Genomic DNA, 84,545 nt, shown 5'->3' with positions numbered 1-84,545 from the left:
CTGATATTACAGAATTCCAAATGTACGGGGAAAAGCTATATCTATCTCCGATATTAGACCTTTATAACGGAGAAATTATAGCTTATAGCATTAACAAGCGTCCTGTTTTTCAATTAGTTTACAAAATGTTAAAACGGGGTTTGAGCTGCTTAAATGATGGAGAGAAGCCAATTCTTCATTCGGATCAAGGCTGGCATTATCAAATGAGACAGTACCGAGAGATACTAAAACAAAATAACATTACACAAAGTATGTCCCGTAAAGGGAATTGTTTAGATAACGCAGTTATCGAAAACTTCTTTGGCTTATTAAAATCTGAATTACTATATAATGAAGAATTTAGCAGTATGGATCAGTTTATAGAGAAATTGCATGAATATATTCACTATTACAATCATGAGCGTATTAAGATAAAACTAAAAGGATTGTCCCCTGTTCAATACAGAGTCCAATCCTCTTTAGTTGCATAAAACTATTTGTCTAACTTTTTGGGTTCACTTCAGAAAAAGGCACCTTTTTATTTATTATTTAAAAGATTGAATCGCTTTAATCAACAATGAAGCATAAACTTTAGCCCCATCAGTCTTTAAATGTACACCATCTGATGAAAAGTAAGAATTATGGTTGGCACTCGCTTTATACCAATCTACCACTTTAGTATTTGAAAATTTACTTGAAACCTCTTTTAAATTTTTATTTACTAATGATTCCCATGGTCTTGGAACACGCGTATTAATAAAAATTATTTTTCTCTGTTTACCAATCTCATTTATTAACGAAATCATCTGTTTCTTGGAAAATGCACCGTTTGTACCTAGTTCAATAATGACAGTATCACCTAATGCATTTGATTTCTTAGCTTGCTCAATAATCTTAGAGGCTTCGGTAAATTGTCTGCCAACTTTGGCATTTACGTTAATGTTAGGATAAGATTTTTTAAGATATGGTATTGCATTAATAACAACTGAGTCTCCGATTACAGTTATTTTTTTATTAGAACCTGTAGCAGTATTACTTATAGCTGGCTTTTTCTTAATTATAGGAGTTTGACCATTTTTACTTTGTTGATTTGAGACAGGTTTTTGTTTATCAAGATCAACGATTGGAGTAGTATGGGGTTTTTCCTTTATTTTCTCAACAATTTGAGAGGATTGTTTCGGTTTTGTTTGTATTGCTTCTAAGTCTGAACTAGCTTTGGCACCATTTGCACCTGGAAGTGATGGTATTCCAAAACAAGAAATGGCTAGTAATAAACTAAACGTACTAACTAAAGCAATATGCTTCATACAGATATTTTTAAATCTCCATTGTCCAGAACGAAATTCCTTCCATATAAGTCCTAATTTCCCTTTTCTAATAGGGTCCTCAATAAAATGGTAAGAAAGTGAGGCAAGAACAAATATTAATGTTAATTGGAAAATCATTCGGAGAAATGAAAAACTTCCCGTATTTATTTTTGGAGTTAATAAGACTATAACTGGAAAATGCCATAAATAAATTCCGTATGAACGCACTCCTACCCATTTTAATGGCCTCATAGCTAGGAATCTACCAACCAAACTAGCAGGGTGAGCAAGGGCAGCAATTAACATCGCAGTAGCAATAGATAATAGGAACATCCCACCTTGATAAAGGAAACTATCATATTGATTTGTTTTTCCAATCATAAATAGAAAAATGAATAGACCAGTAATCCCGACTACGTCCAACGTTATCCTTGCGCGTTTAGTGATATTGGTTGTAAGCTGTCGACTTGGCCAAATTAAAGCCAATCCAGCACCTATTAGTAATGAGAATGCTCTTGTATCTGTTCCGTAATAAACCCTACTCGGATCAGTTCCTGGATGAAATAAAGCAGCCATTAAAAGTGCAGAGAACACGGAACCAGCAATCGTAACATAGAAAAGTACACTTTTATGTTTTCCGATTCTCAGTAAAACGAACGTCAGAATCGGCCAGATAATGTAAAATTGCTCTTCTACTGCCAGGGACCAAAAATGATTAAGTAAAGAAGGTGATCCGAATGATTCAAAATAGGATAGTTGATGGAAAATATACCACCAATTACTGTAATAAAAGATGGCGGCAATCGAATCGTGTTTTAAATTTGAAACATCTGATGAATCGAAAATTGATACCGTTGCAATTAAGATTAATATTAGTGTAAACATACCAGGTAAAAGTCTTTTTGCTCTACGAATCCAAAAATCTTTTAAGTTTATTGTATTATTTGTACTCCATTCTGCAATTAGGAGGTCGGTAATTAAATAACCTGAAAGTACAAAAAAGACTGTCACACCAAGGAAACCACCAGATGCCCAAGGTAAATTTAAGTGATATGCAATTACAGCGAGAACAGCTAATGCTCTAAGACCATCTAAACCAGGCATATATCGAAATGGTTTATTCGTCTTAGACATAATCATAACCTCTTCGTTTAACTACTTCATAAATGATTTCTCTTTTAATAAAGTGCTGAATCACGCTTTTTGTAACTATTTTTCCCCTTGATTGAACAATGTGTTTCATTACCAGAAACCCCTTTCCCCTAATAAAATATATATGTAAGCCAATTCTCTATTTGTAGGCTTGTTTTTGACACGTTAAAAACAAAATCAGCTTGGAAAAGAGAGCCAAATCTCGAAGTAGAAGAGTGGCTCTATAATTTTTTGCAATTATTTAATATACTCTTTACCAACTAATATCTCTGAAATTACTTCAGTAGGTATAATAAATTCAACTACACCCATATAACCAGGGGCAACTTCGTATTTATCAAAAGAGATAACTAATTTATGATCTTTATTTATATAAAAATTTTGATTCTCACTAATACTTTCGAAAGCATCAATTCCGTAATCAAGATTTGCTTCAGGTATCCAGTAAATTTTTCCTTCATCTTGTTTCATTTGCTCGATCATTTGCTCTTTAATATTTTCATTAATTAGTTTGATGTAAGATTTATCTTTGAATAGTATTGGTAAAGATAATAAGACTTCCTTTTTCTTATCGATTGTGTCAAATTTCATCGTAGTTGAGGAAGAACCAACCGTATTTACAACATATCTTTCAATAGACAATATGTTAGCATCATCAGTTTTAACCTCATAACCACTATCGACGCCCAAGTGCGCTCCACCAGATTCTTTTTTTACTAAATCAATTTCTTTTTTAAACTCCTCATATAGCATTTGGTTTTCTTTCAAATACTTTTGATTTAGACTGTTTTCTAATTCTTTATTCTTTAGATTAGAAATCGATGGTACTTTAATATTTGCCTTATAAGTAGGTTCATTTACAGTATATTCAGTAAAAGTAAGTACATTAACTACATTTCTTAATAAAGGAACATTTGATAAAGTTTTAGCAAATGTATGGCTACTATTTATTGATAAAACAAAGATTGCTGCAGCTACAAAACCAGCTATGGACTTTAAAGGATATTTTTTTGATGTGGATCGTTTAATTGCTTTTCTTACAATGTGATCCAAATCTTCTGGAATAGGTATATCCTTGTAGTCCAATCTTAATTTTTGTAATTTTTTATCCACTCTAATTTGCCTCCTAAAAATAAGTTCATATCATTTTAATCCGGAGTAATTCTAAAGCTTTATATATTCGAGTTTTAATTGTATTTGGACTTTCTTGCAAAATATCTGCAACTTCTTCTATTTTTAAATCCTCAAAATATCGAAGAACAATCACTGTGCGATATTTAGTAGGTAAAGATTCTAACGATCTCTCTAAATCGATATTTGTATAATGGTCATCATGACCAGGAGAAAATAATTCAATGGTTTCTTCATCTACTACAGTTATTTTCTTTTGTTTCCGTAAAAAATCTAATGAAGTATTTACTACAATTCTATAAAACCAGCTTTTTAAAGATTGTTCATTTTTCAATTTATCTTTTGAGGAAAGGGCTTTTTGGATAGAATCTTGTAATATATCAACTGCATCATTGGAGTTTTTTAAATAACTATAAGCTAATCGATAAAAGTCATCTTTATTTTCAATAATAAAAGCTACAAGTTCTTTTTCTAAGTTCGATTTCCCCTTCATTCTATAGTGCTCCTTTTTTGTGATACGTATCAAGAAGGTATTACATTATAAAGACGTATACCTAACGGAAAAAGTTTGATTAAAAATAAAAAAAATTTCTGTTTAAAAATAACATTTGTTAATTAAAAAAATTTCGCTTATATAGCGGCCTAAACTAGTATAACGATGACTTAGTCAAAGGTAAACAGTGTATTGGATTTTTATTTGAAACAACATTTAGGGTAAGTAATAAATAGATTCCCACATAAGAATATTTTTACAGGAATTTCCTCATCCTAACGTTAAAAGATGAAAAGACTGAAGTACTTTTTCCTGAGGGGATTCAACGATCTTGTAAGGTTTTTTATGTTAGGACTCGTTTAAAGTTTTCAGTTCATAAAGGTGGTAGTTACATGCTGATTTTTCAACTTGCAATCATTTTACTCGCTTCAAAAATTGCAGGGGATCTTAGTGTTCGTTTAAAGCAACCTTCAGTATTAGGTAAACTTTTAATAGGAATTGTATTGGGACCAACAGTACTGGGATTAGTTACTGATACAGATATATTAAAAGAAATAAGTCAGATAGGTGTTATTTTATTAATGTTTATAGCTGGTTTAGAAACTGATTTGGATGAGTTTAAGCGAACTGGAAAGGCCTCAACTTTAGTTGGTATTGGGGGAATTATTATTCCTTTCGGATTGGGGTACTTTGCAGGTATCTATATGAATCTTACATCCATTCAGTCAAGTTTCTTAGGCTTATTATTATCAGCTACTAGCGTAAGTATTTCTGTACAAGTTTTAAAAGAAATGAATAAATTGAAATCTCGAGAAGGAGCGACAATATTAGGTGCAGCAGTAATTGATGATATTTTAGTAATACTAGCACTAGCATTTTTAATGAGTATGGCTGGAGGAGATGTGAATTTAACAAAGGTCATTTTAAAGAAAGTACTCTTTTTCGTTGGGGCAATTTTAGTTGGCTGGAAAGTTGTTCCATTCTTTCTTAAAAGATTTTCTACTTTACGTGTGACTGAGACAGTAATTTCTTCAGCGTTAATCATCTGCTTTATTTATGCTTATTTAGCAGAATATACAGGTGTAGCTGCAATTATTGGATCATATATAGCTGGTGTAGCAATTAGTGTGACAAAATTTAAACACGAGGTGTTTGAAAAAGTAGAAACGATTAGTTATTCGATCTTTGTTCCAGTATTCTTTACATCAATAGGGGTAGCAGCGCAGTTTACAGGGATATTGGAGAATATATGGCTAATCATTATTCTAAGTTTAATAGCGATCGTGTCAAAATTAATTGGCTCCTCATTTGGGGCGAAAATAGCTGGGTTCTCTTGGAGGAATTCGTTTGGAATCGGTTCAGCGATGGTTTCTAGAGGTGAGGTAGCATTAATAATTGCAGCAATAGGAATAGAAAATAATTTATTAAAACAAGATTTATTTGCGGTCATTGTCATTGTGATTTTAATTACCACGATTGTCACTCCACCAATGATGAAGTGGTTGTTTAATAAAGATTAAATGAAAATAGGCTATCTTTCGTAAGACGTGCACTCAACCCAACCTTTGACCATAAAGTAATATGGGATAAAGGGAGGGGAAGGGATGTATTCTTATCAACATCAAAATTATTATTATGATTATTATAGACAGTTAAATCCTAAATTAGAAAAGGATATTGAAACAGCAATTAACCTGAAATATAATGCGATCAATTGTTTCGCGCAATTAGCTCAACAGACTAACAATAAAACAACAAAAGCAAATATCATCGGAATTCGTGAAGATGATTCAAGACATTATGAGGCTTTTCAATCGATTTATCGACTTTTAACTGGAAGAACAATTGAGGCGAAAATCACTCAAGTTTGTCCGAAGACATTCGCTGAAGGTATTGAATTTGCTTTTATAAATGAACAAGCCGCTAGTCGTTTTTATCTACAAATAGCCGATCAAACCACAAATCAAACTGTTAAAAATGTTTTTTATCGGGCGGCTATAGAAGATGGAATTCATGCAAATTGGTTTTTATATTACATGATAAAAAATAAATAAGAATTAGTTATCGTAGTATGTACCAGCATTACTTTAATAAAGTAGTGCTTTTTTTATGAAAAGCTTGTCATACCTTTACAGGTTTAGAGATAATTGTTTTGAAGATAACAATACTTACGAATTTTTAGATTCCTGGAGGAAGACAGTATGAAGGATTATATTTTTTCACCATTTCCCAAACTATTAACCGACCGTTTGGTATTAAGACAGATGAATAGTGATGATATACATGAAATTTTTGCATTACGTTCAGATAAATTAGTTTCTGAGCTAATTAACCGACCGATAGCAAAAGATGTCAAGGAAGCCCTTGATTACATACAGATGATTAATGAAGGAATTAGTCGCAATGACTGGGTACTATGGGCAATTACGCTTCACGATTCAAACCAACTAATTGGAACAATCTGCTTATGGAATTTTTCAACTGAACTCGAAAAAGGTGAGGTAGGTTACGAGTTGTCACCGACGTTTCAAGGAAAAGGAATTATGCAAGAAGCATTAAGTGCCGTGCTGAACTATGGGTTTGAAAACTTGAAGTTACTCGCAATTGAAGGGATTGTTAGTTCTAACAATCTGAATTCAATTCGTATTCTAGAAAAAAATTATTTTAAGAACACAGGCTTCATTAAAGAGGAAGAAAACCGAACATCTTCAATAGTTTTTTCGTTGTCCAATAATTTTTATAAAAAAAACAAACTTTAATTTTAAGTTTGTTTTTTTATTATGCGAACAGTGTTCAGAAAAATCAGAAATAATATTTTGAAATTATTTTTTTCTGCTTCTAAAAAAAATATATATTGATTAAACCTAGATGCTGTAAGTGTTTACAAAACTAATAATTTATACTTCGCAGAAATTTACCTTTATTTAAAAAAATATTAATTGTTTATAACATTAGAATCAAGTTATAATTTAAACCGTTGGGGAAAATACCAATATCATAAACTAGCAAAAATGAAAGGTAAGGGTGTATATATGACATCTAATAAACATGTAAGTGTATCAAGTTCTATCAGCAAGTTTGTTGTATCAGCTTTGACATTTGCTACAATTGCAACTCCATTTGCAACAAATGTAAAAGCAGAGACAAGCACGACAGCACCAGCATCAATTGACTTACAGATTCTAGAAACAACTGATTTACATGACAACATCATGGCTTATGATTATTACAAAGATACTCCAGTACTAGATTATGGATTCTCTAAAACAGCAACATTAATTAACCAAGCTAGACAAGAAAGCGAAAATAATCTACTTTTTGACGCAGGTGATACGATTCAAGGTAATCCAATGGCTGATTATGTTGCAAAAGTACACGGTTTATCTGCTACAGAAGTACACCCAATGATTAAAGCTATGAATATTCAGAAATATGACGTAGCTACATTTGGTAATCATGAATTTAACTACGGTTTAGACTATGCAAAAAAGGTTACTGGTAAAGCAGAATTTCCTTATATTAATGCCAATATTTACAATGCAACTACTGGTAAAAATGAATTCACGCCTTACGTAATTCTTGATAAAACGTTTAAAGATAAAAACGGAAATGCTCAAAAAGTAAAAGTTGGTGTAATTGGATTTGCTCCACCTCAAATTATGGATTGGGACAAAGATAATTTAACAGGTAAAGTAACAGCAAAAGATATGGTGAAAACGGCGGAGGAATTTATTCCAAAAGTAAAAGCCGATGGAGCTGATATCGTTGTAGCACTTGTTCACTCTGGTTGTGACGTAGCTACTTCAGGTGTTGAAAATGCTGAAAATGCCGTTTATGACTTAAGTAAAGTTAAAGGAATTAATGCAATTCTTTTCGGTCATAAGCATACAAACTTCCCTGGCGCAGCTGAGTTTAATGGTAAAGAAGGAATCGATAATGTTGTTGGTACTATTAACGGTGTACCAGCAGTAGAAGCAGGATTCTGGGGTAATAATCTTGGAGTAATGAAATTATCATTAACTCCAGATGATAATGGAAAGTATACGAAAGTTGAAGCTAAAGGCACTGAGTTGCGTCCAGTATACGATGCAACTGCTAAGAAAAGCTTAGCTGAAGAAAATGCTAAAATCGTTGAAGCAGTAAAAGACTTCCATGATGGTACTTTATCATATGTACGTGGGAAAATTGGTATGACTAGTGCACCAATGTACAGCTACTTTGCTCGTGTACAAGATGACCCAACAATCCAAATCGTAAATAATGCACAAACATCATATGCTAAAGAATATATTGCGAAAAATTTACCTGCATATAAAGATGTACCAGTATTATCAGCTGCTGCACCATTTAAATCTGGCCGTGGTGGAGTAAATGATTATACAAGCATTGGAACTGGTGAACTTTCAATTAAATCAGCAAATGATTTATATTTATTCCCTAACACGTTAAAAGCAGTAGAATTAACTGGTGCAGACGTGAAAGAATGGTTAGAGATGAGTGCAGGACAATTTAAACAAATTGATCCTACTTCAAAAACTCCACAAGAGTTAGTAGATAACACATTCCCTGGATATAACTATGATGTAATTGATGGTGTTACTTATCAAGTTGATGTAACGAAGCCAGCAAAATACAAAGCAAACGGTGATGTTCTAAATGCAGACTCAAGCCGTATTCTAAATTTAGAATTCAATGGTCAACCAATTAAAGAAGATCAAAAGTTTGTTGTTGTTACAAATAACTACCGTGCAAGTGGTGGTGGTAACTTCCCAGGATTAAAAGGCGGAAAAGCAAAAGTTGTTATTGATACAATCGATGAAAATCGTACAGTATTAATGAACTATATTCAGGCTCAAGGTGTTGTAAATCCTTCTGCTGATAAAAACTGGATGATTGCTCCAATCGCTGGTAATCCTGAAGTAACTTTCAAATCTTCAATTGATGCGAAAAATGTTTTATCAGATTCTCCACACATTACATCAAAAGGTGAAGCATCTGAATTAGGTGTAACATGGGGATTATATTCATACAATACGAATCTAACAGTTGACCAATTTAGTGATACTTCAACTTCAATTTCAGGTAAAACACTTGCGAATGCAAATGTTACTGTTAAAGTTGGAGAAACTACTATTGGATCAGGTAAAGCAGATGCAAAAGGTTCATATAAAATTGATATAGCTAAACAAAAAGCTGGATCTACAGTAGTTGTTACTGCTACTGAAGGTGATACAACTACATCAGTAAGTGCAGTAGTAATGGACCGTACAGCTCCAGTTGCTCCTGTAGTAAATCAAGTTAGCAACATCGATACAACAATTTCTGGTACTGCTGAAGCAAATGCTAAAATTGATGTATTAAAGGGATCTACTAAGTTAGTAAACGGAACTGTAAATGCTGAAGGAAAATTCTCATTAACAATTGCAAAACAAAAAGCAGGAACTGTTTTAACAGTTATCATTACAGACGCTGCTGGTAATGTTAGCGAATCTAAGACGGTAAATGTATCAGATAAATTAGCACCAGTTAGCCCAATTGTTAACTCTGTAAATTCAAAATCTACTAGTATCACAGGTACAACTGAGAAATACGCAACTATTACTGTAAAAGCAGGTAAAACTGTTATCGGAACTGGAAAAGCGTACTCAACTGGTAAATTTACTATTAAAATAAAAGCTCAACGTCCAGGTGTGGTATTAACAGTTACATCAAAAGATGTTTCTGGAAACACTAGCCAAGGAACAATTGTTGTTGTAAAAGATGCAACACCACCAGCAACTCCAGTTATTATTGGAAATATTACTAGCAAATCAACTGTGATTTCTGGTAAAGGGGAAGCAGGCACAATCGTAACTGTAAAAGTTAAATCGAAAGTGATTGGAACTTCTAAAGTTACAACTAAAGGGACTTTCCAAGTGAAAATTCCTAAACAAAAGCATGGAGTAACTGTAGTTGTTTATTTAACAGATGCAGCGAAAAATGTAAGTAAAGGTGCAAGTAAAGTAGTTAAATAATAAAAAAGAGCCGAATCATTTATCGAACTGATAATGATTCGGTTCTTTTTTTATTTAAAGGCTGTTTTCGTAAATTTTGTTACGATTAAACATGGAGTTTTCTAGATTTCCACTTCAGGATGCTCGCTTTCCGTGGGGCAGGCGCTGAGCCTCCTCAGCGTATACACGCCTGCGGGGTCTCACCTGTCTCGCAACTCCCACAGGAGTCGAGCAACCTTACGCTCTAATTAACTTCCTATATTTATCGATTATCCTCTTTAGATCATCTGACTATAAAAACAAATTTTAAAAGTATTTCTCTACTTAAAGGCTGTTTTCGTAAATTTTGTTAGGATTAAACATGGAGTTTTCTAGATTTCCACTACAGGATGCTCGCTTTCCGTGGGGCGGGCGCTGAGCCTCCTCGGCGCATACACGCCTGCGGGGTCTCACCTGACCCGCAACGCCCATCGGAGTCGAGCACCTTACGCTCCAATCCAATTGAAAGTGAAATGGGGATAATAATTCCTGATAATAAATATCCCTTTTTCGTACTGTTCCTCTGCTTCTAATTCACTCCAATAATCTACCTGATATTGTCCAGTATGAGATTAAATAAAGGTTTCAATACACGTTAGCGAATGTGAAAATAAAAAATCAGTAGTCACTGTTGATAGTGACTACTGATTAATTTAAACTTACAATTTTTAAATTCTTTGAATGAAGATATTCAATGATTTTAGGTAAAGCTTCTAAGGAAGCTTTTGATTCATGAAGTAGGATAATACACCCTGATTCTGTATTGTTCTTAACGTATTTTATGATTTCGTTTGAGTTACGATTTTTCCAATCTTCAGTATCTTTATTCCATAAAACCATCTTATAGCTATGCTTTTCCATTAAGTTGATCGTTGCTTTATTTTTTGCACCATATGGTGGTCTAAATAACACGACCTTTTGATGGGTAATACCCTGGATTAATTTATTTGTTTGAATCATATCTGATTCTTGTTGTTTAGATGAAAGTTTTGTATAGTCACTGTGATGTAGTGAATGGTTTCCTACTGAAAACCCATTCGAAAAAGCGTATTTCACATAAGAAGGATACTTTTTTACATTTTGCCCGATATAGAAAAATGTTCCGCCAGTCTTATATTTTTTCAATAGATTAACAATCTTTGGAGAGTATTTTGATGGTCCATCATCAAAAGTAAGGGCCACACTACCTTTAGGGATACTGTAGTTTACTACATTGTTTAGCTTAATACTCGGTAAATTTGGTTGGATTGTAATCTGCATATTTTTAGGCTTATCAGATTTCTGAATCCCTTTATTATTACTCTTTAAATCTATTGAATCATCAAGCTTTTGAATTTCTTCATCTTTTATTTTCACATTGACTGCTTTTGAAATACTTTCAGCTTTTACAGGAGTTTTTTCACAAATAAAGGTTTTGTTTATGCAAGAGTGACTGATATATCCTATTAAAACAGTAGAAACAATACTAATTAATGCGACAGCAACCCAACCATACATTGCATAAAAGCTTTTAGTGTTAACTCTTTTTACAACTTTGTCAGTGCCTATACTTGTTAAATATGGTAAGTCTACGATTGTTTTTAAGTCATTTATATTTTTAATTGAATGTAGCCCTAAATGATATTCTTCAGAGCATGTAAAATTAATTTTTTCGCTTTGGTCTCTATAAGTTTTTGTTATAAAGCTAGAGTATTGATTTTTAGAAGGATCCCAAGAACTATGTAAGGAGAGTCGGTATTTATAGTTTTCTCCAAATATAAGTTTAGATTCTAATAAATCGGCGGTATCGTTGTCAATTTCCCAAAGAAGTTTAATTTCATTATTAAATACTAATCTTATATGTAAAAAAGATTTATCAAATTTTCGATCTATTGATAATAGTTCAATTAGTTTTCCATGGTAAATTGACATGTTTGCCCCCTATCCTTAATAGTGAAAAAATGGCTATGATTCTATTACTCTGGAACAGTAGTAGAAGAAGCATTTTTTGCAGAGAATGAGAAAGACATACGTTCAGTAAAATCATTTATCGTTTGCATTAACTCATTCTTTTCAGCAGAAATTTTTTGATATTGCTCTACGTATTTTTGATTTTCTATTTCTAAATCCCTTATTTTTTCTTCAAGGTCTTTAATCTTTAACATACTTTGGTATTGAGTTTTAGTTGAGATGTCATTCAACTTATTATACTTTTGGATTTCTTTTTCAAGCTGGTTCGTAATTTTTTCAAATTCAGTATTAGAATTATTTTGGTAATCCTTATAATCTTCAATTAGTTGATCATAGCTCATCTGTTTCTTAGTCAGCTTACCTTCAATTACGCTTATCTCTTTATTTTTTTCTTGGATAATTTGATCCTTTTTCATTTGATCATGCTTTAAACGACTAATCATTTCATTTGCAGTGTATAACTGGTCATCTAAATCCTTATTTTTATAGAGAATTAATTGGCGATCGTTGAGCATATTCTCTAAAGAAATGATTAAATCAAGCGATACTTTATCTTGATTATCCTTCGAAAATAATTGTTTCTGATTTGAAGTATCGATAGAAACTGATTCTTCTATAAAATTAACCGTTTCATCTACTACTTCGGTTGAAAATTGTTGTTCTTTAATAGTTGTTTCGAATTGGTTTTGTTTAGATAAAACTCCCTTTAACCAATCAATCGATTTGTTTTTTGTGTCTTTAGTCATGCTTCTCTCTCCTACAAATTTAATGATTGAAATACACTTGATAACAAACAAAATATTGGCAAAATTACCCTAAAACAGTAGGTATTTCCTATATATTAAAAATATGTCGAAAATTCTATTATTATCTATTTTTAATTGTAAAGTTATGTAGAGAATTGTCAATTAAATGAAAAGAAAATAGTACTTATGTAGGTGAAACGAAAAGCTCGATAGTATAGAAAGGACTATATCTATCTATCGTTCATGAGGAATAAATGAGTAATTGGATTCTTAGTAAAAAAGTAAACTATTTTTATGAATCTATTTAATTAATCATAATTATCTTATTGTTATAAACAATTATTTTTGATATGTTTAAGAAAAGTGTCAAAATTTGGAGGGTAAAGGGGACTACCTAAAATTTAGGAGAAACAAATGAATAATAAAGATGACATATTTAAATATAAATTATATTCGATAATAGGTCTTTTAGTAACGTTCGAATTATTAGCTTCTATCTTATTTCTACATAATAGTTTAATTCATGCTGTAATGTATACAGCCTTCACCTTGGTCATTATACTCCTAGTCGTTTTAATTATTAACTACACTAATAAAAGTTCAAACGAAAATCAAATAGATCGTCAAAGACTGGATCATATTTTTGATACTCTTGATGTAGCAATATGGTCACATGATTTGAGAACGAATAAAATATTAATTACACCAGGAATTGAAAATCTGTATGGGTTTTCTTTAGATAAGTTTTATCAAGATGCAACTCTCTGGAAACAAGTGATTCACCCAGAAGATTTACATGTTTTAAAAGAGCGAGAAAAAATGCTTTCATTAGGAAAAGCAGTTACAAGTATCTACCGTATTATTCGAAGTGATGGAGAAATACGATGGATACAAGATCGAGGAATTCCAACTGTAGACGAAAAAGGGAAATTAATAGATTTTTGTAGTGTGCTTTTTGATATTACCAATCGTAAAGAAAGTGAAGATCGCTATCGAACACTGGTAGAAATGTCCCCAGACATCATTGCCGTTTATAGTAGAGGTCGAATTGATTATATTAATGAGGCTGGGTGTAAGCTTTATGGTGCATCAAGTCATAAAGACTTAATTGGTAAACCCCCATCAATTCTTATCCATCCAACTATTTTAAGAAAAATAAAAGATAGTGAACTTATTATTGATGACTCTAAATTAAAAATGAGTTTTGAGTTCCAAGCGACTAAATTAGATGGTGAAAGTATTGAAGTTGAAATGACGACAATGCCAATTTTTTATGAGGGTAGAGCAGCGACACAAATCGTAGGTAGGGATATTTCTGATCGGAAGAAAGCGGAAGAAACGATTCACCATATGGCATATTATGATGTCTTAACTGGGCTTCCAAATCGAAATATGTTTAGAAAGCATTTAAACGATGTGTTGATTAGATGGAATAAACAAAATCACGCTATTTTGTTTTTAGATTTAGATCGTTTTAAAATTATCAATGATACAAAAGGCCATTCGGTCGGAGATCAGCTTTTACAAATAGTAGCAAATAGATTAAAATCTGCAATCAATATTGAAGGAATGGTTTCTAGACAAGGTGGCGATGAGTTTATTATTTTACTTGAAGAAATCAATACTGAAATAGTAAAAGAAATCGCGCAATCAATTTTAAAGGCATTTGCTACTCCATTTGAAGTAAACAAACTAGAATTTTTCGTTTCGCCGAGTATTGGAATCAGTATGTATCCCGCCGATGGGCAGGATGAAGAAACATTAATAAAAAATGCCGATACAGCAATGTACTTAGCAAAAGAACGCGGCAAAAATAACTTTCAATTTTATTCTTCAAAATTAGCTGAACTTACAATACGTAAAATGGATATTGAAAAATGGTTAAGAAAAGCACTTGAGAATGAAGAGTTAACACTTAACTATCAGCCGCAAATTGAATTAGAAACAAATAAAATTATTGGTGTCGAAGCGCTTATACGCTGGAATCATCCAGAAAATGGAATTATTTCACCTGCAGACTTTATTCCCCTAGCAGAAGAAACTGGATTGATTGTTCCTATGGGGAAATGGATTTTAAGAGAAGCGTGTATTCAAAATAAAAGATGGCAAGATTTAGGATTTAAACCAATTCCCATTGCAGTAAATATTTCTGTTCGTCAGATTCAAGACGATGATTTTGTAGATTCTGTTCTAACTATTTTAGAAGAAGTGGGACTAAATCCTTCTTATCTTGAACTAGAAATTACCGAAAGTATCATGCAAGACATAAATAAATCAACGATAGTACTTAATCGATTGAAAGAAATAGGGGTAAAAATTTCAATCGATGACTTTGGAACTGGTTATTCATCATTAAGCTATTTAAAGCATCTACCAATCGATAGTATAAAAATAGATAAATCATTCGTTGACGATATTATTAACCATGTAAACCAAGGAGAAATGGTCAAAACGATCATTAATATGGGGCATAATTTGAATTTTAAAGTTATTGCAGAGGGAATTGAAGAAATAGAACAAGTTGAATTCCTAAAGCGAAATGCATGTAAAATTGGTCAAGGATATATTTATAGTAGACCACTACCTGTTGATCAAGTAGAGGAACTAATTTCAAAAGGATATATTGAAAAAGGCATCTTATCCTTATAAGATGCCACAGACTGTTGATAAACGCTCGCTTTCTTCATTGCTTCGCCTTCTTACGGTGCTCATTACCGTCAATGGTAACTCCGCTCCTCACCAGGCTTCGCGTCTCGAAAGACAAGCGTTTTCAATCAGTCTGAATGTTATATTTTTGAAACTTTGTATAAACAAAAAAGCATCTTATCTTTATAAGATGCTTTTTTGTGTTTTTTGGATTTGTTAACCAAGATATTTGATTACTGACAGATGTATTTTCGTAAGTTACATCTTTTCTTTTGATTGCCTAAACTCAATTTTGTAGAAAGATCATTTTATCTGATTATTTCGTTCGTTGACAATTTACAAACAATATCATAGAATGTTTATTAAATTACAAACAAAATAACAAAATGTTTATTATATAACAAACGATGGAAGGGTGTGTTTGGTTGCATGGAGCATTTAGAAGCTTTTTGGGATGCAAACTTAGAAGAACTAAAACAAGGTTATATTGAAGAAAAAGATCATTACATGTGTTTACTATGTAATAAGAAAATAGAAAAAGGAATCATTTATCAAGAAGAAGGTATGTTATTTGAAGCTGAAAAATATATGACTATTCATATAGAAAGTATTCATCAATCTGTCTTTGATTATTTAGTTCAGCTTGATAAAAAATTAACAGGTTTAACTGAGCATCAAAATAATCTTTTACGTCTTTTCTATCAAGGAAAAAGTGATGCAGATATTCAGAAAGAAGCTGGGATAGGAAGTGCCTCAACAATTCGAAACCATCGTTTTGTTTTAAAAGAAAAAGAAAGGCAAGCTAAACTCTTTTTGACAATGATGGAGCTATTAAAGGAAAAGGATCAACATGCACCTAAGTTTTTACCTCTTCATAAGAACGCAAAAATGGTTGATGAGCGTTATAACATTACAGAAGAGGAAAGAACAAAAAGTATTAAAAAATATTTTCCAGAAGGAATAGAGGGTCCGTTAGCAAAATTTCCTTTAAAAGAAAAGCAAAAACTGGTTGTTTTAAGAGAAATTATAAAACGATTTACACTGAATAAGACTTATACAGAAAAAGAAGTGAATGAATTACTAACAGCTGTTTACTCTGATTACGTTATTTTAAGAAGATACCTAATTGAGTACGGTTTTATTGACCGAAAACCTGATGGTAGTCAGTATTGGGTAAAAGAATGATAAGAAAGAGGATGAAATCTCATGAATCGAAAAAAAGAATTGAAATTACAATATATGGAAACGAAGAAGCAAGCTGGCGTTTATCAAATTAAGAACACAATAAATCAAAAAGTATTTATAGGTAGTACGATGAATTTTAAGACTTTAAATGGAAAAAAATTCGAATTGGAAATGGGAACAAGTACGAATAAAGTGCTTCAAGACGAGTGGAATGAATTCGGAAAGGAAGCATTTATAATTGAAGAATTAGAGACTTTAAAAATAGATAGCGAAAAACTCGTGAATGAAAAAGCTGAATTAAAAAAACTTGAGGAAAAGTGGTTAAATCAACTCCAACCCTTCGGAGATAAGGGATATAACTCGGTAAAATCTAGATAGAAAGGAATTTCAGATTGTGATTCCAACTGAAGATTTAAAAACAGAAGAAATGAAATCCTTAGTAAAAGCAAAGAAGGGACTTACTTTATTACGCCCAATGGTGCTATTTCTTATTCCACTTCTTTTAAGTAATATTTTGCAATCAATTGGCCAGGTTTTCGGTATGTTCGTTGTTGGACATTGGCTAGGAGAAGATTCATTGGCTGCTCTCTCAGCTTTTTTCCCATTATTTTTTTTACTAATTTCATTTGCAATTGGAATTGGCTCAGGTAGTTCAATCTTAATAGGTCAAGCATATGGAGCCAAACTAGAAGATCGATTAAAGATGATTGTAAGTACAACTCTTTCCTTTACACTATTACTAAGTATTGGAATTGCGATTATTGGAATTATTTATTGTGAAGATTTATTGAGATTAATAGGTACACCAGTAAATATACTGGATGTAAGTGTGCGATATGCTAGGATTTTATTTTGGTCGATACCAGTACTCTTTCTTTATTCAGTTTACACAACTTTAATGAGAGGGACAGGTGATTCCAAGACACCATTTTATTTTCTCATATTAAGTACAATTTTAAATGTGGTGTTATTACCAATCTTAGTATTTGGTTGGTTTGGTGTTGCTAAGTTAGGAATATATGGAGCTGCGTATTCTTCGTTAGTTTCAACAATACTCACGTTTATCACTCTACTAATCTATTTACACAAAGTAAAACATCCGCTTCGGTTAGAAACAAAAATTAGTAAGTTAACATGGTTTGATGGCGAGATCCTTAAAATGTTATTAAAACTTGGGATACCAACAAGTATAAATATGATTTTTCTATCATTATCGGAAATTGCTGTTATTTCGTTTGTAAACAAATACGGTTCTGAGGCAACTGCGTCTTATGGTGTTGTTAATCAACTTCTAAGCTATGTTCAAATGCCAGCTCTTTGTATAAGTATAACTGTATCGATATTCGCTGCTCAGTCAATTGGAGCAAAACAATATGAACGATTAAATCAGGTCATTCGAATTGGAATATTACTTAATTATGTAATTGTCGGTGGCATAATCGTATTAACGTATGTTTTCTCAAAGCCTATTCTTACACTATTTTTAACAAGCCAAAATACAATTACAATTGCAAATAGCTTATTAATGATTACTTTATGGAGTTATTTACTATTAGGGCATACATTCATTCTATCTTCGACAATGAGAGCAAGTGGTACTGTACTTTTGCCAACTATAATCAGTATTTTAAGCATTTGGTGTATAGAAGTGCCAGTAGCGTATATTCTTTCTCACTCTACTAGCTTAGGGTTAAAAGGAATCTGGTTAGGATATCCAGCCGCTTTTTTAATTGGCCTTGGACTACAGTATTTGTATTATCGTTTATCGTGGAAAACGAAACGAATAGAGCGTCTTGTATCATAATTAGTAGTTTAATTGAATACGCTTAGAAATAGTGAAAGCTAATCTTAATGGATTGGCTTTTTTTTAGTTTGCTCGTGACTAAAGAAAGGAGAGGAACGAAATGATTTCTCGTATACCTTTAAGTGAAAAAGTCCATACTTTTATAGATGTAAAGAATTAAAATAAACGTTTGTTTAAGTTGAAAAAGTGAACTGTGATGCTGACTTTGATAAATAATTTTAGAAGTAAATAGAAAATTTAGGGGGATTTCAGATGGAGTTGGATAATGTCACGCTCAGTAGATTACTAACAAGTATGACACTAGTATTTCACATTATTTTTGCAACAATTGGTGTAGGAATACCCTTAATGATTGCGATTGCCGAAGGTCTTGGGATTCTTAAAAAGGATACACATTATTTATTGATGGCGAGACGCTGGGCTAGAGGATATACGATAACTGTAGCCGTCGGGGTAGTCACAGGAACTTGTATTGGGTTACAACTATCACTGTTATGGCCAAGCTTTATGAGAATTGCCGGTCAATCGATTAGTTTTCCTTTATTTATGGAAACTTTCGCATTCTTTTTTGAAGCGATCTTTCTTGGCATATATTTATATACTTGGGATCGATTCAAGAAACCGATTTACCATTGGTTAATCATACTCCCAGTAATTTTAGGTTCAACATTATCTGCATTCTTTATTACGACTGTAAATGCATTTATGAATACGCCGCAAGGATTCACCTTAAAAAACGGTTCAATTAAAACTGTAGACCCGATTGCTGCAATGTTTAATCCGGCAACACCATCGAAAACACTGCATGTAGTTGTTACGGCGTACGTTGCGTCTGCACTTATATTGACGTCCATTGCCGCAATACAAATGTTAAGAGGGAATATTACAGAATATACGAAAAAGGGACTTCGATTAGCTGCTACAATGGGATTGATTTTTGCAGTTTTAACTGGAGTAACAGGAGACGTATCTGCCAAGTTTCTTGCTAAATATCAACCTGAAAAGCTAGCCGCAATTGAATGGCATTTTGAGACAGAAAAGGGAGCAGACTTTATCTTATTTGGAAAATTAAATGATGAAACGCATGAAATAAAATATGAAATCCGCATTCCAAAATTATTAAGTTTTCTCTCATTTTCAGATTTTAATGCGCCAGTGACTGGTCTAAATGAGTTTCCAAAAGATGAAACACCACCCTTGTTTATCCATTATTTATTTGATGTAAAAATGACATTTGTAGGGTTAATTATTTTAATGACTTTCCTATTCGTTACTTTTTCGATTAAGAAAAAAGATTGGATGCACCATAAATGGCTACTTCGAGGGCTGGCTCTAACTGGTCCTTTAGCGATGATTAATATCGAACTTGGATGGATGATTGCTGAAATAGGCCGTCAACCTTGGATTTTAAGAGGTTATATGAAAGTTTCTGAAGGAGCAACGACTGCTAAGGGATTGGGTAGCATGTTCTGGTTGTTTTTTGCATTGTATGTTTTCTTAGGCGTTTTTTGTACGGTCGTCATTCGAAAAATGTTTATTCATAATTCACCTGAAGAAGAGCTAGAATACCGCTATAAAAAATAACTAGAGAATAGGAGGGTGATCTATGAATATCGAATTACTAGGAATCATTGTCTTATGGACTTTTCTTTATTGTTACATAATCATTGCATCGATTGATTTCGGAGCTGGGTTTTTCGCATATTATGGAAAAGTTACAAAGAATGATCATTTAATCAATAATCTTATTAGTCGTTATTTATCTCCTGTTTGGGAAATAACCAATGTATTTTTTGTCTTTTTCTTCGTAGGTATAATTGGATTCTTTCCAAGTGTTGCATATTATTTTGGAACAGCTCTATTAATACCGGGAAGTATTTCATTAGTACTTTTAGCAATAAGAGGTTCATTCTATGCTTTTTCAAACTACGGATCAAAGGAAAATAAAGTATATCTCTTTTTATATGGAGCAACTGGCTTATTAATACCCGCTTCACTATGTACAGTACTAACAATTTCAGGTGGGGGATATATTGTTGAGAAGGAGGGTGTAATTAAGTTTTTAGCTGAAAAATTATTATCAAGCATTTACTCCTGGAGTGTCGTTATTATTGCCATTATTTCTGTACTATATATAGGTGCTACATTTTTAACTTTTTATGCTAGTAAAGCAAAAGATGAAGGAGCTTTATCTTTACTTAGACAGTACGCTTTATTTTGGACAGTTCCGACTATATTATCGAGTTTTCTAGTATTCGTAGGATTAAGAGATAATAATCTTCACTTTTATCAAAATATTATTAATCGATTTTGGTGGATGTTCCTTTTATCGTTGATTTGTTTTTTAATTGCATCGACTTTAATTTTATTAAAGCGTAATTATGGAACGGCATTTATTTTTGTTATGCTTCAGTTCTTTTTTGCCTTCTTTGGGTATGGGGCAGCACATATGCCATATATACTGGATCCATATATTACGATTTATAATGGTTATACGAATCAAACATCTGGTACGATGCTAGTAATTGTCTTTGTGCTAGGTTTACTCTTACTAATCCCATCACTACTATTCATTTTTAAATTATTTTTATTTGATGCTGAGTACGTTCAAGGCAAAAAATAAAAGGAGAGATAAAAGTGCACTCTTCTAATAAACATGAAAAACGACTCGTAATTGTCTGTTTTATTGTTGCATTTATAATGGCGTTATCAATACTTAGTAAACTATTTCATTAAATAAAAAATCCTCCAATTGATTGGAGGATTTTTTTATTCGTTATCTAAAATTTTTCCTTCTTTAACTAATAACGTACGTGTAGAGACATTTTGAGCAAATTCCATATCATGTGTAATGACTAAGATGCTCATGTCTTCTTTTGCTAAATTTTTTATGATTGTAGCAATTCCTTTAGTTAATTCAGGGTCTAGTGCGGATGTAGGTTCATCAAAGCAAAGTATTTTTGGTTGAAGCGCACATGCTCTAGCTATTGCAACACGTTGTTGTTGACCTCCTGATAATTCAAAAGGATATGCATTTGCTTTTTCACCTAAACCAACTTGCTCAAGTAACTTAAGTGCTTGTTTTGTAGCCTCTTCATTATTCAAACCTAATACTAATATTGGAGCTTCAATAATGTTTTCAAGTACTGTTTTATGAGGGAATAGATTATAGTTTTGAAAAACGAGCCCTACATCTTTGCGTACTTTCAAAAAATCTTTTTGTGAGTTGATTTTCTGACCATCAATGTCAATTGTTCCACTATTAAAGCTTTCAAGACCGTTTATACATCGTAAAATAGTCGTTTTACCAGCTCCAGATTGTCCTAACAAAGTGACAATCTCGCCTTTTTTAACCTCAAAAGAGACTTCTTTTAATACTGTTTGTTTACCGAACCGTTTTGTTAATGAATTAACTTTTAGCATGAAAGTCTCTCCTTATTCGTAATATGAGTATCGATTTTCTAATTGTTTAAATATGTTTGTTAATACGGCTGTTAAAAGAAGATAGATAATGCAAACCAGAACAAGTGGCATTAACGAAGCACTTGTATTTGATGCGATTTTAGCAACACGAAGCATATCATCAAGTCCTACTACATACACAAGTGCTGAATCTTTTACTAAAGTAATTACTTCGTTAGATACAGGAGGTAATACTTTTTTCGTCATTTGTGGAAGGATGATCCGTTTGAATGTTTGGCCTCGACTAAGCCCTAAAACGCTAGCAGCTTCATATTGTCCTTTATTAACTGACTGAATTCCAGCCCTGAAAATTTCTGCAAAATAGGCAGCGTAATTTAACGTAAAGGCAACGATTACTGTAGTAAAACGATCAAAAACAATACCTAGTAAAGGTAGTCCAAAAAAGATAAAAATTAATTGTAAAAGAAGGGGAGTGCCCCTCATTACAAGGATATATGATTGGATAATTGCCCTGAGTGATTTAAAGTTTGATAATCTTCCAAGTGCTAATGCGATTCCGAGTGGGATGGATAACGCTAGAGTAATAATAAATACTTCTAGCGTTACTTTTAACCCATCGAACATAGAAGGCATTAAAGAAAAAATCGATTCCATAATTGCGTGCTCCTTTTTATTTCAGTGTGCCGAACCATTTTTGATAAATTTTGTCATATGTTCCATCTTGTTTCATTGAATCAATTTGCTTATTAATCTTATTCTGTAAAGCATTATCATCTTTTCTTACACCGATGCCATATTCTTCTTCACCGAAGTTATCATTTGAAATTTTATATTTGCTTTGACCTCGTTTATTCATGTAATACTTAGCTAAAGTTTCATCTGCCACTACTGCATCAACTCGTTTAGATTCTAAATCCATTAAGGCTTGATTGTTATTTTCGTATAAAACTGGCTTTTTACCGTTAAACGAAGTTACTAAAGATTTTTCTTTGTTAACTGCATCAAGTGAACTTGATCCATCTTGAATACCTACGTTTTTTCCTTTTAAATCATTTTTAGACTTAATTTTAGAATTTGCTAATGTAATAATTACTTGTCTGTTTTTTAAATAAGGATTAGTAAAATCTACTTTTTTCTGTCTGTCTTTCGTAATTGAATAACCATTCCAAATCGCATCAATATTACCTGAGATTAATTCAGTTTCTTTCATCGACCAATCAATTGGTTGGAATGTAACTTTAATTTTTTCGCGTTTAAATACTTCTTTTGCTAAATCAATATCAAAACCAACAAAATTACCTTTATCGTCTTTAAATCCCATTGGGACGAATGTATCATCTAATCCAATTACCACTTCATTTTTATTTCTTTTCTCTTTTCCACATCCTGAAACGATTAATATTGAAATCATACACATGATAAGTGCTGTCATAAATTTTCTATTCATTGTTCTCTCTCCCTTTATTTTAAATATCTGTTATAAAAGATTGTTTCAATCTGCAAGAATCTATAAAAACAAAAAACTCCCGCCTCTAGCTATAATGTATATAGCTAGAGGACGGGAGTATATCTCACGTGGTTCCACCTCTATTTATTGATATCTCACGATACCAACCTCTTCGAGTACAGCATATTTATGCGTACACTCTAGCACGATAACGGGTGCAGGGATTCCGGAAACAGTCTACTACCAAAATGGGTTCGGTGCTCAGCTCAGAGATGTGTTCAAAATATTGTCTTATGCCCCTCGCACCAACCGGGAACTCTCTGTATAAGATCTTAATATTTCTACTATTTCTCATCATTGCTTTTTTTATAAAATATTTAAATTGTATTATTTACTATTGTTCTAGAACGACAAACTAGTTTGTGTTTGTTTTGCGATGAACAAATAATATTATATAAATTAAATATCTGTCAACTAATTTTATCTTAAAATATTATTAAATTGGTGATATTTGGTACTTAATTTTAACGTAAAGTAGATATTTGTCGAATTGTTTTCGTTGTTATTTGATTAAATTTGTCATTTTTTGTCCGTTATTAAATAAAAAGGATTTTCCATTTATTTCATATATTCATAAAAAAAGATGGTTATTTGTAGTTGTTTAAGAATGATCATAGTTGTTTCCACTCAAGGAAACTTGGGGGGCGGGCGGTGAACATCCTCGGCGATCGCTTGTGGGGTCTCACTTGTCCTGCTACTCCGATAAGAGTCTCACATATCCGTTCATCAACTTCTTTTTTAGCTAAATGCTAAAAAAACTTTTAAAAACACCTACCTTATAGAAAACAGCCTAAAAAAACATAGATTAAAACTTTAGGGGGAAAATCATGCTTAAGAAAATACTTGCACTAATAATTGCACTTTGTTTGTTTCTTATGTTGAATACTGGTTTGATTTCAGCTGAAACTATGAGTACAAATGCATTTAATAACGCTATTCCATTAAAGTTTGATAGTACGGATGAACTATCTGAAGCAAAAACAATAGGTACACTAGAAAATCAAGATGATGCAAAATTTTATGAAATAAACATGGAGCAGAATGGCGAATTGTATTTTGTCATGCAACAAAATCTTTCAGTAGAAATAGGGGTCACACTTTATGACGCTTCCGGAGAGAAGTTTGAAACATATTATACTGCTCTTGGAGATAAAGAACAGAATTTATTTGGGCAAGGATTAGTGAAAGGTACTTACTACATAAAAATTTTTTCGAATAAAAGTGTAGGTGTAATGATACCTTTTCAACTAGATGTTACTCGTTTTTATGGTGACAATGTGGAATCTGAACGAAACAATACATTTGAAACAGCTACTCAAATGAAATTAGGGCAATATTATTTAGGATATACAGATCAGGATAATACAGATGATATATACCGTTTCACAACTTCAAAAAATGGTTTTGTTAATTTAAAAGGTTCACTCTCGCAAACTTCTAAGATAACATATCGACTATTTGATGATAAAGGAACAATTTTAGAAGAAAGATTCCTTGAACCAACAATTACAAATAATTTTTCATCTATTTTTACAATACACCTATTACCAGGCACTTATTATATTTCTGTATCAAAAGATAGTAGTGATTTCTCAAATGAGAAATATGAAATTCAACCACTGTTTATCGAGAGTAATCAATTCGAAAAAGAAGCGAATAACTTAATTAAACAAGCAAATCCAGTTAGTCTAAATACAATTTACTATGGATTAATTAATCATAAAACTGATAAAGACTTGTATAAATTTTATGTAGGAAATACTAAAAATGTAAGTTTGAATTTTATAAGAAATGAAAATACAATTTTTAACTTGAAAGTGATAAATAGTAAAGGCAAAATCATTAAAACGATTTTAACAAAAAAAGGAGACGAAGTGTTTACGAAATTAGCAGATTTAAGATTAGCTAAAGGAACATACTATGTTGATGTAACTTTGAAAACAGGCACCGGTAATAATACTTTATACAATTTTTCAATAAAATAAGTAACATTTGATGAGTCTAAATTAATTAGGCTCATTTTTAATTGGGTTAAAAAGTATATCAAAAAATATTTAGGGACTAGATTTAATTATTATTATTATGGTGGGCATGGGTGTTCTTGTCGAATATTATTATTAAAAAATGGTTAATTTTGTAAATTTTTCTCCGTTAATAGTTAAGACATATTTTTCTTTTTTTATTCTTGAGAAATTGATTAGAGAAATGTGTAAGAGTTTAGCTAGTTCAATTTAAGGGGGAACAAAATGTTAAAAAAAGCGCTCGCACTACTAACGATGATTTGTTTATTATTCAGTATGAACATGGGATTAACTTCAGCTGAAACACTAGAAACTGAGAATTTTAAAGACGCTACACCATTAAAGTTTGAAGAGGAAGAATTTAACTTAAATTTGTCATTCAGTACAGCTTTTGAAGTTTTAAAAGATGAAAAAGATGCTAAATACTATTCAATAAACTTAGAGAAAAGTGGATTAGTTTCCTTCTCAATGGATCAAAATGTAAACATTGAATATGGAATCACACTCTATGATGTAAACGGAAACGTGTACGAAGATTACTATACTTATAAGGGGGACGAGGTTGAAGACATATTTAATTATGGTCTAGCAAAAGGAACATATTATGTAAAAGTGTATGTAAATGATGGGACTGGACAAATTATTCCATTTAAACTTGAAGTAATGCGTTGGTATGGAAATACAATTGAAAAAGAACTAAATAATACAATTGAGACAGCAACGCCAATCTCACTTGGAACTAATTATGCTGGATTTACTGACCAAGCATATACGAAGGATATATATTGTTTTAAGACAACCAAAAAAGGGTTTGTAGGTATAAAAGGTTCGTACTCTCCGGATGCTAAATTGAATTACAGTTTAATGAATGATAAAGGTGTTGTACTTAAAAAAATAGTATTATCAGAAAAAATGTCGGATGAAAATGTAACAGTTTTCGCATCGAGTTTACCTGCTGGTACATATTATCTTTCTGTTTCTCAGACCAATGGTGATTATATAAATTTGGCATATCTAATTGAGACGCAATTTATTAATGAAAATCAATTTGAAAAAGAATCTAATAATTCTATCAAACAAGCAAATGTAATTAGTGCAAATACTGCTTATTCTGGTTTAATAAAGCAGAAGTCTGATAAGGATTTTTATAAATTTTATGTAGGTAAGAATAAAACGTTCACATTAAACTTCAATCGACTTGAAGAAACAACATTTAAAGTAAATGTTTTAAATAGTAAAGGGAAAATAGTTAAATCTTTTACAACAAAAAAGGGTGATGAAAGCTTTAGTAAGCTAGGTACCCTAAATTTAACAAAAGGAACTTACTTTCTTGATGTTGAGCTACTTCAAAGTAAAAATGAAAATGTTATATATAATTTTTCATTAAAATAAATTTTTTCTGGAACCATTCATGTTTAAGGGGGAAGTTTTCGCTACAGCATGCTCGATTTCCATGGAGCGGGCAGTGGACCTCCTCAAGCGTTAACTTGATTGTTGGATCTCACCTGTCGGATTATTCCTATAGGAATCGCGCATCTTCAGCTTCAAATAACCTTTTTAATAAAGTATTCATAACAAAAACTTTTTTAAAACAACGATTTTTTAGAATAGAGCATTAAAATAAAATCTTTATGGTAAATGAGATGAGTCCTTTTAAAGGGCTCATTTTTTTAAATTGATCTTTTTCCAAGGACTCAAATATAAGGTTTGTAAGAAAACAGATGATATTCAATCAATAATATGGTTAGTTGGCAAAAATTGAGCGATGTGTAGAAATTTCAATATGCTCTACATTATAGTATGATAGAATATACGTTGTAATTTTATGCACTTAAAATGATTAATCAAATGACTTTTATATAATAGATAATTTTTGAAATGATAGGAGAGTTTAATGAGAAAATTTAAGAAAGTTTATATAGAGATTACAAATGTATGTAATTTGAAATGTAATTTTTGTCCAAGTCCGACTTTGGAAAGACCATTAAAGTTTTTGGATGAAAAGGCATTTACTCATGTTGTGGAATCAGTTAAACCTTATACAGATCATATTTATTTTCATTTAATGGGGGAACCGTTTTTAAATACTAAATTAGGTCGTTTTTTAGAAATTAGCCATGAAAATGGTCTGAAAGTAAATATGACGACAAATGGTACTTTAATTAATAAAGTAAAAGATTTACTGATTGAATCAAAAGGTTTAAGGCAAATAAATTTTTCGCTTCATAGCTTTGAGGCGAATGATTTAACGAAGGATTTACATGATTACGTTCAAAATATAACGGATTTCATTAATGAAGCGAATGAAAAAAGTGATATGATTTGTGCAATTAGGCTTTGGAATATGAATAGTGCGGAACTTCAAGCAAGTAATTCATTAAATATTGATATCTTGAATTTATTAGAAGAAAAATTACATTTGGATTTTTCTTTAAGTGAAAGACTTCAAGAAACGCATAATATTAAGTTAAGAAATAATATTTACTTAAACATGGCTGAAAAATTCCAGTGGCCAGATATGGGAAATGACATTATCGATGATGAAGTTTTTTGTTATGGTTTAAGAGATCAAATCGGCATATTGGTTGACGGGACTGTTGTACCTTGTTGTTTAGATAGTGAAGGGAAGATTCCATTAGGGAATATTTATGAAACTTCATTGGAAGATATTTTAAATTCAGATCGTGCAAGAGCGATTTATGATGGATTTTCAAGAAGATGTGCAGTGGAAGAATTATGCAAAAGATGTGGGTATGCAAAACGACATAAGAAATAATTTTTAGGAAAAAGCGCTTTCTTTTTAAAAGAAAGTGCTTTCTTAATTACAGCCCAAAAAATACTATATAAATCCTCTTAATTTTATAGTAGTATAGTTTAGTCTGTTTAAAAGTTTAGGAGGATTTACATCAATGAAGGACGTACAACAAATCAAAATTACTACAGCGGATCCATCTGCAATTGGTTTATTCGGTTTAGCGATGGTAACGCTTGTTGCTTCAACACAAAAACTAGGAATTACTGATGGAGTATCATTAGTATTACCTTGGGCAATATTTTTAGGTGCAATTGCACAATTATTTGCGAGTATCCAGGATTTCAAACATAATAACGTATTTGGTGCAACTGCATTTGGAGGCTATGCTTTCTTTTGGCTAGCTGTTGGTACTACGTGGTTAATTCAATTAGGAGTTTTTGGAGAAGCATTAATGAAATCAGCAGATGTAAAACAACTTGGTTTTGCTTTTGTCGGATACTTAATCTTTTCAATTTTTATGACAATCGGAGCTATGGAAACACATAAAGTATTATTTATTATTTTCGTATTAATCGATTGTTTATTTATTGGATTATCTTTGAGTACTTTAGGATTTATGGAAGAAGCTACTCATACTTTCGCTGCTTACAGTGAATTAGGAATTGCAATTATGTCATTTTACGGATCAGCAGCAGCAGTTTTAAATGCTCATTTTGGAAGAGAATTTTTACCTGTCGGAAAACCGTTTGGTATTTTTAAAGCAAAATAAAGTGAAAACCTTCACTCGAAGTATATGAGTGGAGGCTTTTTTTAGTATATAAAACTTTTTCCAAAATAATAATTCATGTATCGATTTAACTATAATGTCACATGATAATATAGTGCTTTTCAATGGTGAAAGTAGCTTGAATTTTTCGTGAATAAATATGGAAGGTGGTACTATAATGACTACAGTTTTGTATATTACGGCTCACCCACACGATAAGTCAACATCTTATAGTATGGCGGTAGGAAGTGCATTTATTGAAAGCTATAAGGAATCACATCCTGGAGACCAAGTTGTACATATCGATCTCTATAAAGAGAACATTCCACACATTGATGCTGATGTATTCGCTGGTTGGGGAAAGCTGCAATCGGGAGGAGCATTTGACACGCTATCGTCTGGTGAACAATCAAAAGTTGGTCGATTAAATGAAATCGTAACTCAATTTGCTGAGGCTGATAAGTACGTATTTGTCACGCCGTTATGGAATTTCTCTTTCCCACCAATTATGAAAAATTATATTGATGCAATTTGTGTTGCTGGAAAAACTTTTAAGTATACCTCAAATGGTCCTGAGGGATTACTTGGTGGTAAAAAAGCATTACATATACAAGCGAGAGGTGGAGTTTATTCAGAAGGTCCAGCTGCAGCTTTGGAAATGGGCCACCGTTATATCGGCACAATAATGAGCTTTTTAGGTGTGAAAGATTTTGATGGTATATTTGTTGAAGGACAAAACCAATTCCCAGATCGTGCTCAAGAAATCAAAGAGCAAGCTATCCAGAAAGCTCAGCAGGTAGCAAAGGATTTTTAACTTTAAAAAAAGAAAGCTCACAGTTAAGTGAGCTTTTTTTATTGAGCTATATCCCAAATCGGTAAATAAATTTGGAAAGTTGTCCCTTCAAATTCTTTACTTTTAATATTAATTTTCCCTTTAAATTTTTCAATTATATTAAAGCAAACTGTTAATCCGATACCTGTCCCTCTTTCTTTCAATGAATAGAAAGGTGTACCTAACCTATGAATTGTTTCTTGTGACATACCGATTCCTGTATCAATGATTTCAATTAGTGCGTATCCATTTGCTTTTTCTAAATTTACCGTAATATATCCAGGATTATCCATCGACTCAATGGCGTTTTTCATAAGATTAACTAAGACTTGTTTAAATTCGATTGGATTTATTTTTGTATAAACCATGTCCTTTAAATTTAATTGGAAACCAATACTATGACTATTAGCCATTGATGCTAATAAATCTGTTACATTAAGTATTTCTTGATTAACTTCAATGACCTGGATTGTTTCAGTTTGAGGCTTAGCTAAAGAAAGATAATCATTAATAATAATTTGAGCATATTCCAATTCTTTTAACATTGTCTCAATATAAAATGCTTCATCTTTAGACATCTTTTTCGTTTTTTGAAATAGCTGTGCAAATCCTTTTACAACTGTGATTGGATTGCGAATTTCATGAGCAATTGTTGCTGCTAGCTGTCCAATTGAATTTAATTGTTTTGCATGTTGAATTTCACTATGATAAGTATCTAAGGCGACTACCTTTGTTTCGGTTTGTAAGAATACAAATAGTAGGATTAATTGGATTGCCAAGAATTCTAAAATATTTCCAACTGGATCCATTGCGATATATGTAAATCGTTCTTTTAAACTTGTAAATGTAATTAGAAGGACAAAAATTGGACCAATAAATATATTGAGAATCCACCCAATATAAAAAGCAATACGATTATATAAAAAGATGGTGAAAATAGGGATAATTGCTACAAAACTATACATGGTTGATGTATCTGGATAAGTCCAAAACTTAATATAAACATATAAAGATGAGATTGTAGTAAATATTAATTTTGACAATGTACTATTTGTCTTAACAAAATAGAGTAAAGTAAGTATCACAATTACCATTAAACTTATTTGAGTAATCATCTCAATCGGATGCTCTTTCCAGGTTAATGGAGAGAGTATAATACCTATAACTAGTAATGAAACCAGTGTAGCCATAAAAATAATATAAATACGACGACTTCTGTTGTTGTAATACTCCGTATTCTTCATGTGTTTTTCTCCATTCTATAATGAACCCGACATTAATAGTTTACACTTTTCAGAATATTTTTTATAGATAAAAATTAAAAATTCTTTAGAAAAAAAGAGACCATAGATATACGTCTATAGGTCTCAATTAGTTATTTTGAATTATTTTCTTTAAATCTCATAGTAATCGTAACTATTTCAGATGGGTTACCAGTTCGAATCGGTGGTCCCCATGTACCAAAACCGGACGAGACTACAAAATGAGATTGTTCTTTCTGTAAATATCCCCAGTCGATTTCATATAGTTTACGAGTAATGAAATGGTTTGGCATGAATTGACCACGATGCGTGTGACCAGATACTTGTAAATCTACTTTTAGTTTAGTAGGTATATCTAATCGATAAGGTTGATGATCAAGTAGGATAATCGGTTTACTATGATCAATTCCTTCCAATAGCTCATGGAGCTCTAAGCGATTCTTACTAGCTAAGTCTTTTCGACCGACAATATAAAAACTGTCTTGAACAAGTTGCTTCTCGTCTAAAAGTAATGGAATTCCTGCTTCATCTAATTGCTCTGCTAGTCGATTTAGGTGACCACCATAATAATCGTGATTGCCTGGAATAGCATATGTTCCAATAGTAGGATTCAGTTTTTTTAATGTTTCTACCATATTTTCTTCAACAAACGGTGTAATATCTTCATCAATAATATCGCCTGCAATTAATATAAGATCAGGTGCCAGTTTATTTATTTTATCTACAAGGTATTCTAATCTTTTATTAGTAACTAAGGTACTTAAATGTAAATCCGAAATTAATACAATTGCCAGTTCTTTATATTGGTCATCTGGTTTATCGATTTGGATATCATAATGAACGAACTTTGAGTTTAATGCATTACTACGACCAAGTGAAATAACGATAAATAAAATCATGACAACAATTGTTCCAAGAACTACAATAAGTGTTTTAGAATGTAGACCAGTAGTTAAATGTAAAATCCATCCAACTATATCAGTGATAATTAGCAAAAAGATAAGATAGTAGATGATTGCTAGCCAATATGCACCCAAACGGTGTAAAGGCTTAAAAATGGATTGAGGTAGTTGATGTTTTAAAACTCGTGAAAGTATATAGGCAAAGGTCACAAACCAAAATAAAGTCCAATAGATGATTTTAATGGATAAATGTAAATCTTTATTGAATAAATTATTAATGAAAATCCAGCCATGAAAGCCTAGATATAAGTTTATTAATAAGAACAGCGAAGTGAAAATAACGATATTTAATAATAATCTTCTATTCATAAGAAGTCCTTTCCAAATTCATTTTGATACTTTTACAGTATAAATGTTTAAACTTATAAACGCATCTTTTTTACCTATGGTACAGAGGGCTTTAATAAATGGAATTAGAAAAATACAGAAAAACGTCAAAAGATAGAGGGTTTTTTGTTATTTTGTCGTATTACTTAAGTGCTATATTTTCAGAAAAAATATTCTATCAGCGGGGAATAAAAAGGTGTTAGTTGAAAAACTATTATTACATGTATTAATCATTTTAAGTCCGATATTGATATACAGTATTATTTATGAGCATCACGGTTATAAAGATAAAATCTATTTATTTGGTATGTTTCAAGCAGTCGCAGGTTTTCTTTGTATGGCATTTCCGTATCCAGCGTATGGGCTTTTTTGGGATTTGCGATATATACCACTGACAATGGCATTTCTTTATGGTGGATATCGGTGGGGACTGCTTACATTTTCAGCCATTTTACTTGCTCGATTTATTTTGGGTGGAGATGCAATCATCTTTGGTGTGATCAGTATCACTTTATCATCATTAGGTTCATTAGTTTTATCTAAATGGTTTTGGAAATTCAAGCCGAAGCAGCGAATTATTTTAACAGCGTTAATAAGTTTTTGGCCAGCAATTGTTCAGTTAAGCATATTAATATCATTCTTGCTTACTAGCAATATAAGTTTTAAAAGTGATTATAGACTTTATGGTTTGATTTTAATTTTTATTAGTATTGAAATAATCGCAATTACTTTAGCTGCAAAACTAGTTGAAATTCTAATTGAAAGAAAGCTTTTACATAGGGAAATACAACGTGCCGAAAAATTAAATACATTAAGTGAGATGGCGGCTTCAATAGCGCATGAGGTCCGGAACCCACTGACAGTTGTAAAAGGGTTTCTACAATTAATGCAGCAAAATAAAGATCATCAATCTCAAGAGTTTTTACCTTTAGTTTTAAGTGAATTAGGACGGGCAGAAGGAATCATTAATGATTATTTGAATTTTGCTAAGCCTCAATTCGATAAGGTCGAAACTGTTAATTTAAAATCAAGTGTAACAGATGTTGTTACTCTTTTAGAGCCTCTAGCATTGAAACAAAATGTATTTTTAAAAGGTGAAATATTGGCTGAGACATTTTTGTATACAGATAAGAATCAATTAAAACAAGCCTTAATTAATCTTATTAAAAATGCGATAGAAGCAACCGATACTGGAGGTTATGTACATACAAAACTATTTGATGATGGTGAAAATGCAGTTATCACTATTAAAGATAATGGTAAAGGAATGACAAAGGAGCAGTTAACTCGGATCGGTACGCTCTTTTATTCCACAAAAGAAAAGGGTACGGGAGTTGGGACAACTGTATCTGTTCGTATAATTGAAGCAATGCGTGGTACTATTTCTTTTGAAAGTAAGATTGATGAAGGAACGAAAGTCACAATTAAACTACCAAAAATAGAGATATCAGAACCAAGTGCTAGCATTTAAGGGAGATTTATACATGTCATACGTAGAAAATTGTACTTTTTGTAATCCACTAAAAGATCATAATCAGAACATCGTATTTGAAAATGAAACCTGTTATTTTTTACAGCATAACCTTGAACAAGATGTATTAGAAGGAAGTGGTGTAATTGTGCCAAAGAAGCATCGAGAAAATACATTTGATTTAACAAAACAAGAGTGGAATGATACATACGAACTTTTACATGCTGCAAAAAATTACTTAAACGAAAAGTTTTCACCAGATGGATATACACTAGGGTGGAATGTAGGGGAAGTATCAAATCAAACGATTCTTCATAGTCATTTTCACGTCATTCCGAGATACAATGATGAAGCTTTTGCTGGTAAAGGTATTCGTTATTGGATTAAACAATCTGAAAATAAAAGAGTAAAATGAAAATCAAATAAAATATGAACATCAAAAAGGTAAGTACTCTTATAAGTTCTTACCTTTTTAAGTCTGCTATTTTTTTCGAGCAATCCATATTGTCCAGCGGTCTCTTTCAACGATAGAAGTTTTATTGGCAAGTTTACTTTGTATCGTATGAACCAACTCTTGTAGTTCCCGATCAGTTAGTTCATGAAGAATAGAGCGACCTGATCTTGATAGAAGATCCTGACTAAGTGAGTCTAAATTCTCGTAATTACATCTAGTTTCCAAGTGCTTAACTTCTTTTTCTATTTCAAATCCATTCGATTCAATTGCTGTAATGACTTCTTTTGAATGATATCTTCTGGCAGTTTCTATTTCAATCAGCTTCGGAAACTGCTCAAAAAAATAACCTCTTAAATGATTTTCATCACCAGGTAATAAACAATCATCTGGTGTTCGATCTTGTACGATTAAAATACCATCTTTTTTTAATATTCGATGCGCTTCGAGAAAGCAGGTATTTAAATCATTTAAATGATGAATTAGGGCTCTTTCTAAAACGATATCAAATTTAGAAGACGGAAGTTTTGTATTATATGCGTCACCTTTTAAGAAGGTAATATTCTCAAATTCTTTACAGTTTTCAGCAGCCCCTTTTAACATTTCTTCTGAAAAATCTACTGCAATTATATTTTTAACATCGAGTAGAGCCAGTGCTTTTGAATAAATGCCACCACCACAACCTATATCAACAGCTTCTTTACCTGCAAAATTAATATTTTCTTTCATTAACTGAATCCAAGACTGATCTGCTACTCTAGTTGTATAAGTCATTTTATTTTTAGCATCATGAAAATTAATTGACATACGAGTACCTCCTTAGCTACTTGTTAATTAATCTATACTATTATTATAATGTGCGATTTAAAAATGAATAATATCAATAAGTTATTAATGTAAGCTATTGTTATTATTCTAAAAATCCATCTTTGTTTATGATTCTCAAAAAAGTTGAAACTGTTAAAATGAAAGTATTAACATTCAAAAAGGAATGGTGATTATGAAGGAAACGATTGAGTTATTCGAAGATTTACGAACAGAGTTAATTAATAATCATGATGCGATTAAAGGTAGTATTTTTGGACATAAAGGCTTAAAAGTACAAGGGAAAGTTTTTGTATTTTATAATGAACCAAATTTAGTTGTTAAATTAAAATCTGAAGATGTGGAAGAAGCTTTAAAATTGAAAGGTGCTCAAAATTTCGACCCAATGGGTGGTAAACCTATGAAGGAATGGATTGAAATTCCATATAACGACAATCAACAATGGTTTGACTATTCAATAAAAGGAATGGCATACGTAAGAAGTTTAATTAAAAAATAGGCTATTTTCTAAAAGCTTGTTGCTCATAAAAAAGATTTGAAAATGAAAAGTGTTAAGCAAGAAGATGATTGGAGCAGAAATCTACAAAACTCCATATTTAGCAACGAAGATTACAAAAAGCAAAAAAACGAATCCTTCCCTCTTAATATGAAGTTAACTAAACATTAATATAGGAGTGTAAAAAATGAATTTAAAATATGAAGTAATAACGGAAGAAAATATTGAGTTTTGTAGAGATATTTGCAATGAACTGATGGTCTTTCAAAAGTCAAAAGCATACATAAAGCCAGAGTTATTTGATGCTATGAATTTCGATACACGAATGGTTCCGTCAGTAAAAAATGCAATTCACAATTATATAGTAGTAGTGAAAGATGAGAAAAAAATCGTAGGTTACGTTTATTCGAATATTTCCCCCAAAGAGGCATATTCAAATGAATTTGCTACTTTCTTTGATCTTGATTCAGTTAATGGAAAATATGTAGGATGTTTATCTCAATTTTATATTAAAGAAGAATACAGGCAATATGGTGTAGGTACTAAGCTATTCAATTTGTCGATGGATTGGTTAAAACAATTTGAAGATGTAGAGGATTATTTTATTTACGTTTCAAATGGGAATGATAACGCACTAGAATTTTATAAACGCAAAGGATTTTCGGTAAGTCATGATATATTGGATGGTTTTATTACCGTATTAAGAAGTAAAAAGCAGCCTGCTAATCAATAAGATGCCATTGGAATTGATTTTTTTAAGGCCCTTTTCTAAAAATTTTTAGGTTTTGTTAAAGCAAGCAGTTGGTTCCATCTGCGCACAAAAAAATATACCTTTAATTTAAAAGTATATACTTTTAAAAAATCGCTCGATATAATATTAGTATGAAAACGCTATATTAATTGATTACTAATTTAGGAGTGATTCAGATGAACTATTCATTCAAAAAAGGATTTTTATGGGGCGCAGCTACATCAGCTACCCAAATAGAAGGAGCAGCTTTTAAATGCGGAAAAGGAAAAAATATTTGGGATCATTGGTATGAAATTGAACCGAATCGCTTCTTTAATGAAGTTGGACCAACAGATGCTTCTAATTTCTACGTGACATATAAGGAAGATATTAAACGGATGAGGGACATTGGTTTTAATTCATATCGCACATCAATTTCTTGGTCACGTTTAATTCCCGATGGTAATGGCGTAGTTAATGAAGAAGCAGTAGCATTCTATCAATCTATGATTAATGAGTTAATAAATAATAATATTGAACCAATTATAGGTTTATATCACTTTGATATGCCACTTGCTATGCAAGAAATAGGTGGTTGGGAAAATAGAGAAGTCGTAGAGGCTTATAGTCGATACGCACGTATTTGTTTTGAATTGTTTGGAGATCGAGTAAAAAAATGGGCAACTCATAATGAACCAATTGTTCCTGTAGAAGGTGGTTATCTATACCAATTCCATTATCCATGTGTAGTTGATATGAAACGTGCGGTTCAAGTTGCTTACAATACAATGATTTCTAGTGCAATGGCAATTAGAGAGTTTCGTAATGTCAACGTTGAGAATGGTCAAATTGGAATAGTCATCAATTTAACACCTTCTTATCCGAGAGATATTCAAAATGAGGAAGATGTGAAAGCTGCGAATATTGCAGATCTATTATTTAATCGAAGTTTTTTAGATCCCTCGATTAAAGGTTTTTATCCAGAGGAACTGATTTCTCTTATGAGGGAAAATGATCTACTCCCTTCTACTGAAGAACGGGATTCAATTTTGCTTAGTGAAAATACTGTTGATTTTCTAGGGGTAAACTATTACTGTCCACGTCGAATTAAAGCAAAGGAATCACCAGTTGATCCTTCAGCACAAATCATGCCAGAAACTTTCTTTGATAATTATGATATGCCAGGAAAGAAAATGAATATTTATCGTGGCTGGGAAATCTATGAAAAAGCCTTATATGATATCGCGATTAATTTAAGAGATCATTACGATAATATTCCTTGGTATATATCTGAAAATGGAATGGGAGTTCAAGACGAGGAACGTTTTTTAGATGAAAATGGCATTGTTCAAGATGACTATCGAATCGAATTTATAGCTGAGCATTTAAAATGGTTACATAAAGGAATTAGTGAAGGTTCTAATTGCTTTGGATATCATTTATGGACATTTATGGATAACTGGTCATGGTTAAATGCGTACAAAAATCGCTATGGATTCTATCGAGTAGATTTAAATAATAATTATGAACGTACAATTAAAAAAAGTGGAATGTGGTTTAAAAAAGTAGCTGAAAGTAACGAATTAATTATTGAGTAAAAATAAGCTAATAAAAAGGGAGTTCATTTCATGAAACATTATGCTGTAGTTGATTTAGGTGGATCAGCAATAAAATACGCCTTAATGAAAGAAGATGGTAGCTTCGTTGAAAAAGGATCAGTCCCAACACCTAGAGAAGATATTCAGGCATTTATTAATGGAGTGACATATATAGTTAAAAATTATGAAAGAAAAGTTAAGATAGAAGGTATCGCATTAAGCATGCCAGGGGCAGTAGACGTGGTTTCTGGAATAATTGGTGGTGGAAGTGCTGTACCATATATTCACGGGCCGAATATAAAACAGTTATTGTTTGAAAGCACAGGATATCAAGTCGAATTAGAAAATGATGCGAATTGTGCTGGTTTAGCTGAAGCTTGGATTGGGTCTGCAAGAGATGTAAATGATTTTATATGTATTGTAATTGGATCTGGAATTGGCGGAGTAGTTGTACTGGATAAAAAAGTTAGAAGAGGTAAAAACTTACATGCTGGAGAATTTGGCTGTATGTTAATGAAAGATTATTTGAATGAGACAGTAGGTAAAACATGGAGTGACGTTGCCTCTACTTCAAGTTTAGTTCAAGCTGTAGCGAAACGAAAAGGACTTGATTGGAGAACAATGAACGGTAAGAAAGTTTTTGAGTTATTGGACAATGGTGACATAGAAGTAAAAGAAGAAGTTGAAAAATTTATTAAATACTTAGCAGTAGGTATCTTTAATGTAGCTTACGTAATTGATCCAGAGAAAATTCTAATTGGTGGAGCTATTAGTCAACGCCAGGAATTAATTCGGCAAATCAATACTGTACTAGCTACAATGAGAGGCGAACATGCAACATTAGATCTTTCGGTGGAGCGATGTGCTTTTGAAAACGATTCAAATTTAATCGGAGCCCTATTTCACTATATGCAACAAACAGGAGTGAAAATTGTAAGTGAGCAAATATAACGAGATTGCCGATGATATTCGAAGTAAGATTACTAATCAAATTTATAAAGTAAATGAAATGCTTCCAGATGAGTTTTCATTAGCTGAACAATATGAATGTAGTAAAATGACTGTGAAAAAAGCGATGGACCTCCTTGTTAACGAAGGGCTAATCGTTAAAAGGCGCGGACATGGAACAATCGTAAAGGAAGCACCTTTATTTAATGTTCATCAGTTAAAACGTAATGATAAAAACCATTTTGGCCTAACCCAAAAAGTAGGGGAAAAGCGGGTAAAAACAAAGGTGTTGGCTTTTCACGTTATTCCAGCATCTCAGCAATTGGCTTCATTATTAAATTGTGAGTTAAATAGTTTTATTTATGAAATTAAAAGACTCCGAGTTGTTGATAATAAACCATTTGCACTTGAAGAAACATACATGCCAATTTCTGTAATCCCAGGATTATCAGAAAAACATGTGAATAAGTCCATCTATCATTATATTCAAGAAGAGTTGAAGTTGAAAATCAAAAGCGCTCAAAAAATACTCAGAGCAGTTAAAGGAAATGCAAATGACATTCAACTCTTAAATATTCACAAACATGATCCGGTAATGGAAGTTGAACAGATCGTTTTTTTAGATAATGGGAAGGTCTTTGAGTACTCAATAACACACCATTCTTATCAATCTTATGAATTTCAAACAGTAATCATTAATGAGTAGGTAAATAGAGAAGAATAATGATATGTGAGAAAGAAGCCCCTTACTGATATAAGTAAAGGGCTCATTTTTTATTGTAAATAGTGATTTATAAATGTAAGTAATATTCGAATCAATGAAATATAATGGTGATACTAAACATTCCTTAATAAAGGAGAAAAAATAATGCCTCTTATTGAACATCAACAATTCATTAAAGCACCAATTGAAGTATGTTTTGATCTTGCTAGGAACGTGGAAATTCATACTCTAACGACCTCCCAAACAAAAGAAAGAGCAATTGGAGGTGTAACAGAAGAGGGCTACTAGAGCAGGGGGATTCAATTACTTGGGAAGCAGTTCACATTGGTATTAAACAAAAGCTGACAGCAAAGGTAATTTTAATGGAAAAGCCAAATCAATTCGTAGATATTATGACGAAGGGGGCATTCCATTCCTTTACTCATACCCATCAGTTTGTCGAAGCAGAGGGTGGAACTTTAATGAAAGATACATTTCAATACAAGTCTCCGTTCGGTCCACTTGGTGTACTAATTGATAAGTTGTTTTTGGAAAAGTACATGAGAGCTTTTATTGTTTCCCGTGCTAAAGAACTGAAAAAGATTGCAGAGAATATAGGTTTTTGAGAATAATGGACTGTAAGGATAAAAACTAGTATTATTCAATATTTGATGGTTAAAAAAGGCGATTTTCCTTTAGTATCGGAAAAATCGCCTTTTCATTTTCATAGTTTACTTAGCGTAGTTTTATATTAATTATTTAGTAGTAAGATTTTATGAAGTGATGCCTAATTCCTTTAGAATATCTTCGAGTTTTTTTCCATTCATTTGATCTACTGGAGATGGTGTATTGTTCACAAATGGATTTACTTTGAGATAGTTATTTTGGACAAACTTGAGATCTGTCGCATCAACTTTTCCATCCCAGTTAATATCTGCTGCACGAGTATCGCTTCCCCATGTTTTTTGAATCTCCAGTGCATCTTTGATATCAATCACTTGGTCTTTATTCACATCTCCTGCAACTGCCTTTTTAATAAAGTAATTACTTATAAGGATCTTTTCTTGACCATAAAGAGTCCCTTTATATTCAAAACCGGACATCATCGGAATTTTGACCATAAAGTGTCCTGGTAAAGTAAATTCATAGGACCATAAGTCGCCAGTCAATGGTAATTTAGAGATAGCAAAACGATTGACATCCTTCACTAAAGTTGGCGTAATATCAAATATGTTACCATTCGATTGAGTTAGTTTGATGGATGCACCTGAGTTTGGCCAGTCAACATTTTTATACTTATTCGTAGTGCCTGGATTTAAAAAACCTTCGGCAGTAAGCGGGCCTTCTAGCTCAGAGAAAGAAGATAATAACCCCCAAGTATATCCTGCTTTAATTAAATTACTAGTTCCTTCAGTGTTGGAAATAGAGACAGTAGGATCTAGTTTGACAGAAGTACTAAAGGCAGAATCTTTCACTTTTAAAGTAAGATCGACCGCAGCCACTTTGTCTTGTATTTGAGTCGTTGATGGCAGTTCCAATTGTACAGTTGGAGTACCTGAATTCGTAAGCGTCACTTTTGCTTCTCCATATTGACTTAACTCTGCATTTGGTTTGGCATCGACAATCTCAAAGTTTTTATCTAGATTTCCGAAAGTCCAACTAGCAGATGATAGGGATGAAATATTATCTAATTTCAGAGTTGCCTTTACGGTATCACCCATCGTTACTTCTTTTATTGGGCTAGTGATATATGCGTTTGGTGTACCCTCTTTAATAAAATAATAGTTTTTATCTACTGGACTATTTACAGCAACATCTCTTCCTTTTATCGAGAAACTTAAAGCAGGTATTTCTGGATGCATCACAATGTCTTCAGAAAACTTACCATCTTTATCCATATTAATAATTTGGGATAGTGGTGAAGTATGTATAGCATATTGAAAAGAGGTATCGGATAAATCTACTTCCATCCCGGCATCTTGCATTTCCTTCACCTGTGGATCAGTAATTTGCATCGAAAAAGGATACGTTTCTTGTCCAGGTTTGTATTCGTGAAATGGTGATTCTTGATCTAATGAAGTTGTAACTTCCGGTTGTTCGATATCCACATAAGTATCTACATAGTCGATAAAAGTTTTACCTGTCGCACTGGTCGAAATCAGCTTTAACTTGTAATAACCTGGTTTTGCGTTTTCGGCAATAGCAGAAATCGGATGATCTGGATCACCTGTAAATGGATAATAACTGCCAAGAATGGTGAGGATGCAAATAATATACGTATTTGTGTTCATTTTGGATAGATCCAATGATGTAGCAAAACCAAGATCTTGACCGGTTTTTCCATCTTGCCAAACGATGTCCATTTTTTTCATGGGTGTTTTCATATTAAAAGTTAATGTAGGTGAAACGCTACCAGAGGCCATTCCCATCGGTTCCGTTTGAGAAATTCTATATTCTAGGGTAGTCGAGGCTTTATTGACTGCAAACCCATAAAAACCTTCCTCTATCGTTTTAACACTAAATGGAATACGATATTTCTCGTTTTTATCTTTTTGGTTAGATAGGATAATATAACCAGTATAAACGCCTTCTTTTGCTGTTTTCGGTAGGGTGAGTGCTACATTTACACTTTTAGTTTCGTTTTTCTTTACTTGAATTACCGGATTGATGGCTAATTTCACTCCATTAGCCTTTGGATCTGAGCCTCCTTTTATTAATTGAAAATGAACATTTGCGATAAACGTTTTATTTTCTTTTTCAAAGTTTTGCAATGTAACTGGTTTATTAATCGAATGATCTTCGCCTGTATAAAGCTCACCAAAGCTGATACCGCCAGTTTGTTCTTCTATGGTGACCATTTCTTCCCCATAAGGTATAAGAGTTTCATCTTGAACTTGAACTTCCATTCTTGGATGAATCGCTTCATTTGGATCGACTCGTCCTGCTCCTTGTTCATACGGAAGGTAGTCCCCATTTAGTGGATCCGCGGTATTCATTAATAAAGTTTTGATATCATCAGGTTGTAGATTTGGATTTGCTTGTAACATTAAGGCTGCTATACCTGCTACATTTGGTGTTGCCATAGACGTGCCACTCATTCGAGCATAGGCACCTGAATAATCAGTAGGTGTAACTGAGTTAGTAATATAAGCTGGTACAGTGGAGAGAATACTTACACCTGGCGCGACAACTTCTGGTTTTACATCAAATGTGCTTAATGTAGGACCACGTGAGCTAAAATCTGCTAACTTGTCTCCCTCTGTTTCAGTAACAGTTACATCAGTAAAAGTGAATTTTTTGTTACCTGCTGCTACTTGTGCCTTTAATGATTGTCCATCTTGTTGTGTTACAGAGAAGGTAGGGATATAATCATTTGCCTCCCCAAGATAAGCTCCAATATGTCCTTCTACATTGTTATAGAGGAGAACGGCACTGGCCCCATGTTTTTTTGCAAACTTAATTTTATCTGCCAGTGCGTAGGTACCACGTTCAACTAATGCGATTTTGCCTGTCACATCTTTATTGGTGTAGTCGGCATCTCCACCTAAATCAACGTCAACCATTTCAAAACTTTTTCCTTTGAATGTAGTGAGATTATCAGAAAAACTTCTGGCCATCGTTTGTAGATCAATCGATGGTCCAGATATTACGTTGCCTTTCATGGTCGTAATTGGCATCGAAATATCACTCGCTCCAACAGTAAGTGCTAGTGCTGCTGCTCCAGGAGATCCTAAGGAATAGAATCCAGGTCCAGAGTTTCCAGCTGCTATCACTGCGGTTACACCACTTAAAACGGCATAGTTAATTGCAGTACTAGTTGGAAAATATGGATCATTAAGAGTAGCACCTAATGAAAGATTCATGACATCCATTCCAGAAACGACAGCTTGATCGATAGCAGCAATAATATTGGCGGAAGTACCAGAACCATAAGGACCAAGTACTTTGTATACATATAGATCAGCATCTGGGGCAATTCCTTTGACGGAAACCTCACTGTTATTTATCGCTTGAGAAGCGATTGTACCTGATACATGTGTTCCATGTGAAGTGTAATAGGCAGAACCATTGCCAGCAAATTCAGGTCCTCCAGATTTTTTCCAATCTTCATAGGTTGTTTCCATCGGATCATTGTCATTATTTACAAAATCATATCCGCCTTTATAGGCATCTTTGAGATCAGGATGATTGTAGTCAATCCCTGTATCGATGACCGCTACTTTGACTCCCTTGCCAGTAATGCCTTCTTTATGTAGCTTGTCCACTCCTAAGAATGAAACAGCATCCCCAGTCACAGTTGACTCTGGTTTATCTGATTCACCTGGTTTTCCTTTAGATTTTGCAATGGAAGGTGGCTCAATTGTAAATGTAGTATCTTTGTAAATTGCTTGTACAACATCTGACTGCATAAGTGATTCAACTTGGTTTGCTGGTAGCGTCATGGAAACTCCATTATAGGAAGTTTTAAAGGAACGCTTGATTTGGTAAGGCGTTTCTACTATATTTAAACCTTTTCCAGTGGATGGAAGCGATCGTTGCATACTATTGTTTGCAGGGAAGATTTGTTTGAGATCATTTTGGAACGTTGAATGCTCTTGGTCGACTTTGCTTCGTGCTACATCTCTTGTTAACGATTTTCCATCCAAAGCAGCATCAAGGACTGCAGCTTGTCCAGGTTTCGATTTAAACTGAACAATGACTGAAATATCTCTGTTCTCCTTTAGCTCTTTCTCATCAAACCCTTGAAGTCCATAATTCTCCTTTGCCTCAGATTTGTTTAGGGCTGCCCGTTGTTCATCAGTTAAGGACGCTAGAATTTTTTCTGCATTCGATTGATTTGTTTTGGCAGATGCATTCGTCAAGCCAGTTTGCATGGACGGAAGAAGTAGCCCTAATGATAGAGCGATAGGAGTTGAGGCTTTTATTGCTTTGTTAAACCATCGACGTTGTTCATTTTTCATAGTTTCCCTCTTTTCATAGTTTGATATAAAGCTCCGATAATATTTCATTTCTTAATTTTCGGAAAATTATCTTAATAATCATGTTAAATATCTTGCTAGTAGATTTCAAAGGGGGTTTCCAGAATGACTTTCAACCTAATTTCTTCTGTAAAATTGATGTTATTTTCACTCGATTTTCCAAAAAGGTGCGAATACAACAAAATGAGTTGGGGTTTTTAGGTTTTTTTTCCCATTCCGTATCTACTAAAGAGAAGGGGATAGGTTAAGCTAAACCAATAATAGATATTTCGTATGTTGTTAATCTATTGAAAGTTTGGATTAATTTGGGAGTAAGTTAGTGGTATCGGGATTTGAACTGAGAGGTGTGAACATGGTCTATGGTAAGAGGTATTATTCGAAGGGGAGCAAACTAGATCTTTTTACATACATTTTTTACTGTTGATAGTTTCGTTCATATCAGATACACAAGGGATTAAAAAATTAATGTCGAATAATAGAAAATAGCTATTTAAAGATAAATATTTTGGGATTTCTTTTGTCATGGGGGTATGAATATGGAAAGTTTAATCGAAAATGTTAGGGATAATGTGTATGTTTTAGTGATATGGGGATTCAAATTGGAATTCTTATAATAATTGTTATTTTATTCTGAAGAAGAAGGAGTTACTCTAATAGACTCTTGTAAAATGGAGCATTCAATTATTCTTGAAGAAGCATTACATAAATTAGGAAAATCACCAAGTGATGTTAGGCTTGTTTTAGCAACCCATGGTCATGAGGATCATATACAAGGTTCAACTATTTTTAAAAATGCTAAGAAGTTTATTCACCCAAATGAGGAAAATAGCATGGAAATAGCAGATCCGACGCATTTTAAGTATCAATTATCAGATCATGAAATAAGAAAGGATTTTGAATGCATTTTAGTTGGGTACCATACCCCAGGATCTGTAGCTTTTTATCACCGTTCATCAAAAGTATTGTTTACAGGTGATTTCTTATGCTTTTTTTGTGATCCACTTTCAAAAGATGGATTAGAATCAGAAGGGAATGAACTTAGAAGCGAATGGATAGAGTATTTACGTAATGGTGGAGTGAAAAAAGAGAACTTAAATGTATTTCTCAGCGGTTTAAATGGATTTAATTCCATTGATCCAAGTGCAATGTGTACTGGTCATGGTGGAGTACTGGTAGGCAATATAAAAGATTTTGTTACTGATTTAATAGAAGTAGGAAATAACTATAAACAAAATATTTGAGCTCGACTAATTGTATATCAACTTGATTGTCTACATAGGAATTGCATAGTGCCTTTTGATTAAAATAGGTGATGCAATGTGTGTTTTTTATCTTAGTATTAAATATTGAAAGGAATGTTTATATTGAAAATTGCATTTATTGCGCATGATGGTAAGAAAAACGATATGGTAAACTTTGCTAAAGCATATGAAGTAATCTTGTCTAAGCACGAATTATTTTCTACTGGTACAACAGGTACAAGAATAATGGAAAATACAAATTTAGAGTTACATAGGTTTAAATCAGGTCCTCTTGGTGGAGATCAAGAGATAGGAGCTTTGATCGCACAAAATTTAATGGATATCGTTTTCTTCTTTCGTGATCCGCTTACATCGCAGCCGCATGAACCAGATATTTTGGCCTTAATCCGCTTATGTGATGTTTATTCAATTCCATTGGCTACCAATATGGGAACAGCAGAAATACTGATTCATGGTTTAGAGCGTGGAGATCTAAAATGGAGAAATATTGTTCATGAAAAGCAAAATGAACAGAGATGATTATATGTTTCTATTAGACAAGCTGAACATTAAATTTATTGGAAAGTGATAAATTTAATAGAAATTCCTTATTAGGACTAGATGAGTTGCTACGGGAACTCATTTTTTTATGTTCTGAGCGAACCTTTCGTGTAAAATATCATCAATAACTAGATTTTGTTGTCTTTACGTATTTAGTGAACTACTAAAACTTATTTTAACGAAATATGGGGTGTGTTATGGCAACAGCAATAGTTAGCACAGTAATATTAAAAGATGATAGGGTTTTAATGATTCAGGAAGGAAAAAAAGATAATTTTGGACTTTGGAATATACCTTCTGGAGGAATTGAACCTGGAGAAAACATAGTAGAAGCAGTTAAAAGGGAAGCCAAAGAGGAAACAGGTTATGATGTTAATGTCTTAAATTTAACCGGAATTTATAATTTTATTAGTCAAATTGGCAATCACTTAGTTAGATTTAACTATGTTAGCGAAATTGTAAGTGGAGAATTGCATTTCGATGGATTAGAAATTATCAATGCTGATTGGTTTACTTTTAATGATGTGTTAAAAATGGATGAAACGAAACTTTGGAACGGTAAATCAATTAAGAAAATCATCAAGGATGTTCGATCCCAACGTAATTTTGATATTGATATTATTCAAGATGTTCTTGAATAGGAAATCTGAAAGTAATAATAGAATAGTTTATTATTGCTCGCATTAGTAACAGCAAATGTACTAGCTTCGGCGGCGCTTAATTTGTTTGAAGTATCTGTATATAGGTACAAATAATCGAGGTGATATTTATGTTGCATAATGAAATGACAGATCTCTTGAAAATTGGCTATCCGATAATACAAGCTCCAATGGCTGGTGGAATAACAACTTCGAAATTAGTAGCGGAGGTTTCGAATTCTGGAGGGCTTGGAACGATTGGTGCAGGCTATATGACTCCTATTCAAATACGTGAACAAATCAGAGAAATTAAACAGTTAACATCTAACCATTTCGGGATAAATCTATTCGTTCCCAATAATTTTAATAATATGGATCATGAAATTGAAGCAGCTAGCCAATTATTACAGCCTATTCGTGATCAATTGAATCTACAAGTTGAGGATAGATTGGAAATTCCAAAATCGAATGATGTAGTTAAAACGTTTAATGAGCAAATTAAAGTAGTATTAGAAGAAAAAGTACCTATTTGCACTTTTACATTTGGTATTCCTTCTATCGAAGTCGTAGCTGAATTAAAAAGAAATAACGTCATCCTGATAGGTACAGCTACTAACGTTGAAGAAGCAGTTGAAAATGAAGAAAGAGGAATGGATATAGTCGTCGTTCAAGGAAGTGAGGCTGGTGGGCATCGTGGGAACTTTTTAAATGGATCTCCTGAGAGCCTAATAGGGCTAATGTCACTTGTTCCACAAGTTGTTGATGAAGTAAACATTCCAGTCATTGCTGCTGGAGGTATAATGGATGGGCGAGGTTTAATGGCTTCAATATGTTTAGGTGCTCAGGGTGTACAAATGGGTACAGCTTTTTTAACTTGTGTTGAAAGTGGTGCCCATCAGGTGCATAAAGAATCTGTTCTTAATGCAAAAGAAGACCAAATAGTCTTAACTCGTGCATTTTCTGGAAAATTGGCAAGAGGAATTAATAATAAATTTATTTTAGAGATGCAAAAACATGAATCTTCTATACCGGATTTTCCAGTTCAAAATGCACTCACTCAATCTATTAGAAAAGCTTCTGCACTACAAAATAATCAAGAATTCATGTCACTTTGGTCCGGTCAAAGCCCAAGATTAGCTGAGAATCAAACTGTAAAAACGTTATTTAATAAGATGATTGCAGAAGCTCAAAATATTTTTCAACCAATATAAATAGGTATCGTTTGTAGTCTACTTAATAAATTACTCAAAGAGTGTTCCAGTGAAAGAAGGAATTTTAGACGGACAAGTGGAATGTCACATCCATGTACGGAATTTAAAAACAGAGTAGAGCAGTAATAGATTAAAAATAAGAAGTAAGGATGATGAACATGTTAGTTGTAACAACAGAAAAAATAGAAGGTTATAAAGTAGTCGAGGTAAAAGGCCCGGTTTTTGGGATAATTGTACGAAGTAGAGGACTTGGTGGGGATATTCTGGCAGGTTTGAAAAGTCTTGTAGGTGGAGAAATCAAGCAATACACTGCTATGCTTGAGGATGCGAGAAAAGAAGCATTAGACCGAATGATAAAAAACGCAAATGAAATGAATGCAAATGCAATTATCATGATGCGTTACGACTCAGGCGAAATTGGCCAAAACATGTCGGAAATAGTAGCATATGGAACAGCAGTTGTTATAGAGGAATTATCGTGACAGTAATTGCCATAATATACGGTATCCAAATTTTAGCTGTTATGATTTGTATTTCGCTTGGATACTTTATCTATGACAAACGGTTTAATCGGAATCATGGTGTGGAAATTCCTGCAGGGTTTAAGCCAACAAATGAAGTAAATCTTGATCCTGTCACAGGTGAGAAAACAAGAGTTTATTATAATCAAGACACCGGTGAACGTTTTTATAAAAAGCTCTAATTTACCCTTTCCAAATGGAAAGCGAACATCATTGAGTGGGAATATACAAATCTCCATGTTCAATACAAAAAATATTATGAATACATCATGAAAACGAATGAGGATAACAAAGATCACAAATTTGTGGTCTTTTTATTTTGTTAAATTAATTAGGTATTTTATTAAATAAATTATGAGAAAATATTTTTAAGATAAAAATTTATCATTGTGATAAAAAATTCTTATCATTAGCTAAGTTTTCAGATAAAATAAAAATAGATAGAAAAATGGATGGGGGATTGAACGTGAAATTTAACTTTAATGAAGAAATTTGTAGGCTAAAAACAAATAGTACAAAGTGGGATTCAATCGATAAAGAATTTGGATGTACGGAAGTATTACCTTTATGGATTGCAGACATGGATTTAGCTTGTGCACCTGCGATTGTAAATGCATTAACGAAAAGAGCTCAGCATCCAATTTATGGTTATGGACATATTCCTGAAGAATTTTTTGAATCAGCTATTAATTGGGCAGATAAGAGATTTAATACAACAATAGAACGTGATTGGTTAACGACTGTACCTGGAGTAGTGCCCGCTTTAAATTTGGCTATTGAGTCATTTTCAAAAGTCGGAGATGAAGTTATTATTCAACCGCCAGTTTATTATCCGTTTTTCAGTACAATTAAAAATAATGGTAGAAACTTAGTCGAAAACCCCTTGGTTGAGCAAGATGGATATTACTATATGGATTTAGATGATTTAGAAAAGAAAATTACAAGCAAAACAAAAATGTTAATACTATGTAGTCCAGCTAATCCAGTTGGTAGAGTTTGGACAAAGGAAGAACTATTAGCATTAACAGCTATTTGCAAAAAACATAATATTATTATCATTGCAGATGAGATTCATGCAGATTTAGTTTATGAAAAGGGAACACACACTCCTTTTTATTCATTAAGTGAAGATGCTGCTAATATGAGTATTACGTTTATGTCACCTAGTAAAACATTTAATATAGCAGGTTTATTTTCGTCATTAGCTGTCATTCCGAATAAAAATTTAATGACTGAGTTTACTCATGCGATTCTTCGTGCGAGTTTGGAAAACTTAAATATTTTTGGTATTGAAGCTGTCATTGCTGCTTATAATGAAGGCGATGAGTGGTTGGATGAATTACTTATTCATTTAAAAGGCAATGCAGAGTATATTAATGACTATTTAAGTAAACATATTCCAGAAGTGAAAATGAAGCTAACAGAGGCGACCTATCTTGGCTGGTTAGACTTTAGAGAATTAGGCTTAATTGGAGATGAATTAAATAACTTCTTAATAAAAGACGCTAAATTAGGCTTAAATGATGGTCGAGTTTTCGGTTCCGATGGTGAAGGTTTTATGAGATTAAATTATGCATGTACTCGCAAAACGCTTGAAGAAGCTATGTCGAGATTAGATAAAGCGGTTAGAAATCTAAAGGTAAATGCATAAATGAGTGAGGTTGGAATGAATTATACAATTGAATCAGATCAATGTTCGAATCATTTATTAAATGCATATATTCCAATGGTTAAATTTATTGCATCAATAATGGGAAAAAACTGCGAAGTTGTTCTTCATGATTTAACCAACCCTGAAAATTCGATTGTTGCTATAGAGAATGGTGGAATTAGTGGACGTAAAGTCGGTGGGCCGATTACAGATTTAGTATTAAAGGTTATGCAAGAAGGGGCTTATAAAGATGTAGATTTCATCTCTAACTATAAAGCAAGTGTGAAAGGTGACAGAACATGCCGTTCTTCAAGTTATTTTATTAAAAATGAAGATGGAAATATAATAGGTGTCCTATGTGTAAATGTAGATGTGACTGTTTTTGAAGACGTTAAATCATATTTAGATGATTTTATTATGACCGGATTTCAAAATGATACTCAAAAACCATTACAGTCACATAATACAGATGTGTTTGAAAGCCTACATGAAACAGTGGAAGATGTGCTTGAAAATATGATTTCGAAAGTACTTAATGAATATGATTTATCCCCTGAAAGACTTTCAATAGACGAAAAGCTAAATGTTGTTCGAACTTTAAACGAAGCTGGACTATTCCTTTTAAAAGGTGGCGTTAGTGAATTAGCAAATAAACTAAAAGTATCAGAAGCTACTGTCTATCGTTATTTAAGTAAAGTGAAATAATGAATAAACCTTTATAGGTAAATGAATGGGTCGACTTGTAGACAATGTCTTCCGAGTTTGAATGTCAGAATACCCCCGTATAAGTATACGGGGGTATTTTATGTAAGCTCTTGTATATGGAGCATCAATTGGTGCTTGGACGCCAGGTTTAAGTGCCGTATCAATTGAAAAAAAATAATATCTATTGTAAATTAATCTGCTTTTGCTTATTTTGGCCTACTATTTTTTAAATACCAATTCGCATATCGATTAATTCCTTCAGCTATAGAAATTTTCGGATCAAAATGTAAGTCATTCTTGATCTTATCAATATTTAGCGTGTAATCATAACTTAGAAAGCTTGCAACATGCTTTGAAATAAATGGTGGTTTACGAGTAAATTTGGCAATTAGCTCAGAGCTTGTAGATAGTAATGCTAGTAATTGAGGAGAAATTGCTTTCGTTTGAAGATCCTCATTAAGTGCTAAAAATAATTGCTTAAGCGCATCAATTAAATAAATTGGCTGACCATTTGTTATATTATAAAATTCTCCGATATATTGATTATCCGCATTCATACAACTAACAATAACATCTACAACATTGTCGATATACGTAAAATCCATGAGAATTTGTCCATTTTTCACAAGAGGAATACCTCGTGTTAGGTTTGTTTCAATGAGTCTTCCAAAGATCGTGTTATCGAAGGGACCAAATATTTGTCTAGGTCTTAACGAAATTGCCGGAAGACCATTTGCTGTCGCTTGATGAACAATTAAATCAGCCAAATGTTTCGTTTTTGCATAAAAATTTGTGTGTCTCTCAGGTAGAGGATCACTTTCCCTTACATTTGTGCGACTTTCATTCGCGAAATATACACTTGGAGTAGAAAGATAGATGAATTTTTTTAAATTTGTTTTAAGAGAGGCATTAACAATATTGCTTGTCCCATCAACATTGGTTTTGAAAAATAAATCATATTCCCCGTATGGTGCCGCAAGCGCGGCACAATGAATTACATAGTCAACATCTTTTATATGTTGATCTAACAAATGAATATCGTTTAAGTCACCTTTAATGAAGTAGACATTTTCCATTGATTTAAAAAACTGAGCTGAATTTTCGTTTCGTCCAAACGCTAACACAGTATAACCGATTTCACTTAATCTTTTAACTGTATGTTTTCCTAAAAAACCAGTTGCTCCACTTACAAATACCTTCAATCATCTCACCCCATAATTTCAACGGATTAACGTTCGAATTTTAAAAACCTTGTTCCCTGGAAAGTTAATTTTCCTAAATCATTTTCAACGATCTGTCCATATTGCAAACCACTAACTTGCAACTCCATTCTGTCTCCAGATTCAACTTCGAAGGTAACATAGTAGGTAGTGGAGGAATGGCTAATTTGATTACTAGTATTATGATTGCTAATATTTGTTCTCCTTGTTACAACTTTTGCAGAGACAGTCAATTGAGGTTGTTTATTATTGTAGTTCCACTGTTTTAAGCCTTTAATCAGAACGAAGAAGATACTTGCAAAAACAAAGATAAAAATAACTGGAAAAATAAGAGCTATAATCTTAAAAAAATCGAAACCAGTATTTAATGCATTCATTATTTATGCCTCCTATTTATATTTATGGCTTTCTATTAGTTTATTAAAGTTTTAGAAATTAAATCAATACAATAAAGTAGAAAATAATTTATTACAAAGGTAGCAAGTACGACAGTGTAACAGTCACTATATAAAATATTAGTTTAAGTGATAAAGATAATGATCTTTTTTAGTAAAATTTTTCTGATTTTTTAGTGGTATTCAAATACCCCAATGCTACTAATTATGGAGTTTCGTAGATTTTCATTTCAGGATGTTCGCTTTCCGTGGGTCATGCTGCTATAGCCTCCTATGCTCACACGATGTGGGTCATGTAGGCGTTACGGCAGGACGTCCTTGTGTTAGCTTGCCTACCTTTTTGACCACTGCGAGGTCTCACCTGTCCCGCTATTCCCATAGGTGTCTCGTACGAGTTGCTTCTATCATGCTCTTATTTAGATGAGTAAAATGCAAATATAGACTGAGAAGGTATTCAAATGTGACAGATTAAATAACAAAGTAAAAAAATGGGTAAAATTAGTAAATTTTAGTAAAATAACTTATTGACCAATAATAATCATGAAGGTAGGATGGTTTTGTACTATTCAAATTCATAAGTAACGAGGAAATAGAATCTTATAAATTTTAGATTTTAAAAGAAATCTATGGTTAATTCTTCGTAATAGCAAATGGGAGTGATAAGGAAATGAATGTTAATGATCTAGTATTAGTTTTTAACCGGTATTTTCATCATACAAATCATCGGATCTTTTTTGTTTTTGGATCAAATCATGAAATTGAAGAAATTACGCATGCCAATAGAGATCAAAATTTTTCATTGAATCATTCGTTTGGGACATACATAGTATCTGCGAAAACTGACTCAAACCGAATAAGATTGATTTCGTTAAATTATGAAGAGTTGGGGATCGTAGAATTTACATTAAATGAGCTTGACGATGAAATAAAACATGATTGGACTAACTATTTAAACAGAACGATCGTTTATTTAAGGCAAGCAGGTTATCGTATAAAAAATGGAATGGATATATTAATATATGGGAATATTCCTACAGAGGTAGGACTATCCTCATCTAGATCGATGGAGGCCTTAATAGCTGCAATTTTAAAATCACAGTATGAATTAGATTAAAAAGACGAAATTCATTTACTTCTTATAAAATTCCTTTAAAAAAATAAAACCTACAAGCTTTTTCCTTCTCCAAAATAAATCAGAGATTATTATATTTGCACAATAAATGAATATGTTAAAAATTCTTCATATTTTATCGGAATTGTAGAACGTGTGGCTGGTAGAATAAGTATTAGATAGCCATTCGGGTTGAGAATTTACAAGGAGAAGAATTGAAATGACCACAATTAAAGATATAGCAGAAAAAGCAGGTGTATCAATTGCAACGGTTTCCAGAGTATTAAATTATGATCCAGGATTATCAGTAAGTGACGACACTAAGCAACGAATATTTGAAACGGCAGATAAACTCTCGTATCGAAAAAAATCAAAAGTAAAAAAGAGTATAGCAAAAATCGCACTTGTTCATTGGGATAAGGAGAAAAAAGTTTTAGATACTTTTCATAATATGTCTGTAAGATTTGGAATAGAAAATCGCTGTGAGTATCATAGTTTATTAATTTCAATTTTTTTTCATGAAAATGCAAAGGGGTTAGCTGACGAACAGTTTCAAGGGATAGTTGCAATTGGGAGGTTTGATGAGCAACAAATTTCTTCTTTGAAAAAAGTATCTAATAATATTGTATTTGTTGATTTCTCTCCAAATGAGGAGTATTATGATTCCGTTTTAACCGATTATAAGAGTGCAACGATAAAAGTATTGGATCATTTTATTTCCCTTGGACATCAGAATATTGGCTATATTGGTGGGCGCGAAGATTTTTCAAACCAATCTATAGAAAATTATGATTCTCGTGAAAGTACATTTAAATCATATTTAGAGGAAAAAAGAATTATCCAACAAAATAACATGTATATAAGTAATTTCTCAGCGGATGAAGGTTATAGATTGATGAAGCAAGCTATACAAGATAATGGTGATCAACTACCAACAGCATTCTTAGTAGGCTGCGATTCGATGGCGATTGGCTGTTTAAATGCTTTGCGTGAAGTTAATATTCCTGTACCTGAACGTGTGAGTTTAATAGCAATGAATGATTTACCATTCTCAAAATATCTTTTTCCTACCTTGAGTACAGTGAAAATTTACTCTGAACAAATGGGAGAATCAGCAGTTGATCTGCTCATGGAGAGACTAATGGGGCGTGAGATTGCGAAAAAAATAGTCGTATCTTCAAAATTAATGATTAGGAATAGCAGCCTCTAATTGGAAATGTGAGAAAATTTAATCATATTTTTATTTTTTAAAATAACTCTTTTTAGTATAATTAAAAATTAAAAGGAGTGGGAACGTGAAGATAGGTTATTTAGGTCCAGAAGCAACTTTTACCCATGTCGCCGTTCAATCTGTTTTTAAAGAGGACGAGCATATAGCATATTCTAGTATACCCGTCTGCATGGATAGCGTTGCAGAAGGAGAGGTCGATTTTGCAGTCGTACCAATTGAGAATTCAGTAGAAGGATCGGTTACGACGACGATTGATTATCTTGTTCATGAGCAACCATTAAAGATGATTGGTGAAATTATTATACCGATTAGACAGCACCTATTAATGACAAAAGATCAAGCTGACAGAGTAAATGAGATTGAAATTATCTACTCTCATTCACATGCTTTGGCTCAGTGTCATCCATTTTTACATAATCAATATAAATATACAAAGTTAGAACCAGTAACTTCAACAAGTGCTGCTGCTAAAATTGTTAGCGAGCAACCAAACGAATGTATTGCCGCAATAGCAAATGAATTCGCTGCAAAGAAATACGGTTTAGAAATTGTGGCATCTGATATTCATTCTAATTCTTATAATCATACGAGGTTTATCGTTCTACAACGAGCTGATTCCCATACTGAGACACATTTTTTTCAGAAGAATCATACGAAGGCAACTTTTGTTATTATGATGCCAGAAAATCGTGCTGGGGCTCTTCATCAAGTACTATCTGCATTTGCATGGCGTCAAATTGACCTTTCAAAAATTGAGTCACGTCCAATGAAAACAGGATTAGGAAATTATTTTTTTATTATAGATGTAGAGATGGGATATGATGATGTACTATTACCTGGCGTAAAGCAAGAATTAGAAGCGCTAGGTTTTACAGTGGAGGTTGTAGGTAGCTATTCAACAATTTCATTATAACAATATAGTAAAAAGAGAAGGATCCGTATCCTTCTCTTTTTATTTGTTTTTATTTTACATTAGTAATATCCATAGTAAGGGGGTGGGCAATAATATCCTGGAGGACAGTAAGGGTATCCATAGCCGTATCCGCCATAACCATAACCTCCATAGGCTCCAGCTAATAAAGCACCTGTTGCCAATCCACCGACAAAGCCTCCTGGGAAAAATGGACGACGACCAATTCCTCCAAATCCAAAACCTGGTCTTCCAAATCCACCGAAACCTGGGCGACCAAATCCTCCGCCTCCGAATCCACCCATGTGTCCAAAGCCTCCACCGAAGCCATGTGGGCGATAATCTTGTTCATTGTGCATATCTATAAACCTCCTTTTTACGCATCGGAAATCTTACATAATTAAACTATGCAGGACAAATGCGGAAGGTTTGGGCGATAGATAGGATAAATGATTTTTAAGCAGTTCTTACTATTAATTCATGTAATTATTTAATCATTTGAAAGATTAAATTTACGTATACGATACTGTAAGTTTTGTCTACTAATGCCTAATTTTTTTGCGGCTTGTGTAATATTGCCATTATGTTCATTTAGAACAGACATAATATGTTGTTTCTCCTTGTTTAACAAAGTGTTCTTTAAATACAGGTGATCATCTTTTGATTCTAAATTATTCAATTCAATCGTTGGATGCTGATGCTGAATTTTTGCTTCATTACTTTTACTCATTTCATTAAAAAATCTAGATGGTAGATGAAAGCTTTTAATGACTGATTCATTTTCAATTAAATTCATTGCACCTTCAATCATATGTTCAAGCTCACGCACATTCCCCGGCCAGTTGTGATGGAGGAAGAAATGAGCGACCCTATCATCTATTGCATTGACTTGATGGCCAAAAAGGCGATTATATTTCTGAATAAAGAAGTTAGCCAATAAAAGGACATCGTCGATTCTTTCCCTTAGCGGAGGGAGAAATAACGATACGACACTTAAGCGGTAATATAAATCCTTTCGTAAATGGTTATTAGCAATTGCTTCAATAGGATCCTCATTAATTGTTGCGATAACACGGACGTCTAAATCTTTTTCATTCATATCACCAATTCGCCTAACTTTACGTTCTTGTAATACTCTTAAAAGCTTTGCTTGTAAATTTGGACTAAGCGAATTGATCTCGTCCAAAAGCAACGTACCGCCATTTGCTTCTTCAAATAATCCAGGTTTATCAATAGCCCCTGTAAATGCTCCTTTTTTAGTTCCAAATAATATACTTTCTATTAATGTTTCTGGTAAAGCAGCACAGTTTTGTGAAATAAATGGTTTTGTTGCTCGTGAACTTGCATTATGGATACTTTGAGCGAATAATTCTTTACCAGTTCCAGTTTCGCCAACTAATAAAATAGAGGATGAAGTTCTTGCTGATCTTTTTGCATCATCAATGATCGCCTTAAAAGATTGAGATTCTCCAATTAATTGTTCGAAGGTGTAACGAGTATTACGATTTTGAAGAATACCTTCTTGGACCGATTGTTTTAATTCGGTCACATCACGTACCATTTCAATCGCTCCGACAATTTTTCCATCCTTCATAACTGGGTATGTATCATTAATTGTTGTAACTTCCTTACCTTTATTATTAAAGTATGATTGTTTTATATTTTTTCTAATTTTACCTTTTTGTAGAGCCTCAAGTAGAGTGCTAGACTGATTTTTTTGAAAGGTGAATACGTCTAATAAATTTTTATGTAAAACATCTTCTTCGTTCATCATTTCAATTTCCATCATTTTACGGTTATAAACCATTGTCTTACCTTCTTGATTGATTACGTGAATGCCGATATCTATTTCTTCTAAGATAAGCTGAAGTAATTCGTCTACACCAATAAATGAATGGCTATTATTTTTCATCAAAATCTCTCTTTTCATTGTACGATTAGAAAAAATTTGCACTTCTGACCATTTTTGGTAAGATAAAAAGGCAGTTTTTCCAATTCGTGCTAATTTTGTATGATTATTTCGTTTTGAGCATAATACTACCGCAAATATTCTATGCATATTTTAAATAAATTTGCGCTAAAATGCAAAAAAAATTTGCAGTTGTTGAAAACGGTAACATTATTTTGCTTGATAAAGCATCTAAATGAGTACATTTTGTGAATTTTATTATTTTAGACATATTTGGCACAGAAGTTGCTAAATACTTAAGTAAGAAACTAAAAATAAATTAACAAATAATGGGGGAACACAAATGACGATTAATTCTCAAAAAATCATCGAGCAAACAAATCAATTTGGCGCAAATAACTATCATCCACTACCTGTAGTTATTTCAAAAGCAGAAGGTATTTGGGTAACTGATCCAGAGGGAAATAGATACTTAGATATGTTAAGTGCTTATTCATCTGTAAACCAAGGGCACCGTCATCCTAAAATTATTCAGGCGTTAAAAGATCAAGCAGATAAAGTAACACTTACTTCTCGTGCTTTCTATAGCGAAAACATGGGTGAATGGTATGAAAAGGTAGCAAAAATAACAAACAAAGAAATGATCTTACCTATGAATACGGGTGCTGAAGCTGTAGAAACAGCATTAAAAGCTGCTAGAAGATGGGCTTACGATGTGAAAGGTGTTGAAGATAATCAAGCTGAGATTATTGCTTGCATTGGAAACTTCCACGGACGTACTCTAGCTGCAGTATCTTTATCATCTGAAGAAGATTACAAACGTGGCTTTGGTCCATTCATACCAGGAGTTAAATTAATTCCTTACGGAGATATTGAAGCATTAAAAGCTGCAATCACTCCAAACACAGCAGCATTATTAATTGAACCAATTCAAGGTGAAGCAGGTATTAACATTCCTAGAGAAGGTTTCTTACGTGAAGTTTCAGAAGTTTGTCAAAAGGAAAACGTATTATTTATTGCTGATGAAATTCAAACTGGTTTATGCAGAACTGGTAAAACTTTTGCATGTGATTGGGAAGAAGTTATTCCTGATATGTACATTTTAGGTAAAGCACTTGGAGGCGGAGTATATCCAATTTCATGTGTAGCTGCAAACCGTTCAATATTAGGTGTTTTTGAACCAGGTTCTCACGGATCTACATTTGGTGGAAATCCATTAGCTTGCGCTGTATCAGTGGCAGCCTTAGAAGTTCTTGAAGAAGAGAAATTAGCTGAACGTTCAAATGAGCTAGGAAATTATTTTATGGAAAAATTAAAAGAAATTGATCACCCTCACATTAAAGAAGTAAGAGGACGTGGGCTATTTATTGGTGTTGAACTTCATGTGCCAGCACGTATTTATTGTGAAGCATTGAAAAAACAAGGTTTATTATGTAAGGAAACACATGATACAGTTATTCGTTTTGCACCACCATTAATTATTTCAAAAGAAGATTTAGACTGGTCAATTAAACAAATTAACGATGTATTTAGCCAATATAAAGCAACAGTATAAATGGAGCGAGAACAATGACAACTATAATCCAAGAAAACGAAAAAGAATTCGAAATTCAAAAGAAAATCAAAGAAGAGGGTAGAGAATTAATTGAATCAACTCAGGAGGTAATTTCTGAGGCTCTTCAAAAACTTGGTTATTCTAAAGAACTTTATGAGTTATTAAAAGAACCTTTACGATTTTTAACAGTTCAAATTCCTGTAAGAATGGACGATGATTCAGTGAAAATTTTCACTGGATATCGTTCACAACATAATGATGCTGTAGGTCCTACTAAAGGTGGAATTCGTTTCCATCCGGAAGTAAATGAGGATGAAGTGAAAGCTCTATCAATGTGGATGAGCTTAAAATGTGGAATTGTTGATTTACCATATGGTGGAGGGAAAGGTGGGATCATCTGTGATCCTAGAAAAATGTCTTTACTTGAGCTGGAACGATTAAGCCGCGGATACGTTCGTGCAGTAAGCCAAATCGTTGGTCCAACAAAAGATATTCCAGCACCAGATGTATATACAAATCCTCAAATTATGGCTTGGATGATGGATGAATACAGCCGTATTCAAGAGTTTGATTCTCCAGGATTCATTACTGGAAAGCCACTTGTATTAGGTGGTTCTGCAGGACGTGAGACTGCTACTGCACAGGGTGTAACAATTTGTATTGAAGAAGCTGCAAAACGTAAGGAAATCGAGTTAAAGGGTGCTAGTGTCATTATTCAAGGTTTTGGAAATGCGGGAAGCTTTTTAGCGAAGTTCATGACAGATGCAGGTGCAAAGGTAGTCGGTATTTCTGATGCACTTGGAGCATTATATGATCCGAATGGTTTAGATATCGAGTATCTACTTGATAGAAGAGATAGCTTCGGAACAGTAACAAATTTATTTACAAATGTCATTACAAATAAAGAACTACTTGAAAAGCCATGTGATATTCTGGTTCCAGCAGCTATATCTAATCAAATTACGGTTGAAAATGCTCATAATATTAAGGCGTCAATCGTGGTTGAAGCAGCGAATGGACCTACTACATTAGAAGCTACTAAAATCTTAACAGAACGTGGCGTTCTATTAGTTCCTGACGTGTTAGCGAGTGCTGGAGGAGTATCTGTTTCATATTTTGAATGGGTACAAAATAATCAAGGATATTACTGGTCTGATGAAGAAGTAGCTCAAAAGCTTCGTGAAAAAATGGTTAGATCATTTGATAGTGTTTACCAAACATCATTCAATCGTCAAGTTAATATGAGATTAGCAGCTTATATGGTTGGTATTCGTAAAATGGCGGAAGCTTCACGTTTCCGTGGATGGGTTTAATAGAGAAATAGATTCGCTCCAGGTGGATGTTTCATCTGGAGCACTTATTATTGAAAACTAGTAAAAATAAATTAACAGACTAGAATATCCTTTTTAAAAATTTACATATTTTTTAAATAAGTTGTTTTGAATACGCTTTCAAATAGTATCTGAAAAATTTGGATAGAAAACTACTAGAATAGAGACATCTTGCTTCTATCTAAAGGTAACAGGGAAAATATATCCATTTAAATCAGAATATTTAAATTTATACAAACAATTTTCGCAAAGGGAGGTATTTTTCATGTTGCAACAAGAACAGGGGTTAAAAAAAGAGCTGAAAAGTAGACACATTTTTATGATCGCTCTTGGAGGAATTATCGGAACTGGATTATTTATGGGATCAGGTTATACGATCAGTGAAGCTGGACCAGGTGGAGCAATACTAGCTTATCTAGTTGGTGGATTGGTTATGTATTTAACAATGTTATGTCTTGGTGAGTTAGCGGTTAGTATGCCAGATGCTGGTTCATATCAAACATATGCAACAAAATATATTTCACCCGCTTCAGGTTATGTAGTTGGATGGATGTCATGGTTAAACTGGTCAGTAACAATTGGTTTAGAACTAATTACGGTAAGTATGTTAATGAAGAGATGGTTTCCAGATGTATCCACATGGATTTGGTGTGTGGTATTTGGAGTATTATTATTTGGCGTAAATGCATTATCTACAAAAAGTTTTGCTGAAGTTGAGTTCTGGTTTGCAAGTATTAAGGTGGTTACAATTGTTTTATTTATTATTCTAGGTGCAGCAGTAATGTTTGGTATTGTTCCGATGGAAGGTACTAAGGCACCGATGCTAACAAACTTTACTGATCATGGTGGTTTATTCCCAAATGGTATACTTGCTATTATTGTTACGATGGTCGCAGTTAACTTCTCATTTCAAGGTAGCGAGCTAGTAGGGATTGCAGCAGGTGAAAGTGAAGATCCAGCAAAAGCTGTACCAAAAGCAATCAATAACACTGTGTGGCGAATCTTAGTATTTTATATTTTATCAATGTTTGTTTTAGCAGGATTATTCCCATGGGAGAAAGCTGGATTAGTAGATAGTCCATTTGTAGTTGTATTTGATAATATTGGTATTCCATATGCAGCAGACATTATGAACTTTGTTATTATCACAGCAGTATTATCTGTTGCAAACTCAGGATTATATGCTACTTCCCGTATGATGTACTCAATGGCACAAAAAGGCATGGTTAGCCCAGCTTTAGGAAAGTTAACGAAAAAAGGAGTACCATTAAATGCGTTAACATTTAGTATGTTTTTTGGAGCATTATCCTTATTAAGTGGTATATTTGCAGAAGATACTGTTTATTTATGGTTACTTTCAATTGCAGGATTTGGTGCGGTATTTATTTGGGCAAGTATCGCATTATCAAATCTTTTAGGTAGAAAGAAATATATTAGTGAAGGTGGAAGAGTAGAGGATTTAAAATATAAAACACCTCTTTATCCATTTGTTCCAATTGTTGCTTTAGTATTGAATGTAGCGGTAATGATTAGCTTAGCTTTTATTCCGGATCAACGTATTGCGCTATACTGTGGTGTACCGTTTATGATTCTTTGCTTAGTTTATTATCATTTATCAGCTAAGAAAAAGATTGAAATACATGAGCAAAATGAAAATAAAAAGGTTAGTTAATAAATAAAAAGAAGTAGAGAATGCTGTAATAGCAATCTCTACCTTTTTTAATCCTTAATTATTTTTTGTTTTTTTCAGATTCTGCACTTGTTACAGAAATATCTTGTAAGTGACCTTGGAATCCTTGACCAGCAGTTAAATCGTAACCTTTAACACGTTTGTTAACGCCATCTAAACCGAATCGGAATAGAGTAGGGATTACAGGTACTTCTTCATTAACTAATTCCTGCCATTTATTGTATACATCTTTACGGTAATTCTCATCAAATGCTTCTGCTGAAATACCTTCTTTTAACAATTTATCATTCTCGTCATTTACCCAGCGAACATAGTTGAACGGTGCATTTTTAGCCCAAATTCCTGATGGATCTGGGTCAGAACCTGTTCCCCATGCAGCTGCAAAGATATCAATCTTAGGATTATCTTTTTCGACCATGTCATAGAACGAGTTAAACTCATGTAAACGACCATCTAATAATTGAACATCTAAGCCGACTTCTTTCCAAGATTGTAAGTAGAACTGTGCTAATGGCTCTGCGATATCGCCTCCACTCATAGAAGCAAAATTGATTTTAAATGGTTTTCCATTTGGATCTTCGCGTAATCCATCACCAGTTACATCCTTGTAGCCAGCATCATCAAGCAATTTTTTAGCTTTTTCAGGATCATGTGTATAGCCTTTTAGTGCTTTATCAAAATATTTAGGGAATGATGGTGGAATTACAGATGTTGCAGGAACTCGTAATCCTTTGTATAACTTATCACCAACTGATTTGTTATCAAGTGCATAAGCCATCGCTTGACGAACACGTTTATCTTGGAATTTTGGATTATCCATTACGTTTACACCGTTTTTCGCGTCGTAATGACCTAATTTAAATCCAATATAAGAGTATGCTAACTCAGTCTTACCAACTAATTGAATATTTTTTAATACTTTTGCTTGATCATATTGGTCAGCAGAAACTGAAGCAACGTCAATATCGCCATTTTCTAATGATGAAGTTGCAATTTGGTTATTAACTACTTTAAGAAGTACGCCATTTAATTTTGGTGCGCCATTCCAATAATCTTTAAACGCTTCAAACTCTACAGCTTCCCCTGGAGTAATCTTTTTAATTTTAAACGGTCCAAATCCAATTGGAGCCTTACGAATTTGATCAGATGATACTAATTTATCGATAGGTACATTGCCTAAGTATTTTTTAGGTAGTGGGTATGTCCATAAACCAGTCAGTACAGATGGATTTGCTTCTTTAAACGAAATTGAAATCGTTTGAGGATCAATTACTTTCACCCCAGATATATTTTTCGCTTTTCCATTATGGTATTCTTCCATACCTTCAATCATAGACATTTGTGAATCATAACGTACACCAGTGTATTTAGGGCTACCGATTACAAGGTATGCATACTCTAAGTCTTCTGCTGTAACGGGATTACCATCATGCCATTTTACATTATCTCGAATTTTAAGCGTGATAGTTTTCTTGTCATCGCTTAACTCGTATGTAGCCGCACCGTCTTGGTCATAAATATAGTTTTCATCTGTTGAAAGTAATGATTCGTCAAAGAACTGTAGTACTTCTGAGTCAGGTTGCCCCTCATAAAAAACAGTATTCAGAATGCCTTCAAATGGAGTATCAGAGATTAGTCCATACTTTAAAACTCCACCAGAGATAGATTTTTTATCATTTGAAACTTTAACAGGAAAAGCAGCTTGATCTACTTGCTTAGTCGGTTTGGATGAAGTTTTTGTATCTCCGCCTTTACATGCTGAAAGGATTAACATGGATACTGCCATTGCACTTAAAACTTTTGAAAAGCTTTTTACATTTTTCATATTTCCACTCTCCTTAAAAGTAATTAACCTCTTCTTTGTCTTGCATCAGCTGCACGCTTAAGCGCTTCACCGATAAAATTTATACTCAGCATAAGCACTAAAATCATGCCTGATGCAGGTAACCAAATCCACAACTTATTTTGTAAAACGTCTGGGTTTGTTGCATAACTTACTAATGTTCCTAAACTTGGTGTACTTTCTGGTAAACCGAAGCCTAAGAAGGTTAGTCCAGACTCAATACCGATATTCCCAGCTAGGTTTAACGTAAATGCAACGATAATTAAAGAACTTACATTTGGTAAAAGATGCGAAATGATAATTTTCCAGTTAGGAGTCCCTAGAGCTTTAGCTGCAGCTATATAATCTAATTCACTTTCTGATAATGATTTTGAGCGGATAAGTCTTGCTTTACCCGTCCATAAAAAGAGACTCATAATTAGGATAAAATTATAAATTGTAAATGTCGGTACTACTGTTACGAAAACAATGATTAACATCAATGTCGGTAATGATAAGAAAAAATCAATGATTCGCATGACGACGCCATCGATAAAACCACCAAAATAGCCTGCGATTAAACCTAATGTTAGTCCAAGTAAATTCGTAATAACTGTGATGAAAAATCCAATCGTAAATGAATTCCTTGTACCAATAATTAGTTGTCCAAATACATCACGTCCACCATAATCAGTTCCTAACCAGTGAACAGAGGAGGGAGGTTGATAAATCGATAAAAAATCAACTTTAATAATTTGATCCTGATCTAAAATGATAGAAGTCCCATACACAATTATTAATATTAGACCTAACAAGATAAGAGAACCTAAAGCTAGTTTATCTCGTCTAAATTCTGCCCAAATGACACTAAATCCAGATGGGCTTTTTGGTTGCTCAGCTATATTGTCTTGTTGTTCAACTATAATATTTTGATTTTCAATTTTCATTTCCATAGTAATCACCTACCTTATTCAATCCGAATACGTGGATCAACGATGCTTAATATAATATCTGAAATTAATGTTCCAAACAGCGTTGCAAGACATGTCATTAATACAAGTGCATTTACAACTGTAAAATCACGTAACATAACAGACTTGACAAAAAGCTGTCCAATTCCAGGATATCCAAAGATTGATTCTAAGAAGACAGATCCAGCTATTAAACCAGTAATCTCGTAACCTAAGAAAGCAGCAATTGGTAAAAATGAATTTCGTAAAATATGTCTTGAATAAATCTTTGCTTCAGGAACACCTTTTGATTTAGCTGTTCTAACGAAATCCTTTACTTTTGTATCAATAATTTCGCTTCGTAAATATTGGGAGATACCTACTGTCGAAATTAGTGCACCTGATAAGGTTGGAAGTACTAAATGGTTTAGTTTACTCAAATAATAAGCAAAAGTACCATTATCAACTTGTGGATCAACGCTACCACCAGTAGGGAATAGGTCAAAATGGAACCCAAAAATAAATAATACAATTAGTCCAAAAATGAATAGTGGTGTTGCAAAACCAACATAGTTATAACCAGTGATTAAATTATCGGCCCATGTATCATTCCACCGGCCGCTTATAATACCAAGAGGAACTGCCAATAGATACGTTACAATAAATACACATAAAGCTAGTAATACTGTATTTCCAATTCGGTCACCAATTACATCAACAACTTCGATTTTATGTGTATATGAGACCCCGAAGTCGCCTTTTAAAACATTTTTTGTCCAATGGAAATATTGCACATATGCAGGATCGTTTAACCCCATTTTTTCACGTAATTTTTCAATTTCTTGCGGATTAGCTTTTGGATTTATTGATCGGCCAGTTAAAGCATCTCCAGGCATAGCTTTAGCAAGTGCAAAAATTAGTACACTCAAGATTATTAATTGAGGGATCATGATGAGTATACGGCGTATGATAAACTTCAACATGTTCTTTACTCCTTTCTAAGGTAATGCTACTCGATGAGTATCGGAAATTTGTTTTAAGTCATATGGCCGACCATTTTCATCAAAATAGGATGAAGCATTTTGTTCATATTCTACTTTTACTTCCTGTCTTGCTTTAATTTTTTCGTCTCTAACTTCAGGACGAATATCTGGTATAGCTGCAATTAAGCGTTTTGTATAAATATGTTGAGGGTTTGTTAAAATATCTTCCGTCGTTCCTTCTTCAACAAGTCTTCCGCGATACATAACTCCAATTCGATCACATAAATGACGAATAACTCCTAAATCATGACCAATAAACAAATAGGTTAATTGAAATTCTTCCTGTAAATCCTGTAAGAAATTCAATACTTGTGCTTGAACAGAAACATCTAAAGCTGAAACAGGCTCATCTGCGACAATTAATTTTGGCTGCAAAGTTAATGCTCTTGCAATACCGATTCGTTGACGTTGTCCTCCAGAAAATTCATGTGGATATTTATAAAGCGATTCTGGAGATAAGCCAACCTTCTGAAGATAGTAAAGTACTTTTTCGCGTTCTTCAGATTTAGTTAAGGTTTCAAAGTTTCTTAATGGTTCCGCTACTAAATCGATGATTCTCTTTTTAGGGTTTAAAGAAGAGTACGGGTCTTGAAAAATCATTTGAATTTCCTGACGAAAAGCCCTCATTTGACTTTTTCCTAACTTAACGAGATCCTTATCCAGAAATTCAATGCGTCCATCAGTCGATTTAGTTAGTTGCAGAATGGCCTTACCTGCAGTAGATTTCCCACTACCAGATTCGCCGATTAACCCATAAGTTTCTCCTTCTTTTAACTCAAAGGATATTCCATCGACGGCCTTTACATGATCAACAACTGTTCGGAATATACCGCCGCGAATAGGAAAGTGTACTTTTAAATTTTCAACTTTTAATAGAGACATTTACGATCGGTGCTCCTTTCTCATTTTTAAAATGAAAATGTTTATAACAAGAACAACGTACATAATGGCCAGGTGTAACTTCGTGCATTCCTGGTTGAGATTCATGAGCGTATGAATCAATCCAAGGAATTCTGTGACTAAATCTACATCCAGATCTAGGTAGTTTATCTAAAGGTGGGACAGTGCCCTCAATAATGTGTAATCTTTTATTTTTCGAATGTGTAGTAGGAATTGAGTTTAATAGTGAGCGCGTATAAGGGTGAAGAGGTTGATTTAGTATTTCTTTTACAGTTCCTGTTTCAATAATCTGACCAGCATACATAACAGCTACTCGATCGGCAACTTCTGCAACGACACTTAAATCATGGGTGATAAGGATAATGCCAAGTTTTGTTTGAGTTTGGATTTCTTTTAGTAAGTCTAATATTTGAGCTTGAATGGTTACATCTAAGGCAGTAGTTGGCTCGTCCGCAATAATAAATGACGGATTACACGCTATTGCAATAGAAATCATGACACGTTGTCTCATACCACCAGATAATTCATGGGGATATTGTTTGTATGTAACTTCTGGTTTTGGAATACCGACTTGCGAAAGTAATTGTAAAGCTCGATCCTTTTTTAATGAAGTAGTTAATTTTGTATGGTTGTCTAAGTTTTCCTCAATTTGTTTTCCAACGGTCATTAGTGGATTAAGTGCGGTAAGTGGTTCTTGAAAAATCATTCCAATTTCTTTCCCACGGATGCTATTCATTTTGCTATCACTTAGTGATAATAAATTTGTACCCTTATAAGAAATAGCACCGTCCATTTTTGTTCGCTTATTTTGATGTAGGCCTAATATAGAGAGTGCTAGTGCACTTTTTCCACATCCAGATTCACCAACAATTGCTAGTATCTCATTTTCATGGATAGTTAGTGATACATCATCTACTGCAGGATAATACTGATTATTAATTCGAAAAGATGTCGTTAAATGCTCGATTTCTAAGAGAGGCTTTGACATTTTTTGTCTCCTTTCGCGAAATTGTAAGTAAATTGTTAGTTTATTTAGAATTTTCATAAGTATAATATATGTTATGCTATTGTTTCAATATTAAAACAATTAATACATTTTATAGGTATTTTTTACTATGTTTGAATGGAAATAGATTCAAAGTATGTAAATTATCTTTAAAAATGATTGTAAAAGATTAATAGAATAGTTGAAAAAGCTTGTATTTATCAAAGAAATTTACAAAAAGGATCGGATTATGATTGCAATCAATAATTATTCTATATTTGAAATAATTTGTTAAAAAATGGTTAACTGAAAAGTAGGTTTTTGTCGGAAAATGAAATATTTTTGTGGAAAAAATAATAGATTTAGTAAATTAGTAGGTGGGGAGAAGTAGGTCTTTAAGCCTACTTACCATTAAAAAACTCTAATAATAAATTTAGATATTATAGCGATGAGGTTAAACCCATTTAAACAAACATTTGTTTAGTACTTAAAAAAGAGTAGCCTAATGATAGGATCGGATTGTTATTGATTAATAGAAAAACAGTGTAAAAAAGAACTGAATGAACATTTCCTTTTTACACTGTTTCTATTTAACTTAAGTATGCATTTAGCATCCAAATATGTTTTGAAAGTTTCTTTCGAATAGCTAATAGAATATCATGCGTGACAGAATCAGATTCTTGGGTAGTGATTTCCATACCATTTTTAAGCTCTTCGATTAAATAGTTAAAATTGTGAACGATATCTTGTACCATTTCATGTGAAGTAGCTCGTTGGTTTGCTTCTTCTATTCCAGATGCATCTAAATATTCTCTCATTGTAGCGATAGGTTTTCCACCAATGATTAACACTCGTTCTGCTAGTACATCAATATGTAAAATTGCCTCATTATATAATTCTTCAAATTTAGCATGCAGAGTAAAAAAATCTGACCCTTTTACATACCAATGATAGTTATGTAGCTTTACAAATAGTACATTCCAGTCTGCTATTTGTTTATTTAGTACATCAACAGTCGTTTTTGAGATGGATGTATCCATTAAAATTCCTCCTCTAATTATGTAAAAGTGTATTTGAAAATCATGTAACACCATCATATACGAAGTGAAGAGTTAATAGTGTTGGTAATATTTGAAAATTAAGACAACAATTAGCAAAATTAGCGTTTTATAGTAAAACATAAAAAATAAACCATCCATTTTGAAATGGATGGTTTTATTACTTATTATTCTTTCTCGACAGAAATTGGAGGTTTAGGATCGATGTGAATCGCATCATTTACATTTAAAGATCCCTTTAAAATTAAGAAAAATGATCCAAGTCCACCTAGAAATACAATCATATAAATGAAAAAGATGAGGACATCGTAAATCAATTGATAAACCTCCCTTAAAAATTTATGTACTTATATATATGTTTTATAAAAACAGCTAATAACTATATTTCACAAAGTGTTCAAACTTTCTATGAATAAATTACTTTAATGAACTTTTAACCAATAGAAAAAACCATTTTCCATCGAATGAAGAATGGTTTTAAATTTAAGGTGTTTTCGTATTCTTTGTTTTTCTTAAATATGGAGATTTATAGATTTCCACTCCAGGATGCTCGCTTTTTAGCGGGGCGGGCGCTGAGCCTCCTCGGTGCATACGTTCCTGCGGGGTCTCACCTGTCCCGCAACTCCCACAGGAGTCGAGCACCCTTCCGCTCCAATCATTTTCTTTATTAACGGCTTAACTTAAACAAAGCTTTGATATAAACAACAATCTTTAGAAAACAGCCTAAATTTAAGTTAGAATAAAAAAACCCTACAAATGAGTAGGGTCAAATTAAGCTGCTTGATTCTTTTTGATATTAGCAAGCACTGGGGCTTTAGAGAGCAAAATAACAAGAACAATTGCACTAATAATAAATGATGGGACCATATACCCTGCGTTATAAGTTAGTGAATAAATTGGTACTGGTGTACCTTTTGGTGCATATGATCCGTAGAAAACGACACCGGCTATAAAGTGACAAATAAAACGAGCGAGTGAACCAATAAAAGTTCCGAATACGATAAATATGGTTGCACTTTTTTTATTGCCGTTTGAAAGGCTGTTTTTAACTTGTTTATACACAATTCCTGCTAATCCAAGACTAGTAAAAGCAGCTATATAATCAAAAAATATTTGGACTGGATGTACGAAATAAAATTTTGTAACCATTTGAAGAGCTGCAAGTAATAAGCCTGTTACTAAACCTTGTTTTAATCCCCATCGGAATGCAATTAAAAATACTGGAATCATTGCTAAAGATACAGACCCACCTTGTGGAGCTGTGAATAGAGGTAGAAAATCGAATACCATTGCTAGAGCTGCACACATTGCAATTTCTACCATCATTTGAACTTTTGAAGCCTTCATATATATAATTCCCCCTTTTCTGGTCGACAACAATTTGTATTGGATGAAACACATCTACACTATCGATAGTGAATGTGTTCACCTGAGGAGTCTGTCATTAGTATAAGTGTAAATAGGGAAAGTAATGGTTAAAAATAAAAAAAGTAACATTGGCAGCAAGATGATCCCATTGTTACTTTTTCATCGTGCCACATCCCTACGCTAGCATTAACTAACAGGTTCGAAGGGTTAGAATAGTAACTCTATTCACTCTCAGCCAACTGGCTCCCCTTGTGGATTCATCGTACATTTAGTTGTCATTACTAAATATAGTCAATGCGGGGGAGAAATACAATCAATTTATACTTCGTTTTAAAAATTATTTTAAATAAATATTGGCTCTTTTTTAAAGAATTTTTTCTTTTAGTTATTGTGGATTTTAGGACAGAAGTTGATTAGAACTAAAAGGATGCTCGACTCCTGTGGGAGATGCGGGAAGGCTGAGACTCAACCCAAGTAGAAAAAAAGTAGGCATGCTAATATCACGACGTCCTGTCGTAACGCATGCATGACCCACATCGTGTGGGCCCAGGAGGCACAGCTCACGCCCCACTAAAAAGCGAGCATTCTGAAGTGGAAATCCACTAACGCATACTTAATATAAAAACAATATATACGAAAACCGCCTAAATATTTTATAAATAAATTGTTAATTATAATTTTTATCTTACATTTTTGGCCATTATTTATTCACATTAGCTTGCTTTTCTTTTTAAAACATAACGTGTAGAATGAAAACGAAACAAACAGCTAATTTTTGGCAGAAGTTGTTAATAATTTGAAGGAGACATTAAAATGATTCAAGTATTATTTGTCTGTTTAGGAAACATTTGTCGCTCGCCAATGGCAGAGGCTGTTTTTCGTCATATTGTGACAGAAAAGGGTTTAGATAAACATTTTATTATTGATTCTGCAGGTACAGGAGATTGGCATATTGGACACCCTCCACATAAGGGAACAAAGGGTTTATTAGATGAAAAAGGCATAGTTTGTGATGGGATGAAGGCTCGAAAAGTGACAGAAAATGACTTTAAATATTTTAGTTATATTGTGGCTATGGATGCACAGAATAAAGAGGATTTAGTAAATTTAGCAAGAAATAATTGTATAGGAGAAATATCACTTCTTTCTGATTATGTACCTTCTTCGATGTGGAAGGAAGTACCTGATCCATATTATACCGGCAATTTTGAAGAAGTATATAACATCGTAGAAGAAGGCTGCATACATTTACTTCAACATATTTTAAAGCAACACCAATTAACAGTTTAGAGGAGGATGAAGAATGAAAAAACGTAACAAAGCTTTACGCAATATTCTAGTCGGAGTCGCAATTGGTGCAGGAGTAACTTTACTAAACAAAGAAAATCGTGAAAAAATCACACGTAAAGGTAAAAGTGTGACGGACAAATTGAATCAAATGAAGGAAGATCCTGAATTAGTAAAAGGTGCAGTTAGATCTCAATTAAGAGTTGTTCAAAACTCAGTTGAAAAATTAGAAAGTAATGTTCAACTAGTAAAAGATAAATGGATTGAAATTAAAGATTCTACAAAGAATAAATTTGAATCTGTAAAAGGCACGTCTATAGTAGCGGAAACAGCTGATTCAGTTGAAGAGAAAATTGAGGATTCAATTGATTTAGAAGAAGGTAAATCACAAATTTCTGCAACCTCACTAGAAGTAAATACAAGTGAAAAGTCAGAAACTGATGAGCAATTAGAAGCTTCATTAGAGGGAATTGAAGAATTAACAGATGAAAATGCAGATGATGTAGAAGAAAAAGTTGAATCAATTTTATTGGCAGGTACAACATCTAAAGAATAACAAATGAAGGTGTCAATTTGATTAACAAAAAGAGTTTTATCGTAGCATTTATTTGGGACTTAGTGAAAAAGTGTATGGCAGACAATATTGTGTCTCGTTCAGCAGAGCTAGCATATTACTTCATGCTATCTCTTTTTCCATTTCTACTTGTTTTAACACAGGTTATTATCTATTTACCAATATCGAGTGAGGAAATCCTTTCGTTCTTAAGCCAGTATGCACCACCGGATGCGATGGCTATTATTCGAAGTAATTTACAGTTAATAATAGGTCAGTCACATGGTGGTGTACTTTCTTTTGGATTAATAGCTACAATTTGGGCTTCATCTAATGGCATTAATGCGATTGTTCAGGCGTTAAATGATGCATATGATGTTGAAGATAAAAGAAATTACTTTGTAACGAGAGGAATATCGATATTACTTACTTTAATAATGGTTTTTGTAATTGTATTTGCACTTTTAATACCTGTTTTTGGCAAAGTTATAGCAGAAACTTCATTTGAATATTTAGGTATATCAGATGATTTTTTATCAACATGGAGTATTATTCGATGGTCATTAAGTTTTGTCATATTAATGTTAGTTTTCACTGTTCTTTATTCTATTGGACCTAGTAAGGTTGTCCATGTTAAAAAAGTATTTTGGGGTTCGTTATTTGCGACTTTCGGATGGATCATTTCTTCTCTAGGTTTCGCATATTACGTAGATAACTTTGGTAATTTCACTGGTCATTATGGCAGTTTAGGTGGAATTATTGTTTTAATGATCTGGTTTTATATTTCAGCTATCGTTGTTGTCATTGGTGGGGAACTTAATGCTTTCATTAAACAACGTACATTTAATAGAACAACTTAATTCATTATGAAAATTGATGGTTGTATCTTCCATGAGTACTCTTATTTGCTTGAGGTAAACTAAGATGGATTTCAATAAGGGAGGAATTATTAATGAGTAATAATAAAAAGAATCATAATGATAAGTCAAATAAGAAACAAAAAAGCAGTTCCCATCCAAAAGGTAAAACAAGCGGTTCAGCTAATGGACACAATGATTACCATTAAGTAAAAAAGAGCAAGGTACAAAGGGAAATTCCTTTCGTACTTTGCTCTTTTTTAGGATGCTGGAGTGGAAATTACCTCATTATAAAAATTAATCTCTAAGTAATCTCAATGAATTTAAGATAACCAATATAGTGCTTCCTTCATGACCAATTACACCATAAGGTAAGTCAATGATTTGTAGGAAATTAGAACAAATTAAGAATGCAATTACACTTAGTGAAAAGATAATATTCTGCTTAATAATTTTGTTCATGCGTTTAGATAAAGTTATGGCTTCTGAAATTTTAGTTAGGTCATTTTTCATTAATACAACGTCAGCAGTTTCAAGAGCGACACCAGTTCCGCCACCCATCGCTATACCAACATTTGCAGTTGCGAGAGCAGGAGCATCATTTATTCCATCTCCAACCATCGCTACTTGACCGTAGTTTTCTTTTAATTTTTTTACAATATTTACTTTTTCATGTGGTAAACATGAAGCGAAATATTCGTTTATTTTGCTTTCTGCGGCAATTGCTTTAGCTGTTTGTTCTGAGTCACCAGTTATCATAACCGTTTGTACACCTAATTTATTTAGAGTTTTTAGTGCACTTTTGGTTTCAGTTCGCACTAAATCTTTTAATGAGAAAATAGCAATAATTTTTTCATTTGATCCCACATAAACTATTGTTTTTCCTTCGTTTTCCCATTGTTCTTCAAATTGTGCTAATGGATTATATTTGGCAGTTACAAATTCTTTTTTACCTACTCGATATTCAATTCCATTAACGATAGCAGATACCCCAAACCCTGCATGGTCATCTATTTGCTCAAAAGAATTTGAGACCACAATACCCTGCTTTGTCGCAAACTCAACAATTGCTGACGCAAGCGGATGAGTAGAATATTTTTCAATTGATGCTACTAGTGTTAATAATTCTGTTTGGTTAAGTTCATCAATGATCTCAAACCCTGTAACTTCAGGTTTACCTATAGTTAATGTACCTGTTTTATCAAAAGCGATTGCTTTTAAAACTGCTAGGCGTTCTAAATGTATGCCACCTTTGACTAGAATTCCTGATTTAGCACCATTAGAAATAGCTGATAAGACAGCAGGTGTAATGGAAGCAACAAGTGCGCAAGGGGAAGCAACAACTAATAATATCATTGCGCGATAAAAAGTCGTTGTCCAAGACCAATCTAAAACAAAATGTGGTAAAAACATCATTATTAAAACAGTAATCAAGACACCTTTTACATAGACTCCTTCAAATTTTTCAATAAATTGTTGTGAAGGCGTTTTTTCACTTTGAGCTGTTTGCACAAGTTTAATTATTTTTTGAAATAGTGTTTCATCACTATGCTTAGTAATCTCTACCACTAAGGTTCCTTTAATATTGATTGTTCCGGCAAAGACTTCATCTTTAAAGTTTTTTACAACTGGAATTGACTCACCTGTTAAGGCAGACTCATCGATTAGCGTTTCTCCTTTAACGATTTGACCATCTGCTGGAATTCGTTCACCAGCTTTAATTAAAATATAATCGCCAATCTCTAAATTTTTAATACTAACAACCTCTTCTAGATCATCAATAATACGAATAGCTGTATGTGGTTGAATTGATAGAAGAGATGAAATTTCTTTATTGGTTTTATTTAGAGTGTAAGTTTCAAGAGCACCACTTAAAGCGAAAATGAAAATTAAGACAGCTCCTTCAGTCCAATATCCAATCGCTGCAGATCCTAATGCCGCTATAATCATTAGCATTTCAACGTTTAGTTCTTTTTCAGCAATCGTATCTTCTATTCCTTCTTTTGCTTTTGCAAAGCCTCCGATACAAAACGCTAAGACATATAATAAAATCACCAATATTGACTTATGATCATTCATTAATGAAGCGATTAATGTTAATGCGCCCGAAATTAAAGCTGCAATTAATTCACCATGTTTAGAAAGGAAGGTTGATGAACTTACATTTTCGGCTTCATATGTAGCTTGAATTGATGTAACTTTTGTACTTGCTTCCATAATAATACCCCTTTCGATTTTAGTAATTGAGAAAAATAATCAAATTCATTACCCTTATAAAACGACGAAAGCTGCCGTCCGAGGACAGCAGCGTACATTTATAAGTAAACTATTTTTTATTTAAATTCTAAGATGTGTAAGAAAAGTTAGCTTAATTAAAATAATTCTTAATAAATATATATTACCACATTCTGTCTAGTGTGATGAAATAATTTGCTTATTAATAAAAATAATTCTATATTCTATTCTATTTTATGAGAATTGTAGTAAGATTTACTTTGGCATGCTGGATTTTAAGCATTACAAAAATAAGAGAAAAGAGTAAAGAGCAAAGAGGAGGGGAAAAATGTCTGCTAAAAAATTTTTTACACATCCATTAGGGGTAATCGCTTCAGCAATTATTACTACATTCTTATGGGGGAGTGCATTCCCTTTTATTAAACTTAGCTATGAACATTTAAATATTGAGAAAACGGAAATTTGGAAGCAGATGATATTTGCGGGTTATCGATTTTTCTTAGCCTCGATTTTAATATTAATCTTTTTTACGCTAATCGGTCGTAAGTTAGCATTTCAGCGAAATACATTTACAACTGTTGGTAAAGTAGGTTTGTTTCAAACATTTTCACAGTATGTACTTTTTTATATTGGTTTAAGCTATTCTACAGGTGTTCAAGGTTCAATTATCGCTGGTACAACATCCTTTTTTCAATTATTGGCTGCTCATTTTATGTATAAAAATGACCGATTATCAATTCGTAAAATGGTTGGAGTGTCAGTTGGATTTGCGGGTGTCATTATCGTTAATATGACAAAAGGAACTTTATCCCTACACTTAGGCATTGGTGAAATTTTATTGTTAATTGCAATGGCATTTGGTGGTTATGGGAATGTGTTAGCGAAAGAAGCAGCAAAGAAAGTTGATGTAGCTTACTTAACTGCCTATCAAATGCTAATTGGTTCATTTGGGCTACTTATTATTGGTGGATTCACAGCGGGATTTATGCCATTCCATTTTGACTTAAAAACATTTGGCATGTTAGTCTATTTATCACTTTTATCAGCTGTTGGATTCATATTATGGAATAATGTAATGAAATATAATCAAGTCGGAAAAGTATCTATGTACTTATTTTTAGTTCCTGTATTTGGAGTTATGTTATCTTCTTTCATGCTTAATGAAGCTTTATCGTATTTAGTCTTTATTGGATTAATCATGGTTACTTCGGGAATTATTATCGTGAATTATCAAAAAGATCAGCGGAATAATCAAATGAAGAGCGCATCATAATATTAATTAAATATCTGATTGAATAAAAGCAACTCTACCTTTTCATAATAAGGTAGAGTTGCTTTTTGTTTTTTTAACATAATGTTTATGTGTGAATGATTACGAATTTTAATTAGCAAAAGATCTTAATCATTGAAAAACTAAAAGAAAGGAGAAAGAACATTTGGCGAAGCTTGATAAAAAAATAAATGAAGAAATAAAAACGATTGTTGATGATGCAGCGAATTTTAAAACGTCTCGAAAAAAGAATCTTCGAAATAGCGGTAGCTTCATAATGTTTGTTGGTCCAGCCTTTCTTATATTTGCAGCTTTAGTTCTTATCCCATTCTTTATGGGTATTTATTATTCATTTACTAATTGGAATGGTGTAATGGGTAACATCCAATACGTTGGTTTTGATAATTATAAATATATCTTTACGCAAGATAAGGATTTTTTGAAGTCATTTGTCATTACAACAAAATACACGATATTCGCTGTTATTTTAACAAATTTAATCGGATTTGGATTGGCTCTTTTAGTAACTAAAGGACTAAAATCAAGAAACATTTTAAGAACTATATTCTTTTTACCTAATTTAATTGGCGGATTATTATTGGGATTCATTTGGCAATTTATTTTCAATAAAGGTTTAACTTCCTTGGGTGCAGTTTTAGGGCTAGATTCACTTATGCAGTCATTATTGGGAACTGCAAACGGAGCGTTTTGGGCAATCGTTATTGTGGCCATATGGCAAGGTGCTGGTTACATAATGATTATTTATGTAGCTGCTTTACAAGGAGTACCTCAAGAACTAATTGAAGCGGCTCAAGTTGATGGAGCAGATCGATTTACAACCTTACGAAAAATAATCATACCAATGGTTGCACCAGCAGTAACGGTTTGTTTATTTTTAACAATTTCATGGTCATTTAAAGTGTTTGATCAAAATTTATCGCTAACAGGCGGAGGTCCATTTAAATCCACAGAAATGCTTGCATTAAATATCTATACTGAAGCATTTGTAAACAATCGGTATGGATTAGGTGAAGCAAAAGCAATTGTGTTTTTCGTTGTAGTTGCAGCAATTTCTATTCTACAAGTTTATATTACTAAAAAGAGGGAGGTCGAAGCATAAATGGAGCGAGAACGATATACGGGTTTAACGCTTTTATTAGAGATATTTGGGATTATATTAGCTTTAATCTTTTTAATCCCTTTCTATTATGTATTAGGTAATTCATTTAAATCTTTTGCTGATATTTTACAAAATACATCTTCTCCTCCAAAGTCGTTTGATTTTACGAATTATTCTCAAGCTATTGTTGTAATGGATTTTTGGAAAGCTTTATTAAATTCATTAATTGTAACTGTCGCAAGTAATTTATTTCTCGTACTCTTTTGTTCGATGGCAGCTTACAAACTAGTTCGGACAAAGCATAAAATCGCAACATTTATATTTTTTATTTTTGTAGCGACAATGGTTATCCCTTTTCAATCAATTATGATTCCACTTGTGCGTGTTGGTAGTACTTTGCAGTTAATGAATAGTCATTTCGGATTAGTCGTCATGTATGTGGCGTTTGGTTCTGCGCTTTCAATCTTTTTATATCATGGATTCATTAAAGGGATTCCAATTGAACTGGAAGAAGCAGCCATCATTGATGGATGTTCACCTTTTATGGTTTTTTGGAAAGTTGTTTTTCCGCTATTAAAACCAATAACCGTCACAGTCGTTATTTTAAATACATTATGGATATGGAACGATTTCTTATTACCTTCACTTGTATTAAGAGATGTTGAGTTACGTACAATTCCACTTGCTACTTTCTATTTCTTTGGAGCATATACAAAACAATGGAATTTAGCCCTTGCTGGCCTTGTACTAGGTATAATGCCACTACTAATATTTTTCTTTGCCGCACAGAAACAAATTATTAGAGGGATTACAAGTGGATCAATTAAATAGGAATGTCCTTGAGATATTGCTTGACCAAAGAAAAGAGAAAATCGATAAATTATTAATGATTAAGGAGACTAAGAAATGAAGAAAAAACTTTTTAAATCGTTAGCAGTTTTATCTACGACAATGCTGTTATTTACAGGTTGTAATAATAAAAGCAACAATAATGGCGGAGGAGCTGGAAAGAAAACTACATTGAATATTTTCCAGTTTAAAGCAGAGATTGCAAAAGACCTGGAAGCTTTGGCGAAAGAATATGAAAAAGAAAATAAAAATGTAACAGTTAAAGTTCAAACTGTCGGTGGTGGATCAGATTATGGCGCAGCACTTAAAGCACAATTTGCATCAGGAAACGAGCCAGATATATACAACAATGGTGGATTCCAAGAAGCAATTACTTGGAAGGACAAGCTAGAAGATTTATCTGATCAAGACTGGGTAAAAGATTTGTATCCAGGTACTGAAAAACCGATGACTGTAGATGGTAAACTATTAGGTATGCCAATGAATACAGAGGGTTATGGATTTATTTATAATAAAGAATTATTTGATAAAGCAGGAATTACAGAGTTACCTAAAACGCTTAGTGAACTGACAGCAACGGTAAAAAAACTTAAAGGTGCAGGAATTACGGCATTTTCAGTTGGCTATGCTGAGTGGTGGATATTAGGAATTCATTTATTAAATATTCCATTTGCTCAACAACCAGATCCAGATAAATTTATTGCAGACTTAAATGCAGGTAAAGTAAAAATTCCTGATAACGATAAGTTTAAAGAGTTTCTTAAGTTATTTGATTTAACAATTGAATATGGAAATAAAAATCCATTAACTACAGATTATAATACGCAAGTTACAAATTTTGCATCTGGTAAAACAGCAATGATTCAACAAGGTAACTGGATTCAAGGTATGATTGATGGAATTACTCCAAATATGAAATTAGGTGTTTTACCAATACCTATAAATGACGATAAGGAAGCAATGGACCGTTTACCAGTAGGTGTACCGAATAACTGGGTCGTTAATAAAAACTCTAAAAATAAAGAAGAAGCTAAAAAGTTTTTAAATTGGATGGTTTCTTCGGACACGGGTAAAAAATATATTGTTGAAAAGTTTAAATTCATTCCAGCAGTCAAAACAATTGAAGGTAAAGGTCTAGGACCAATCGCTGATGATATTCAAAAATATGCTACTGAGAATAAAGTATTATCTTGGAACTGGTTCAAGTATCCTGATGGTGGAGTAAATGAGTTTGGTGCAGCAATGCAAGCTTATGTTGGCGGAGAAAAGAACGGAAAACAATTACTTCAATCAATACAAGATTCATGGGATAAACTGAAGAAAAAATAAAATGTTATAAAACATAAAGGCTAGCTTTAAAATGATCGGTCAAATGATTATTTGGAGTTAGCTTTTTTATCTAAAATTATCTAAACTTTCAATTTTTTTAAATAATTAATTAGAGGAGCGTTAAAAATAGATAATGTTAATTTAAAGTTAGGAATAAACTAACAATGTGTTTCTATTTTCAACAAGGGAGGGATCAGCAGTGGAATGGTATTTAAAAGCACTTAAGAATTATGTAGGATTCAGTGGTAGAGCAAGGCGTCAAGAATATTGGATGTTTTTCCTTTTTAATTTTATTATTACAATCGTACTTTCAATTTTGGAGAGCTTCTTGGGTCTGAATGGGGTATTAACAATAATTTATGGGTTATTTACTTTACTACCATCATTAGCGGTAGGAGTACGTAGACTACACGATTCAGGAAAGACTGGTTGGTGGATATTAATTGGACTTATTCCTTTTATTGGTACAATTATACTTATTATCTTTTTCTGTTTAGATAGTGAAGAATATGATAATCAGTACGGACCAAATCCGAAAAGAACTGGTTTAGATTATTAATAAATTGATTTGAAAGAGTAATCTTTAAAACTGCCTATGAAATGGGCGGTTTTTTTATTTGTTTGATTTCGAACTAAAGATAATGCTCTTTGCTAAAAATTTGTTTTCGTAAACTTTGTAGCTATTTAATCGGAAAGTAGTTGGTTTCCACTCGAGGATGCTCGTTTTCCGTGGGGCTGGCGCTGAGCCTCCTCGGCGCATTCGCTCCAATCAACTTCAATATTTGGGATGTGCTTATAAATAATCTCTTACCTTCCTAATCCTAAAATTCATAACACTTATATATCTCATCCTCAGCCTATAGATTCTTTTTTTTTGTACTTTCTTTTAAATCTAGTCAATATATTCCACCCTACTGTTCAAATGATTCCGTTTTCACATTTTCATCTGTAATTTAAGATAAAAGTGGAGGTGATTTAATGCTAGAAACGAATAAGGTTTCCAGTGTATCAAAGATTAAAAGTAATAATAAGACAAAAATAACGCAAAATAAAAAATTAAAAAAATCACTTAGCTTCTTATCTTTTGTTGGTCCCGTTTATTTAGTGTTTGCTGCAATCGTGTTAGTTCCATTTATTATGGGAATCTATTATTCATTTACTGATTGGAATGGAATTACGGGTCATATAAAAATGGTTGGTTTAGAGAATTATAAGTATATTTTTAAGGAGGACTTAGCTTTTATACAGTCCTTTAAATTAACAGTAAAATACACACTATACGCTGTTATTTTAACGAATATAGTAGGCTTTGGATTGGCTTTATTAGTTACGCAAGCATTAAAGACACGTAATATTTTGCGAACGATTTTTTTTATGCCTAATCTAATTGGTGGCTTATTATTAGGCTTCATTTGGCAATTTATATTTAACCAAGGCTTAATTTCACTTGGAAGTATATTAAAGATAAAACTTTTAGAGACTGCTATGCTCGGTACTGCGAATGGAGCATTTTGGGCCATCATCATTGTAGCTGTATGGCAAGGTGCGGGCTATATTATGGTTATTTACGTAGCAGCATTGCAAGGTGTACCAAGTGATTTAATTGAGGCGGCTAAAGTAGATGGTGCAAGTAGATTCCAAGTTTTAAGGAAGATTACGATACCAATGGTAGCACCTGCAATTACAGTTTGTTTATTTTTAACGATTTCATGGTCATTCAAAATTTTTGATACGAATCTATCATTAACAGGTGGCGGACCTTTTGGATCCACTGAAATGCTAGCATACAATATTTATAAAGAAGCCTTTACTAATAATAATTTTGGTATAGGAGAAGCAAAAGCGATTATATTTTTCGTAGTCGTAGCTGTTATTACAATGGTTCAAGTGTATTTATCTAAGAAAAGGGAGGTTGAAATGTGATGAAGAAGGAAAAATATACATTCAATTTATTTTCATTAGAAATTCTCGCAATCTTAATCGCATTAGTTTTCCTTGTCCCTTTCTATTATGTATTGGTTAATTCGTTTAAATCGTTCTCGGATATCCTTTCAAATACGTCTGCTTTGCCAAAATCACTTGATATTTCAAATTATAAAGAAGCATGGAAAATCATGCATTTCGGAAAATCCTTACTTAATTCGATTATTATAACAATTGCAAGTAATGTTGTGATCGTCATTTTTTGTTCAATGGCCGCTTATAAACTCGTTAGAACAAAAAGTAAGATTTCAGGTTTATTATTTTTTATTTTAGTAGCTGCTATGGTTATTCCGTTTCAATCAATCATGATCCCATTGATGAAAGTAGGAGATAAGTTACATTTGCTAGATAGTCGTCATGGATTAGTGGTGATGTATCTAGGGTTTGGGTCAGCGTTATCAATCTTTTTATATCATGGGTTTATTAAAAGTATTCCGATTGAGTTAGAAGAGGCTGCGATTATCGATGGGTGTTCGCCGTTTATGGTTTTCTGGAGGGTAATTTTCCCGTTATTAAAACCTATAACGGTAACAATCGTCATTTTAAATACTTTATGGATATGGAATGACTTTCTATTACCATCTCTAATATTAGGTGAAGATCAACGAACCATCCCATTAGCTACCTTCTATTTCTTTGGAGCATATATGAAGCAATGGCATCTAGCATTGGCTGGTCTAATTTTAGGGGTTACTCCTCTACTGATCTTTTTCTTTGCTGCACAAAAACATATTATTAAAGGAATTACGAGTGGTTCGATTAAGTAAAACTAGTAAAGGGGAAAATCTTATCAATTTTTTCCACCCATTAGGTCAATTTTACCTATCTATCTTAGAAACTATTAGTATGTATAATGAAAACGTATTCATATTCTGTCTTTAAAAGAAACAGGGGGTATTAAGGTGAAGATTAAAGCGATCAAAACTCTAGCAGCATTATCAGCGTCATTTGTACTTTTAACTTCAGTAGGTGCGAATGGAGCATTTGCAAAAAGTACAACGAATGCAACAAGTGGTAAAAAAGTTACGTTAAATGTTTTCCAATTTAAAGCAGAAATTGCAAAAGACTTTGAAGCAATGGCAAAAGATTACCATAAGGCTTATCCAAACGTAACAGTAAAAGTAACGACTGTTGGTGGTGGAGCGGATTATGGAGCTGCACTTAAAGCTGAGTTTGCTAAAGGAAAAGGTCCAGATATTTTCAATAATGGAGGATTCCAAGAAGCAGTTACATGGAAAGATAAGTTAGAAGACTTATCAAAAGAACCATGGGTAAAAAATCTTTATAAAGGTACTGAAAAACCAATGACAATGAATGGCAAACTTTATGGTATGCCAATGAATACTGAGGGTTATGGTTTTATCTACAATAAAGATTTATTCAAAAAAGCTGGGATTACAACTTTACCAACAACAATTTCAGAATTAGAATCAGCAAGTAAAAAACTTAAAGCAAAAGGCATCACTGCATTTTCAATTGGCTATGCAGAATGGTGGATACTAGGAATTCATTTACTTAATATTCCTTTTGCACAACAATCAAATCCTGACCAATTCATTAAAGATGTAAATTCAGGTAAAGTAAAAATTTCTGATAATAAGAAGTTTAAAGAGTGGGTTAAGTTACTAGATTTAACAGTAAAATATGGTAATAAAAATCCATTAACAACTGATTATAATAAGCAAGTTACTCAATTTGCTAAAGGTCAAACGGCTATGATGCAACAAGGTAACTGGACTCAAACAACAATTGATGGCATTAAGAAAAATATGAAAATTGGTGTGTTACCAATGCCAATTAACAATGACAAAAAAGCGATGGATAGATTACCAGTAGGTGTTCCAAATAACTGGGTTGTTAACAAAAATTCTTCAAATAAAACAGAAGCTAAAAAATTCTTAAACTGGATGGTAACTTCAAAAACAGGACAAAAGTATATCGTAGAGAAATTTAAGTTTATCCCTGCATTAAAAACAATTAAAGGTACAAACTTAGGACCGATTGCAGACGATATTCAAAAGTACTCTGCTGCAGGTAAAACATTAACTTGGAACTGGTTCAAATTCCCAGATGGCGCAACGAATGATTTTGGTGCTTCAATTCAAAAGTATGTTGCTGGACAATCTAGTTCAACACAAATGTTAAAAGAATTTGATGCTACTTGGAAAAGTAAATATAAAAAGTAATCAAAAAAAAGAAAGCTGATGAGTAGAATCATTAGCTTTCTTTTTTTCTAATTATTTATAATTTTTAGTTTATAATTTAATATAGATGATAAGGTGGTGAAATATTGAAAAGAGGCATTCGATTTAAATTAATTATTTTCTTGTTAGCAGCCACGATCATCCCATTTGGGATTTCAATTATATCTATTTACATTTATACAAAAAATTCGGTAGTTAGTCGATTTGTGAAAAATAATCATGATTTGATTAAGAAAAGTGGAAGTGATTTAAAGAATTATTTTGATGAAATTAATAATATTCCATTATCTATTTACACTAATAGACCGTATCTTGAAGTGTTAGAAAATGGTGCGACTGAGTTTATTGACAAGAATCAATTTGAAATTAAT

General features: G+C 32.8%; 74 protein-coding genes, 1 pseudogene, 1 riboswitch and 1 other annotated feature (1 of these 77 only partly in view). Of the genes and pseudogenes, 50 read left to right on the top strand and 25 right to left on the bottom strand.

The features are described 5' to 3' along the window. A partial coding sequence (locus tag B7R65_RS11145) for an IS3 family transposase (protein ID WP_142288239.1) occupies window positions 1–470 on the top strand: 470 nt, incomplete at its 5' end. 54 nt (window positions 471–524) lie between these two features. On the opposite strand, the gene B7R65_RS11140 is transcribed toward B7R65_RS11145, so the two are convergent. From B7R65_RS11140 to B7R65_RS11130, 3 genes are all read right to left on the bottom strand, one after another. Continuing rightward, window positions 525–2,420, bottom strand: a complete 1,896-nt coding sequence (locus B7R65_RS11140; protein WP_088042856.1) for an acyltransferase family protein — start codon at window positions 2,418–2,420, stop codon at window positions 525–527. 255 nt (window positions 2,421–2,675) lie between these two features. Beyond that, entirely contained in the window at window positions 2,676–3,551 is an 876-nt protein-coding gene (gene rsiV, locus B7R65_RS11135) for an anti-sigma-V factor RsiV (RefSeq protein ID WP_088042855.1), read from the bottom strand. A 25-nt stretch (window positions 3,552–3,576) separates the two neighbouring features. Continuing rightward, entirely contained in the window at window positions 3,577–4,062 is a 486-nt protein-coding gene (locus B7R65_RS11130) for an RNA polymerase sigma factor SigV (protein WP_088042854.1), read from the bottom strand. A gap of 392 nt (window positions 4,063–4,454) precedes the next feature. Between B7R65_RS11130 and B7R65_RS11125 the strand changes: the two genes are divergently transcribed. From B7R65_RS11125 to B7R65_RS11110, 4 genes are all read left to right on the top strand, one after another. Continuing rightward, window positions 4,455–5,582, top strand: coding sequence for a cation:proton antiporter (locus tag B7R65_RS11125; protein ID WP_088042853.1), 1,128 nt, complete (start codon window positions 4,455–4,457; stop codon window positions 5,580–5,582). A gap of 84 nt (window positions 5,583–5,666) precedes the next feature. Then, complete coding sequence (locus tag B7R65_RS11120) at window positions 5,667–6,116, top strand: ferritin family protein (protein ID WP_088042852.1); 450 nt, start codon at window positions 5,667–5,669, stop codon at window positions 6,114–6,116. Between the two features lie 147 nt (window positions 6,117–6,263). After that, complete coding sequence (locus B7R65_RS11115) at window positions 6,264–6,821, top strand: GNAT family N-acetyltransferase (protein ID WP_088042851.1); 558 nt, start codon at window positions 6,264–6,266, stop codon at window positions 6,819–6,821. Window positions 6,822–7,094: 273 nt separating this feature from the next. Then, window positions 7,095–10,076 carry a bifunctional 2',3'-cyclic-nucleotide 2'-phosphodiesterase/3'-nucleotidase gene (locus B7R65_RS11110; RefSeq protein WP_179194840.1) on the top strand — a complete coding sequence of 994 codons (2,982 nt, stop codon included), beginning with the start codon at window positions 7,095–7,097 and terminating at the stop codon, window positions 10,074–10,076. Window positions 10,077–10,742: 666 nt separating this feature from the next. On the opposite strand, the gene B7R65_RS11105 is transcribed toward B7R65_RS11110, so the two are convergent. Together B7R65_RS11105 and B7R65_RS11100 are read right to left on the bottom strand one after the other, a co-directional pair. Beyond that, window positions 10,743–12,005: a polysaccharide deacetylase family protein gene (locus B7R65_RS11105; RefSeq protein ID WP_088042849.1), complete on the bottom strand. Its 1,263-nt coding sequence runs from the start codon at window positions 12,003–12,005 to the stop codon at window positions 10,743–10,745. 44 nt (window positions 12,006–12,049) lie between these two features. Beyond that, complete coding sequence (locus B7R65_RS11100) at window positions 12,050–12,790, bottom strand: hypothetical protein (RefSeq protein ID WP_088042848.1); 741 nt, start codon at window positions 12,788–12,790, stop codon at window positions 12,050–12,052. Window positions 12,791–13,204: 414 nt separating this feature from the next. Here B7R65_RS11100 and B7R65_RS11095 point away from each other — a divergent pair, with 414 nt between their 5' ends. The 6 genes from B7R65_RS11095 (at window position 13,205) to B7R65_RS11070 (ending at window position 21,048) form a co-directional block, all read left to right on the top strand. Next, entirely contained in the window at window positions 13,205–15,439 is a 2,235-nt protein-coding gene (locus B7R65_RS11095; protein WP_088042847.1) for a sensor domain-containing protein, read from the top strand. A gap of 426 nt (window positions 15,440–15,865) precedes the next feature. Further along, window positions 15,866–16,621, top strand: a complete 756-nt coding sequence (locus tag B7R65_RS11090) for a DUF2087 domain-containing protein (RefSeq protein ID WP_088042846.1) — start codon at window positions 15,866–15,868, stop codon at window positions 16,619–16,621. A gap of 21 nt (window positions 16,622–16,642) precedes the next feature. Next, window positions 16,643–16,999 (top strand): GIY-YIG nuclease family protein, encoded by a 357-nt coding sequence (locus B7R65_RS11085; protein ID WP_088042845.1) that lies wholly within the window; start codon window positions 16,643–16,645, stop codon window positions 16,997–16,999. Between the two features lie 49 nt (window positions 17,000–17,048). Beyond that, window positions 17,049–18,425 (top strand): MATE family efflux transporter, encoded by a 1,377-nt coding sequence (locus B7R65_RS11080; RefSeq protein ID WP_218780420.1) that lies wholly within the window; start codon window positions 17,049–17,051, stop codon window positions 18,423–18,425. 252 nt (window positions 18,426–18,677) lie between these two features. Continuing rightward, window positions 18,678–20,009, top strand: coding sequence for a cytochrome ubiquinol oxidase subunit I (locus B7R65_RS11075; protein WP_088042844.1), 1,332 nt, complete (start codon window positions 18,678–18,680; stop codon window positions 20,007–20,009). 22 nt (window positions 20,010–20,031) lie between these two features. After that, entirely contained in the window at window positions 20,032–21,048 is a 1,017-nt protein-coding gene (locus B7R65_RS11070; protein ID WP_088042843.1) for a cytochrome d ubiquinol oxidase subunit II, read from the top strand. A gap of 146 nt (window positions 21,049–21,194) precedes the next feature. On the opposite strand, the gene B7R65_RS11065 is transcribed toward B7R65_RS11070, so the two are convergent. Genes B7R65_RS11065 through B7R65_RS11055 form a run of 3 tightly spaced genes read right to left on the bottom strand, consistent with a single transcriptional unit; the run spans window position 21,195 to window position 23,295 of the window. After that, window positions 21,195–21,848, bottom strand: a complete 654-nt coding sequence (locus B7R65_RS11065) for an amino acid ABC transporter ATP-binding protein (protein ID WP_088042842.1) — start codon at window positions 21,846–21,848, stop codon at window positions 21,195–21,197. A gap of 12 nt (window positions 21,849–21,860) precedes the next feature. Next, window positions 21,861–22,502 (bottom strand): amino acid ABC transporter permease, encoded by a 642-nt coding sequence (locus B7R65_RS11060; RefSeq protein WP_088042841.1) that lies wholly within the window; start codon window positions 22,500–22,502, stop codon window positions 21,861–21,863. Window positions 22,503–22,518: 16 nt separating this feature from the next. Next, window positions 22,519–23,295: an amino acid ABC transporter substrate-binding protein gene (locus tag B7R65_RS11055; protein WP_088042840.1), complete on the bottom strand. Its 777-nt coding sequence runs from the start codon at window positions 23,293–23,295 to the stop codon at window positions 22,519–22,521. 104 nt (window positions 23,296–23,399) lie between these two features. Then, window positions 23,400–23,662, bottom strand: a binding site (T-box leader). Window positions 23,663–24,182: 520 nt separating this feature from the next. Between B7R65_RS11055 and B7R65_RS11050 the strand changes: the two genes are divergently transcribed. From B7R65_RS11050 to B7R65_RS11030, 5 genes are all read left to right on the top strand, one after another. Continuing rightward, entirely contained in the window at window positions 24,183–25,340 is a 1,158-nt protein-coding gene (locus B7R65_RS11050; RefSeq protein ID WP_088042839.1) for a hypothetical protein, read from the top strand. 261 nt (window positions 25,341–25,601) lie between these two features. Beyond that, a complete protein-coding gene (locus B7R65_RS11045) occupies window positions 25,602–26,768 on the top strand; it encodes a hypothetical protein (RefSeq protein WP_088042838.1) in 1,167 nt (388 codons plus the stop codon). Between the two features lie 502 nt (window positions 26,769–27,270). Then, window positions 27,271–28,152: a radical SAM/SPASM domain-containing protein gene (locus B7R65_RS11040; RefSeq protein ID WP_088042837.1), complete on the top strand. Its 882-nt coding sequence runs from the start codon at window positions 27,271–27,273 to the stop codon at window positions 28,150–28,152. A gap of 133 nt (window positions 28,153–28,285) precedes the next feature. Next, a complete protein-coding gene (locus tag B7R65_RS11035; RefSeq protein ID WP_088042836.1) occupies window positions 28,286–28,900 on the top strand; it encodes an acetate uptake transporter in 615 nt (204 codons plus the stop codon). 175 nt (window positions 28,901–29,075) lie between these two features. After that, window positions 29,076–29,711 carry an FMN-dependent NADH-azoreductase gene (locus tag B7R65_RS11030; RefSeq protein WP_088042835.1) on the top strand — a complete coding sequence of 212 codons (636 nt, stop codon included), beginning with the start codon at window positions 29,076–29,078 and terminating at the stop codon, window positions 29,709–29,711. 38 nt (window positions 29,712–29,749) lie between these two features. On the opposite strand, the gene B7R65_RS11025 is transcribed toward B7R65_RS11030, so the two are convergent. Next, window positions 29,750–30,973, bottom strand: a complete 1,224-nt coding sequence (locus B7R65_RS11025) for a sensor histidine kinase (RefSeq protein WP_088042834.1) — start codon at window positions 30,971–30,973, stop codon at window positions 29,750–29,752. 131 nt (window positions 30,974–31,104) lie between these two features. Then, window positions 31,105–32,262, bottom strand: coding sequence for a metallophosphoesterase (locus tag B7R65_RS11020; RefSeq protein WP_088042833.1), 1,158 nt, complete (start codon window positions 32,260–32,262; stop codon window positions 31,105–31,107). A 214-nt stretch (window positions 32,263–32,476) separates the two neighbouring features. On the opposite strand from B7R65_RS11020, the gene B7R65_RS11015 reads away from it, so the two are divergent. After that, window positions 32,477–33,751 carry an ATP-binding protein gene (locus B7R65_RS11015; RefSeq protein ID WP_088042832.1) on the top strand — a complete coding sequence of 425 codons (1,275 nt, stop codon included), beginning with the start codon at window positions 32,477–32,479 and terminating at the stop codon, window positions 33,749–33,751. A gap of 13 nt (window positions 33,752–33,764) precedes the next feature. After that, window positions 33,765–34,166 (top strand): HIT family protein, encoded by a 402-nt coding sequence (locus B7R65_RS11010; protein WP_088042831.1) that lies wholly within the window; start codon window positions 33,765–33,767, stop codon window positions 34,164–34,166. 66 nt (window positions 34,167–34,232) lie between these two features. Here the strand turns inward: B7R65_RS11010 and B7R65_RS11005 are convergent, their stop codons facing one another. Further along, a complete protein-coding gene (locus B7R65_RS11005; RefSeq protein WP_088042830.1) occupies window positions 34,233–35,009 on the bottom strand; it encodes a class I SAM-dependent methyltransferase in 777 nt (258 codons plus the stop codon). A 193-nt stretch (window positions 35,010–35,202) separates the two neighbouring features. Here B7R65_RS11005 and B7R65_RS11000 point away from each other — a divergent pair, with 193 nt between their 5' ends. The 6 genes and pseudogenes from B7R65_RS11000 (at window position 35,203) to B7R65_RS10975 (ending at window position 40,128) form a co-directional block, all read left to right on the top strand. Continuing rightward, on the top strand, window positions 35,203–35,526 hold the full coding sequence (locus B7R65_RS11000) for a hypothetical protein (RefSeq protein ID WP_088042829.1): 324 nt from the start codon (window positions 35,203–35,205) through the stop codon (window positions 35,524–35,526). 184 nt (window positions 35,527–35,710) lie between these two features. Beyond that, the gene (locus tag B7R65_RS10995) at window positions 35,711–36,256 is read left to right on the top strand and encodes a GNAT family N-acetyltransferase (protein WP_088042828.1); all 546 of its coding nucleotides are present in this window, start codon (window positions 35,711–35,713) and stop codon (window positions 36,254–36,256) included. 194 nt (window positions 36,257–36,450) lie between these two features. Then, entirely contained in the window at window positions 36,451–37,851 is a 1,401-nt protein-coding gene (locus B7R65_RS10990) for a glycoside hydrolase family 1 protein (protein WP_088042827.1), read from the top strand. Window positions 37,852–37,881: 30 nt separating this feature from the next. Further along, a complete protein-coding gene (locus B7R65_RS10985; protein ID WP_088042826.1) occupies window positions 37,882–38,802 on the top strand; it encodes an ROK family protein in 921 nt (306 codons plus the stop codon). Continuing rightward, window positions 38,789–39,505 (top strand): GntR family transcriptional regulator, encoded by a 717-nt coding sequence (locus tag B7R65_RS10980; RefSeq protein WP_088042825.1) that lies wholly within the window; start codon window positions 38,789–38,791, stop codon window positions 39,503–39,505. The genes B7R65_RS10985 and B7R65_RS10980 overlap by 14 nt, the downstream gene beginning before the upstream one ends. 162 nt (window positions 39,506–39,667) lie before the next feature. Then, window positions 39,668–40,128, top strand: a pseudogene (locus B7R65_RS10975) (SRPBCC family protein). 147 nt (window positions 40,129–40,275) lie between these two features. Here the strand turns inward: B7R65_RS10975 and B7R65_RS21905 are convergent. Further along, the gene (locus tag B7R65_RS21905; RefSeq protein WP_179194839.1) at window positions 40,276–44,463 is read right to left on the bottom strand and encodes a S8 family serine peptidase; all 4,188 of its coding nucleotides are present in this window, start codon (window positions 44,461–44,463) and stop codon (window positions 40,276–40,278) included. A 635-nt stretch (window positions 44,464–45,098) separates the two neighbouring features. Between B7R65_RS21905 and B7R65_RS10965 the strand changes: the two genes are divergently transcribed. The 8 genes from B7R65_RS10965 to B7R65_RS10930 all read left to right on the top strand — a co-directional run bounded on the left by B7R65_RS10965 (window position 45,099) and on the right by B7R65_RS10930 (window position 51,009). After that, the gene (locus tag B7R65_RS10965; protein ID WP_142288237.1) at window positions 45,099–45,722 is read left to right on the top strand and encodes an MBL fold metallo-hydrolase; all 624 of its coding nucleotides are present in this window, start codon (window positions 45,099–45,101) and stop codon (window positions 45,720–45,722) included. A gap of 123 nt (window positions 45,723–45,845) precedes the next feature. Beyond that, a complete protein-coding gene (gene mgsA / locus B7R65_RS10960; protein WP_088042822.1) occupies window positions 45,846–46,262 on the top strand; it encodes a methylglyoxal synthase in 417 nt (138 codons plus the stop codon). 218 nt (window positions 46,263–46,480) lie between these two features. Further along, the gene (locus B7R65_RS10955; protein WP_179194838.1) at window positions 46,481–46,924 is read left to right on the top strand and encodes an NUDIX hydrolase; all 444 of its coding nucleotides are present in this window, start codon (window positions 46,481–46,483) and stop codon (window positions 46,922–46,924) included. A 128-nt stretch (window positions 46,925–47,052) separates the two neighbouring features. Beyond that, complete coding sequence (locus tag B7R65_RS10950) at window positions 47,053–48,132, top strand: NAD(P)H-dependent flavin oxidoreductase (protein ID WP_088042820.1); 1,080 nt, start codon at window positions 47,053–47,055, stop codon at window positions 48,130–48,132. A 158-nt stretch (window positions 48,133–48,290) separates the two neighbouring features. After that, the gene (locus B7R65_RS10945) at window positions 48,291–48,614 is read left to right on the top strand and encodes a YbjQ family protein (protein ID WP_088042819.1); all 324 of its coding nucleotides are present in this window, start codon (window positions 48,291–48,293) and stop codon (window positions 48,612–48,614) included. Then, the gene (locus B7R65_RS10940) at window positions 48,611–48,835 is read left to right on the top strand and encodes a hypothetical protein (RefSeq protein ID WP_306298463.1); all 225 of its coding nucleotides are present in this window, start codon (window positions 48,611–48,613) and stop codon (window positions 48,833–48,835) included. The genes B7R65_RS10945 and B7R65_RS10940 overlap by 4 nt, the downstream gene beginning before the upstream one ends. Before the next feature lie 284 nt (window positions 48,836–49,119). Next, complete coding sequence (locus B7R65_RS10935; RefSeq protein ID WP_256941272.1) at window positions 49,120–50,304, top strand: MalY/PatB family protein; 1,185 nt, start codon at window positions 49,120–49,122, stop codon at window positions 50,302–50,304. Window positions 50,305–50,319: 15 nt separating this feature from the next. Further along, the gene (locus B7R65_RS10930; protein ID WP_088042865.1) at window positions 50,320–51,009 is read left to right on the top strand and encodes a helix-turn-helix transcriptional regulator; all 690 of its coding nucleotides are present in this window, start codon (window positions 50,320–50,322) and stop codon (window positions 51,007–51,009) included. Window positions 51,010–51,215: 206 nt separating this feature from the next. Here B7R65_RS10930 and B7R65_RS10925 read toward each other — a convergent pair whose 3' ends face one another. Together B7R65_RS10925 and B7R65_RS10920 are read right to left on the bottom strand one after the other, a co-directional pair. Then, entirely contained in the window at window positions 51,216–52,211 is a 996-nt protein-coding gene (locus B7R65_RS10925; protein ID WP_088042817.1) for an NAD-dependent epimerase/dehydratase family protein, read from the bottom strand. Between the two features lie 26 nt (window positions 52,212–52,237). After that, the gene (locus B7R65_RS10920; RefSeq protein ID WP_088042816.1) at window positions 52,238–52,606 is read right to left on the bottom strand and encodes a DUF2500 domain-containing protein; all 369 of its coding nucleotides are present in this window, start codon (window positions 52,604–52,606) and stop codon (window positions 52,238–52,240) included. Window positions 52,607–53,291: 685 nt separating this feature from the next. Between B7R65_RS10920 and B7R65_RS10915 the strand changes: the two genes are divergently transcribed. The 3 genes from B7R65_RS10915 (at window position 53,292) to pheA (ending at window position 55,879) form a co-directional block, all read left to right on the top strand. Then, on the top strand, window positions 53,292–53,738 hold the full coding sequence (locus tag B7R65_RS10915; protein WP_088042815.1) for a GHMP family kinase ATP-binding protein: 447 nt from the start codon (window positions 53,292–53,294) through the stop codon (window positions 53,736–53,738). Between the two features lie 217 nt (window positions 53,739–53,955). Further along, window positions 53,956–54,945, top strand: a complete 990-nt coding sequence (locus B7R65_RS10910) for a LacI family DNA-binding transcriptional regulator (RefSeq protein ID WP_088042814.1) — start codon at window positions 53,956–53,958, stop codon at window positions 54,943–54,945. Window positions 54,946–55,030: 85 nt separating this feature from the next. Next, a complete protein-coding gene (gene pheA, locus B7R65_RS10905) occupies window positions 55,031–55,879 on the top strand; it encodes a prephenate dehydratase (RefSeq protein WP_088042813.1) in 849 nt (282 codons plus the stop codon). A 59-nt stretch (window positions 55,880–55,938) separates the two neighbouring features. Here the strand turns inward: pheA and B7R65_RS10900 are convergent, their stop codons facing one another. Both B7R65_RS10900 and B7R65_RS10895 read right to left on the bottom strand, forming a co-directional pair. Further along, the gene (locus B7R65_RS10900; protein WP_088042812.1) at window positions 55,939–56,235 is read right to left on the bottom strand and encodes a hypothetical protein; all 297 of its coding nucleotides are present in this window, start codon (window positions 56,233–56,235) and stop codon (window positions 55,939–55,941) included. A gap of 131 nt (window positions 56,236–56,366) precedes the next feature. Then, the gene (locus B7R65_RS10895; protein WP_088042811.1) at window positions 56,367–57,788 is read right to left on the bottom strand and encodes a sigma-54 interaction domain-containing protein; all 1,422 of its coding nucleotides are present in this window, start codon (window positions 57,786–57,788) and stop codon (window positions 56,367–56,369) included. Window positions 57,789–58,128: 340 nt separating this feature from the next. Between B7R65_RS10895 and B7R65_RS10890 the strand changes: the two genes are divergently transcribed. From B7R65_RS10890 to B7R65_RS10880, 3 genes are all read left to right on the top strand, one after another. Continuing rightward, complete coding sequence (locus B7R65_RS10890) at window positions 58,129–59,340, top strand: ornithine--oxo-acid transaminase (RefSeq protein ID WP_088042810.1); 1,212 nt, start codon at window positions 58,129–58,131, stop codon at window positions 59,338–59,340. 23 nt (window positions 59,341–59,363) lie between these two features. Next, window positions 59,364–60,653: a Glu/Leu/Phe/Val family dehydrogenase gene (locus tag B7R65_RS10885; RefSeq protein WP_373419569.1), complete on the top strand. Its 1,290-nt coding sequence runs from the start codon at window positions 59,364–59,366 to the stop codon at window positions 60,651–60,653. Window positions 60,654–60,936: 283 nt separating this feature from the next. Further along, window positions 60,937–62,343 carry an amino acid permease gene (locus B7R65_RS10880; protein WP_088042808.1) on the top strand — a complete coding sequence of 469 codons (1,407 nt, stop codon included), beginning with the start codon at window positions 60,937–60,939 and terminating at the stop codon, window positions 62,341–62,343. A 58-nt stretch (window positions 62,344–62,401) separates the two neighbouring features. Here B7R65_RS10880 and opp4A read toward each other — a convergent pair whose 3' ends face one another. The 8 genes from opp4A to thiT form a co-directional block, all read right to left on the bottom strand. After that, the gene (opp4A, locus tag B7R65_RS10875; protein WP_088042807.1) at window positions 62,402–64,186 is read right to left on the bottom strand and encodes an oligopeptide ABC transporter substrate-binding protein; all 1,785 of its coding nucleotides are present in this window, start codon (window positions 64,184–64,186) and stop codon (window positions 62,402–62,404) included. A 23-nt stretch (window positions 64,187–64,209) separates the two neighbouring features. Continuing rightward, the gene (locus B7R65_RS10870) at window positions 64,210–65,130 is read right to left on the bottom strand and encodes an ABC transporter permease (RefSeq protein ID WP_088042864.1); all 921 of its coding nucleotides are present in this window, start codon (window positions 65,128–65,130) and stop codon (window positions 64,210–64,212) included. A 20-nt stretch (window positions 65,131–65,150) separates the two neighbouring features. Then, window positions 65,151–66,116: an oligopeptide ABC transporter permease gene (gene opp4B, locus B7R65_RS10865; RefSeq protein ID WP_088042806.1), complete on the bottom strand. Its 966-nt coding sequence runs from the start codon at window positions 66,114–66,116 to the stop codon at window positions 65,151–65,153. Window positions 66,117–66,131: 15 nt separating this feature from the next. Beyond that, window positions 66,132–67,058, bottom strand: a complete 927-nt coding sequence (locus tag B7R65_RS10860) for an ABC transporter ATP-binding protein (protein ID WP_088042805.1) — start codon at window positions 67,056–67,058, stop codon at window positions 66,132–66,134. Continuing rightward, the gene (locus B7R65_RS10855) at window positions 67,039–68,064 is read right to left on the bottom strand and encodes an ABC transporter ATP-binding protein (protein WP_088042804.1); all 1,026 of its coding nucleotides are present in this window, start codon (window positions 68,062–68,064) and stop codon (window positions 67,039–67,041) included. The genes B7R65_RS10860 and B7R65_RS10855 overlap by 20 nt, the downstream gene beginning before the upstream one ends. 587 nt (window positions 68,065–68,651) lie before the next feature. Then, a complete protein-coding gene (locus tag B7R65_RS10850; protein ID WP_256941277.1) occupies window positions 68,652–69,089 on the bottom strand; it encodes a Dps family protein in 438 nt (145 codons plus the stop codon). Window positions 69,090–69,286: 197 nt separating this feature from the next. Next, entirely contained in the window at window positions 69,287–69,436 is a 150-nt protein-coding gene (locus B7R65_RS21305) for a hypothetical protein (RefSeq protein ID WP_179194837.1), read from the bottom strand. A 454-nt stretch (window positions 69,437–69,890) separates the two neighbouring features. Next, window positions 69,891–70,466 carry an energy-coupled thiamine transporter ThiT gene (gene thiT / locus B7R65_RS10845; protein WP_088042802.1) on the bottom strand — a complete coding sequence of 192 codons (576 nt, stop codon included), beginning with the start codon at window positions 70,464–70,466 and terminating at the stop codon, window positions 69,891–69,893. Window positions 70,467–70,642: 176 nt separating this feature from the next. Then, window positions 70,643–70,747: riboswitch (TPP riboswitch) on the bottom strand. Between the two features lie 553 nt (window positions 70,748–71,300). Between thiT and B7R65_RS10840 the strand changes: the two genes are divergently transcribed. From B7R65_RS10840 to B7R65_RS10830, 3 genes are read left to right on the top strand one after another with little or no spacing between them, the layout of a single operon-like run. Then, a complete protein-coding gene (locus B7R65_RS10840) occupies window positions 71,301–71,777 on the top strand; it encodes a low molecular weight protein-tyrosine-phosphatase (protein WP_088042801.1) in 477 nt (158 codons plus the stop codon). 13 nt (window positions 71,778–71,790) lie between these two features. Next, window positions 71,791–72,330, top strand: coding sequence for a YtxH domain-containing protein (locus B7R65_RS10835; RefSeq protein ID WP_088042800.1), 540 nt, complete (start codon window positions 71,791–71,793; stop codon window positions 72,328–72,330). Window positions 72,331–72,347: 17 nt separating this feature from the next. Then, the gene (locus B7R65_RS10830; protein WP_088042799.1) at window positions 72,348–73,187 is read left to right on the top strand and encodes a YihY/virulence factor BrkB family protein; all 840 of its coding nucleotides are present in this window, start codon (window positions 72,348–72,350) and stop codon (window positions 73,185–73,187) included. A 294-nt stretch (window positions 73,188–73,481) separates the two neighbouring features. Here B7R65_RS10830 and B7R65_RS10825 read toward each other — a convergent pair whose 3' ends face one another. Continuing rightward, a complete protein-coding gene (locus B7R65_RS10825) occupies window positions 73,482–75,401 on the bottom strand; it encodes a heavy metal translocating P-type ATPase (protein ID WP_088042798.1) in 1,920 nt (639 codons plus the stop codon). A gap of 346 nt (window positions 75,402–75,747) precedes the next feature. On the opposite strand from B7R65_RS10825, the gene B7R65_RS10820 reads away from it, so the two are divergent. The 9 genes from B7R65_RS10820 to B7R65_RS10780 form a co-directional block, all read left to right on the top strand. Then, complete coding sequence (locus B7R65_RS10820; protein WP_088042797.1) at window positions 75,748–76,692, top strand: DMT family transporter; 945 nt, start codon at window positions 75,748–75,750, stop codon at window positions 76,690–76,692. Between the two features lie 274 nt (window positions 76,693–76,966). Beyond that, window positions 76,967–77,809: a carbohydrate ABC transporter permease gene (locus B7R65_RS10815; protein ID WP_088042863.1), complete on the top strand. Its 843-nt coding sequence runs from the start codon at window positions 76,967–76,969 to the stop codon at window positions 77,807–77,809. Next, entirely contained in the window at window positions 77,810–78,640 is an 831-nt protein-coding gene (locus B7R65_RS10810; protein WP_088042796.1) for a carbohydrate ABC transporter permease, read from the top strand. It begins immediately after the preceding gene. Window positions 78,641–78,715: 75 nt separating this feature from the next. Then, the gene (locus B7R65_RS10805; RefSeq protein ID WP_088042795.1) at window positions 78,716–79,987 is read left to right on the top strand and encodes an ABC transporter substrate-binding protein; all 1,272 of its coding nucleotides are present in this window, start codon (window positions 78,716–78,718) and stop codon (window positions 79,985–79,987) included. 199 nt (window positions 79,988–80,186) lie between these two features. Beyond that, complete coding sequence (locus B7R65_RS10800) at window positions 80,187–80,546, top strand: DUF805 domain-containing protein (protein WP_088042794.1); 360 nt, start codon at window positions 80,187–80,189, stop codon at window positions 80,544–80,546. Window positions 80,547–80,965: 419 nt separating this feature from the next. Further along, a complete protein-coding gene (locus tag B7R65_RS10795; RefSeq protein ID WP_088042793.1) occupies window positions 80,966–81,910 on the top strand; it encodes a carbohydrate ABC transporter permease in 945 nt (314 codons plus the stop codon). After that, entirely contained in the window at window positions 81,910–82,737 is an 828-nt protein-coding gene (locus B7R65_RS10790) for a carbohydrate ABC transporter permease (protein WP_088042792.1), read from the top strand. Before B7R65_RS10795 ends, B7R65_RS10790 begins: the two co-directional genes overlap by 1 nt. A 135-nt stretch (window positions 82,738–82,872) precedes the next feature. After that, entirely contained in the window at window positions 82,873–84,156 is a 1,284-nt protein-coding gene (locus B7R65_RS10785) for an ABC transporter substrate-binding protein (protein ID WP_088042791.1), read from the top strand. 104 nt (window positions 84,157–84,260) lie between these two features. Next, window positions 84,261–84,545, top strand: the 5' end (the start) of a protein-coding gene (locus B7R65_RS10780) for a sensor histidine kinase (protein WP_088042790.1). Its footprint extends 1,548 nt past the window's final position; 285 of the gene's 1,833 nt are visible here — the first part of the coding sequence; the start codon lies at window positions 84,261–84,263; its stop codon lies off the right edge, out of view.

Source organism: Bacillus sp. EAC (genome assembly GCF_002156875.1).
Lineage (GTDB): Bacteria > Bacillota > Bacilli > Bacillales > Bacillaceae_G > Gottfriedia.
This window is presented reverse-complemented; position numbering and strand designations above follow the sequence as displayed.

Bases quoted from the DNA above. Each gene is read 5' to 3' on its own strand.
- B7R65_RS11140 (WP_088042856.1), bottom strand. From the start codon at position 2,420: ATGTCTAAGACGAATAAACCATTTCGATATATGCCTGGTTTAGATGGT.
- B7R65_RS11130 (WP_088042854.1), bottom strand. From the start codon at position 4,062: ATGAAGGGGAAATCGAACTTAGAAAAAGAACTTGTAGCTTTTATTATT.
- B7R65_RS11125 (WP_088042853.1), top strand. From the start codon at position 4,455: ATGCTGATTTTTCAACTTGCAATCATTTTACTCGCTTCAAAAATTGCA.
- B7R65_RS11120 (WP_088042852.1), top strand. From the start codon at position 5,667: ATGTATTCTTATCAACATCAAAATTATTATTATGATTATTATAGACAG.
- B7R65_RS11115 (WP_088042851.1), top strand. From the start codon at position 6,264: ATGAAGGATTATATTTTTTCACCATTTCCCAAACTATTAACCGACCGT.
- B7R65_RS11110 (WP_179194840.1), top strand. From the start codon at position 7,095: ATGACATCTAATAAACATGTAAGTGTATCAAGTTCTATCAGCAAGTTT.
- B7R65_RS11105 (WP_088042849.1), bottom strand. From the start codon at position 12,005: ATGTCAATTTACCATGGAAAACTAATTGAACTATTATCAATAGATCGA.
- B7R65_RS11100 (WP_088042848.1), bottom strand. From the start codon at position 12,790: ATGACTAAAGACACAAAAAACAAATCGATTGATTGGTTAAAGGGAGTT.
- B7R65_RS11095 (WP_088042847.1), top strand. From the start codon at position 13,205: ATGAATAATAAAGATGACATATTTAAATATAAATTATATTCGATAATA.
- B7R65_RS11090 (WP_088042846.1), top strand. From the start codon at position 15,866: ATGGAGCATTTAGAAGCTTTTTGGGATGCAAACTTAGAAGAACTAAAA.
- B7R65_RS11085 (WP_088042845.1), top strand. From the start codon at position 16,643: ATGAATCGAAAAAAAGAATTGAAATTACAATATATGGAAACGAAGAAG.
- B7R65_RS11080 (WP_218780420.1), top strand. From the start codon at position 17,049: ATGAAATCCTTAGTAAAAGCAAAGAAGGGACTTACTTTATTACGCCCA.
- B7R65_RS11075 (WP_088042844.1), top strand. From the start codon at position 18,678: ATGGAGTTGGATAATGTCACGCTCAGTAGATTACTAACAAGTATGACA.
- B7R65_RS11070 (WP_088042843.1), top strand. From the start codon at position 20,032: ATGAATATCGAATTACTAGGAATCATTGTCTTATGGACTTTTCTTTAT.
- B7R65_RS11065 (WP_088042842.1), bottom strand. From the start codon at position 21,848: ATGCTAAAAGTTAATTCATTAACAAAACGGTTCGGTAAACAAACAGTA.
- B7R65_RS11060 (WP_088042841.1), bottom strand. From the start codon at position 22,502: ATGGAATCGATTTTTTCTTTAATGCCTTCTATGTTCGATGGGTTAAAA.
- B7R65_RS11055 (WP_088042840.1), bottom strand. From the start codon at position 23,295: ATGAATAGAAAATTTATGACAGCACTTATCATGTGTATGATTTCAATA.
- B7R65_RS11050 (WP_088042839.1), top strand. From the start codon at position 24,183: ATGCTTAAGAAAATACTTGCACTAATAATTGCACTTTGTTTGTTTCTT.
- B7R65_RS11045 (WP_088042838.1), top strand. From the start codon at position 25,602: ATGTTAAAAAAAGCGCTCGCACTACTAACGATGATTTGTTTATTATTC.
- B7R65_RS11040 (WP_088042837.1), top strand. From the start codon at position 27,271: ATGAGAAAATTTAAGAAAGTTTATATAGAGATTACAAATGTATGTAAT.
- B7R65_RS11035 (WP_088042836.1), top strand. From the start codon at position 28,286: ATGAAGGACGTACAACAAATCAAAATTACTACAGCGGATCCATCTGCA.
- B7R65_RS11030 (WP_088042835.1), top strand. From the start codon at position 29,076: ATGACTACAGTTTTGTATATTACGGCTCACCCACACGATAAGTCAACA.
- B7R65_RS11025 (WP_088042834.1), bottom strand. From the start codon at position 30,973: ATGAAGAATACGGAGTATTACAACAACAGAAGTCGTCGTATTTATATT.
- B7R65_RS11020 (WP_088042833.1), bottom strand. From the start codon at position 32,262: ATGAATAGAAGATTATTATTAAATATCGTTATTTTCACTTCGCTGTTC.
- B7R65_RS11010 (WP_088042831.1), top strand. From the start codon at position 33,765: ATGTCATACGTAGAAAATTGTACTTTTTGTAATCCACTAAAAGATCAT.
- B7R65_RS11005 (WP_088042830.1), bottom strand. From the start codon at position 35,009: ATGTCAATTAATTTTCATGATGCTAAAAATAAAATGACTTATACAACT.
- B7R65_RS11000 (WP_088042829.1), top strand. From the start codon at position 35,203: ATGAAGGAAACGATTGAGTTATTCGAAGATTTACGAACAGAGTTAATT.
- B7R65_RS10995 (WP_088042828.1), top strand. From the start codon at position 35,711: ATGAATTTAAAATATGAAGTAATAACGGAAGAAAATATTGAGTTTTGT.
- B7R65_RS10990 (WP_088042827.1), top strand. From the start codon at position 36,451: ATGAACTATTCATTCAAAAAAGGATTTTTATGGGGCGCAGCTACATCA.
- B7R65_RS10985 (WP_088042826.1), top strand. From the start codon at position 37,882: ATGAAACATTATGCTGTAGTTGATTTAGGTGGATCAGCAATAAAATAC.
- B7R65_RS21905 (WP_179194839.1), bottom strand. From the start codon at position 44,463: ATGAAAAATGAACAACGTCGATGGTTTAACAAAGCAATAAAAGCCTCA.
- B7R65_RS10955 (WP_179194838.1), top strand. From the start codon at position 46,481: ATGGCAACAGCAATAGTTAGCACAGTAATATTAAAAGATGATAGGGTT.
- B7R65_RS10950 (WP_088042820.1), top strand. From the start codon at position 47,053: ATGTTGCATAATGAAATGACAGATCTCTTGAAAATTGGCTATCCGATA.
- B7R65_RS10945 (WP_088042819.1), top strand. From the start codon at position 48,291: ATGTTAGTTGTAACAACAGAAAAAATAGAAGGTTATAAAGTAGTCGAG.
- B7R65_RS10930 (WP_088042865.1), top strand. From the start codon at position 50,320: ATGAATTATACAATTGAATCAGATCAATGTTCGAATCATTTATTAAAT.
- B7R65_RS10920 (WP_088042816.1), bottom strand. From the start codon at position 52,606: ATGAATGCATTAAATACTGGTTTCGATTTTTTTAAGATTATAGCTCTT.
- B7R65_RS10915 (WP_088042815.1), top strand. From the start codon at position 53,292: ATGAATGTTAATGATCTAGTATTAGTTTTTAACCGGTATTTTCATCAT.
- B7R65_RS10910 (WP_088042814.1), top strand. From the start codon at position 53,956: ATGACCACAATTAAAGATATAGCAGAAAAAGCAGGTGTATCAATTGCA.
- B7R65_RS10900 (WP_088042812.1), bottom strand. From the start codon at position 56,235: ATGCACAATGAACAAGATTATCGCCCACATGGCTTCGGTGGAGGCTTT.
- B7R65_RS10895 (WP_088042811.1), bottom strand. From the start codon at position 57,788: ATGAAAAATAATAGCCATTCATTTATTGGTGTAGACGAATTACTTCAG.
- B7R65_RS10890 (WP_088042810.1), top strand. From the start codon at position 58,129: ATGACGATTAATTCTCAAAAAATCATCGAGCAAACAAATCAATTTGGC.
- B7R65_RS10880 (WP_088042808.1), top strand. From the start codon at position 60,937: ATGTTGCAACAAGAACAGGGGTTAAAAAAAGAGCTGAAAAGTAGACAC.
- opp4A (WP_088042807.1), bottom strand. From the start codon at position 64,186: ATGAAAAATGTAAAAAGCTTTTCAAAAGTTTTAAGTGCAATGGCAGTA.
- B7R65_RS10870 (WP_088042864.1), bottom strand. From the start codon at position 65,130: ATGAAAATTGAAAATCAAAATATTATAGTTGAACAACAAGACAATATA.
- opp4B (WP_088042806.1), bottom strand. From the start codon at position 66,116: ATGTTGAAGTTTATCATACGCCGTATACTCATCATGATCCCTCAATTA.
- B7R65_RS10860 (WP_088042805.1), bottom strand. From the start codon at position 67,058: ATGTCTCTATTAAAAGTTGAAAATTTAAAAGTACACTTTCCTATTCGC.
- B7R65_RS10855 (WP_088042804.1), bottom strand. From the start codon at position 68,064: ATGTCAAAGCCTCTCTTAGAAATCGAGCATTTAACGACATCTTTTCGA.
- thiT (WP_088042802.1), bottom strand. From the start codon at position 70,466: ATGAAGGCTTCAAAAGTTCAAATGATGGTAGAAATTGCAATGTGTGCA.
- B7R65_RS10840 (WP_088042801.1), top strand. From the start codon at position 71,301: ATGATTCAAGTATTATTTGTCTGTTTAGGAAACATTTGTCGCTCGCCA.
- B7R65_RS10835 (WP_088042800.1), top strand. From the start codon at position 71,791: ATGAAAAAACGTAACAAAGCTTTACGCAATATTCTAGTCGGAGTCGCA.
- B7R65_RS10825 (WP_088042798.1), bottom strand. From the start codon at position 75,401: ATGGAAGCAAGTACAAAAGTTACATCAATTCAAGCTACATATGAAGCC.
- B7R65_RS10820 (WP_088042797.1), top strand. From the start codon at position 75,748: ATGTCTGCTAAAAAATTTTTTACACATCCATTAGGGGTAATCGCTTCA.
- B7R65_RS10815 (WP_088042863.1), top strand. From the start codon at position 76,967: ATGTTTGTTGGTCCAGCCTTTCTTATATTTGCAGCTTTAGTTCTTATC.
- B7R65_RS10810 (WP_088042796.1), top strand. From the start codon at position 77,810: ATGGAGCGAGAACGATATACGGGTTTAACGCTTTTATTAGAGATATTT.
- B7R65_RS10805 (WP_088042795.1), top strand. From the start codon at position 78,716: ATGAAGAAAAAACTTTTTAAATCGTTAGCAGTTTTATCTACGACAATG.
- B7R65_RS10795 (WP_088042793.1), top strand. From the start codon at position 80,966: ATGCTAGAAACGAATAAGGTTTCCAGTGTATCAAAGATTAAAAGTAAT.
- B7R65_RS10790 (WP_088042792.1), top strand. From the start codon at position 81,910: ATGAAGAAGGAAAAATATACATTCAATTTATTTTCATTAGAAATTCTC.